The organism is Actinosynnema sp. NPDC091369, assembly GCF_044757065.1.
In the GTDB taxonomy this organism is placed as follows: Bacteria; Actinomycetota; Actinomycetes; order Mycobacteriales; family Pseudonocardiaceae; genus Actinosynnema.
The window spans coordinates 1,352,093-1,463,574 of the sequence record NZ_JBIVUG010000001.1 but is presented as its reverse complement, the minus strand read 5'-3'; the positions used below and the strand labels follow the sequence as shown (position 1 = coordinate 1,463,574).

Below are 111,482 nucleotides of genomic sequence, written 5' to 3'. Positions count from 1 at the left end.
GCGGACCGGCCGACGACGGCGCCGCGCCGGTCAGCCTCGCCAGCGTGCGGAACGTCTTCGACGTCGCGACCACTCGATCGGGGGTACCCACTCGGCGGATCTTCTTCGTCACCGGCGCCAGCTGCTCGGCCAGCCACTCGGTGGTCTCGCGCACCTCGGACCGGGTCGGCGGGTCGTGGCGGAACCGGGTCCGGGTCAGCCTGCCCGCGCCCAGCGGCACGGAGAACGCCTCCTCCGGCTCCTCGTCCACGCCGACCGCGAGCTCCAGCGACCCGCCGCCGATGTCCAGGCACAGCAGCCGGCCCGCCGACCAGCCGTACCAGCGGCGCACCGCGAGGAACGTGTAGCGCGCCTCGTCCTCGCCGGTCAGCACCTTCAGGTCGACGCCGGTCTCGGCGCGCACCCGGTCCAGCACCTCGGCGGAGTTGCCCGCCTCGCGCACCGCCGACGTGGCGAACGCCATCAGGTCCTCGCAGCCCAGCCGCTCCGCCGCCGCCTTGGACGCGGCGACGGTGCGCACCAGCTGGTCGGCGCCCTCGCGCCCGAGCGTCCCGGAGCCGTCCAGCTGCTCCGCGAGGCGCAGCACGGACTTCTCCGAGCTCATCGGCGTCGGGTGGGCACCCCGATGAGCGTCCACCACCAAGAGGTGGACGGTGTTGGACCCGACATCAAGCACCCCGAGGCGCACGCGGTGCACCGTACCTGGTCGGGACGATCACGATTCGAACTTGTATCCCAGTCCGCGCACGGTGACGAGGTGGCGCGGGGTCGACGGGTCGGGCTCGATCTTCGACCGCAGCCGCTTGACGTGCACGTCCAGGGTTTTGGTGTCCCCGACGTAGTCCGCGCCCCACACCCGGTCGATCAGTTGGCCGCGGGTCAACACCCGGCCCACGTTGCGCAGCAGGTACTCCAGGAGGTCGAACTCCTTGAGCGGCAGGCTCACCTCGGCGCCGTCCACGGTCACCACGTGCCGCTCGACGTCCATCCGCACCGGTCCCGCCTCCAGGACCTGCGGCAGCAGCTCCTCGGACTCGCCGCCGCGGCGCAGCACGGCGCGGATGCGGGCGATCAGCTCGCGGGCCGAGTACGGCTTCGTGACGTAGTCGTCCGCGCCCAGCTCCAGCCCGACGACCTTGTCGATCTCGCTGTCCCGCGCGGTGACCATGATCACCGGCACGGCCGAGCGCGCGCGCAGCTGCTTGCAGACGTCCGTGCCGCTCATCCCGGGCAGCATGAGGTCGAGCAGCACGATGTCGGCGCCGTTGCGGTCGAACTCCTCCAGCGCGTCCTGGCCGTTGGCCGCGAGCGCCGCGGTGAAGCCCTCCTTGCGCAGCAGGAAGGCGAGCGGATCGGAGAAGGACTCCTCGTCCTCCACGATGAGCACCCTGGTCACAGCTCTCCTCCGTGGTTGCCGCCCGTGCCGCTCGGCACGGGGCTCGCCAGCTCCTGCTTGGGCAGGTCCTGGGTGGGCTCGTCCTGGTCGGGATGAGCCGGGATGCGCAGCGTGAACGTGGAGCCGGTGCCCGGCAGGCTCCACAGCTTCACCTCGCCGCCGTGGTTGTTGGCGACGTGCTTGACGATGGCGAGGCCGAGCCCGGTGCCGCCGGTGGCGCGCGAGCGGGCCTTGTCGACCCGGTAGAAGCGCTCGAAGACGCGGGTCTGCTGGTCCTCGGCGATGCCGATGCCGCGGTCGGTGACGGCGATCTCGACGAAGCCGTCCACGAGCTTGCGGCTGACCGACACGGGGCTGCCCGGCGGCGAGTACGCGACCGCGTTGTCGAGCAGGTTGCTCAACGCGGTGACCAGCAGCGTCCGGTCGCCCTCCACCTCCAGGCCGCTCGGCTCGTCGGTGGCGATCTCGATGCCCGCGGACTCGGCGGCCAGCCGGGAGCGGCCCATCGCCTCGTCGATGACCACGTCCACGTCCACCCGGCCGAGCTCCGGCAGCTTCTCCGCGCCCTGCAGGCGCGACAGCGCGATCAGCTCGGTGACCAGGGTGCCCAGCCGGGTGGCCTCCTGCATGATCTTGGCGCTGAACCGGCGGACCTCCTCCTGGTCGTCCGCGGCGTCCAGCACCGCCTCGGCCAGCAGCGCGAGCGCGCCGACCGGGGTCTTCAGCTCGTGGCTGACGTTGGCCACGAAGTCGCGCCGGGTCGCCTCCAGCCGCACCGACTCCGACTCGTCGGAGGCGTCGACCACGACGAAGCCCTCGGTGAGCACCTTGACGGTGGCGTGCACGGCCTGCGGCTGGCGGCCCTTGATGACCTCCAGCGACGACAGGTCCACCGCGATCACGCCGCCGTCGCGGCGGGCCATCTCGGCGGCGCGCCGGGCCCGGTCGTCCACCCGGTTGTTGCGCACCACGCCCAGCTCCTCGGCGCGGGCGTTGTGCAGCACGACGTCCCCGAAGCCGTTGAGCACGACGAGGCCGTCGGGGGACGAGTGGACGACCATGGCCATCAGGTCGGCGACGGTGAGGCCCTTGGGGCGCGTTTCGCGGGCACGTGCGGTAGCCCGTCCGGCGAGAAACGCGGTGCCGCCGATCAGCAGAGCGCCGATCGACAGGACGAGGTAACCCGTTGCGGTCACGAGCGCATCGTAAGCAGGTCAGGCGGGGTACGGCCTAGAGCTCAGCCGTGGTTCGTGACTCCCGCGACACCGTCCGGGACCGAAGTTTTCCCGGCGGACGACCGGCGTTCACCCAATCGTGTCCAATTGAGTCAGGTCGTGTTCGGACAGGTGCAGATCGGCCGACGCCAGGTTCTCCTCGAGGTGACGGGTGGAGGACGTCCCGGGGATCAGGAGCACGTTCGGCGCGCGGTGCAGCAGCCACGCCAGGGCGACCTGCCGGTCGGTCGCGCCGCGCCTCGCGGCGACCTCGCCCAGCGTCGCGTGCTGCAGCGGCGTGAAGCCGCCCAGCGGGAAGAACGGCACGTAGGCGATGCCCTCCGCGGTGGTGCGGTCGAGCAGCTTGTCGTCGTGGCGCTCGGTGACGTTGTAGAGGTTCTGCACGCACACCACGGGCGCGATCGCCAGGGCCTGGTCCAGGTGGTGCTCGTGGACGTTGCTCAGGCCGAGGTCGCGGATCAGGCCCTGCTCTCGCAGCTCGGCGAGCACGGTGAACGGCTCCTCGACCGACTCCGGGTCGTCCGCGCCGCCGATGCGGAGGTTGACCACGTCCAGCCGCTCCAGGCCGAGCCGGCGCAGGTTGTCGTGCACGGCGTCGCGCAGCTGCCCCGGCTCCCGCGCGGTCACCCAGTCGCCGTCCGGGGTGCGCCGGTAGCCGACCTTCGTGACGATGGTCAGGTTCTCCGGGTAGGGGTGCAGCGCGGCCTTGATCAGCTCGTTGACCACGTGCGGGCCGTAGAAGTCACTGGTGTCGATGTGGTCCACGCCGAGCTCGACGGCGCGGCGCAGCACGGCCTTGGCGTTCTCCGGGTCGGCGGGCGGCCCGAAGACGTGCTTGCCCGCGAGCTGCATGGCGCCGTACCCGACGCGGTTGAGGTTCAGCATGGTGTCCACGATCGCCATCGGCGATCACGCGCGCCGGGATTGGCAGGTTGCTGCCATGCTCGTGGACGTGGAGACGGTGACCGTGGTGCGCGGCGAGGCGGAGCTGTACGAGCGGACGGCGCACCTGTTCGCGGCGACCAGGAGCGAGCTGCTGTGCGCGGCGAACGCGCTGCGCACGTGGATGGGGACCCACCCGCGCACGGGTATCGCGCAGCACCCGCCCGGCCTGCGGGTGCGCAAGCTGTTCCGGTTGAGCACCCTGCTCGACCCGAGGTGGGCCGGCCACGCGCGGCACATGGCCGACCACGGCGCGAACGTGCGGGTCAGCGCGCACGACGTGAACGAGACGATCGTGCTGGACGGCCGGGTGGTGATCCTGGCGGGCGACGAGTCGCACGGCGCGCGCAGCTACAGCGTGATCACGCAGCCGGAGGTCGTGCACGGGATCACGTCGCTGTTCGAGGCGGCGTGGCGGGCGGGCACCGAGCTGGCCGTGCACGAGGCGGAGATGGCCGAGCTGCGGGCGTTCGCGCCGGGGGTGCTGGACGCGTTGAACGAGGGCTGGACGGACGAGACGGCGGCACGCGCGCTGGGCGTGTCCCTGCGCACGTACCGCCGTCGCGTGGCGGAGCTGATGACCGCTCTGGGCGCGTCCTCCCGCTTCCAGGCCGGAGCGCGGGCCCGCGAGCTGGGCCTGGTGTGACTACCGACCCTGGTTGGCGACGGCCTTGATGGCGTCCGCCGCCGCGTCGGGGTCGAGGTACTCGCCGCCCGGCTTGAGCGGCTTCAGCTCGTCGTCCAGGTCGTAGCGCAGCGGGATGCCGGTGGGGATGTTCAGGCCCGCGATGGCCTCGTCCGAGATGCCGTCGAGGTGCTTGACCAGGGCCCGCAGCGAGTTGCCGTGCGCGGCGACGAGGACCGTCCGGCCCGTGCGCAGGTCCGGCACGATGGCCGACTCCCAGTAGGGGATCATCCGCTTGACCACGTCCAGCAGGCACTCGGTGAGCGGCAGGTCGGGGCCGAGGTCGGCGTAGCGCGGGTCGCTGTCCTGGCTGAACTCGGTGCCGGGCTCGATCGGCGGCGGCGGGGTGTCGTAGGAGCGGCGCCAGAGCATGAACTGCTCCTCGCCGAACTCCTCCAGCGTCTGCTTCTTGTTCTTGCCCTGCAACGCGCCGTAGTGGCGCTCGTTGAGCCGCCAGTCCCGGCGCACCGGGATCCAGTGCCGGTCGGCCGCGTCGAGGGCGAGGTTGGCGGTGCCGATGGCCCGCCGCAGCAGCGACGTGTGCACCACCTCGGGCAGCACACCCGCTTCGCGCAGCAGCACGCCGCCGCGCTTCGCCTCGTTCACGCCCTTCTCCGAGAGGGGGACGTCCACCCAGCCGGTGAACAGGTTCTCCGCGTTCCAGACGCTCTCGCCGTGGCGGAGCAACACCAGGGTTCCGACAGCCATGGGCGTCAGCCTGCCAGATGCGCCGGCGCGCCGAACGCCGGTGGTAGGTGTGATCTTGATCGGTGCAGCCGACGGCGGCCGGGTCGGGCCGCTGACGGGCCCGACCCGAAGCCGGATCAGCCGCCGAGACCGCCGAGCGCGCCGCCACCGAGACCGCCGGTCGCGCCACCGAGCGCGCCCCCGCCGAGCCCACCGGTCACGCCGCCGAGCAGGCCGCCGACCACCTTCTGCACCGCGGCCAGCGGGCTGGTGCGCGGGACGGCGTCCATCGAGGACGCGTTGGCGGCCGGTGCGGCGAGCAGGATGACGGCGGTGGCGCCGGCCGCGACGGCCAGCTTTCCGAGGATGCGCATGCGTGTGTTCTCCGATGTGTGATTCCGATTCGCACCCGACATGGTTGTGGAGCGTGACCGGTCCGGCTCGCCCAGTAGCCGAGATCAACACGATCGTGGGACACCCGACCACGGAAGAACCCCCGGCAGCGTGGTCGCCACCGGGGGTCTCGCCGAAGGTCGATCAGGCGGACGCCTCGCGGGCCCGCAGGTCCTTGCGCAGGATCTTGCCGGAGGCGGACTTCGGGATCGCGTCGATGAACTCCACGACCCGGACCTTCTTGTGCGGGGCGACCTGGGAGGCCACGAACTCCATCACGGCGGACTCGTCCAGGGCCGCGCCCGGTTGGCGGACGATGTACGCCTTCGGCACCTCCTCGCCCTCCTCGTCGCGCACGCCGACCACGGCCGCGTCGGCGATCTCCGGGTGGGTCAGCAGCAGGGCCTCCAGTTCGGCGGGCGGGACCTGGTAGCCCTTGTACTTGATCAGCTCCTTGACCCGGTCGACGATGCTGACCAGGCCGTTCTCGTCGATCACGGCGACGTCGCCGGTGTGCAGCCAGCCCTCGTCGTCGAGGGTGGCGGCGGTGGCCTCGGGGTTGTTCAGGTAGCCCTTCATCACGTTCGGGCCGCGGCACCAGAGCTCGCCGCGCTCACCGACGCCCACGTCCTCGCCGGTGGCCGGGTCCACGAAGCGGCACTCCATGTTCGGCGCGATGACGCCCACCGTGCCGACGGAGATGTCGTCGCGGCCGTCCGGGATGGCGTGGCTGACCGGGCTCATCTCGGTCATCCCGTAGCCCTGCGAGATGCGGCAGCCCAGGCGCTTGGCCACGGCCGCCGCCAGGTCGACGTCCAGCGGCGCGGCGCCGGAGAAGATCGTGTCGATGCCGGACAGGTCGTACTGGTCGACCAGCGGGTGCTTGGCCAGCGCCACGGCGACCGGCGGCGCGATGTAGACGCGGTCGGTGCGGTGGTCCTGGATCACGCGCAGGAACTCGGGCAGGTCGAACTTCGGCAGCGTCACCACCGTCGCGCCGACGTGCAGGCCGTTGTTCATCAGCACCTGCATGCCGTAGATGTGGAAGAACGGCAGCACGGCGAGGACCTTCGTGCTCTCGCCGATCTTGAGCAGCGGCCCGCACTGGACGATGTTCGCGACCAGGTTGCGGTGCGTCAGCATCACGCCCTTGGCCCGGCCGGTCGTGCCCGACGAGTACGGCAGCACGGCCACGTCCTGCGCCGGGTCGATCGGGACCTCGGGCACCGGCTCGGTGTTCGCCAGCAGCGACGACAGGCTGGGGTAGCCCTCGGCGGCGTCCAGCACGACCACGTCGGAGATGCCCGCCCTCTCCGCGCCCGGCGCGGCGTTGGGCAGCAGCACGGACACCGTGAACAGCATCTTCGCGCCGGCGTCGCGGAGCTGGTGCGCGACCTCGTCCGCCGTGTAGAGGGCGTTGATGGTGGTCGCGGTGGCGCCCGCGCGCAGGATGCCGTGGAACACGACGGCGTAGTACGGGGTGTTCGGGCTGAGGATGCCGACGACGTCGCCCTTGCCGATCCCCCTGGCGGCCAGCGCGGCGGCCAGGCGGTCGACCGCCCCGGCCAGTTGGCGGTACGTCAGCGACGCGCCCGAGGTGCCGTCGACCAGGGCGACCCGGTCGGCGCGCTCGCCGAGGTCGGCGAGCAGCAACTCGTGCAGCGTGACGTCCGGGACCGCGACATCGGGGAACGGACTGCGGAAGACCATGCGGCTGCCTCATTCATCCAGGGGGCCGGGATCCCGCCATCGTGAGTCAAGCCACATCGCTGGTCAAGGACGGCGACCGTGCCGCTACAGCGTTACTTAACTCGGCTAAGAACACTCGAATGGACTAGCGCCGCCCCTTGTGGGGATCACCGGCCATCTGCCAAGTTGGCAGGGCCTCGCGGGTCGGCTCCCACGCACTCCGATCGACCGGCGCGGCACCATCGCGGTTCGCCCTCCCCCCGTCGAACCGCGGCCCGCAGGGAAACCCGGGCTCCCCCCGCCCGGACCCACCGCGGGGACTGACGCGGGGCGGCTTGAACTCGCGACTCCCCCTCTCTCCCAAGCCGCCCCGCGCTCCCGCGCGATGCTCTGCGTAGCGTTTTCGTCAGGAAACCGTCTCGATCGGTGTTACGGCGCACTCGTCGAAGTGGCCGCGACCGGGGCCGGGGCGGTGGCCCTCCGACGCCGCCGCCACCAGAGGTAGCCGACCGCCGGCAGCCCCAGCACCACCGCGAACGGCAGCACCGCGCCCAGCACCACCAGCAGCCACGAGAACGCCTCCACCAGCGCCTTCCAGCCGCCCGCGAACGCGTCCAGGAAGTCGTTCCCGTCCTGCACGGCCACCGGCTCGCCCGTCTCGGAGATCGACACGGTCAGCGTCGCCATCGCGGTCTGGCCCTTGAGCGCCTCGTACCGGCGTTGCAGCGACTCCAGCTCGGACTGCCGCGAGGTCAGCTCGGCCTCGATGTCGGTGATCTCGGCCGTGGTCGTGGCGCGGTCCAGCAGCCCGCGCACCCGCTCCACGCTGGCCCGCTGGTTCGCCAGCCTGGCCTCGATGTCCACGACCTGCTCGGTGACGTCCTCGGTCTGCAGCTCACGCCTGGCGACCTCGACGCCCTCCAGCCTGCCGATCGACTCCAGCACCGGGTCCAACCGGTCGCCGGGCACCTTCACCGTCACCGAGGCGCGGCCGGTCTGCGACCGCTCCTGCGAGGAGTACCCGCCTTCCGCGATGACCAGGTCCTTGACCCGCGCCAGCACCGCGTCGGTGTCCGGCGCGCGCAGGTCGACCGTCGCCGTGCGCACGAGCTGCCGGTTCTGCTGCGCCGACGTGCCCGCCTGCTGCGCCTCCCCCGCGGACTCCTGCTTCGGCGGCGTGCCGCCCCGCTGCGCGTTGTCCTGCGCGGGCGCGGGAACCGCCGCCACCTGGTCCGCGGACGACCCCGCCGAGCCGTTCGACCCGCACCCGGCCAGCGCCGCCACCGCGAAAGCGGCGACCACCAGCCCCACCCGTCTGCCCATGTGACCCTCCCTGGTCTGCGGTCACCGGTGGGACGGGTCGCGGGCTCACCCCCGTTGCCCGGGCGCGATCACGATTCGGACACCAGGTGGCGGAACGCCTGGAGGTTGGCCAGCGACTCGCCGCGCGAGACCCGCCAGTCCCACTCCCGCTGGATCGCGCCGGCGAACCCGATCTCCAGCAGGGTGTTGAAGTCGCCGTCCGCGGCCTCCACCACCTGCCCGAGCACGCGGTCCAGCTCGTCCGGCGTCACGGCGTGCGGCGCGATCCGGCCGACCAGGTAGATGTCACCGGTCGTGTCGATCGTGTAGTGCACCCCGTACAGCCTGGCGTTGCGCCGCAGCAGGAACCGGTAGACGGCCTCGTGCGCCTCGTCCGGCTTGCGGCACACGAACGCCTCTACCACCAGCGCGTGCCTGCCGACCACCAGCCAGCAGTTCGTCTGGAGCTTCTTGGCGCCGGGCAGGGTCACGAAGAACCGGCCGGGTTCCTTGTGCTCGTAGCGCAGCTCGCGGTCGTCGAGCGTCGACCGGATGACGTCGTCCAGGCTCAAGCGAAGACCTCCTCGCGGAACACATCCCGGGCTTCGGCGTACCCGGCGAGGAGTGAATCAGTCGTCCGGTCCCAGGAGAACCGGCGGGCGTGCCCGACGGCGTTGCTCGCCAGCTCCTCCCGCCGGGCGGGGTCGAGCGCGATGGTCGACAGCACCCGCGCCCACGTCCCGGCCTCGTGCCCGTCCACCAGCGCGCCGGACACGCCGTCGCGCACCGCCACCGGCAACCCGCCGACCGCCGCCGCGACCACCGGCGTGCCGCACGCCTGCGCCTCCAGCGCCACCAGCCCGAACGACTCGTTGTGGCTGGGCACCGCGACCACGTCGGCGGCCCGGTAGACCCGCGCCAGCGCCTCGCCACCCTGCGGCGGCAGGAACCGCACCACGTCCGAGATCCGCAGCTCGGCCGCCAACCGCACCAGCTCCTCGGGCGTCTTCATGCCCGACCCGGACGGCCCGCCCACCACCAGCACCACCAACCGCGACCGCAACCCCGGGTCGCGCGCCACCATCTCCGCCGCGGCGCGCAACAGCACGTCCGGCGCCTTCAACGGCTGGATGCGCCCCACGAACGCCAGCACGACGGCGTCCTGCGGCAACCCCAGCGCCGCCCGCGCGCCGTCCCGATCACCGGGCGTGAACCGCTCGAGGTCCACCCCCGGCGGCACGACCAGCACCTTCGCCGGGTCCGCGTCGTAGAGCTTGATCAGCTCGGCCGCCTCGACCTCGGTGTTGGCCACGAGCCGGTCCGCCTCGGCGACCACCTGCTCCTCGCCGATGACCCGCATCCGGGGCTCCGGCGTGTCGTCGGCCGCCAGCGCCAGGTTCTTCACCTTGGCCAACGTGTGCGCCGTGTGCACCAACGGCACCGCCCACCGCTCCCGCGCCAGCCAGCCGACCTGCCCGGACAGCCAGTAGTGCGAGTGCACGACGTCGTAGTGACCGGGCTCGTGCCGCGCCTCGGCCCGCAGCACACCGGCCGTGAACGCGCAGAGCTGACCGGGCAGCTCCTCCTTGCCGAGCCCTTCGAACGGCCCCGCCACCACGTGCCGCACCTTCACGCCGGGCGCGAGCTCGGCCACCGGCGGCAACTCCGACGACGTGGCCCGCGTGAAGATCTCGACCGCGATGCCCCGCTGCGCCATCCGCGTGGCCGTCTGCACGATGTAGACGTTCATGCCGCCGGCGTCACCGGTGCCGGGTTGCTCCAGCGGCGAGGTGTGCACGGAGAGGACCGCCACCCGCTTCACCGCGAGACCTCCGCGACGAACCCGGCCAGGTCGGCCGCGAAGCGCTCCGGTCGTTCCAGGAACGGCGCGTGGGCCACTCCGTCGTAGCGGCGCAAGTCGGCTCCGGGGATCAGGGCCGCCGCGTACTCCCCGGCGGCCGGGTCGACCACCTCGTCGGCGGTGCCGTGCACCACCAGTGTCGGCTTGTCCACCGCCCTGAGCACGGCGGCGCTGTCCACGTCCCGCCGGAACATCTCCCGCCGAACCCGCGGCGGCACCCGCAACGCCGTGCCCAGCATCCGCTGCACCGCGTCACCGGCCAACCCCGGAGCCTGGTCCCGGTAGAACTGCGCCAACGCGGGCACCGCCACCTCCGGATCCTCCGAGAACGCCCCCGGCAGCGCCGCCTGCATGACCTTCCCGGTCACCCCACCGGCCCGCCCCCGCCCGATCTCGGTGACCGCCCCGACCAACACCACTCCGCTGAGACCCACAGTCCCGTGTACCCGCAGGTAGTCCGCGATCACCAACCCGCCGTACGACCACCCGACCACCACCGCCGGCCGCCCGACGTGCTCGAGCACCGCCTTCAGGTCATCCGCCCAGGTCCCGGACTCCCGATACCCGCCCTCGACCACCTCCGACCACCCGTGACCGCGCAGGTCGAGGGCGTAGGAGCGCAAGGACGGGTGGAGTGGCCACACCTCCCCGGACTGCGCCCAACCGTGCACCAGCACGACCGCCGGTGCGTCGACCGGCCCGGACTCGCGGACCGACAGCCGGACGCCCCCGGCGCCGAGGAGAGTGTTCTGCACGACCTGTGACAACGCTCGGACGAACGCATCACTTCCCGAAGCAAGCGATTTTCCGCCCTCACCCCCACCGACTCGCACCAGCGGTGAACGACGGGGGGCGAGCGGCGAGCCGAGTCGGCGGCGGGGCCACGGCGAGGTGCTGGGCGCGAGGTGCGGGGTGCGGTGTGGGGCGCGGGGCGCTCGGGGCTCGATGAAGCGCCGGGCGGACAGCGGCGAGCGGCGAGGCGGTGAGTGGGCAGCGGCAATTCGGCGAAGCGAATCGGCGGCGGGGTTCGGGGGCGGGGACCGCGATAGAACCAGCGGCGGTAGGCGGCAGCGCACTCATCGCGGTATCGACGACACGGGGGATACGTATGAGGGATATTGAATACAGGCGACGTGGCCAGCGAGTGAGATGGCGATAAACCGGCGGCGGGCCCCAGTGCGAATTACGCGTAAAATCACGTGTGGAACCACAACGGACCCGCAGCCAGCCCACCTAGGCTCGATTTGACATGGGTTCGGGTGCTTTGGCCTGCCTGGAGTGCCCGTAAGGGCCCCATGTCAATTCGAGCCGGACTGACCCATCAACCCGCCCCGAACCGACAATCCGCAACCACCCCTCACAGCGCCGACATCGTCTGCCACTGCGCCCACGGGATCTGCCAGTCGTACCACTCGAACTGCGCCGGCAACGTCGTGATCGACCCGGTCACCTCCACCGGATCGCCGATCAACGCGCTGTCGTAGTACGCCTTCGCATCGGCCTCCAACAGGTTCGCGCACCCGTGCGACGTGTTGGCCTTCCCGATGTTCCCCGCGTTGTCGTTGTTCTCGTGGATGAACTCACCGTGGTTGGAAATCCGCACGGCCCACTTCTTGACCACGTTCGTGTACCCGTACCGCGGGTTGTCGAAGCTGAACTGCTCGAACTTCTCCATCACCACGAACGTGCCGTTCGGCGTCGTCAGCTCCGCGTCATCCGGCTTGCCGAAGGACGCCGGGTACGTCGCCACCGTCTGCCCGTCCCGCTGCACGACCAGCTGGTGCGTCGGGTTGTCGATCTTCACGACCTGGTTCCGGCCGATGGTGAAGTCGCTCGTCACGTCCGCCCGCCCGTACGCGCCGCCGCCGTAGGGCACCCCGTACAGCTTCGCCTCGACGTGGATCTGGGTGTTCGCGGGCCAGTACGTCTCCGGCCGGTAGTGCACCTCGTGCGAGTTCAGCCAGGCCCAACGACCCTGGACGCCCGCCGAGTTGGTCACCGTCAGCGCCTTCTCCACCGTCGCCCGGTCCGAGACGTCGGCGTCGAACTCGACCTTGATCGGCACGGCCACGCCCACCGTCTGGTTGTCGCCGGGGAACAGCGTGGCGCGCACCTGGGAAGCCGGGTTGACCGTGCTGAACCCGCCCTTGAGCTCGACCGGCCGCCCGTCGGTCCCGGTCGCCCGGCCGCTGTAGGCGTAGGTCTTGCCGAAGCCGAGCGGCTCGGTGCTGGTCCAAGCCTTCTTGTCCTCGGAGAGCCTGCCGGCGACGGCCTTGCCCTCGGGGTTGGTGACCGCGACCTGGTCGATGACACCCTCGGCCACGGTGACCTGCACCGGTTGGCTCACCGGCGCGTCGGCCGCACCGTCCGGGGGCGCGGTGGTGAACTTGGCCACCGGCGGCTTGTCGCCGCCGACCGGTTTGGCCGTGCCCTGTTCCACCTTCGCCGAGCAGCCGGCCACCAGGGCCAAGCCGAGCAGCAGAGCCGCCACTGTCCTGTGCACGTTACGACGCACGTTACGACCTCCTGATCGAAGGACGTCCCACGCGACGCCTGGTGCGGGTGATCCGCGTCACGTGCGCGGCCCGCACATAGGATCATCGGCGTGAACCGTCCTATCGCAGTCGTTACCGGAGCCAGCGCGGGGATCGGTGAGGCGACCGCCCGCCGGCTCGCCGCCGAGGGCTTCCACGTGGTGCTCGGCGCTCGGCGGCTCGACCGCCTCAAGGCTATCGCGGACGAGATCGGGGGTACCGCGGTCGAACTGGACGTCACCTCCGCCCCGTCCGTCGAGTCCTTCGTCGACGCCGTGCCCGAGGCGAACGTGCTGGTCAACAACGCGGGCGGCGCGCGCGGCCTGGCCACCGTCGCCGAGGCCGACGAGGAGCACTGGCGGTGGATGTGGGAGACGAACGTGCTGGGCACCCTGCGCGTCACCAAGGGCCTGCTGCCGAAGCTGATCGCCTCGGGTGACGGGCACGTCGTCAGCGTCACCTCGATCGCCGCCTACGAGGCATACGACAACGGCTCCGGCTACACCTCGGCCAAGCACGCCCAGTCCGCCCTGCACCGCACGCTGCGCGGCGAACTGCTCGGCCAACCGGTCCGCGTGACCGAGGTCCTGCCGGGCATGGTGGAGACCGACTTCTCGGTGAACCGGTTCGACGGCGACGCCGACCGCGCGGCCGCCGTCTACCAGGGCGTCACGCCGCTGACCGCCGACGACGTGGCGGACGTGATCGCGTTCGCGGTGACCAGGCCGTCGCACGTGAACCTGGACCAGATCGTGCTCAAGCCCCGGGCGCAGGCGTCGGCGTCCCGCGTCCACCGGGCGTGATCAGCTCCACGTCCAACTGGTCGAGCACCGGGCCGATGGGGTTCGCGAACCCCCGGTCCGGGCTCCCGCCGCAGTACAGCCCCACCACCCGGTTCGCGTCGTCCAGCAGCACCGCGCCCGAGTCGCCGTGGTCGGCGAACCTCGGCGTCTCGATCCGGATCTGGTCGTGCAGCGTCCGCACGCCCAGCCCCACGCCGAAGTCCAGCGTGATCGCCGCGTCCGTGGACGCCACCACGCCCTCGGTCACCGCCGTCGTCCGGCCGCGCTTGCGCACCCGGTCGCCCACCCGCGCCCGCGCCTGGCCGGTGACCGGCCCGAGCCCCACCACCTCGGGTCGGGCGCGCGGCGTGGTCAGCACGATCGCGGCGGCGTCCACCTGCCCGGACAGCGCGGCCCGCGCCAGCGCGCCGACCCGGTCGTGCACCGGGTGCCCGCCGTCCACGCGGGACGGGTGCACCATCGGGTCGCCGACCGCCCAGGCGTCGTCCACGCAGGCCACGTGGAACGCCGTCAACGCCATCACCACGTGCCTGCACCGCGGCCGGACCAGCGCGCCGAGCGTCCCGGCCACCACGTAGTCGTCGACCTCGGCGACGTCGGGCGGCACCAGCCGGACCGCCCGGCTCGGTCCGATCCCGATGCCGCCCACCAGCGACTCGTGCCGCTCCGCGCCGCTCACGCCCTCCGGCGACGCGATGGTGTGGTGCGGCCAGAACGTGTCCTCGACCACGTCGGTCGGCACGCCGAGCACGTCCGGCGGGATGGCGAACTGGGCGGCGGGTCCCTTGCGGCGGACGAACACGACGATCGCCAGCTCACCGGTCACCCGGCCGCCGACGGTCTTCTCGCCGAGGTCGACACCCACCACGCCGGGTCGGCTCAGGAAATCGTCCTCAACCAGCTTCTTGATCGGCCTGACGGCCGCGCGATCGTCGTCGGGGTAGGCCATGACGACCTCCAACGGGTGCCCCTACCTCCATGAAACGCGTGGAGTGAGGATTCGTCACACCGAGTCACCCGTTCGGCCGTCAGCCCAGGTCGCAGCCCACCAGCACGGGCTCCGGGTGCAGCTCCACGCCGAACGCCGAACGCACCCCGTCGCGCACCTCGCGCGCCAGGTCGAGCAGGTCCTCCGTGGACGCCCCGCCCCGGTTGGTCAGCGCCAGCGTGTGCTTGCTCGACAGCGCGACCCGCCCGCCGGGCCCCCGGTACCCGCGCCCGAACCCGGCCCGCTCGATCAGCCACGCCGCCGACAGCTTCGAGGAGCCGGCGCCCGCCGGGTACGTCGGCACGTCCACGTGCGGCCCCAGCCGCTCCGCGATCCGGATCAGCACCCCGGCCAGCGTCGAGTCGTCCAGCAGCGGGTTGGTGAAGAACGAGCCCGCGCTCCACGTGTCGTGGTCGGTCGCGTCGAGCACCATGCCCTTGCCGCGCCGCAGCTCCAGCACCGCCTTGCGGGCCGCGTCGGCGGGCACCCGGTCGCCGGGCGCGACGCCCAGCACCCGGGCCAGCTCGGCGTACCGGATGGGCGCGGACTGCCCGCCCGCGGTCAGCGCGAACCGGGCCCGCAGCACCACCGCGTGGTCGGTGCCCTTCAGCACGCTCGTGCGGTACGCCAACCCCAGCCCGTCCGCGGGCACCTGGTGCACCCGGCCGGTGCGCCGGTCCAGCAGGTCGACCGAGGTCAGCACCTGCGCGACCTCGACGCCGTACGCGCCGACGTTCTGCACCGGCGTCGCCCCGACCAGGCCGGGGATGCCGGACAGGCACTCCAGCCCGCCCAGCCCCTGCGCCACGGCCTCCGCGACGACCGAGTCCCAGTCCTCGCCCGCTTCCACGGTGAGCTGCACGAGGCCGTCGCCCAGCGGGTCGAGCCGGCGGCCGACGGTGCCGACCGCCACCACGGTGCCGGGGAACCCGGCGTCGGACACGACCAGGTTCGACCCGCCGCCGAGCAGCAGCAGCGGTTCGCCGTCGGCGTCCAGGGAACGCACGGTCTCGACCAGTTCGGCGGCTGTGGTGGCGCGCGTGAACCTCGTCGCAGGGCCACCGAGCCGCAGCGTGGTGCACTCGGCCAGCGGCACACGGGCACTGGAGGGCGGGGTGGTCACGACCGAGAACGGTAGCCTCCGCGACATGGCACGCCGCATCGAGCACCGAACCACGTCCCGCTGGCCCGCGCGGGACGTGTACGCAGCGCTGGTGGACCAGACGTACCTGCGCGACCGGCTCGCCGAGCTGGGCGGCACGAACCCCGAGCTGGTCGCCTTCACCACCACCGACCAGACCACGTCCTACCAGCTCAAGCAGGGTGTGCCCGCGGACAAGCTGCCGTCGGTGGCGCGCGGCCTGCTCGGCGGGGACCTCGTGATCGACCGCGCCGAGTCGTGGACCGAGGCCGGGTACGCGGGCACGGTCGAGGTGACGCTGAACGGCGTCCCGGGTCGGCTGGACGGCACGATCACGCTCGCCGACACCGCGAGTGGGAGCGAACTCACCCTCACGGGTCAGGTCAAGGTGAGCATCCCGATCATGGGCGGCAAGCTGGAGGCGATGATCGCCGAACAGGTCGCGCTGCTGCTCGACAAGGAATCCGAGTTCACCGCCGAATGGCTCGCACGCCGCGCCTAGCCGCGGGCCGGGCCCGCGCGCTCGGCCTGCCGACCAGGGGCACCACCAACCCGAACCGCCTGCGCCGGGTCGACCGGTGGGTCGCGCACACCTACCGCGACCTGCTGGCCGCACCGCAGCCGCTGGTGGTCGACCTCGGCTACGGCTCGTCCCCGATCACCACCGTCGAGATGGCGGCACGGCTGCGCGCGGTCAACCCGGACGTCCGCGTCCTGGGCCTGGAGCTGGACGCCGACCGCGTCGCCGCGGGCAAGGAGGTCGCCGACCCGCCGCTGCTGGACTTCCGGCGCGGCGGGTTCGAGCTGGCCGGCGCGCGTCCGCTGCTGCTGCGCGCGTTCAACGTGCTGCGCCAGTACACCGAGGAGCAGGCCGCCGAAGCGTGGGACACCATGGTCGGCCGGCTCGCGCCCGGCGGCGTGCTGGTCGAGGGCACGTGCGACGAGATCGGCCGCCGCTGCTGCTGGGTCGCGTTGACCGCGGACGGGCCGCGGACGTTCACGCTGTCGTGCCTGCCCGCCGACCTGGAGACACCGGGTGACCTGGCCGAACGGCTGCCCAAGGCGCTCATCCACCACAACGTGCCGGGCGAGAGGGTGCACGCCCTGCTCGGCGAGCTGGACGCGTGCTGGGCGACGTGCGCGCCGTTCGCGCCCTACGGGCCGCGGGCGCGGTGGGTGGAGTCGGTGCGGCTGCTGGCCGAACGCGGCTGGCCCGTGCTGGACGACCGGAAGCGGTGGCGGCTCGGCGAGGTCACCCTGCCCTGGGAGATCGTGAGTCCCTAGGCTGTGCGGAGTGGACCACGCCGACTTCGTGCAGCACCTGAGGACCCAGTACACCGCGTTCCGCGACGCCGCGGTCGCCGCCGGACCGCAGGCGCCGGTGCCCACCTGTCCGGAGTGGACGGTGCTGGACCTGGTGCACCACGTCGCCCGCACGCACACCTGGGCGTTGCGCGCCCTGCACACGCCGGTGGACGGCGAGTGGCCCGGGCACGGCGAGCTTCCGTCCGGGTGGGACGAGCTGCTCGACCTGGCCGACAAGCGGGTCGTGGAGCTGGCCGACGAGCTGGTGGGCACCACGTCGAACACGCCCGCGTGGTCGTTCACCGGGCCCAAGACGTACGCGTTCTGGTCCCGCCGGCAGGCGCACGAGATGGCGATCCACCGGCTGGACGCCGAGCACGCGCGGCACGGCGCGGACGTGCCGTCGCTGCTGTTCGACGTGCAGTTCGCGGCCGACGGCGTGGACGAGTGCCTGAACTGGATCATGCCGATCGGCGCGCGGCGCAAGCCCGTCCGGCGGTCGGGCCGGGTGCTGTTCCACGCCGCCGACGCGGGCCGCGCGTGGGAGGTGCGGCTCACGCCCGGCGAGGTGCCCGAGGTCGGCCCGATCACCGGGTCGGCCACCGACGAGGACGCCACCGTGGCGGGCACCGCGGACGCGCTGTACCGGGCCGCGTGGGGCAGGCCGAGCGGCGCCATCACATCGGGTGACAGGTCTCTGCTGGACGCGCTGCCGCGACCGTAGATACTTCCGGTCGTGCCCCTGCCTGAACGACGCTACGTGATCACCTTCGGCTGCCCCGACCGCACCGGCATCGTGGCGCGGATCTCCTCGTTCCTGGCCGAGCACGGCGGCTGGATCGTCGAGGCGGCCTACCACACCGACCCGACCACCAACTGGTTCTTCACCCGCCAGGAGGTGCGGGCGGACTCGCTGCCGTTCGACCTGGAGGAGCTGCGCGCCCGGTTCGCGGAGGTGGCCCGGGACCTGGGCGCGCACCCCGGGTCGTGGCGGGTGTCGGACTCCGGCGAGCGCAGGCGCGTGGTGATCCTGGTGTCCAAGGAGGGGCACTGCCTGTACGACCTGCTGGGCCGGGTGGCCTCGCACGAGCTGGACGTGGACGTGGCCGCGGTCATCGGCAACCACGCCGACCTGGCCGGGATCACCCGGGCGCACGGCATCCCGTTCCACCACGTGCCCTTCCCGGCGAACGACCCGGAGGGCAAGGAGGCGGCGTTCGCGCAGCTGCGGCAGCTGGTCGACGGGCACCGGCCGCACGCGGTGGTGCTGGCGCGGTTCATGCAGATCCTGCCCCCGGAGCTGTGCGCGGACTGGGCCGGGCGGGCGTTGAACATCCACCACAGCTTCCTGCCGTCGTTCGTGGGCGCGCGGCCGTACCACCAGGCGCGCAGCCGGGGCGTGAAGCTGGTCGGCGCGACGTGCCACTACGTGACCGCGGACCTCGACCAGGGCCCGATCGTGGAGCAGGACGTGATCCGGGTCGACCACACCGACTCGATCACCGACATGGTGCGCAAGGGCCGTGACATCGAGAAGGTCGTGCTGGCCCGGGGCTTGCGGTGGCACCTGGAGGACCGTGTCCTGGTGCACGGCAACCAGACCGTCATCTTCTGACGGAACCCCGGTCCGGGCGGGGTCGCCGCACGTAGGCTGCGCCGGTGCGCACCGAGTACACCGACCTGGAGCAGGTCCGCGCGGCGACCGAGCTGAGGCACGCCGTGCTCGTCGGCCTCGACCTGGGCGAGGAGGAGCTGCGCGTGCCGATGGACGGCGCGCTGTTCCTCGGCTGCACGCTCTCGCCGCTCGCCCAGCGGCGGGCGGCGGCGGCCGGGGCGCTGGTGTTCCCGGCCATCCCCGACCTGCCCTACGACGTGTACCGGTCGCGGCTCTACACGCCGGCCGAGCTGTTCGCCGGGTTCGACCCGGACGACCCGGTCTCCTACGCCGAGACCCCGGACGCCCGGATCTACCGGCACAGCCGGTCGCAGGGCCACAACCCGGACCCGCTGCACGCGCTCGCCGAACGCCTGCACGACCACGCGATCACCGAGGCGCTGACCGCCGCCCTGCCCGAACGGCCGGTCGCCGTGATGGGCGGGCACGCGCTGGGCCGCGACACCGACGGCTACCGGCGGGCCGTGGAGCTGGGCGCGGCGCTCGGCGCGGCCGGGTTCACCGTGCTGACCGGCGGCGGTCCGGGCGTGATGGAGGCCGTGCCGCTGGGCGTGCGCGTCGGCGTGGACGAGCCGACGTTGAAGGACCTGGCCGAGGCGCCGAGGTTCGGCGGCGACGCCGAGTCGATCGGCCGCTGGATCGCCGCGTGCCCGACCGACCTGCCCACCTCGGACCGGCCGCGCACGATCGGCATCCCGACCTGGTTCTACGGCCACGAGCCGCCGAACCCGGCGTGCGAGCTGCACGCCAAGTACTTCGCCAACTCGGTGCGCGAGGAGGGCCTGCTCACCGTCGCCACCGGCGGGATCATCTACACGCCGGGCAGCGCGGGCACCGTGCAGGAGGTGTTCCAGGACTACTGCCAGAACCACTACGGCTCGGTCGGCCCGGCCGCGCCGATGGTGTTCCTGGGCGAGGCGTTCTGGGTGGACGAGGTGCCGGCCGCGCCGCTGGTGCGGACCCTCGCCCGGGGCCGTGAGGCGGAGCGCTGGATCCTGGTCACCGACGACGCCGACGAGGCCGTCGACTTCCTGCGCGGCTACGCCGGCTAGCGGGCCAGGCCCTCGACGACCTCCGCGCCCGGCAGCTTCGCCAGCACGTCACCGGGCACGAGCAGCTTGCTGCCCCGCACGCCGCTGCCGATCACCAGTTCCGGCGCGGCGGCGACCTCGGGCGACACCAGCACGGGCCAGTCCCCGGGCAGGCCGACGGGCGTGATGCCGCCGTACTCCATGCCGCTGAGCGACACCGCGTCGTCCATCGGCGCGAACGACGCCTTGCGCGCGTCCAGCCTCCGCCGCACCACGCCGTTCACGTCCGCGCGCGTGGTCGCCAGCACGACGCACGCCGCGTACCGGACGGTGTCGCCGCGCTTGCCCGCGACGACCACGCAGTTCGCCGACGCCTCCAGCGGCGAGCCGTAGTGCGCGCAGAACTCGGCCGTGTCCGCCAGCGTCGGGTCGATCTCCGCGACCGCGAGCCGGGCGCCGTCCGCCATCGACCTCAGCGCGGCGGCGACCGGGTCGGCCACCAGGTCGAGCCGGTCGAGGACGGGCAGCGGGGTCAGGGTTCCTGCGATGGTCCACACGCCGACCATCCTGCCGGCCGCGCTTGACCTTGACGTTACGTCAACCTCTACCGTTGTCGGCACAGGGAGGGAGCACGGACATGGCCTGGTCGATCGCGCAGGTCGCGCGGATGTCGAAGGTGACTTCGCGGACGTTGCGGCACTACGACGCGATCGGCCTGCTCGAACCGGCGTGGGTCGGTGACAACGGCTACCGCTACTACGAGCGGGAGCAGCTGCTCCGGCTCCAGCGGATCCTGCTGCTGCGCGAGCTGGGCCTGGGCCTCGACACCGTGGCCGAGGTCCTGGACGGGCGGCACCGGGCGGTCGACGTGCTGCGCAACCACGCGCGGTGGCTGGCCGCCGAGCAGGACCGGCTGGCGAAGCTGGCCAAGACCGTCTCCCGCACGATCGAGGAACTGGAAGGGGGTGACGAGGTGAAGATGGACGAGCTGTTCGAGGGGTTCGACGCCGACCGCCAGGCCCGCTACGAGGCGGAGCTGGTGGAGCGGTACGGCGAGGGCGTCCAGCAGCACATCGACGAGAGCAGGGGTCGGATGCGCGGCTGGGACCGGGCCGACCGGGACGGGTTCATGGCCGAGTGGGCCGCCGTCGGCGCGGCCTACGCCGAGCTGTTCGAGGCCGGTGCGGCGGTCGACTCGCCGCGGGCGCTGGACGTGACCGACCGGCACTACCGGTGGATCTGCCGCAGCTGGACGCCGAACCGGGAGTCCTACACCGGCTTGGGTCGGCTGTACGTCGACGCGCCGGAGTTCAAGGCGCAGCTCGACGAGCACGCCGAGGGCCTGGCCGAGTACGTCCGCGACGCGATCGCGGCGTACGCGGCGACCAGGCTCTAGCGAGTCCACGGGGAGGTGCACATCCCCGTGGACCCGGGCCGGAGCCGTCCGGCGTCGTCAGATGTCCTGGAGCCCGAAAGCCTTGAGCGCCTCGCGGTTGAACGCGGGCAGGTCGTCGGGCTTGCGGCTGGTGACCAGGGTCCACCCGGCCATGTCGCAGACCCGCACCTCCTCGTCGGACCAGTCGCCGCCCGCGTTGCGGATGTCGGTGGCCAGGCTCGGGAACGAGGTCAGCATCTTGCCCCGCACCACGTCGGCCTCCACCAGCAGCCACGGCCCGTGGCAGATCGCCGCGACGGGCTTGCCCGCGGCCACGTGCTGCTTGACGAACTTCACCGCGTCGCGGTCGAGGCGCAGGTTGTCCGAGTTGGCCACCCCGCCCGGGATCACCACGCCGTCGTAGTCCATGGGGTCGGCGTGCGCGAACGGCACGTCCACGTCGAACGTGTCGGCCGGCGTCAGGTGGTCGAACGCCCGCACCTGCCCCAGCTTGGGCGCGAGCAGCCTCGGCACGGCACCGGCCTTCTCCACGTGCTGCCAGGGCTCGGTCAGCTCGACCTGCTCGATGCCCTCCGTGTCGACCAGGAATGCGATCCTCTTCTGTTCGGCCATGCCCTTCGGCTACCCGCGCAGGAAGTCGGACAACCACCCGCGGACGTCGCCGCGGTGGGTCAGCCACGACGGCACGAGCTCCAGCCGGCCGTTCGGGAACGAGGCCGCGACCTGCTTGGCCACGTCCTCGGGGTGCAGCGGGTCCCGAGTCGCGCCGATCACCAGCACCGGGGCCGTGACCCGGGCCAGCACCGCGCGGTCGGGCACCGCGACCTGGCCGGGCAGCGCGGCCAGCGCGTCGTCGAGTCGGGCGAACGCCCGCCGCCGTTGCGCCTGGTAGTCGGGCGGCCCGCCGACGGCGGTGATCGCCTCCTCGCGGCCGAGCAGCCGCCGGGGCTCGTCCAGCACGGCGGGCAGCAGCAGCGCGACCCGCTCGAACGCGTCGGGTTCCCCGGCCAGCAGGGTCAGCAGCGCGCCCGCGGTCAGCGACACGCCGAGCGCCCGGGTCGCGCCGGTCTCCCGTGCGACGGCACGCAGGTCGGCGGCGATGCGCGGGTAGGTCCAGTAGCCCTCGGGCGCGTCCGGTGCGTCGCCGTACGAGGGGAGGGTGACCACGACTTTCGTGCCCGGCAGGCCGGACGTGGGCAGCCGTGCTTCACCGGGTGTCGCGCCCAGGCCGTGGCCGACGAGCGTGACGGGCGCGCCGGAGCCGAAGCTCCGGTGCGTCACCACCGCGGGCCGCGCTGGACCTCGATCAGCCGGGGCCGGACGTCGACCACGTACACCGTGACCGCGACCAGCCCGGCGAGCCAGAACATGCCGCCGGCGGAGAACGGGTGGAACAGCAGCAGCGCGAACGCGCCGCCGCCGGTGATGCCGAGCCACGCGGGCTTGGTCATGCGCTCGGCCGCCGTGTAGGCGTCCGCGCGCTGCGAGAGCGCGTGCGCGAACGCGAACACCCCCATGACCAGCGCGGCGTAGTAGGCCGCGAACATGACCCAGATGTCCAGGTAGAGCGGACTGAACGGGGGGAATGGTGGCAACACGCCTCCAGCGTACGTGCGCGGCGCCGTCGCGGTACAGCCGAAACGGGGCGCCCTCGGTCAGGACGCCCCGTCACGGTCGGATCACTGGCCGCTGTCGGTCGGCTTCTTCGCCGTGGTGGAACGGGTGGCCGCGGTCTTGGTCGGGCTCGCGGGCTTGGCGACCGGCTTGGTCGCGGTGACCGGCTTGGTCGCGGCGGGCTTGCGCGGCGCGGCCTTGCGGGTGGTCTCGCGGACCTCGGCGGCGACGTCGCCGCCGACCTCGACCACGGTCTCGGCGAGCTTCTCGGTCGCGTCGTCCAGGTCGTCGGCGACCTTCTCACCGACCGCGCGGGTGCGGCGGGACACCTTGCCGAGCACGTCGTCGGCCAGCACGCGGGCGTCCGCGGCGGCGGCCCCGGTGCGCTTCTGCGCGGTCTCCACGGCCTCCTCGACCTGGTGCAGCGCCTTCTGCAGGCCCGGCTGGGTCTTCAGCTTCTCCAGCGCCTCCTCGCCGTGCTGGGCGAGGAACTGGTAGAGGTTCAGCGCGGACTGCGTGTAGGCGTCCACGACCTTGCGCAGCTCGGCCGGGTCGAGCCGGTCGCGCAGGTCCTTCTTCAGGTCGGCGGCCTCGGCGGCGCTCTTCGCCGACTCGGCGCGCTCGCGGGCCTTGTTCAGCGCCTCGATGACGGCCTTGGCGGCCAGGTCACCGGCGCCCAGGGCGGCGAGCAGCGGGGTGCGGGCGGCGGCGACGGCCTGCTCGCCCGCCTTGCGCAGTTCCTCGGTGGTGGGCAGGTTCGGCATGGAGATCACTCCTCCGGCTCGGTCTGGGTGGCGGTGTTCTCCGCCTTGGCGGTGTTGTGCGTGCCCGCCGCGCCGGCGGTGTTCTCCCGCCGGAACGACTCGTAGACGTCGAGCAACACCTGTTTCTGCCGCTCGGTCAGGTCGGGGGCGGTGACGATGGCGTCCGCGAGGGCGCCGCCCTCGCGCTGCTCCAGGATCCCGGCCTCGACGTACAGCGCCTCGGCGGAGATCCTCAGCCCCTTGGCGATCTGCTGCAGGATCTCCGCGCTCGGCTTGCGCAGACCGCGTTCGATCTGGCTCAGGTACGGGTTGGAGACCCCGGCGAGCTTGGCCAGCTGCCGCAACGAGATCTTGGCCGTGTTGCGCTGCTGGCGGATGTACTCGCCGATGTCGCGGCCGAGATCGGCCACCGCCTCGTCGATGGACTTGTCCAACTTCGCGGCACCTCCTCGATCCACTGACGACCGTACGCGGAGGTGCTAGCTCTTGCAAGCGCTCTGCTAGCGATCCGGACGTGTGCTCGCCCACAGGGCTACCGTGGACCGCGTGGACGTCGCGGCGGACCTGCGCGCCCGGCTGGCCGAGTCGCTCGTGGCCGCCGGCGTGCTGCGCGACCCGCAGTGGGTCGACGCGTTTCGGCAGGTGCCGAGGCACGTGTTCCTGCCGGGGTTCTTCGCGCCGCGCCCCGACGGCGCCTGGGAGCCGGTGACCGACCGGCACCCGGACCACCTCGCGCTGGTCTACCGCGACGAGGTCTGCGTGACCCAGCTCGACAACGACGACCGGGCGTGGCAGCAAGCACTCGCCACCGGCGCCGTGCCGGGGGTACCCACCAGTTCGTCGAGCATGCCGACGATCATGGCGATCATGCTGGAGGCGCTGGCCGTCGCGCCGGGCGACCGGGTGCTCGAGGTCGGCACCGGCACCGGCTACAACGCCGCCCTGCTCTGCCACGCGCTCGGCGACGCCCGGGTCACCACGATCGACGTCGACCCCGGCGTGCTGGCGCGGGCCGAGGCGCGGCTGGCCGCGGCCGGCCACCAGCCGACGTGCGTCGCGGGCGACGGCGAGCAGGGGTACGCGCCGCGCGCCCCTTACGACCGCGTCCTCGGCACGTGCGCGGTGTCCCGCGTCCCGACGGCGTGGCCGGCGCAGACCGCGCCCGGCGGGGTGATCGTGACCACGTTGAACCGGGCCATCGGCGCGGGCCTCGTGCGGCTGACCGTGCGGGACGGGCTGGCCACCGGTCGGGTGCTGCCCGAGGACGGCCGGTTCATGCCGTTGCGCGCGCACCGGCAGGCGTGGGCGGACGAAGCGCTGGTCGCGGCCCTGACCGCGGAGCCGACGACGTCGCGCACGACCCTGTTGTCCTCGCGCGCGGTGCTCGACCCGGCGGGCGGGTTCGAGTTCTTCGCCGGTCTGGCGCTGGCCGAGGTGGCGGTGGCGGGCGACCCGATCCGCCTGGTCCACCCCGACGGCTCGTGGGTCCGGCACCGCGGCGCGGTCGTCGACCAGGGCGGGCCGCGCGCGCTGTGGGACGTCGCCGAGGCCGCCTACCGCCAGTGGCGCGCGCTGGGCGAACCCCGGCGCCACCGGTTCACCTTCACCGTGACGCCGACGTCGCAGCACTTCGCCCTGGACGGCACCTCCCTGACCTGGCCCCTCCCGTGAGTCCTGCGTTCGGAACGCGCGAGTCCTACGTTCAGGACACCCGAGTTGAACGCTGGGAACGCGCGGGCGGGCCGTTCAGTCGAGCAGCTCTTCCAGGAAGCTGCGCCGGCGACGCGGCGGGTAGTGCGGGTCGTAGTACCCGACCGGGTACACCTGCGGAGGCGGCGGCACGGCGGGCGCGGTGCCGGGCGGCGGCTGGTACGGGGGCGGCGGACCGGTGTGCGTGCCCGGCGGCGGCTGGTAGGGCGGAGGGGGACCGGCGGGCGCGACGGCGACCTCGCCGTCCACGGGCGGCGCGGGCTCGACCGGCGCGGCGCCCTCGGCGGGCGGCGTGCCGTCGACCGGCACGGCCACCGTCGGATCGGCGGCGGCCACCGGCACCGGAGCGACGGGCACCGGCGTCACGGGCACCGGCGCGACCGGCACCGGAGCTGCGGGAACGTGCACGGGCACGCCCTCCGGCCGGTACGGCTGCGCGTAGTGCGCCCGCTCGGCGGCGATGATCTGCTCCAACTCGCCGCCGTCCAGGAACACGCCCTTGCAGTTCTCGCACTGCTCGATGTGAACGGAACCACGGCTGATGGTCCGCATCAGGTCCTGGCACTTCGGACAGATCACGTATTCGAGGGTACGCACGACACAGGGGTGACCGTGTCACCACCAATAGTGATCGGTCAGTCATGATGCGGTGGTGTCCAGATTCCGCCAGCGGGCCGTGCTCACCGGGTGCGTGCTGGCCGCCGTGCTCGCCGCGGCCGGCCTGTTCGTCACCGACTACGGCATCGACCCCGACCTGTGGTTGACCGGCCTCGCCCTCGGCTTCCTGGCGCTGCTCGCCGCGCTGGACCCGTGGCTGCACCGCAAGCGCGCCGCGGGCCTGGCCACCGACGACAACCTCGACGCCGCCGCGAGCGCCCTGGCCCGCGCCCTGCACGCGCAGTGGAACGAGGAGTGCCGCGCCCGCGGCCTGGGGGAACACCTCCTCGACCTGCACTGGAGCGCCACGCGGGGCGAACCCGGGCACAGCGACGCGGTCGTCCGCGCGTTCCAGCGCACCCCGCGCATGGTGTTCCTGGGCGAGCCCGGCGCGGGCAAGAGCACGACCGCGATGCTGCTCACGATCGGCCTGCTCGACCGGCTCGTGGACGGCCCGGTGCCGTTCCTGCTGCCGCTGTCCACGTGGAACCCGGAGGCGGAGGACGTCCGCACCTGGATGACCCGGCGGCTCTACGAGGACCACCCGGCGCTGCGCAACACCGAGCTGTACGGCAGCTACGCGGGCGACCTGCTGGTCGAGCAGCGGCGGATCTTCCCGGTGCTCGACGGCCTGGACCAGCTCCCGCCCGAACGGCGCGCCGACGCGCTCGACCGCATCAACCGCGCGTTCCCCGGCTCGCACCCGCTGGTGCTGACGTGCCGCACCGAGGAGTTCGCCGAGCTGACCGCCACCGTGCCGAACGCGCAGGTGGTGGAGTTGCAGCCGTTGGACTTGGAGGAGGTGGCGGGCTACCTGCGGTCGGTCTCGGACCCGGTCACCGCGGCCCGCTGGGAGCCGGTGTTCCTGCACCTGCGCGACGAGCCGGACGGCCGGCTGGCCGAGGCGCTGTCCACGCCGCTGGCGGTGTGGCTGGCGGGCGTCGTCTACGGGTACGGCGAGCCGAGCGAGCTGCTGGACCGCAACCGGTTCCCCGACCGCTTCGCCATCGAGAACCACCTGGCGGACTTGCTGGTCAGCGGCGCGTTCGGTGATCGCGGGGTGGCGCACCAGGCGCGTGCCAGCCAGGTGTGGCCCCGGGAGAAGGCGGCCCGCTGGCTCGCGTTCCTGGCGGGCGAGATGCGCCGGCGGGGCGTGCGCGAGCTGGGCTGGTGGGAGCTGCGCCGCTCGGTCGCCGGCACGTGGCTCGCACTGCTCGGCGCGGTCGCGCTCGGCCTGATCGGCGGGTTCGGCGTGGCCTGGCTGATGGCGTACGCGAGCACGCCGAAGCTGGCCCCGATCACCGGCCTGGCCGCCGGGGTGGCGGTGGCGGTGGCGGCGCTGTACGCGTCCGGGCACCGCGTGCCGAAGCCCCGGCTGGGCGTGTGGCGCAGCCTGGTCGTGGTCAGCGGGGTGCTCGGCACGGCCGCCGGCCTGGTGTTCGGCGCGCTGTACGGGTTGTCCGCGGGCCTGGTGGTCGGCCTGGGCATCGGCGTGGCGGTGGCGCTGCGGTTCGGGTTGGGCAGCACGGCCGAGCTGAGCCACCCGTCCAGTCCGAAGTGGACGATGGCGCGGGACCGGATCGCGGTGTGGACGGGCTCGCTGGTGCTGGCGGTGGTGTTCGGCGCGGCGGCCGGGCTGGTGTTCGGGCCCAAGCAGTCCGGCATGGTCGGGCTCGGCCTGGCCTGCGGGCTGATGCTCGGCTTCACGCTGTCCGTGCTGCACCTGCGCTGGTGGTGGTTCACCGTGGCGCGGGTCTGGCTGGCGCTGCGCGGCAAGCTGCCGTGGGAGCTGATGGTGTTCCTGGAGGACGCGCGCAAGCTCGGCGTGCTGCGGCAGGCCGGGGCCGCCTACCAGTTCCGCCACGCCCTGGTGCAGGACCGGCTGGCGGGCGACCGCCCGGCGCAGGTCAGGTCAGACGCTGAGCTTGCGTAGCCGCGAGATCGCCTCGTCCAGCACCTCGTCGCGCTTGCAGAACGCGAACCGCACCAGGTGCCGCCACTGGTCGGGGTGGTCGGTGAACACCTGCACCGGCACGGCCGCCACGCCGATCCGCTCCGGCAGCTCGCGGCACAGCTGCGCGCCGTCGGTGAAGCCGAGCGGTCGCACGTCCGCGGTGATGAAGTAGGTGCCCTCGCTGGGCCGCACCGCGAACCCGGCGTCGGCCAGGCCGTCGGACAGCCGCGAGCGCTTGTCCTGCAACGACGCGCGCAGGCCCTCGACCCACTCCAGTTCGTGCCGCAGCGCGTGCGCCACGGCCGGCTGGAACGGCGCGCCGCCCACGAAGGTCAGGAACTGCTTGGCCGCGCGGGCCGCGCCGACCAGCTCCGCCGGCCCGCACGCCCAGCCGATCTTCCAGCCCGTGCAGTTGAACGACTTGCCCGCGCCGGAGATCGTCACGGTCCGCTCGGCCATGCCGGGGAACGTGGCCAGCGGCACGTGCGCGAGCCCGTCGAAGACCAGGTGCTCGTACACCTCGTCGGTGATCGCCACGATGTCGTGCTCGACGCACAGCGCGGCCACGGCGGCCAGCTCGTCGCGGTTGAGCACGGTGCCGGTCGGGTTGTGCGGCGAGTTGAGCAGCAGCGCCCTGGTGCGCGGCCCGATGGCGGCGCGCAGCGCGGCCACGTCCAGCCCGAGCCGGCCGGTGCCCGGCTCCTCGACCAGCCCCACCGTGCGGCGGGTCGCCCCGGCCAGCGCCACGGACGCCGCGTAGGAGTCGTAGTAGGGCTCGATGAGCACGACCTCGTCACCGGGTTCCACCAGCCCCAGCAACGTCGACGCGATGGCCTCCGTGGCGCCCACCGTCACCAGGACCTCGGTGTCGGGGTCGTAGTGGGTGCCGTAGCGCGACCGGTGCTCGGCGATGGCCTGGCGCAGCTCGGGCGTGCCGGGGCCGGGCGGGTACTGGTTGAGCCCGGCGTCGATGGACGCCTTGGCGACGTCGAGCATCCCGGCCGGGCCGTCGGTGTCCGGGAAGCCCTGCCCGAGGTTCACCGCCCCGGTGCGCGTGGCCAACGCCGTCATCTCGGCGAAGATCGTCGAGGTGAACGGCCTCATCCTGGTGACTAGCGCTGGTGCCCGCACAAGGCCGAATCTTCACGGACAATGCAGGGGTGGAGCAACTGACCCCCGCTGACCAGCTCAAGCGCCAGGGCCTGCGCCGGATGAAGCTCGTGGCGACCGGCTTCTTCCTGGCCGCGACGGTGATCTTCCTGGTGGCCCTGCTGTTCGAGGACGGCGGCCCGGCGTGGATCGGGTACGTCCGGGCCGCGGCCGAGGCGGGCATGGTCGGCGCGCTGGCCGACTGGTTCGCCGTGACCGCCCTGTTCCGCCGGCCGCTGGGCCTGCCGATCCCGCACACGGCGATCATCCCGACCCGCAAGGACAGCTTCGGCGACGCGCTGGGGTCGTTCGTCGGGACGAACTTCCTGTCCGAGGCGGTGGTGCGGGACAAGCTGCGCCGGGCGGGCATCGGGCGGCGGATCGGCGAGTGGGTCAGCCGGCCGGAGCACGCCGAACGGGTGACGTCGGAGCTGGCCAACGTCGTGAAGGGCGCGGTGACCGTGCTGCGTGACGACGACGTGCAGGCCGTGGTGGAGCAGGCGGTGGTGCGCCGGTTGGTCGACCAGCCGTGGGGTCCGCCGCTGGGCAAGCTGCTGGGCCAGGTGCTCACCGACGGCGCGCACCACAAGCTCGTGGACCTGGTGTGCGACCGGGCGTACGACTGGGTGCGGGACAACTACGAGAAGGTCATGGGCGTGGTGTCGGACCGGGCGCCGTCGTGGTCGCCGAAGTTCGTCGACTCGCTGCTGGGCGACAAGGTCTACACCGAGCTGCTGAACTTCGCGTGGGCGGTGAAGACCGACGTCAACCACCCGATGCGGCTGGCGGTGGACCAGTTCCTGATCGAGTTCGCGGCCGACCTGCGCACCGACCCGGCGACCATGCAGCGGGCCGAGCAGGTCAAGCAGCAGGTGATCGAGCACCCGGACGTGCAGCGGCTGATCGGGTCGGCGTGGGGCACGGCGAAGAAGATGCTGCTCGACGCGGCCGAGGACCCGTCGTCGGAGCTGCGCAAGCGGGTGCGCGAGGGGCTCATCGCGTTCGGCCGCCGACTGGTGGAGGACGAGTCGATGCGCGCGAAGGTCGACGGGTGGCTCGAGGGCGCGGCGGGGTACGTGGTGACCAACTACCGCGGCGAGATCACCACGCTGATCACCGACACCGTGGAGCGCTGGGACGCCGAGGAGACCTCGCGCAAGATCGAGCTCCAGGTCGGGCGCGACCTGCAGTTCATCCGCATCAACGGCACGGTCGTGGGCGCCCTGGCCGGCCTGGTGATCTACACCGTCGGTCAGCTCGTGACGTGACCTGAGCGTTCGACTCGGGGCGCCCGGACGTAGGACACACGCGCTCCGAACGTAGGACTCGCGCGTGAGTCCTACGTTCGGGCTCCGAGTGTCGAACGCTCAGGTACCCCGAGTTCCACGCTCAGGTGACGCTCAGGGCGCGGCGTTCCCGCCAGTTCCGCGCCTTCTCCCGGTTGCCGCACGTCTGCATCGAGCACCAGGTGCGCGAGCGGTTGCGCGAGCGGTCGAAGAACGCCCACCGGCAGTCGTCCGCCTGGCAGATCTTGAACCGCTCCCACGTCCCGAGCACGGCCAGCCGCGCCGCCGCGCCGAGCACCGCGCCGAGCGCGTCGGTGCTGGACATCGTCGGCACGCCGTGGCTGAGGTCGACGCGGATCAGGCCCGCGACGGGGGTGGGATCGGGTCCGTCGTGCCGTTCACCCAGCGAGGCCCGCAGCGAGGCGCGGACGGCGCGGACCTCGTGGGGATCACCAGCCCGGCCCAGGCCGCGTTCGGTGACCCACGCGCGCCAGGCGGCGGCGCTGTCCAGGACGTCCGTGCCGAGTTCGAGGTCCCGGGTGTTCAGGAAAGCGAGCAGCAGCTCCACATCGTGTTCCGCATCGCCGGCTCGACCCTGCGTGAAAGCCGCGTGGTCCCAGCCGGCCGCCAGACCAGTCACCCCTCCACTGTAGGCGTCGGAGAGGGCCGATGTGGCGAAGTAACCGTCAAACCACCGTGATCGGTTACTCCGACTGCCCGTTCGGACCACCGGTCCCACTGGTCCGATCAGGCTATGAACCGGGTGTATACACCGTGTGTATAGTCGCTCCCATGTCGATCGGACACACCCTGCTGGGCCTGCTCGAGAAGGGCCCCCGGCACGGTTACGACCTCAAGAAGGTCTATGACGAGCGCTTCGGCCACGACCGCCCGCTGCACTACGGGCAGGTCTACACCACGCTGTCGCGCCTGCTCCGCAACGGCCTGGTCGAGGAGGCCGGCGTCGAAGCGGGCGACGGGCCGGAGCGCAAGCGGTACGCGATCACCGACGCGGGCGTCACGGACGTCGAGCACTGGCTGGGCACGCCGGAGAAGCCGGAGCCCTACCTCCAGAACACCCTCTACGCCAAGGTCGTGCTGGCCCTGCTGTCCGGCCGCAGCGCGGACGACGTGCTCGACGTCCAGCGCGCCGCCCACCTGGTCACCATGCGCGAACTGACCAAGCGCAAGGCCCGCGGCGACCTCGCCGACCAGCTCATCTGCGACCACGCCCTGTTCCACCTGGAAGCCGACCTGCGCTGGCTGGAGCTCACCGCCGCGCGCCTCGGCCAGCTCAAGACGGCGGTGACCCGATGACCGACGCGGACGTGACGTCACGCGCCCTGCTCGAAGCCGTCGACCTGCACAAGTCGTTCGGACCGACGCCCGCGCTGGACGGGGCCGGCCTGCGCGTGCGCGCGGGCGAGGTGGTCGCCGTGATGGGCCCGTCGGGCTCCGGCAAGTCGACCCTGCTGCACTGCCTGGCCGGCATCCTCACGCCCGACCGGGGCACGGTCCGCTACCGCGACGTGGAGCTCAGCGCGATGGGCGACGGCGCGCGCAGCGAGCTGCGGCGCACCGACTTCGGCTTCGTGTTCCAGTTCGGCCAGCTCGTGCCGGAGCTGAGCTGCCTGGAGAACGTGGCGCTGCCGCTGCGGCTGGGTTCGGTGAAGCGCAAGGAGGCCGAGTCGCGCGCCCGCGAGTGGCTGGAGCGGCTGGAGGTCGCCGACGTCGCGGACAAGCGCCCCGGCGAGACCTCTGGCGGCCAGGGCCAGCGGGTGGCCGTGGCCCGCGCCCTGGTCACCGGACCGCGCGTGGTGTTCGCCGACGAGCCGACCGGCGCGCTCGACTCCCTCAACGGCGAGCGCGTGATGCAGCTGCTGGTCACCGCGGCGAAGGAGACGAACGCGGCGGTGGTGCTGGTGACGCACGAGGCGCGGGTGGCCGCCTACTCCGACCGCGAGGTCGTGGTGCGCGACGGCCGGTCCCGCGAGATGGAGCCGGTCACGTGAGGCGGTGGCTCCCCGACCTCGCGCTCGGCGTCCGGCTCGCGCTCGGCGGCGGCCGCACGTCGTGGGTGCGCCTGGCGCTGACCGGCGCGGGCATCGGCATCGGGGTGGCCGTGCTGCTGGCCGCGTCCTCGGTGACGACGGTGCTGTCCGAACGCGCGGAGCGGCAGGCCGCGGCCTCGCCCGTCGTCGACCGGACGGCGACCGGTGACGTGCTGTACTCCCTGTTCTGGAACACCGACTACCGCGGCGACCCCATCACCGGCCGGTTCGTCAACCCCGGCGGCCCGAACGCGCCGGTGCCGCCGGGCACGCCGAAGGTGCCCGCCGACGGCGAGATGTTCGTGTCGCCCGCGCTGGCGGACCTGCTGGCCTCGCCGGACGGCGAGCTGCTGCGGGAGCGGTTCCCGCAGCAGGTGATCGGCACCATCGGCCGGGAAGCGCTGAACGCGCCGCACGACATGGTGTTCTACGCGGGCGACGCGACCGTGCCGCGGGAGGGCAGCGACCCGGTCGTCCGGTTCGGGGGTGAGCGGCAGGACCGCACCCTCGACCCCATCCTGTCCCTGCTGATCATGGTCGGCGTGGTCGCGCTGCTGTTCCCGGTGCTGGTGTTCGTGGGCATCACCACCCGGCTGGCGGGCGCCGAGCGCGACCGGAGGCTGGCGGCGTTGCGGCTGGTCGGCGCGGGTGCGCAGCGGGTGCGCCGGATCGCGGCGGGCGAGGCGCTGCTGGGCGCGGTCGTCGGCCTGGCCGTCGGCGCGGCGCTGTTCTTCGTCGCGCGGCAGTTCGTCGAGAACGTCCGGCTGCTGGGTGTCAGCGTGTTCATCGGCGACATGACCCCGTCGCTGCCGCTCGCGGTGCTGATCGCGGTCCTGGTGCCGGTCATGGCCGTGGTGACGGCGGTCGTCGCGATGCGCCGCACGGTGATCGAGCCGCTGGGCGTGGTGCGGCGGACCAAGCCGGTGCGGCGGGTGCTGTGGTGGCGGCTGGTGCCGGTCGGCCTCGGCGCGGCGGCGCTGCTGACCCAGGCGGGCGCGTTCGGCGGCGCGGTGAGCAGCGGGTCCGCCGAGATCGTCATCGGCGGGATCATCCTGCTGCTGCTGGGCATCCCGGTGCTGCTGCCGTGGGTGGTCGAGCGCACGGTGGGCCGGCTGCGCGGCGGTGCGCCGTCGTGGCAGCTCGCGATCCGCAGGCTCCAGCTGGAGAGCGGCACGGCGGCGCGCGTGGTCGGCGGCGTGGCCGTCGTCCTGGCGGGCGGGATCGCGCTGCAATCGGTGATGGCCAGCGCGGAGAGCGAGGTCGTGGACCGGCCCCTGCCGGAGGTCGACCGGAGCCGGATCGTGGTCGTGCTCCAGGAGTCGACGCCCGAGACGACCGAGCAGACCGTGGGCCTGCTCCAGCGGTCGGTCGGCGTGGAGCGCGTGCACCCGTTGCGGAGCGTGGCGTTCAAGCTCGGTGAGGACTACTACTCGGCGACCGTCGGCACGTGCGAGGTGCTGCGGGCGACGGTCGCGCTGCCGAGCTGCGCGGAAGGCGACTCGTTCCACGTCGCCGAGCCGTCGGGTCCGGGCTCCGGCCGCCCGGAACCCGAACCGGGGCAACAGGTCGGGGTCTTCGCGAACGACCAGGAGCAGGAACCGAGTCTGAAGTGGACGGTGCCCGCGTTCACCGAGGTCGCCGGGTCCGACGACGATCCGATGGGCGTTTCCGGGCTGCTCGTCACGCCGTCCCTGGTGCGGGACCTGCCGGCCGCCGCGGGCCACACGAGGGTGCTCGTGCAGGTGGACCCGGACCAGCCGGACATCGCCGAGCACGTCCGCAACGCCGTGGCGCCGATGACGTGGCGCGCCTACACCGCCTACTACGGCCAGGTCGACCTGTCCGACCGCATCAAGGAGTTCCAGAGCATCCGGCAAGCGCTGCTGGCGGGTTCGCTGGTCACGTTGCTGCTGGCGGGCGCGAGCCTGCTGGTGTTGGCGCTGGAGCAGGTCCGGGAGCGCAGGCGGCCCCTGGCCGTGCTGGCGGCCAGTGGTGTGCCGCGCGACGCGCTGGGCCGGTCGCTGCTGTGGCAGAACGCCGTGCCGCTGCTCCTGGCGCTGGTCGTGGCCGTCGGCGTGGGCGGCGGGCTCGCGGTCCTGCTGCTGCGGATCATCTCCCAGCCGATCGTGCTCGACTGGCCGGGCATCGGCGTGCTCAGCGCCGCCGCCGCCCTCCTCGTCGTGGTCGTGACCCTGCTGTCGCTGCCGTCCCTGCGACGGGCCACCGGCGCCCTCGGCCTGCGCTCCGAGTAGGTCCGAGGCGGACGTCGCCGCCCCCGACGCCCCCAAGCCCGGGGCGGCGACGTCACCAGCGGTCGGCACACCGAAGCCACGTTCGGGCGCTCCGAGGCGTCTAAGGAGATGTGACCCCATTCCCGCACCACCGCCACCACACCGCCCGCACGGGCGACCGGAGCGCCCAGGGCGTGCTCCGATGAGGTGGCTCGCCGACCTGGTCCTCGGCATCCGGCTGGCGGTCGGGGGCAGCCGGACGTCGTGGGCCAGGTTGGCGCTCACCGCCGCGGGCGTCGGCCTCGGCGTCACCGTGCTGCTGCTGGCCGCCTCGATCGGCCCCGCGCGGGAGGCGAAGTCGCAGCGCGTGCAGGCGGCGTCCCTCGACTCGACCGCGGCCGGTGCGACGCTGAAAGCCCGTCACGTCACCGTGTCCTGGCAGGGCCGGCTGATCACCGGCGTGGAACTGGCCGCCACCGCGCCCGGCGCGCCCGCGCCGCCCGGCGTCGGCCGCGTCCCCGGACCGGGCGAACTGGTCGTCTCGCCCGAGCTGCTGGACCTGATGCGCACCGACGACTCGGTCCGCGCCCGCTTCCCGGAGAGCGTCATCGGCGTGATCGCCGACGCGGGCCTGCCCCGGCCGAAGTCCCTGACCTTCTACGCGGGCCTGGCCGACGACCACCTCGACAGCGCCCACCCGGCCGCCGGGTTCGGCAGCGGCCGGTCACCGGCCACCCTGCCGCCGATCTACCGGCTGCTCATGGTCGCCGCGATCAGCGCCCTGCTCGTGCCGCTGGGCATCTTCGTGCTGGTCGCCACCCGCCTCGGCGCGACCGGCCGCGAGCAGCGCCTGGCCGCGATCCGGCTGGTCGGCGCGTCCCGCACCCAGCTCCGCTGGATCGCCAGCGGCGAGACGCTGACCGGGGCCGTGCTCGGCCTGTTCGTCGGCGTGGCCCTGTTCTTCGCCGCCCGGCCGCTGGCCCGGTTCATCGAGGTGGAGGGCGTCGGCTTCTTCCCCACGGACCTGCTGCCCGACCCGCTGCTCGGCGCGCTGATCGCGGTCGGCGTGCCGGTGGTGGCCGTCGTGTCGGCCCTGCTCGCCCTGCGCACCGAGGACGTCGGCCCGCTCGGCCTGTCCCGCGCGGTCGAGCTGCCGCGACGCCGGGCGTGGTGGCGGTTCGCGCTGATCGGCGCGGGCGCGGCGCTGATCGTCGTCATCTCGGTGATCGGCAGCTACTGGCAGGTGATGGCCGACGCGCGGCTGTCGGTCGGGCTCGGCGTGGGCATCGCGCTCGTCCTCGCCGGCACCGGCGCGGTGCTGCCGTGGCTCGTCGGCGAGGTCGCGCACCGCCTGGAACCGGACGGCATCGCGCCGCTGCTCGCGCTGCGCACCCTGCGCTTCGACGCGGGCACGCCCCGCGTGCTGTCCGGCGTCGTCGTGGTGCTGACCGGCTCGTTGACGTTGCAGGTCCTGCTCGGCGTGGCGGCCCAGTTCACCGCCGCGCCGCCGGTGGACGCACCCGACCGCTGGGTGCTCGACCTGCCCCGGCAAGCCTCCGTGCGACCGCTGGAGGAGGCGATCGCGCTCGTCGGCGGCGTGCGGCAGGTCAGCGAGGTGCGCATGCACGTCGTCGACCGCACCTCCATCACCAGCACCGACTGCGTCGAGATCGCCGAACGCCTCGACGTGCGGGACTGCGTGAACGGCTCGGCGTACCTCGTCGGGTCCGGACCGGAGCCGGGCGCCAAGCTCAAGGTCAACGGGCAGGACTGGGTCGTGCCGCCGCACAAGCCGGCCCGGGGCGGGTTCTGGGGGCTCGTCGTGGCCGGCGGGGCCGATCCGGTGCTGGCGTCCCTGCCGCCGACCGAGCTCGTCGTGCGGGGCGACCCGGACGAGTCGTTCGGCGACCGCCTGCTCGCCGCCACCGGCCGCGCCGACCGGGGCGTCACGCTGCGCCGCCAGTTCGAGGCCGGGCAGGTCGAGCTGTTCACGTCCCTGCGCAGCGGCGTCATCGGCGGGTCCGTGCTGCTCACCCTGCTGGCCGTGATCGGCCTCGCGGCGGCGGCCGTGGACCAGGTCTTCGAACGCCGCCGGCCCACGGCGGTGCTGGCCGCCAACGGCGTGCCGCCCAAGGTGCTCGCGGTGTCCGCGCTCTGGCAGACCGCGATCCCGGCGGCGCTCGGCATCGCGCTGGCCATCCCGATCGGCCTGGGCACGGCGTGGCTCGTCGCGCCGTCCGGGCGGTTCCGCGTCGACTGGACCGAGATCGCCACCACGGTCGCCGCGGCGGCGGTCGTCGTGCTCGTGGTGTCGCTGTGCACGCTGCCCGCGCTGCGCTCGGCGATCCGCCCGGCGAGCCTGCGAACCGAGTAGCGACGCAGCGAGACGATCACCGGTTCCCCCGACCACACCATCGAGCGGCGACGGTATCCCCAGGTCAGACCCGGTGCTCTCAAGGTGCATGCGAGATTGCGACAACACCGAGCTGCTCGTCCTCGCCTGCCGCGGCGACGCCGCCGCGTGGCACGAGATCGTCCGCCGCTACGTGCGCCTGGTCTGGGCGGTGCCGCGCTCGCACCGGCTCAGCCGGGAGGACGCGGCCGACGTCTGCCAGGCCACCTGGCTCGCGCTGGCCGAGAACCTGTCCCGCATCCGCCGGCCCGACCGGCTGGGCGCGTGGCTGGTCACGACCACCCGGCGCGAGACGCTGGCGGTGCTGCGGTCGCGCGGCCGGGAAGTGCCGACGGACCTGGCGAACGCCGCCGCTCGCGCCGACGACGGGCCGACGCCGGAAGAGGCGGCGCTGGCCCGTGACACCGGGCTGTGGCGGGCGTACGCGACGCTGACCGACCGGTGCCGCGAGATCCTGCGGCTGGCCGCGTTCGCGCCCGAGCTGTCGTTCACCCAGGTCGCCGAGGCGGTCGGGGTGCCGGTGAACAGCCTGGGCGCCACCCGCGGCCGGTGCCTGGACCTGCTGCGCCGCCGACTCGGGGTGGCCCGGTGATCGGCGTGGAACGGGCGTGCGGCGACCGGGCGCTGCTCGACGCCTTGGCCGCGGTGGTGGACGGGTTGGACCCGACGCCGGAGCACGTGGCCGTCCGGGCGCGGACCGCGTTGGGTGAGCGCACCGACGCCGTGCCGCTGCGGTTGCTGTCGGACTCGGTCTTCGCGGACCCGCCGGGCGGGCCGCGGCGGATGGCGTTCAACGGGCTCGACCTCCGGCTTTCGCCTGGCGGTGGCGCGGTGCGGGTCAGCGGGTCGGCTCGGGTGGGTTCGGTGGCGGTGGTGCGCTGGCCGGGAGGGTCGGCGGTGTCGGCGCTGGACGCGGCCGGGTGGTTCCACGTCGAGCGGGTGCCGTTCGGGCCGGTCCGGTGCGTGCTGCGGGGTGCGGGCCCGGACCACGCCACGCCCTGGTTCGTCGCGTGACGCCGCGGGACCGGCTCGCGCTGCTGGAACGGGAGCTGCGCGTGCTGTCGCGCTCGGCGGCGGTCGGGCGTGCGGGCGTGCGGCTGGACGACGTGGTGGACGCGTTGGGCGAGCGGGCGTTGCTGGTGCTCATCAGCCACCGCGGGCGGTTGGTCGGCGCGTCCGTCGTCGGCGGGCGGGTGCGGGTGCACGACTTCGGCGTGGCGCGGCACGTTCCGCCGTCCGGGGACGTGGCCGCGCTCGACCGCCTCCTGCGGCCCGCCGGTGACCGCGCGGTGGTCGTGGTGCCGAGCCCGGAGCTGGCCCGGGTGCCGTGGGGCGCGCTGCCGTCGGCCCGGGGGCGCGCGGTGTCGGTGGCGCCGTCGGTCGGGTGCTGGTTCCGGGCTGCCTCTCGGCCGTTGGCGGTGGCCGAGCGCCTGTGGGTGGCCGGGCGCGCGGGGCGGGAGGTTGACGCTCTGCGCGCCGCGCACGGTGGTCGCGTCTGTTCGACGGTCGATGACGCATTGCGCGGAATGATCAATGCGGATGTCGTGCACTTCGCGGCCCGCGGTGTGCGGCAAGACGAATTGTTTTCGTATTTTTCGTTGGCGGACGGGCCGCTGCACGGGCACGACTTGGCGGGTTTGGCGCGGGTGCCCTCGGTGGTGGTGTTGCCCGCCGGCGAATCGGGATTGGCGCGGCAGTTCTTGCGGCGAGGTGCGCGTGTCGTCGTGGAGAGCGTCCAGGGCTCGGTGGACGAACGGGTGGTGGGCCTGATGGCGGAACTCCACGCGAACCTGGACCACCCGGCGCAAGCGCTTGCGGACGCTCAGGCCCGGCACGGTGACCTGGGCTTCGTCTGCCTCGGAGCGGGGTGACCGTGCGTTTCCCTTCACCCATTCGAGGGACGGCTATTCGGGTGTCGCAGGCCGTTGGTGTCAAATGCGCCGGTCAGGCGTCCACACGGGACTTCCCGCCGCCGTCCACACCGGACATTTCACACCCTCACCCCATCAGGGGGACACGACGGACTGTGTTCACGGACCGGTGGGACGACACGGACAGCCGCACCGCACCGCCCTTCCGAGCGGTTTCCGCCGGAGAACGTTCGAAAATGCGGTTCCCAGTGCTAGACATAGCAGAACGTGGACCTCGAACGGTCCGTCCCGTTCGCCTTACCCCGGAGCGGTGGTGATCCACAGTGGCTACTCCCTTCGCGGTGCGCCGCGGCGGATCGCTGCTGCTGCGGACGCTCACCGTCAGCGGGTTGGCCGCGGCGGCGTGGTTCGTGTGCGCTGGGGTGGCGTCCGCGGGCGAAGACCACTCTGACGAGGTAGTGAAGGCGCTCGACGCGGTGAACGCGACGTTCGGCGGACCGCAGGCCGCGGTCGTCGACCAGGCGGTCGCCGAGGCCGTGCCGGCGAAGCTCGCGCCGTTCGCGACCGTCACGCACGAGCCTCAGCCGATCGAGTCGACCCAGTCGTTCGAGTCATTCCCCGCGGTCGCGCTGTTCACCGCCGACCTGACCGGTGCCGACGCGTTCACCGCCGCTCCGCTGTCCGCGATGGCGGGCCCGGGGGAGGCGGAGACCTACCGCTACCCGGACGCCGACCCGTACTCGGACGGCACCGGCGAGCAGAGCTACGAGGGCTACGGGTACTCGGGCGGTTCCAGCGGCTACGGCGGGTACAGCCACTCGGGCGCGGTGTCGAACACGATGCCCGCACCGCTGCACGAGGCGAAGGTGGCCGCGAAGGCCGTCGCCCGCGAGGCGGAGGCCCGAGCCAGGGCGGCCGTGACGCCGACCGCGGCACCCGTGGTCGCACCGGCCCGCGCGGTCGTGCCGCTGTTCGCACCTCTTTCCCCGCCGGCTCCGGCCGTCCCACCGGCCACCCCGGACGCCGAGGTGGTCTGGGAAGCGCCGCAGCCGAGCGCACCCGCCCCCGCGCCGAAGCAGGCACCCGCGCCGAGCGCGCCCACGGCGTCCTCGGGCAGCGCGGACAGCGGCGGCGGCCACCGGGGCGGCGTGCTCGCGTCGCTCACTGGCCAGTCCGACCCCAAGCCGTCGGCCGCGTGGTCGGCCGAGCGCTGGGACGACGGCCGCACCCCGGGCAGCGTTCCAGGGCTGCCGAGCACGTCACCCGACTGAGTCACACGGGACCCGTGTGCCCTGAGCACGCGCGATCGCACACCGTCTGACCGGTTCTTCTCCCCCGCACCACACCTGTTCGCGCACGAACCGCGAAGCTCCCCGTCCTGCCAACCGCGCCCTGGCAGGAACGGGTGAGGTCCCGTCGCCGCGCTGCCCCCGCGACGCCGGGACCGACGGGAACCTGCGGCAGGGGACGCCAATCCCTGGAGCGTCCCCGCCGCAGGTCCACGAACCGCCGTCGGGCTCCGGCTCACCGAGGGGCTGCGCCGGACCCGACGGCCGGGAAACACGATCGGGTGATCACGACCCGAGAATGTACGGAAACACTGTTACCGCCCCTCGGTTAAACCATGAGGACCCCCTGCCGACCACACCCCCGCCCACACCCCACCACCCCCACGAAGCAGCCCACCGGCGAGACCACCAGCCGGACCCTCGGGCGAGCCACCGGCCCGGACTTCGACCAAGTCGCCCGGCATGTCACCGGACAGGACTTCGGCCGAGCCACCTGGCACACCACCAGCCAGAACTCCGGGCCGGCCACCGACCGGCCCCGCGATCAGACCTTCGGCCGAGCCTTCCGACCCGGCTGACCGCCGGAACGCCAGTCGAACCGACCGTCGGCCGAACCGCCGGCCGATCGGACCGCCGAACGGGCGTCAGGCGACCGGGACGGTCAGGTCGGCGTCAGCGGACATCCCCGGACCCGCCACCGACGCGGCCACCAGGCCCAGCCGGCGGACCGCGTCCCGCAAGACCTCCGGCGGCTGCACGAACGGCAGGCGCAACCAGCGCTCGAACCCGCCGTGAGCCCCGAAGCGGGACCCCGGGGCCAAGCGGATGCCGTGGTTCTGGGCCACGACCGCGATGCGGGTGCTCACCGGGCCGTCCAGCTCGCACCACACGCTGAGCCCGCCCTCCGGCCTGCGGAACCGCCACGTCGGGCAGTGCTCGCGCAACCCCTCCATCAGCACGTCGCGCCGGGCCGCGAGCTGCGCCCGCCGTTCGCGCAGGGCCGGTTCGGGGTCGGCCAGCAGCTCGGCCAGCACCAGCTGCTCGACCACCGCGGAACCCAGGTCGAGCGCGGTGCGGGTGGAGATCAGGCGGTGGACCACCTCGGGGGACGCGCGGATCCAGCCGACCCGCAGGCCGCCCCAGTGGGACTTGCTGGCCGACCCCAGGGTGACGACCAGGTCGTCGGCGAACTTCGCCATCGGCGGCGGGCCGTCCAGCGGGTCGCCGTCCAGGTCCAGTTCGACGACGGTCTCGTCCACGACCAGCGGGGTGCGGGCCCGGCGGGCCGTGTCGGCCAGTTCGGCGCGGCCCTCGGCGTCCAGGCGGTGGGCGGTGGGGTTGTGGAAGTCGACCACGACGTAGGCCATGCGCGGTGCGGCTTGGCGGAGGGCGGCGGCGATGCCGGGCAGGTCCCAGCCGGTGTCGGTCATCGCGACCGGCACCGGGATGGCGGAGACGGCCTTGATCGCGTCCAGCGCGTTCGGGTAGCTCGGCTGCTCCACCAGCACCCGATCACCCGGTCCGGTGAACAGCCGCAGCGTCAGGGCGAGCGCGTGCTGCGCGCCGCTGGTCACCACGATCTGGTCGGGTGACGTCGGCAGGCCGCGCGCGGCGTACCGGTCGGCGATGCGCTGCCGCAGCTCGGGCAGGCCGTGCTCGTAGTACCCGTGGTCGGCCAGGTGCTCCGGCAGGTACCGCCGGACCTGGTCGAACGCCGCCAGCACGCCCGGCAGCGCCGGTGGTGCGGCCCGCGCGAAGTCGACCGTGCCGTGCCCCACCAGCGGGGTGTCCGGCACGACGCCGAGCGCCCCGGTCGGCAGGCTGATCCACGACCCCGCCCCGCGCCGGCTCGCGACCAGCCCCTCCGACCGCAGCTGGTCCAGCGCCGCGGTGATCATCGTGCGGCTCACCGGCAGCACCTCGGCCAGTTCGCGCTCCGCCGGCAGCCGCGTCCCCGCGGGCAGCCGGCCGTCGAGCACGAGCATCCGGATCGCCGCGGCCAGGTCGACCGAGCCGTGACGTGCGCCACGGCGACGCCACTCACCGAGCAGTCGGGCCAGGCGGAAGCCGGATATGCGTCCACCTGGCGGGACATCGAGGTTCACAAGGCCAATTATTGCCGATTGGATCTGGAATACAAGGCCAATCGGGACGAAGGATGGCCACATGCTCGCCGCCCTCACCCCGGTCCCGGTCACCGTCTCGCCCGTCCGCCGCATCCCCCAGCTCCTCGCGGGCCTGTGGCTCTACGGCGCGAGCATGGCGCTGCAGATCCGCGCCACCCTCGGCCTCGACCCGTGGGACGTGCTGCACGAGGGCCTGACCAAGATCACCGGCCTGTCGTTCGGCCTGATCACCGCCCTCGTCGGCGCGGTGGTCCTGCTCTGCTGGATCCCGCTGCGGCAGAGACCCGGCGTCGGCACGGTCTGCAACGTGGTCGTCATCGGCGTCGCCGTGGACGTCACGCTCGCGATCCTGCCGAACCCCGCCGACCTGCTGCCGCGCATCCTGTTCCTCACGGTCGGGATCGTGCTGAACGGCCTGGCCGCCGCCGTCTACATCGGAGCCCGCCTCGGCCCCGGTCCGCGCGACGGCCTGACGACCGGTTTCTGCGCGCGGACCGGGACCTCGTTGCGCCTGGTGCGCACGGTGGTCGAGGTGACCGTGCTCGCGGTCGGCTGGTTGTTCGGCGGCACGATCGGCGTGGGCACGGTGCTCTTCGCCGTCACCATCGGCCCGCTGACCCAGGCGTTCCTCCCCCTGGTCACCTGGGTGAGCGAGCGACCCGCTTCCTGACCTCCACGTAGCTCACGCCCCGCGACCCCAGCACCTCGGCCACCAGCCCCCGCTCGGCCAGCAGTGCCAACACCAGGTGCTCCTGGCCGAGCGAGCGGTGGCCGAGGTCGCGGGCTTCGACGAGGCTGCGCTCCAACGTCTTCTTCGCCGCCGCGGTGAACGGCCGGTGGTTGCCGAAGAACCGCCGCCGGCGCCGGCCCGGCGCACCGGCCAGCGCGCCTTCGCCGTGCGTGCGCTCGACCGACGCCACGATCCGGTCGACGTCGATGCCGAGCCCCCGCAACGCCTCGGTGTCGGCGTCGCTGAGCCCGCCCTTGCGCCGGGCGGCGGCGAACGCGTCGGCGACCTCGTCGCGCTCCAGCTCGAATTCGGCCAGCACCGGCGCGTCGAGCAGCGCGAGCGCCAGGTGCTCGGGCGCGATCTCGGGCGCGTCGAGCCGTTCGGCCTGCGCGACCGCTTCGTGGACGGCTTGGCGGGCGGCCCTGGTGAACCGTTCCCCGATCATCGGTCTCCCCCGTGCTTCTTGTGGACGGCCTGCCGGGTGACCCCGAGCTCGGCCGCGATCTCCTGCCATGACCAGCCGCGGGCGCGGGCGTTGCGCACCTGCACGGCTTCGAGCGTTTCCAGTAGTCGGCGCAGCGCGCTCACCGCTCGCAGCCCGACCCTGGGGTCCTGGTCGCCCGCCGCCGAGGCGAGCTCCGTTGCCTCCGTCATGCCGTCAACTTTGGTTGACACGCACCCGGTTGTCAACCCAGGTTGACGCACTAGGCTCGGCCGTGATGCCGGAGATCACCACCGCCGAACGGGCCGGGCTGGGCCGCGACGGCCTGCCGCGCCCCACCGAGGACCGCGTCGTCGTCCTGCCGAACGCCGTGGTGCTGCTGGACGGCGCCACCTCGCCGACCCCGCGGGAACGCGACGGCGGCTGGCACTCGCGCCACCTGGCCGAGGAGTTGACCAGCCTCGACGGCGACCTGGCCGACGACCTGGCGCGCGCCATCGCCCGGCTAGCCGCCCGGCACGGCCTCACCCCGGGCGACTCGCCGTCCAGCACGGTCGCGATCACGCGGTGGACCGACACCGCGGTCGACGTCCTGGTGCTGGCCGACAGCCCGGTCGTGGTGTTCACCCACGACGGCGTCGAGGTCGTCGCCGACAACCGGCTGCGGGACCTGCGCGGCCGCGTGACCCGGATCACGGACTGGCGCAACCGGGAGCACGGTTGGTGGGTCGCGGAGGCGGAGCCGGCGGCCGCTCATCGGGCGGTGCGGGCGAGCTGGCCGCGGCACCGGGTCCGGGCCGTGCTGATGGCGACCGACGGGGTGTCCTGCGGCGTGGACGACTACGGCTTGTTCGCGGACTGGCAAACCGTGTTGGACATCACGTCGAAAAGAGGGCCGGAAGCCGTGCTGGACGAGATCCGCGCGGCCGAAGAGGGTGACGGTGATCGCGCGAAGTGGCCGCGGCCGAAAGTGCACGACGATCAGGCGCTGGCGGTCATCCGATTCACCGCCGGGAAATGAGAAAAGCCCCTCCGGCAATCGGAAGGGCTTTCTCGAACGATCTGGTGGCCAGGGGCGGGGTCGAACCGCCGACCTACCGCTTTTCAGGCGGTCGCTCGTACCAACTGAGCTACCTGGCCAGGTAGCGGCTCGACCAACCTGGCCGAACTGCCTTGCGACCCAGACGGGACTCGAACCCGCGACCTTCGCCGTGACAGGGCGACGCGCTAACCAACTGCGCCACTGGGCCTTGCTCACTTCTGTCTTGCTGTCCCACTGTACTACGTGCCCCCAACGGGATTCGAACCCGCGCTACCGCCTTGAAAGGGCGGGGTCCTAGGCCGCTAGACGATGGGGACCTGGTTTCCGCCGGCAGCCCTTGGGCCACCTTCTTTCCCAGGCCCTCCACGCTGTCCGGTGGAAGCATCGTAAGCATAGGGCACGAGGCACCACACTTCCAAAACGGGGGTCGCACAAGGTGTTGACCTGCGATTCCACCCCCGTGCGACCACCCGTCGAGGGTCAGAGCGCGACCAGTCGGCCGGCGAACTCGGCCCGTTCCGCGTCGGTCAGCACGGCGAGCGCGTCGTCGAACCGCTCGTCGGTCAACCGCTCGGCCCGCCGCCACCGCTCTTCGAGGTCCGGCCGGTCCGCCACGGACGCCAGCAGCTCCTCGGCGTCCTCGGGGCGCCACCCGGTGCGGAGGAGCCGGCCGCGACCGCCACCGGGGTCCAGGGCGACGGCCTGCACCACGCTGAGGCCGACGGCGCGCAGCGCGGCGAAGTGCAGGCCGCCGCGCAGCTCGCGCAGCACCATCAGGGCGTGGCCGAGCGCGGCCGGGGCGTCGGCGGGACGGGCCGCGTCGCGCCAGCCGCGGAACAGCGGCAGCGCGGAGGCGTCCGCGCCGTCGACCACCGCGAGCGCGAGCTTCGCGAACCGGTCGGGTTCGGGCACGTCGCCGAGGTGGTTGCGGGACCAGTCCCAGCACGCGCCGGCGTAGGCACCGGCGGCGCGGTCGGCGGGGAAGGAGCGCACGAGGGCGGCCTCGACCAACCACTCGGGGAAGATCCCGACCACCGACGCCACCACACCCGGCGGCGGGTCGCCGAGGACCGCCGTGCGACCGCGGAAGTACAGCGTGCGCGGCGGCAGGCCGACGGCTTGTTCGCGGGCGGCGAGCTCGGGCGACGTCATGAACAGCCCGCCGGTCCTGACCAGCGGTTCCCGGGTTGACTCAGCGAGGGACGGCATTTTGTAACACTGTCACAAAACTCCGTGCCCCGGCAACAGGACGGCCCCTCCGGATCGAGCTGCCCCGGAGGGGCCGTGACCCGTGACGTCCTACCGCTGCACCGGCGGCACGCCCCCGTCCTCACCCGGCGACAGCCCGAGCATGTCGAGCAGCAACCGGCAGTCCTCGGCGCTGGTGGCACCGCGCGCCACCGACAACCGAGCCCGGTGCACCTGCTCGTCCGAGATCCGCGACGGCTCACCGGTTCGCTGGGCGGGCACCCCACCGCCGCCCGGCCTGGACATCGTGTCGTCCTGGTTCCACAGGAACTGACGCACTTCAAGGGACCCGCTCATGACGCCTCCCCGACTTGAGGTTGGCGTGAGGCTAAGCGAGCCCATCGAACCGCAGCAGCCCCCCGGAGAGTGATTCAGGGGCAACACAGCGTCACTTTCCGTGTAGGCCACTTGGTGTCAAGCGTCGCGTGATGTGCTTGTCGCGAACGAGGAGGGTGCAACCCATGACCGAACCGGTACCGGGGCAGACCCCGGAACCACCCGCGGCGGACGGCAAGGCCGACGCCGCGCAGCCGGACACCACGCCCGCCACCGCGACGCCCGACACCGCCACACCGGACTCCGCGACGGCCGAGACCGCCGAGACCGCCGAGACCGCCGAGACGACGGCAGCGGAGAGCCCGGCGGCCGGTGAGCCCGGTCCCGCCGCGGCGGACCCGCAGGAGCTGTTCGGCAGCCTGTCGTTGGCGGCGATCGAGGCGGACATCGACCGGCTGATGAGCGACAAGATGAGCCAGCTCGACGGGATGCTCGCGGGCTTGGAGGACCTGGTGCAGCGGCTGGAGGGCGAGATCACCAACCTGGAGGCGCCGCCCGAAGAGCCGCACACGCCTCAGGGGTAGCTCCGCCGGCGCGCCGGAACGGGCGCGGTAGGGGTTGCCGCCATCGACTACCTGAAGATTTCGGCTCAACCCACTCCCCAGGCCCACGTGCGCGTGCAAGAATCCGAATTGCTGACACACCCCCGGTCAGCGCCTGTGGAGATCCCCTCCGGCCCCCGCGTTCCTCCCCCTGGCGCGGGGGCCTCTCCATGCACACATCTGTGACCCAGGCCACAGTTCGGCCGGCTCCGCAATCCAACCGTTATCGTGTCGCCGTGCCTCTTGGATCCCTTGGACGGTCGAAGTCCGGCCGGCATCGCCCGCTCTCGCGCGAAGTGGAAGAACCGTTGCCCGACGAGGAGCTGGAGTCCTACCTGGCCGCCCTCGCCCCGGAGACCGCGGACGCGGAGACGACGGCCGGCACCAGCTTCGGCAACGCGCAGGTCTACCAGCTCCGCCTCCAGCTGATGGCGAACGAGCAGCTGAAGGAACTGGCCGCCGAGCGGCAGACCTCCCCCCAGGCGCTGGCCACCGAGTGGGTCATGCAGCGACTGGAGTGGGAAGCCCGCCAGCGCGGCTACTAGCCCACCGCACCACACCGCCCCGGCCCCGAAGCCGGGCCCGAACCCGAACCGCGAGCAGGCCCCCGACCATCCCGGTCGGGGGCCTGCTGCGTACCGCTGAGACGTGACGTTGTGACGACCGGCTGCGATCAGACCTTGCGCACGTTCTGGGCCTGCGGACCCTTGGTGCCCTGGCCGATCTCGAACTCGACCCGCTGGTTCTCCTCCAGGGTGCGGAATCCCTGGCCCTGGATCTCCGAGTAGTGCACGAAGACGTCCGGCCCGCCGTTCTCCTGGGCGATGAAGCCGAAGCCCTTCTCGGAGTTGAACCACTTGACAGTGCCCAGTGCCATGTACCTGCCTCCATCGCAGGAAAGCTTGGGGCTGCACCGTGCAGCCCCGGCCGTCCCGGGGCGTTTCCCCCACCGCTGGGGTGGGGACGGCACGCCCGCGTGTCGTTCCGCGAGCGTGAGACACGAACACAGAAACCACGGCCTGCGTGGCTGAGCGTATCGGTTGGTGACGCCCAGCACTACACCCCCGAAGTCATTGGTCCACCGGACAGCTACTTCTCCGTCACCTTGGGTGGTTCCGGGAGTTCGACGCCGGCCTGGCCGATGTTGCGCTCCAGCGCGGACCGCCACTCGCCGGAGCCGACCATCTTCTCGATGGCCGAGCTGACCGCCGCCCGACCCTCGGCGTCGTCCTTGGGCAGGCCGATGCCGTACCGCTCGGTGGTGAACGGCGTGCCGACCAGCTTGAGCAGCTCCGGGTTCTCCGCCACGTACCCGGCGAGGATCACCTCGTCGGTGGTCACCGCGTCGACGTTGCCCGCGAGCAGCGCGATGACGCAGTCGGAGTACTGGCCGTACTCCACGAGCTGCACGTCCTGGGCGAACTGGTCCTTGACCTTCTGCGCCGACGTGGAGCCGGTCACCGAGCACAGCTTCTTGCCGTTCAACGTCTCCGGGCCGGTGATGTCGTCCTCGGTGAAGCGGACGAGCACGCCCTGGCCGGTCTCGAAGTACGGCCCGGCGAAGGAGACCTGCTCCTTGCGCTTGTCGGTGATCGAGTAGGTGGCGACGACGAAGTCCACCTCGCCGGAGGCGAGCAGCTTCTCGCGGTCGGCGGAGCGGGCCTCGCGCCAGGTGATGCCCTTTTCGTCCACGCCGAGCTGGGCGGCCACGTACTTGGCCACGTCCACGTCGAAGCCGACGTACTTGCCGTCGAGCCGGCGCTGGCCCAGACCCGGTTGGTCGAACCGGATGCCGATGGTCAGCTCGCCGTCGTCGGCCTTGCCGGCGAGGGTGTCGTCGCTCGCGCCGCCGCACGCGGCGGTCAGGGACAGGGCCGCGGCCAGGGCGGTCGCGGGCAGCAGTCGTCGGAACAGCATGAGGTGCGAACCTCTCGGGGTGCTCGGGAACGTCGGCGCGGGTCGACGCGCCGGACGGTGGCCATGCTAAGCAAACCGAGCGTTCCTCCAGATGCGATAAAGGTCGCAGTGGTCCACTCCACTGCGCCGTTCGGAGCAGTAACCGCTGTGAGCCCGCCGACTCCCCGTCAGGACGGCAGGAGTGCCCGCCTCGGCGCAACGCGCAGGCCCAGTCGCCGTATCGCCTTGTTCACGTGACCTTCGGGCACGCCCCAGCGGATCGGGGCGGGCACCAGCAGCGCGGCGGCGCGGACGGCGCGCAGCAGCGCGGTGGCGGCGGGTTCGGGGTAGGGGCGGTGGCCGTGCAGGGCGATGGCCCACTCGGGCAGCACGGAGTACGCGAGGTGGCCGAGCAGCGGCTCGTAGGCGTCCAGGCCGAGCCGCAGCACGCCGTCCACGGGCGGGCGGTGCAGGAACCGGTACACCACTTCGGAGTCCGCGGTGCGCTTGAGCTCCGGGAGGACGGCCGCGAAGTAGTCGGCCACCTCGGCGGCGCTGCCGGGCACCTCGTCGGGGTGCAGCCCCACGAGGGCGGCGGTGCGGCGCTGCTCGGCGTAGTAGCGGTCGGCCTGGGCGTCGGTGAGGCGGTAGCCGGCGCGGCGCAGCACGGTGAGGAAGCAGTGGACCTCGGCGCAGTGCACCCACAGCAGCAGTTCCGGGTCGTCGATGCGGAAGCTCCGGCCCGCCGGGTCCTTGGCGCGCAACGTGCGGTGCACGCCGCGGACGCGGGCGGCGGCCCGTTCGACCTCGTCGGTGGAGCCGTAGCTGACCGTGCCGACGAAGTCCGCGGTGCGCAGCAACCGGCCCAGCGGGTCCTGCTGGAAGTTCGAGTTCTGCACCACGGCGGCGACCGCGCGCGGGTGCAGCGCCTGGAGGTAGAGACTGGCGATGCCGGCGACCCACATGGCGGGGTCGGCGTGCAGCTGCCAGGTGACGCTTCCCGGTCCGAGCAACCCGACGTCCACCACCCGATCGTGTCATGTCGTGCCGCTTCCGTCACCCCCTGCGACCTGCCGGAACGGCTGGGGCGTAACGCCTCTTCCGGCGCGAGCGATTCCACGTGACAGCTTGGAGCCTCGGGGCGGGTGCTGGGATGAGCAGTGGCAGGAGTGTCGCGTTCGCCGGAGTGGCGCTGTTACTGGCGACCGGCACGCTCGTGGCGCTGGCGCTCACGGTGGACGAGCAGCGCCCGGTCGACGTGCGGCAGGTGCAGCTGAGCCCGGCGGAGCCCGGGGTGCTCAGCGCCACCTACACCACCACCCTCGAGGTCGCGCGACCGACGACGGTGCTCGTGGTCGTCCCGCCGCCCGAGCCCCGACCCACGCCACCGGTCACCACCACCACCGAGGTCGCCGTGACGACCACCACGTCCGAGCCGCCGCCGTCGACCAGCGCCCCGGCGACCTCCACCTCCACCAGCCCTTCGTGGGGCGAGGACTGCGACCGCTCGTACCTGACCGAAGGCCCGTGCGTGCCCTGGCGGTTCCCGCGCGGCGTGCGGCGGCTGTGCGACTGGCTGCACGAGCAGGGCACCACGCGCATCGAGGTGGTCGGCTGGGACCGCCACTACCTCGACCGCGACGGCGACGGCATCGCCTGCGAGCGCGCCGACTGACGGTCAGCGGTCGGCCAGCCGGTCCAGCGCCGACCCCACCCGGTCCGTCAGCAGGGACAACGCGCCCACCGTGCGGGACGTCGGGTCGTCGTCCGCGCCGCCGAGGGCCTGTGCCCGGACGTAGGCGGCCTTGACCTCGGCCCACCGCGCGGCCTGCTCCTCGGACAGCGTGCCGCGCAGCTCGGCCAGCTTGAGCAGGTTCGCCTCCGCGCCCGAGGTCAGGGTCTGCGCCTCGCCCGCGTAGTGGTCGTCGATCACGGCGGCCAGCTCCGCGTCGTTCATCACCGGCACCACCTTCTCCGCCAGCTTGTTCATGTTGCGGTAGGAGCCTTGGAGCTGGAACGGCGGCTCGACGCGCGAGGCGTCGGACTGGGCGGCCGAGGCGATGTAGGCCCGGTTGTTCGCCAGCACGACCTCCTGCACCCGCACCAGCTTGCGCAGCACGGACAGCACCTGCTCCAGCTCCACCGGCGGGTACGGGTGCGCGAGCCGGTCGGCCCGCACGTCCTCGCCGCGCGCCATCCGCACGAGCAGCTCCACGTCGCCGCGGTCCCGCGTGGACAGCGGCGCCAGCACCGGGTTCGACGTGAGCGCGTTCTCGATGTAGCTCAACGCGAACAGGTCCTCGCGCCCGGACAGCACGTCGCCCAGGTTCCACACGTCGGCGCGGTTGGCGAGCATGTCGGGAATGCGGAAGCGCTGCCCGGACTCCGTGTACGGGTTGCCGGCCATGCACACCGCGAACCGCTTGCCGCGCAGGTCGTAGGTGCGCGTGCCGCCGTCCCACACGCCCTCCATCCGCCGCTGCGCGTCGCACAGCGAGATGAACTTCTGGAGCAGTTCCGGCGACGTGTGCTGGATGTCGTCCAGGTACAGCAGCACGTTGTTGCCCGCCTCCAGCGCGAACGAGATCTTCTCGACCTCCTGCCGCGCGGTGGCGTTCGGCGCGTCCGCCGGGTCGACCGACGTCACCTCGTGGCCCAGCGACGGGCCGTTGACCTTGACGAACACCAGGCCGAGCCGGTTGGCCACGTACTCCATCACGGTGGTCTTGCCGTAGCCGGGCGGCGAGATGAGCAGCAGCAGGCCCATCTGGTCGGTGCGCTTGCCGTCACCCGCCGCGCCGAGCTGCTTGGCCAGGTTGTCGCCGATCAGCGGCAGGTACACCTCGTCCAGCAGCCGGTTGCGCACGAACGCGCTCATCACCTTCGGCTGGTACTCGTCCAGCCGAAGCCGCGCGCGTTCGGCGGCCACGACCTCGTTGCGGCGTCGCTGGTAGGCGCGGTAGGCGGGGACGCGCTGCTCGCGGAACGCCCGGGTGCGGGTCAGCAGCTCGTCCAGCCGGAACGCCAGCGACCGGTCGACGACGCGCGGGTGCGTGCCCAGCAGGCCGTCCGCGGTGGCGGTGAGCTGGGCGGACGACTCGTGCCGCGGCAGGTCGCGGCACAGCTCCAGCGCCACCGCCTCCGGCAGGTCCGGCAGGTACCGGTCCCGCTCCGGCAGGCCCGCCAGGAACGCCTCGTACCAGCCCTCCGCCAACCGCCGCCGCACGGCCGGGTCCGCGACCGCGCGCAGGTCCTCGTCGAACTCCTTGCGCCCGCCCAGCGCCCGGTGGAAGGCGTCCACCAGGGCACGCGCCCCGGCGCTCGTGGCGAACCCGAACGGCGCGCTGCACAGCTCCTCGAACAGGTATTCGCCCGCCAGCGGGTCACCGGCCGCCTCGGCCAGCTCCGCGCACAGCTCGTCGATGGCCGTCGTGTGCCCGAACGCCGCCCGCGCCCGCCCCAGCGACACCGCGCGCCGTTCGAACACCGCCCGCGCGTCCTCGTCGGCCGAAGCCCAGAACAGCTGCGCCGCCGCCCGCGCCGAAGGCGGGTACCGCAGCACCCCCGCGCCCGCGTGCAGCCGCAGCAGCACGTCGAGGATGCGGGTCGCGTCGTGGTCGTGCACACCGCGCTCGTAGCCCTCGTCCAGCCGCGACTCGGCCACCTGCCGCACCAGCTCGGGCAGCCGGTCCTCGGTGACGGCCGCGTGCAGCGCGTCCACCGGGTGCGTGGCCAGGATCGACGTGGCCAGGTGCTCGGCCCGGTACACCTCGGCCGTCTCCGACACCAGCAGCTGGTCCCAGAACGGCTTGGTGTCGGCGAACGCGGGATCGCGCACGGGCGAGCGGAAGTCGGTGCCGGTGATGGCGAACGACAGCGCGCCGTCCTTCGGCACCAGCGTCAGGTCCACCGGCTGGGTGTTCACCGCGAACCGGTGCCTGCCGAGCCGGATCGTGTCGCCGTCGAACAGGTCCAGCCGGTCGCGCAGCGCGCGCCCCGCCTCCTGCCGCGCGGCCAGCACCCGCCCGTCCAGCTCCTCGGCCCGCACCTGGTCGCCGAGCGACCGCAGCTCGTCGGCCACCGAGCGGACCTTGGCCACCATCGGGTCGGACGCGAAGTAGGTGTTGACCTCGTCCACCGACGCCAGCGACGCCACCCGCCTGGTCACGCTCGCCAGGATGCGGTCGGCCGACGACGAGAGCCGGTCCGCGCGCCGCGCCCGGTCGTCCAGCAACGCCTGCTTGCGCGACGAGAACGCCTCGTACACGTCGGTCCGCTTGCCGCCCAGCCGCGCCAGGAAGTCGTCGAACTCCCCGAAACGCGACTCCAGGTTCTCCACCTGGAGCAGCAGCCGGCCCAGCTGCTCGTCGCACCGCTGCGGGGTGTCCGCGACCGCCAGCGCCCCGGTGATCGCCTGGCCCAGCAGCGCGAACTCGGCGGCGAACTCGGCCCGGCCCTCGGTGGCCGCCAGGGCGCGCCTGCGACCGTCCACAGTGGCCCGCGCCCGGTTCAGCCCGCCCAGCACCTCGCCGATCCGCTCCAGGATCGAGGTGCGCACGGTGGCGTCGGCGATGTCCAGCGAGCCGACGACCTCGGTCAGCACCTCCAGGCCGCGCTGCCGCTCGGCCAGCTCCTCGACCACCGGCGCGGCCTCGGCGACCGTGCCGATCGCGCCCGCCTTGCCGACCAGCGCCTCGACCTGCTCGTGGTAGCCCGCGAACGCGTCGTCCCGGCGCAGGTGCTCGACCGCGCGCTGCGCCGTGCTGCCCAGTTCCCCGTCCAGCGACGCCACCAGCGAGTCGATGCGCGCCACGTCGGCGTACCGCAGCTCCTTCAACGTCACCAGGTGGCCCTGCGCCTGCCGCAGGTCGGCCAACTGCCGCACCCACGCGTCCGCGGTCGTCGGCACCTCGCCGCGCACCCGGCGCACCAGCGACGCGACCCGCTCGTCCGCCTCGGCCACCGCGTCCGCCGCCTGGTCGGTCAGCGCCTGCACGGTCTCGAACTCGTCCAGCACCTGCTCGGCCGTCGCCCGCACCTGCGTCAGCGGCGCGCGCAGGTCCTCCAGCTCCGGGTCGCCCAGCCAGTGGTAGGCGTCGAACACCCTGGTGCACGAGGCGATCAGGTCCTCGAACACCACCACCGACGGCGCCATCTCGCCGACCATCCGGCTCACCGACAGGCAGTCGGAGATGCCGCGCACCAGGTCGGCGTTCCCGACCCGCGCCAACGGGCCCGTGCCCGCGGGCTGCGCGGCGGCGTAGGCGTCGGACAGGTACGGCGTCTGCCACACCTGCATCGGGTGCACGCGGGTCGGCTCGTCGCTCATCGCGCGGAACACGACCAGCGTGCCGTCGTCGAACAGCGAGTACCCGTGGCACGACAGCGGGTTCGCCACTTCCTTGCGGATCACGTTGTAGGGCAGCAGCAGCGACCGGCCGTCGCGGCGGGCGTGGAAGACGTACAGCACGTCCTCGCCGTTGGTCGAGCGGATGACCCGCTCGAACTCCAGCTCGTCCACCGGGGTGTCGAACGTCTTGCTGACACCCGTGGCCAGGTAGTAGCCGCCGGGGAAGATCAGGCCCTGGTCCTCGGGCAGCCGCTGGCACGCCTGGCCGATGCCGTCGAGCCGCACCACCGACCGGGTGCGGGTGTTGAACACCAGGTGCCGCCACGCCGTCTCGTTGTACGGGCGGATGCGCAGCAGGATCAGCGAACCGACCCGCGCGTACTGCACGTCGCCGTCGGCCAGCGATTGCAGCGGCTCGTCCACCGGCTCGGTGTAGATGCCCTCGCCGGTCTCGGTGTTGTCCTCCACCTTGATGGTCAGGTCGCCGCCGATGGTCTCGACGAACACCTCGTCCTCGATCGAGATGTGCGGGTGCCGGCCCAGCACGTGGTGCTCGCGGCCGGTCACCACCCACTCGAAGTCGTGCGACGGCGGGAACACGTGGTCGCGCTCGCCCCGGTTGTCCAGGTACTCGACCGCGCCGTCCACGCCGACCCGCCAGCGCAGCACCCGGATGTCCCCGATGCGCGCGCCGGTCTGGAACACCGCCAGCAACCGGCCCTCGACCCGGCGCAGCTGGATCAGGCGCGTGTCGCGGTAGTACCGGTACAGCTCGGCGAAGTCCCGCTCGAACCGCGGGTCGCGCAGCAGGCCGGGCAGCTCGTCGTCCGCCGCGTCCTCGAACCGGAACGCGTCGCCGTCGCGGGCGAACCGGTGCAGCGAGAACACGTCGTCGACCGTCGTCTCCGGCTTCAGGCCGATGAACACGTTGTAGCCGAACAGCATCAGTCCGGCCACCTGGATCACATCCCGCGGCACGCAGTTGTGCTCGGTGCGGATGCGCTCGGTGCCCAGCAACGTCAGCTCGGCGCTGCCGAACTCCGCCAGCCGACGCGCGTTGAGCGCTTCCGCCCGGCGGGCGAGCCCGGCCGCCTGCTCGGCCAGCCGGGCCCGCAGCACCTCGTAGGTGCCCGCCTCCAACGCCGCGCCCGCGGGCGACGCCTCCACCGGCGCGGTCACGACAGCGAGGCGACCGGCCGCTCGGCCACGCCCAGGCGCTGCGCGGCGGCCAGCAGCTCGCGCAGCTTGCCCTCGTCCGGCCCGCCGGAGTTGATCAGCTTGAGCAGCAGCGCGGACACCGTCAGGTTCTTCACGTCGCCGGTGCTGAGCGAGCCGAGCAGCCTGCCGATGTCGTCGGTGAAGCTCGCCGTCCCGTTCAGCCACGGCCCGGCGAGGGTCTGCGCGACGTCGGAGTGCTCCACGAACCCGTCGACCTGCTTGCCCATCGTGATGGCGCCGACGATCCGGTCGAAGAACATGCTGTCGCCGCCGACGATGTCGATGTCGGCCTTCTCCAATCCCGCCGCCAGCACCAGCGCCTGCGACTCGGCCACCTGCCGCTGCACGTCGATCCCGGCCAGCCGGACTTCCTTCTCCGTCTCCAGCCGCAGCCGGTACTCCTCGTGCTCGCGGGTGGCGTCGTCCAGCGCGGCCATCGCGCCCGCCTTGTCCGCCAGGCCCTCCGCCTCGCCCTTCAGCTTCTCGCGGATCGCCAGCGCCGCGACCAGCGCCTTCTCCTTCTCCACCACGGCCTCGGCGCGGCCGACCTTCTCGATCGCCTCCGCGTCCCGCTCGCGCACCTGCACGTCGGCGAGGCCCGCCGCGGCGGCCTCGGCCTGCTTGCCCTCGGCCAGCCGGATCATCGCGCGGGTGTCGAGCTCCGCGGCCTGCTGCCGCGCCTCGGCCAGCAGCAGCTCCTCGCGGGCCTTGAACTTCGCGGCCTGCTCGGCGGCCTCGGCCGCCTTGATGTCCTTGACCAGGCCCTCCTGCGCCTCGGCCTCGGCCTTGATCACCACGGTCTGGCGCTGCCGCTCGGCCTCCTCGACCGCGCGCAGCCGCTTGATGATCTCCTCCTGCTCGGCCACGGTCTTCTCCACCGCGATGCGCTCGCGCACCACCTCGGCGATGGACCGCTTCTCGGCCTCCAGCTCCTTGTCGGCGGCGATGCGGGTCAGCTCGGTCTCCCGCTCCCGGCCGATGACCTCCAGCATCCGGTCCTTCTCGATGCGCTCGGTCTCGATCGCGATCACGCGCTCGCGGTTCTTCTCCGCCACCGCGATCTCGCGCGCCTTGTTCTCGGTCTGGATGCCCAGCTGCTCGTCGGTGCGGATGTGCGCGGTGTTGGCCTTGAGGCGCTCCTCGGCCTGCACCTTCGCGATCTCCGCCTCCTCGCGGGCGCGCATGGTCTCGACCTCGCGCTTCTGCTTGATCTCCGCGTCCGCCTGGCGGCGCTCCAGCTCCAGGATCGCCTCGCGCGCCTCGACGTTCTGGCGCGTGATCTCCTTCTCCTCGTGCCGGGTGAACTCGTTCGTGCGCACGTGCTCGATCGCGGTCAGCTCGGTGATCTTGCGGATGCCCTGGGCGTCGAGGATGTTCGACGGGTTGAGCTGCGCCATCGGCGTCTGCTCCAGGTAGTCGATCGCCGCGTCCTCCAGGCTGTAGCCGTTGAGGTCGGTGCCGATGACCTGGATGATCCGGTCGCGGAACTCGTCGCGCTTGGTGTAGAGGTCGATGAAGTCGAGCTGCTTGCCGACCGTCTTCAACGCCTCGGAGAACTTCGCGTTGAACAGCTCCTGCAACGTCTGCTCGTCGCTCGCGCGGGCGGTGCCGATCGCCTGGGCGACCTTGATGACGTCCTCGACGGTCTTGTTCACCCGCACGAAGAACGTGATCCGGATGTCGGCCCGGATGTTGTCCTGGCAGATCAGGCCCTCCTGCCCGGCGCGGCGGATCTCGATCGTCTTCACCGAGATGTCCATGATCTCCGCACGGTGCAGCACCGGCAGCACCACGGCGCCGGTGAACGTGACGTCCACCTTGCGCACCTTGGAGATGATCAGCGCCTTGCCCTGGTCGATCTTGCGGAACAGACGGCTGATCAGGATCAGCAAGCCGATCACGACGACCAGGACGACGGCGACGAGAATGCCGAACCCGGTGGTGATGACGTCCATCAGTGGTCCCCCCGTGTGAGAGTCGGGTCGTGTCCGAAGTCGAGGGACGCGACCCAGAAGAACTCGCCGTCCACGTCGTAGTCGAAGATCAGCGCGGTGGCGCCGGCGGTCAGCGGGTCCTCGCCCGGCTGCCGCACCTGCACGACCGCCGACGAGCCGTCCGCGGCGGTGACCTCCGCCTGGCCGAACGTGCGCGTCACGCGACCCGTGCGGATGACGCACGTGCGGCCGACGAAGTCCAGGCGCGAGGCGGGCGGGTCGTCCGGGAACAGCCGCTTCAACGGCGGCATCGCCAGCCGGGTCAGCACCAGGCCGACGGCCAGCGACCCGCCGAGCACGCCCAGGCGCGCGGGCGTCGAGGTCGGGCCGAGCAGCTCGACGCCCGCCAGGCACGCGAACCACGACACCGCGATCAGCAGGGAGAGCCCCAGGGTCGCGGGCACGCCGCCGATGTCCAGCTCGACCCAGTCCGCGTCCGCCGCGCCGAAGGCCACCAGCAGCCAGTAGGCCACCACGACGACCAGCAGCACGCTCAGCACCGCGACCGGGAATCCCAGCGACGCCGCGAAGAACTCCCCCATGTACCCCCCTTTCGCGGGACCCTAACCCGTTTTCGGCGGGGAGCTGAGGGGAATGACGCAACGCGGTCGGGTCACCCCGGTCAGTGCACGAGCAGACCGGACACCTTCGTCAACGGGTTGCCGGCGTAGCTCACCACGGCGCCGTCGGCGAACGGCATGGACCGGATGCTCATGCCCGCGAAGCCCTGGTCGGTCACGAACCAGCCCCACGTCGTCAACCAGGGCCGGTCGTCACCGGGCACGACGTCCGGCGTGGGCCGCACCCGTTCCTGCACCACGTACGGCTGCCCCGCGACGTCGTCCAGCACCCGCGCCCACTCCCGGTCGGTCAGCAGCCAGCCGGGGTGCACGCCCGCGCCCGCGAACCCGCCCGCCGCCTTGACGATCAGGTTCTCCCGGTCCGCGCGGAGCCGGTCCCGCGGCACGTCGCGCACGTACCGGGTCCACGGCACCAGCCGGTCCACCAACGCCTTCTCGTCGTCGGTCAGCACCTCGCGGTGCTCCGACAGCAGCGCGATGGTCGACTTGCTGCCGTAGTAGTAGCTCGACAACGGCGTGTACAGCTCGGTCTTGTGACCCTTGGCGAGCAGCTCGGCGTAGCCGACGGCCTGGGCGGCGGAGAAGTACCGGACCGCCACGTCGAGCCGCGTGCCGTGCAGGTGGAGGTGGCCGTTGCGCTCGGTCAGCTCGTGCAGCTCGCCCAGCAGCACGTCCACGCCGAGCCGTGCGCAGGTCTCCCGGAAGCTCTCGAAGCCCTTGGCGAACCTGGTCAGCATCCCGCCCTCTTCGAGGAACGCGATGGTGCGGTCGCGGCCGACGGCGTCGAGCAGCTTCTCGACCGGGTTGAAGTGGCGCAGGTCGTGCTCCCGCACGAACGGCTCGAAGCCGGGGTCCTCCTGGATGACGCGGGCCAGCTCGCCCAGGTCGGGGCCGCCGAGCTGCGAGCCCGCGTTGACCTCCAGCAGCCGGAACCCGTCACCGACCCGGTAGATGTCGGCGCGGCCGTGCATCGGCGGGCGGTCGGACCCCATGATCGCCGCTTCGGCCGGCGGGATGCCCAGCGCTTCGGCGAACCGCGTGAAGCTGCCGTCGAACATCCTGCGGGGTAAGGAGAAGAGGAGTTCGAAGAAGTCCATGACGTCCGCCGCGACGTCGTGCGCGGTGTGCTCGTCCAGGAAGAACGGCCGGTTCACCAGCCGGTGGCCGTACGCGGCGCGCAGTCCGGGCGGCAGGTCGAGCCCCGCCATCACCCCGTGCAGGCTCTCGTCGTCCAGGTACGCCTGCGTCACGTGGTCCGTCACCGTCGCCGCTCCTCCGGGTCGTGGGTCGGCGCACATGATGGCGGAGCGGCCGGCCCGCGAGCATCCCCCCGAAGCACCGTGCCCGGCTCGCGGGTCAGGACCCGGTGGCCGGCTTGGACTGGGGCAGCTTCGCGGTCTTGCGGGTGCGCGGCGCGGACGGCGGCGGCACCACCGGCCCGATGTCGCCGTCCGGCGCCTCGTCCAGGTCGACGACCACCGGCGCGTGGTCGCTGGGCCCGGTGCCCTTGCGCGCCTGCCGGTCGACCCACGCGGCCTTCACCCGCGCCGCCACCGGCGTCGAGGCCAGCACCAGGTCGATGCGCATGCCGAGGTCCTGGTGGAACATCCCGGCGCGGTAGTCCCAGTAGGTGAAGACCCGCTCGTCGGGCCACCGGTCGCGGACCACGTCGTGCAGCCCGACCGCCTGCAACGCCGCCAACGCCTCCCGCTCGGGCGCCGTCACGTGCGTGTGGCCGACGTAGGCCGCCGGGTCGAACACGTCCGCGTCGGCGGGCGCGATGTTGACGTCCCCGCACACCACCGCGTCCTGCGGCCCGTCCGCCACCACGTCGCGCAACGCCGCCAACCACGCCAGCTTGTAGCGGTAGTGGTCGGAATCCGGCGCACGCCCGTTCGGCACGTACACGGAGTGCACCCGCACCCCACCGCACGTCGCCGCCACCGCCCGCGCCTCGGGGTGCGGAAACCCGGGCCCGTCCGCGAGCCCGTTCACCACGTCGTCCAACCCGACCCGGGACAGGATCGCCACCCCGTTCCAGCGCCCCTCGCCGTGCGCCGCCACCTCGTACCCGCGAGCGGCCAGCTCGTCACCCAGCAGCGCCGCGAAGGCGTCGTCGGCGAGCTTCGTCTCCTGGAGGCAGACCACATCGGGCCGCCGCTGCTCCAGCCACGGCAACAACCGGGGCACCCGCTGCTTGACCGAGTTCACGTTCCACGTAGCGACCCGCACCCCGCCACGGTAGTCCGAACGCCCTCCGGCTACTCGTCATCAACCCCCTGACCTGCCCCGCAACCCCCTAACCTGCCCAGAACGTGACCGCACCCACACCAGGCCCCCGACCACCCCGCTCATCCGGGGCCCCGACCTCGGTAAGCTGTCGAGCACGGGCTGCTAGCTCAATTGGCAGAGCAGGAGACTTTTAATCTTCGGGTTCAGGGTTCGAGTCCCTGGCGGCCCACCAAACTCGCTGGTCACGACGATCTGTCGGAGGTCGAGCAACCTCGAAACCCCCATTTACCCCTCACTTACCGGGATGACCGCCCCGAGCGCGTCCGCCGCCGCACGACCGGGTGACCGGCGGCCCATGTAGACGTCCTGGGTCATCGACGGCCGGGAGTGACCGAGCAGGTCCGCGATCTGCCTCGCCGTCAAGCCTGCCTCATCGAGCAGCGTCGCGACCGTCCTCCGAAAGGTTCGGAAAGTCACCCATTCGTAGCCCGCTCGGGCGATGAACGGCTTCCACGCGCGATTGCGGACGTTGGTTGCTTCACGGATCGTGCCTGTCGAACTGGGGAAGATCGGACCGTCGAGGTCGGCCGCCTTCGAGCGCCTTTCCACGAGCATGGTGACGCACCAGTCAGGGAGCGGAACCGGTCGTTCGGCGTTCTCCGTCTTGCCCCGATTCACGATCCTTCCCCGCCCACGCGCCCGGATGACGTTGCCGGACATCGCCAACTCCCGCGCCTCTTCGTTGAAGTCCGGCCAGTGCGCCCCCAGCGCTTCCCCTGTCCGCTCTCCGGTCGCCAGGAAGAACCTGATCAGGTCCGGCAGGTCGTCCTTCACCGCTCGCTCGTCCTGGTCCAGCTTCTTGAGCAGGTCGAGCACTTCGGTGGCGGTCAGCGCTCGGGACTTCTGCGGCCGGTTCTTCGCCCGCTTGCTCTCCAGACGGGTGATCTCCCGCGCCGGGTTGGCCTCAAGCGCCCCGTGCCGCACCGCGTAGGCACAGACACCGCTCAGCACGGCCCGGACCGTCTTCGCCGAACTGGCGCTGGAGCTATCCCGGACCTTCTTGCACAGGGCGTCGAGGATCGGCGTGGACAGCTCGTTCATCCGCAGGTCGCCCACAGCCGGGAGGACGAGCCCTTCCAGCCGGTTGCGGTACGTATCGACCGTGCCCCAGGAGCGGAACTCCCGCTCAGCGTCACGCACCAGCTCAGCCAGCCACCTCGCGGCGACGTCGCGAAACTTGGTACTTGCCGTGACGCTCGCTCCCGCCACGGGTGTCACCCAGTCGCGGATAGCCGCCTTCAGGTTGTTCTCCGCGTCCGTGCGGCTGGTCCCCATGCGCTCGACGTCGTAGACCTTGCCGTTGAAGTCCCGGTACCGACAACGAGCCCGGTACCGCTTCGGGCCGATGGTCTCGACCCGGATCTTGCCGTAGGTGCCGACCGGCATCGGCCGTCTGCCCATCAGGCCGCCTCGGTCGGAAGCGACTCGAACCACGCCTTGACGTCCGCCGAGTTGAAGCGCAGGTGCTTGCCGACCCGTCGACCGGGAGGCCCGTACTTCCTGGTTCGCCACTGGTAGATCGTGTTAACCGGGATGCGGAGGTAGTCCGCCACCTGTTCGATGTCCCAGATTTCGTTCACGCTGCGTCCTCCTCTGTGTATTGGCGTTGGCGTTGTGCGCGGAGGCGTTCGGCGATGCCAGCGGCCAATTCGCGCTCTGCGTCGTTGGCGTAGCCGGAGCCCGCATAGGCCCAGTCGTTGACGACGATCACTTCATCGGCGGCCAGGCCGAGCCGTTCGAGCGTTTCGGCCGCCCGGAAGGCCCGCCGGTCCTCGCGGATGCGCTTGAAGGTGGTCGAGTAGTGCTTGGACTTGGTCAGGAAATGGCCGCGAAAGCCGAGCATGTGCGCCCACTTCCGCAGGTTCAGTTCGCCGTAGAAGTGCAGGTCACCGAGGTCCCAGGCGGTCTGGATCATGCGCCGGTGGTGGTCGGAGACTCGCAGGTGGTCGATGTCGAGCTGCGACCGGATCGGCCGGTCAGGCGTGTCACGTGCACCGGTGCCCTTGGTCGCGTACTTGGCGACGTAGGCCGCGAGCTTGCCGTCGCTGACCGCCCCGGCGTCGTCCTCGACCTGGTGCGCCGAGGCAGCCCGGATGGGACGCACGTCGACCTGCTCACCCCAGACCAGGTCGAGCACCGTGCCATCCGGCCGGAAGGACTCGACCAGGACAGCGCGAGCAGCAGCCCGAACCGCGTGGTCGACCAGGTCCACGGTCGCCCATGAGGGCGCCGGCTCGTGCGAGCCGTCAGGGCCGTCGATGCGGATGACGGCGTGGAAGTGGACCAGGCCGCGCCGCTGGTACTCGGCGACCTTGGCGTACGACAGCCGCGCGTGGTCCTTGAACTCCCGCACCGTCAACCCGGCCGCACGAGCCAGCGCCCGCCGCAGCGCGATCGTGAACCGGTGCCACAACTTCCCCGCGTGCGCCTGCCACAGGACCGCACCGACGTAGTCGTAGGTGTCCGGGTCGACCGCACCACCGATGCGAGGGTCGTCGGGGTGGTGGAACTCGCCGCACCCGGTGCAGGGCCGCGTCTTGCCGCTGGCGGTCGTGCGCCGGTTGTGGACCGGGCCGAAGGACGGTGCGGTCAGGGTGGCGAACACGCGCGGCTTGTCGGCGACCGACTCGGGGACACCCTTGCTGCCGCCGGATAGGCCTGCGCGCATGAGGTGGAAGGCGTCGGCCGCGTACCGGTCGGAGCACGAGGGGCAGACGGAGGCGCGGCGGTTGCCGCACGGAACCATCACGTCGCCACCGAGGTGGGCTAGGACTTTCGTGCCGTCGAGGTTGTGGAGTTGCCAGGCTCCGAAGAGGCGGATCGGTGCGAGGCATCCGCCGGTGGCGGTGACCCGGTCGCGCCAGTCGCGGTAGTCGGACCGTTGGACCCGGTCGGCGATGCGATCTTCGAGTGTGAGGACCAAAGGCTCCCCCTCTCTGTGGTCAGGCGGCGTTGAGCTGGTCGGCGAGCTGGGCCGCGAACGCGTCGGGGACGTTCACCGCGGACTGCACATCGGCCGGAGTGATCGCGCGGCCCTGTTGGCGGACTTCGGCGGCTTTGTTGCCGAGGACGGCTTGCAGGTGGGCTGGGAGCTTGAGCGCCGTACGAGGCGCACTGAGAGTCGTGGTGGTCGGCATCGGTGCCGCAGTGGCCACCACGCGGTCACGGGCGGCGTTGCAGCGGTGCTGGATGACCGGCATGACTTCGGCGATGAGGAACACGACCAGCGGCACGACGACGTGGAGGAAGACCACGCCGTACTCGACCTGGCCGGACGGCGGGCGCAGCGAGGACCACACGTTGGTGACCAGCGTTGCGCCGAGCAGGAGCCGCTTGAGCCAGACGACCGGCGCGGCGTCGACGGCCAGGCCGTGAGACAGCATTTCGGCCTCCCAGCGCAGCAACGTGACGAGGATGCCCGCCAAGGCCGGCTCGACCAGCCACGCGCCCCACCACAGCACGGCAACTGGCGTCAGGTGCCCAGCTAGGAACTCGTGAACGCCGGTCGTGGTGAAGCCCAGGCCCAAGGCAAGGAAGAACCACATGGAGCGGGTGACCGAGACGCGGAAACGCTCCAGGCGGACGGCGTGCAACAGCGGGTCCGTGGTCAGGCCGTGCAGTTGGTGGGACTCGGCGAGACGGGCGCGCAGCTTCCGCACGGTGCGCGTCTCGCCCTGGTCATCGGTCCTGCGCTTGCGGAACAAGGTTCACCCCCTCAGAGCTCCGCCGCTGGTCAGGCACGATGTCGAACAGGTCGTGGAACTGCATCGGAGCGAGCGCCAACAGCGCTCCGGCGATGAATGCGGGTCCGGGCTGCAACTCGCCGGCCAGCACACGGGCGACCGTCGAGCGGTTGACGTCCATTGCCCTGGCGAGCGCGTAGACCGACCGGTAGCCGGCAAGTCGAGCGGCCTTGGTGAACACGTCGCGCCGGAGCTTGATCGTGTGCGGCATGTCGGTCACGCAGCCGTCGAACTGGCCGCGCGGTGACGAGCTGCCACCGCGCGGCCGAGGTGGACCAGGCGGGCGACCTCTTCGAAGGTCACCTGCTCGACCACGAGCGGGACCAGCCGGAACGGACCGAGGGTCACCGTGGACTGCCCAGCCGACGTGGCACCGAGGTCGGCGACGGCCGCCGAAGCGGTCAGGCCGAACACCAGGCCCGCGCTGTTCCGGGCAGTCGCCGCCACGGTCAACGTGTGGTCAGGCCCGAGCGTCCACGTGAGCGTCACGCCGTCCAGGCGTGAGACCCACAGCAGCAGCGCCGCCAAGCGGTCAGGTGCGGACCCGGAGGTGAACCCGACGTGCACCGAGCGGGACACCGTCGAGATGAGCAACCAATCCGGTCGAGGCAGGCCCGTGGACCGCATGAGCGATCGCAGGGTGCGGATGATCCGGTCGAGCGATCGAGGGCTGTTCGAGGGCATGGCAAAGCTCCGTAGGTCAGTAGGTGATGAGGTCAGGCGACGACGCGGAGGCTCGAACCGGAGTCGGCCGGACCGGCCTTGACGAAGGCGACCAGCTCGTCAATGTCGTGGTCGCTGGTGTAGGCCGCGCGCACGCGGCGAGGAGTGCGGGAACGCGGGTCGACGCGATAGCCGATACCGGCGCTGGACGGGTCGGCCGGGATCTCGTCGGCGATCGCCCCGCGCTCACGGGCACCGTCGCCGAGGACCATGTCGGGGTGCCGCTCGGAGGTCACCCGCAGGCACACCCGGTGCGGCAGCAGGTCGCGGATCGGGAGCACGTCCTTGGACGGTTCCTGCACGTACACGTCGAGCACGTCGTTGGTCGCACGGCCCATCGAGGAGATGACGGCGCAGGCATTGGTGATCTCGTGCGCGTACTCGGAGTTGTAGGACATCAGGAAGCCGACCTCATCGAGGATCAGCCAGTCCACCGGGTGCTCACGCGACACCGGAACCGAACGCTTCCCCTTGCGCTGCAACCGCTTCTGTTTGCGCTGCATGTTGTCCACGAACCGCTCGATCAACTCGGCGCAGTCCTCCGGGTTGTCCGCGTACCGGCCATCGAGGATCGGCTTGAGCGCCACGAACTCGAACAACTTCGGGTCACACACCCACGGCCGCACCAGACCGTCCCGGATCATCGGCGCGACCGCCCGCAGCTTGGCCATGACCACCGAGTTCTTGCCCGCACCGGTCGCACCCGCCGTCAGATGGTGGGTGCCGGTCAGCGGCTCACGCCACTCCCCGCCCAACTCAGTCTCCCCCAGACACAGCGACCGCAGGTCGACCGCACCGGACGACTCCGGCATGACAGGAGCGGGAATGACCTGGTTGAACGGCTCATCACGCTGGATGATCAGCACGACCTCACCGGGCTTGCCCTGCTCCACCGCGACCCGCTCGGCCTTGAGCGTCGCTGCCAGCTCCGGTAGCACCGCCGCGAACGCCCGCAACGCCTGACCGGGCACCAGGCGCACCCGCACCACGTCGATCGACGGCGACCAGGACCGCACCCGCAGCACACGCGGCACCAACACTTCCCCGGTCCGGTAGTGCACCGTGGTCAACCCGCACGAGCCCATCAGGTTCACCCAACGACGACCGGTGTAGGCACCGGCCCAACGACGCCGCCACGCCCGCAGCACCGGCGCGGCCCACGTGTCGAAGGTGTCCGGATGCGCCCGATACCAAGCCGCAGTGCCCACCGCCAGGCCGCCGAGCACGCCGCCGGTCACCTCAGCCCCGAACTCGACTGCCGAGGCTCCGAGCGCGCCAGGACCAACCACCGCGCCGGGATGGCGGACGAACCACCGCGCAGTGCGGAACTCCCACCCAACTGAACGACGGGACGCGCCCGTAGTCGTCTGCGCCATACTTCGTTCCCTTCTGTCAGACACGGCAACGGCCGACCACCGGGAAGCAGCGATCGGCCGTTGCCGTGGCGTGGAGATGCGCTACTTGCGCGGACTGCCCCGTCGACGCCGACGAGCGGATGCCGGTTCGAGCTGCGAACGCGAGTACGACAACGAGGTCCGCAGCACCGCGACCGACCGCACGAACGTGGTGTGCCGGCTCTTGAACCCTTCCCGCCGATACGGGACATCCCGCATGGCCAGCCGCAGTTGCCGCATGGACTTGTCCAGGCACTCCAAAGCCGTGGTCAATTCCTGTGCCATCAGACCTTCCACTCCCGAGTCTTCAACTCGGTCTCATAGCGGGCCGCTTGGTCTTTGAGGTTCGTCAGACTTTGCTGAACCGTGGCGAGCAACTTCTTCAACTCATCAGGCGGTGTGACCCGCCATGAACCCGGCGGAGAAGGGTTCTCCCGCATCTTGGCGATCAGCTTGTCCAACGGACCGAACTGCTCCGTCACGAAGTCGATCGCGTTGACGAGGTTCGCGTACCGCTGCTCAGCTCGCTTGTTTTGTCCTGCCATCCGCACCTCCCTCCGCGTACGCCGTCAACTCGCGCCACGCTTCCGCCACCTCGAACCCCAACTCGGTCGGGAGCAGCAGGTTCACGGGAGCGCACACGGCTCCCGTCCGCAAGATCACCGGCTCAGGCACCGGGAAGATCAACGCGAGGTTGCCCAATCGATGAACAGCCGCCGTTTCCCACGCTGCCGACCGCCGCATGCCACGCGACCCGACGGCGCGGAACACCCGCCGAGAGCGCACGGTCAGCACGTAGCCGTCACCTTGCGAACAGATCCGGTCGAGCGCAGTCATCGCTTCCTTCAACTCCGCTCCTTCCGGAGGGTCCACTTCCACCTTGACCGGGTAATCACTGACTTCGAGCACAACCCACCTCCGATATCGGGGACCACGGCGAACCCGGAACCGACGGAGTCGACTCCGGGATCACCGAAATCCCCGGCGCTCATCGAGCAAGCGCCGAATTCAGGCATGGCTCTACCCACTGTGGAATTGACAAAGATCAGGCAGCCCCGAGCAGGAGCTTGGAAACGTTCAGAGCACGGGTGTGACGATCAGGCCGCGCTGCGCACCGGTCGCGCCACCGGCTTCAGACCGGCCGCCTTGAACCACAGACCGGCTGAGGCGATCTTGCGCGGGTCGACGCGGTCTGGGATCTCGTAGGTGTTCACCACCGCGTTGATCAGCTCCACGTACATGCCCTCTTCGAACCCCTCACCGGGGTCACCGGGCAGGTTGACGCGGATCTCCTCGCCCTTGCCCGCCTTCCGGCCGTCCACCGGCAACGGCTTGGCGAACAACGTCACCACGTACTGCACCTCACCCGAGGTGCGGTCGACCACCGGCGTCACCGTGCCGTCCTCGGCCTCCCGCATCTTCGCGGCGGGAGCCTCCGTGATCATCAGTCGGTAGCCGTTCAACATGACCGGCAAGTCCTGAAGCGCCATCTCGCGCTACCTCCACTTCCCAGGACGACCCTTCATCGCCCTGTCGCTACAACCAACATAGCTAGTAGAGCTATAAGAGACACTAGGCCGATCGAGTGACTTCCAGCAGTGCTAGCTCTATCGCTACAGTCTGTCCATGCGCCCCGACGCAACCGACCGCAGACCTGCGTACCAGCAGATCGCAGACGACCTGCGCCACTACATCGCGTCCGACGAGGTCGAGGTCGGCGACAAGCTCCCGTCCCTGACCGAGCTTCAGACCAAGTACGGCCGCGCCGTGATGACGTTGCAGAAGGCGCTGGACCAGCTCCGCAACGAAGGACTGGTCATCTCCCGCCAGGGCGAGGGCACCATCGTGGTGAAGAAGCCCGAAGCCCATGCGGGGGACGACGTGCCCTCACCGCATGAGCTTCGGCAGATGTTCGACCGCATCAACTCGGTCCTGGACGACCTCAGCCGGCGCGTCGCCGCTGTCGAGGCTGAGGTTTTCGGGCCCACGCCAGACGAGCCTCAACCCGACTCAACCGATCGCTGAGTTCTTCCAGGCGCACCAGCAGCTCGGAGGCTTGGGCGTGGAGATTCCGCCAGTCCTCCGCCGTCCACTCGTCCTCTTCAGACACCACGCCCCCTTGCCGTTCCCGCCGAACCCGAACCTCGACCGCTACACCGAGCAGGCGGCCACCTCCGCCGTCTCCGACTCCAGGCGTTCGCCGACCTCGGGCAGCCAAACCAACCGCGCCGTCAACTGGTTGCGAGGGCTGCTGAACAGGTGCAGCGCGTTCTCCGGCTTGCCCAGACTCAGGCGGGAGTGGTCGTGAACCGAAAAGACCTCCGCTCGGTCCTCAAAGGCGAAGCCCCACCCGGCAACCCAACCGTCCAGGCGCTCACCGAACTCCTGCACCACCGCGAACACCCGCGGCGTGGACGTCAGCACCATCGTCTCCAACAGAGCCGCGAACTCCGCCTCGTCGCACAACGGCTTCAAGCCGTCGACCTCGCTCACCGGTCGCCTTCCTTCTCGTCACTGGCGGGAACCGTCAGCGCACTCACCTCGTCGGGCGTCGCGCTCACCAAGGCGCTCAAGTGCTCGAAGTCCAGCGGAGCGAGCTTGGTCAGCGCTTCGCAGCGGTCGGCGAACTGCGTGGCCGACTCGGCCAGCTCACGCGCGAAGCTGATCGCGAGCTGCGCCCCACCCTCACGTCCGGCGATCTGCACCGTCAGCCGCGCGTCACCGGACGAGATCACCAGTGACGGATGCCCCTGCGCCCGTTCCACCAACGCCGACTCGGCGTCCTCCTCCGGCTGGAGGAGCAAATACATCCCCATCGGTTCGACCTCCGTGTACACCTGGGACTTGCTCGACCAGATTCACGCGGACGCAACGCCGATCCCATACCAATGACTGATCGGATATCGCCGTCACCACTAACCGCAGGTCAGCCGGGTAATCGCCGAGTTACACTCCGAAGTAGCCACAGCTCGACCAGGGGGTGAACGACCACGTGACCACGTCCAAACGACGCTGCCGCACGTGCGACACCCTGCTGGCCAAGGACAACCGGGGCGAACACTGTGGCCGCTGCACCGCAGCCTCTACACTCCACGCCCCGACGCTGCCGCCGGAGTTCTGGGCCAAGCCGACCCTCCGCGAGGCGTTCGATTCCCGCAACATTGGCCAGGTCTTCCGCGCCTACCGCCAGGCTCAGAACCCGCCCGTCCCCCAAGCCACCCTCGCCGCCTGGCTCGACCTCACCCAAGGCCGCGTCAGCGAAGTCGAACGCTCCCGCCGCCCGGTCACCGACCTCGAACGCCTCGAACGCTGGTGCGACGCCCTCCACGTCCCCCGCCACCTCCGCTGGTTCGACGGCACCGCGCGCGAAGTCCACGACGTCCGCACCCTCTACGCCAGCCGCACCGTCGACCCGAGCCCGGCCTACTCGCCCCACCAGTCATGGGCACCGGTCGACCAGCCATCACCCCAGCCGCCTCAAGAGCTGGACATCGTGCAGGTGGGCATCCCACGCCTACGCCGCGCGCTCGACATCCTCGACCTACCCGACGACGGCCCGACCCGAAGCCTCCCCGAGCTGGCTGCCGACGTCGCCCGCATGAACAACCACCGCCTCGAAGCGCGCTACGGCGAACTCGTCCGCCACCTACCTGCCCTGATCGGCGAACTGGCCCGAGCCCGCCAACTCCTCGACCCAGCAGACCGCCGACACGTCGCATCCCTGCTGACCCTGGCCCTACGCGCCGCCGACGACGTGGCCTACAAATACCGCTACTTCGACCTGTCGGCCCGCCTCATCGACCTCATGCGCGCGACAGCGAACGAGGCCGACAATCCCCTCCTACCCGCCGCAGTGGCCTACGTGCGCACCGAGATCTTCTTCGCCAGCGGCGACCTCCACACCGCCGCCCGCGCCCTCGACCACGCCGCGGACCAACTCCCCACCCGCGACCTGAAACACGCGCCCACCGCAGCCGCATTCGGCGCACTCCACATGCGAGCCGCAGTCGTCGCCGCCCGAGCAGGCAAAGCCGACATCGCCGCCGACCACCTACTGACCGCCCGCTACGCCGCCCACGCCGCACCCGAAGGCATCTACCACGGCACCGCCTTCGGCCCAGCGTCTCTGCGCATCCACGAGCTGGCCGTCGCCGCCGAGCTACGCGACGCCGCAGGCATCCAACGGGCGTCCACCTGGCACCCGCCCGCCGAGCTGCCCGCCGAGCGCCGCTCGCACTACTACATCGACCTGGCCCGAGCCCAACTCGACCTCGGCCGCCACGAAGACGCCTACCTGTGCCTGCAAGCCGCCCGCCAAGCCGCACCCGAACATGTGCGCGCCCACCCACAGGTCCGCCAAGCCCTATCGGTCCTGCTGCGCACCCACCCGTCACTCAGCTCCGGCCTACTCGACCTGGCCGCCTGGGCCGGTGCCCGCTGAGCGGCTACGCCTCAGCCGTTCGCCAGCAGCTCCGGCAGGTCGTGCAGTGAGTCGATGACCCAATCGGCATCGCGACGCACCAACGGATCATTCGCCCACAGGTACCCCCAAGGCCCACGCCGGATCAACGCGGTACGCAACCCAGCCGCCTTCGCCGCCACAACATCGTTGTCACGGTGATCACCGACGTAGAGCACATCACCCGCCACTGCGGCAGACGTCATCTCCATCACCCGCTCAAAGAACTCCGCCGCAGGCTTGGCCACACCCCACTCACCAGACGTCGCCAACCCATCTACTGGCAACCTCAACCCACGCAACAACTCAGCCGCCCGAGCAGTCTGGTTCCCCGCAACCCCAACCCAGACCCCCAGCTCCCTCAACCGCGTCAACCCCTCGCGCACATCCGGGTACAGATCGCCCTCCTCGATGCGCTCCCCAAACCCAGCCTCCTCCCGCAACCGCCGCTCACGGGCCACATCAAACCCAGGCCGGAAGTACTGGAACGTCTCCGCGTTGTCCCGCCCCGCCGCCGTCACCGCACCAAGCACCGTCGAGAACGTGTGCCGAGACACCCCGACCCAGTCCGCCCAAGCACCCCACTCCCGCGAGTCATCCAACAACGTCTCACCCACGTCAAACACCACCGCCGCGACCATGCCCTACTCCTACGCCATCACCGCCCACCACGCGACACTGACACCAACCCCAGCGTGTCCCGACACGGCCTGACCACGGTGTTCAGAGTTTCTTTTCTTCATCAAGGCGGCCCCTGCGGGGCCGCTGGCGGGCCGCACTGCACCACTCCCGCCGCGAGATCTCTTCCCGGCCCTCTCCAAGCCGCCCCGGCAGCGGGCGTGCGGCCTGGCGGCCGGTCCCGCGCCGGGGCGGCGGGCCCGGGACCGCGCGACGGGCGAGGAGCAGCCCGCCAGCGACCCCACAGCGCCCGCAAACCAAGAACATGTCCTCGCCGGACGGGCAGGCCAGCAGGATGACCAGGAGCCGTCGACAACTCACGAACCAGCGGGGACCGGGTTTCGTGTCATCCCGCCGACCTCCCCGAGGGCAACCACACGTGTCAAGGGGGCAGACCCAGCCCAACAGTCCAGAATGGACGGAAGGTGCCCCCTTGACACGCGCGGTTGGGACGAGCCAGGTCGGCGGGATGACACGAAGCCCCTCACTTGCAAGATCACAAACCGTGATGGCGTGCCAAAATGTTCGCGTAAGACCCGTATCCATGAGCGCGCATGTAGGCGATCAGGTGCTCGATCGGAGGCCAGTTGCTCCTGTAGGGGTTCTGACAAGGCCCTGTGTAAAGACCACCACCAGGGCCCGTGTAGAGACCCCCACCGGGCCCTGTAGAGAGGCCGCCTCCGGTCCCGGTGTAGAGGCCACCGCCCGTACCGGTGTAGAGGCCACCGCCGGTTCCCGTATAAAGACCCCCGCCCGTTCCGGTGTACATCCCACCGCCCGTACCGGTGTACAAACCGCCCCCGGTGCCGGTGTATGCCCCTCCTCCAGGCCCCGTGTAGAGACCACCACCAGGACCGGTGTAGAGACCGCCGCCAGGACCGGTGTAGCGGTCGCGAGGCCATGTGTTCCGCGTCATCAGAACACAGTACGGTCGAACACCGACAAAGTTATCTGACCGCCTTAGTCAGCTACGACCAGGTAGCGACCACCCGTGCTGTCCACGTGCCGTTAGCCCTGGTAAGCAGCGGTCAACACCGGCCGCTCAGGGCGTCGCCGCACCGCAGGTCAGCGCCTCTACCAGGGTGGCAAGATCGGGTTCCCAAGCTGTAGAGGTGGGTTCGATCCCGTCACCCACTTGAACTCTCCGGACTCGAACCCGGAAGGCCCTGCCTGACCGGGGTTTCGTGAGGCATCGGTCGCGACCGAATAGCGGGATGTGGCTGGTGCCGTTCCGGAGTGGCACGACGTGCAGGTGCATCCACCCGGACGCCGCTTCCGGCTGTGACCCGGCCACTCTGATGGGCGTTGCTCGGCTACATGGCGATCACTTCGGGGGACAACACCAGTGACAGTGACAAACTCGGCGGCGTGAACACCGCCCAGGATGGCCACCGTCGAGTACTGCGACATTGCGGATCGTTCAATCCTCCGGTATGGCTAGCGTTCGATGAGGTTGTACTGTGTCGCATATACGCGCATTTTCTTCATGATGTACGTGGCAATCTTATTGGGACTGCAGTTCCTTCCACTTAGGTGGTGGAACTCCAGATGTAGCCGCCTATCTGCGGATACAATGGCGTCTACAATGGCGTCACCTCCGAGTGGCACTTCATATTGGACCTCTTTTGAGTCGAATTTATCGTCAATCTCGCCGACGAAGTTCAGGATCGCATTATTGATATCGCGATGATGCCTGCTGGACAGTTCCTGCACAGCGTCATATGCTTTCAGGGTTTTTTCTGATGTCCTTCCTTTGTTTCGATTCAGCACTTCAGGCACGGGCTTTCCTGCAAGGAACCGTGCGAGATCGGTACTTAGGTACGCATTCTTCCCTCTATTTCTACTTGCAGGGAAGTCGAGTCCGTCGAAAGCCTTCTTAAGTGCCGATCCCGGTTCTGATTCCAAACTACAGGCATGCGCGACGACGGAAGGTGTAAGCGCTACCAGTTTAACTTGGAGCAGCGAACATACCCAAGCCAGGTTGCTGCGCTGTTTGGCTCCTCGTTCGCGCCAAAATTTGCCAACTTCCTGGAAGCGCGCCGAGCCAATCACTTCATCGGTTCGCACCCGATATGTTTGCGGGTTTCGAAGTCGTGCGACGTCTCCCACAACTTGCGAATGCGAGGAAACGACAAAAACAACCTCCGGCAGACCTGTTACGTTATCTACTCCATCCTCCTGGTCGATGCGAACCTGGTTGATCGCGGTAAAGAATTCACCCAGGGTCGTGTGTGACTTGGTCATCTCGCCTGCGCTAGATTCGTTCACGCCGAACTCATCCCAATTCGATCCTAGTTGGTCGAGGATGAGTCCAACCGCTTCAACCCATTGTGACCGATCTGGGCCATCAATAGCACACACGGCATGGTTCGGGCAGAAACTAAGACTTCCGAAACTGCGCGCCGTCTTGACCAGTCGATCACGCCATGCTTCGTCCGTAGTCGGCCAAACGAAGAGTAGATCAGGGCGACCGCGGACCAGGTTATTTAGCGCCGCCATGACGTCCCGTAGCCCTTGGTCATCATCGGTGCTTTCACGGCCGTCGATAAGTACGAGTGTCGTGCGGTCTTGGGGTTGTTGTGGAAGGTTGACCGATAGCCAGTCGGTAATGTTACGCAGTGGCAACGAGAATTGAGGGGGCACGGCCACCACCGGAAGAAAGGTATCTTTCAGTAGAATTGATGCTGCGTACGCTGCCGTCGTCTTTCCCTGGCCAGGCGGACTGCATATTACTGAAAGCGATCCAGCACCCTGAGCTCGATTGAATCGCTCCATCTTCGCGAACTTCTTCAAGTCGCTGTCCACTCGAATTATGAGCGGCGAGAACTGTAGTGCATTGTCCCGAAGGATCGATTCAAATTTCGTGGGAAGAATCTTCATTAAGGGCCTCCTTGGCTTCGATCGCAAGCGCCGACCTGGCTGTCTGCCCCCTCCCTACCGCTGGGCAGATGCTTGGTGGGGGTCACGTGAGGACTCTACCTTGATACCTCATCCAGATCGCGCCGCCGGGCCATGGGGCATTGGGTTTTTGAGTGCTGTGCCCGCTGGGAACACCGGCACCATCCGTCGCTGTCCCCACCCGTCCGGACTGCGGCGGAGAGCGCGGTCAAAGTTGAACGGGTTCCCAAGCCGTCGAGGTGTTGAGGGTTCAATGCTGGCTGGTACAGGTAGATCACATCCGCTCAAGGGCACTTGCTGTACAGCGGTGAAGTGCAGCACCCGAGTACAGTCACAAGCGACCCTGATCGACTGGTATGGGCCTTCCGACGACGGCAAAGTCCCAGGTTGGCCGCCTTGCCTGTAGTTCGGGACGAAGAGGTCTGTGGGCGTGGCTTTGGTGATGGTCAGTCGTTGCGTTACGGAGTGGAGACGAAACCTGCCGATCGATCGAGGATGAAAGGCTTGCCGGGGAGGCTGGGTGACCAGCCGTGGGCGAGGGCGGTGCGGATGCCGTTGGCGAGGTCGGCAGCCTGACCCCAGCGGGAGGTGCGTTGATCCAGTTGTCCGGGTGCGACTGGTTGGTCTTCACGACCAAGATGGCTCCTGCGGTGTCGCCTGTTCGACTGCGTAGCTCAACGGCGTCCAGGCGAGTTCCCTGGGAGTACGACGGCTTCTTGTGTCGGATGCGCCACCGGTAAACCGTGCCGTCGACGACGATCCGCCGAGCGCCCTTCCGTACCAGAGCCATGCCCGCCCTACGTTAGTTATCCGAGCGCGGAACATACACGGAACGGCCGTGCTATTGACACTGCTATTTGCAACGTAAGCGCAGTTCAGGGGCTTGTCGGGCTTGTGGTCTTAGCTCTGCACGATGGCACTTCGTCCAGGTGGATACGACAGCTTGGTCTCAGTCGACTGGGCAGAACGGCGTAGCCTCAGGCTGTGGCCGAGACGTCCTGCCGAGACGAGGTGTTGGACGCTGCGCGTCGACTTGCAGCGGCGAGCGCGGATGGAACGTTTACGCCGGACGATGTTGTTCGGCTACTTCGCCGCTCCGGCAGCCGGTACGCGGAGGGCACCATCCGGACTCACGTTGTGTCTCGGATGTGTGCAAACGCGCCTGCGCACCATGCAACGCGCTACGCCGACCTCGTGCGAGATGAGCGCGGCCGGTATCGCCTCAACGACCCTCGGCCGTAAGACCTGGGCCCTGGGCTCCGATAGGTCAAGTGCAGCCAACGGCCCCTGTCGACGCGACCGCGAACGACCGACATGAAGGGTCTGGCACCGCCAGCCCGGCCATCCCACTCCGCAGAATCAAGCCCTTACTTACCCCTCAAGAACGACAGCAGACGATCGCATGCGACCGTCCACACTGGTCGTTCACACTCGGGAAGAGTGCAGCTAGGGACAGCCATCGCAAGGCGACAGCAGCCACCAACAGTCGAAGATCCACAAACTTCGGGTTCAGGGTTCGAGTCCCTGGCGGCCCACCAAACTCGATGGCGCGCATCCCCCCATCGCCGGCCGGTCCGAATTCCACCGGAACGGGTGATCGCGGTGGCGGGTGGGGGTGGGCGGGGATAAGCAGGGAGCCATGCACTTCGCTGTGGCACTCGCCCTCACGGCCTCGTTCACCATCGTGTCCGGGGACCTCACCTCCTACGACCCGCGCGTGCCCGCCGGTGCGCGGGCCGACGTGGTGGCCGCGCCCGTGGACGGCGGCACGGTCGTGCTGTTGCGCACCAGTGGCCTGCTGCCCGACCGGGACTACGGCGCGCACGCGCACGTGAACCCCTGCGGGCCGGCGGCGGCCGATTCCGGGCCGCACTACCAGCACGTCCAGGGCGGGGCGACGGATCCCGCGTTCGCCAACCCGGACAACGAGATCTGGCTCGACTTCACCACGGACTCGACCGGTCGGGGTGAGGCGCGGACGCGGGTCGAGTGGCAGTTCGGGGAGCGGCGGCCCCGGTCGATCGTGCTGCACGAGGAGCACACGCACACCGAGCCGGGGCACGCGGGCACGGCGGGTGCGCGGGTCGGCTGCATCACCGTCCCGTTCTGACCGGAACTGTCGTACCCCGCCGGCACCCTGCTGCCATGACCCCGCACGTCGACCTGCGACCGTGGTCCGAGGGCGACCTCGGGTTGCTGCGGCGGCTGAACGCGCCGGAGCTGACCGCCCACCTCGGTGGCCCGGAGCCCGACGACCGGGTGGCCGACCGGCACCGGCGCTACCTCGTGCTCGGCGACGGTCGGATGTTCCGGGTCGAGGTCGACGGGGTCCCCGCGGGCAGCATCGGGTACTGGGGCCGGACGTGGCGCGACGAGGAGGTCTGGGAGGTCGGGTGGAGCGTGCTGCCGGAGTTCCAGGGGCGCGGGGTGGCGTCGGCGGCGGCACGGGCGACGGTGGCGGCGGCACGGGCCGAGGGCGGGCGGCGGTCGGTGCACGCGTTCCCGTCGGTGGACCACCCGGCGTCCAACGCGGTGTGCCGCAAGGCGGGCTTCACGCTGCTCGGCGAAGCCGACTTCGAGTACCCGCCGGGCCACTGGATGCGCTGCCACGACTGGGCGTTGGAGCTGTGACCCGAAGGGGTTGACCTCCAGCGCGCACGAGGTCGCACGATCATCCCCGATGAACGGGGGTGTGCCGGTGCTCGCCAAGTGGATCACCTGTGACGTGCCGCCGCGGGCGCGTGACGCCTTCGGCGCGACCCAAGCGCGTTGGGCGGACATCGCGGACCAGCCGGGGCTGATCGGCCAGGTCGGCGGGTGGGACCCGCGGACCGGGCGCGCCCACGTGCTCGCGCTGTGGGCGGACGCCGACAGCCACCGGCGGTTCCTGCGCGACCGGCACGACTCGGTGGCCGGCACGAGCAGCTCCGGGCGGATCGAGGTCGCGCTCGGCGAGATCACCCTCGTCCTGCCCGGCACGGCCGCGACCGTCGTCGACGCGATCGAGGGCGCGGTGCTGCGCGTCGCGGACTGCCGGCTGGTCGAGGGTGCGCGGGAGCACTTCGAGGACGTGCAGCGCCACGTGTGGGCGCCGGCCATGGCGGACGCGGGCGTGCTCGGCGGTGTCGTCGCCCGCCTCGCCCCGGACCGCGTGCTCGTGGCCACGTTCTGGCCGGACGCGTCGACCCACCGCCGGTACGCCGGCCAGGTGCCCGGACTGCGTGCCCGCGCCGCCGCGGAGGCCGACATCGCCGCGATGACCGGGCACGTCCTGGAGCCGGAGCCGGTGTGGCTGGTGCGGGCCGTTCGGTGATGTGGCGCCCACCACTACCGGGGCTGGGCGACAATGGAGGGCGATGTCCACCGCCCTGCACGCCACCAAGCCCCTGACGATCGGCCGGTACCCGGTCGATCCCGCCGTCGTGCTCGCCCCCATGGCGGGCATCACGAACGTGGCCTTCCGGCAGCTGTGCCGCGAGTTCGGCAGCCCGACCTCGCTCTACGTCTGCGAGATGATCACGGCCCGCGCGATCGTCGAGCGCGACGCCAAGACGATGCAGATGATCACCTTCGGCGAGGGCGAGAGCCCCCGCTCGATGCAGCTCTACGGCGTCGACCCGAAGTCGATGTCCGAAGCCGCGAAGATCATCGTCGACGAGGACCGGGCCGACCACATCGACATGAACTTCGGCTGCCCGGTGCCCAAGGTGACGCGCAAGGGCGGCGGCGCGGCGCTGCCGTACAAGCGGCAGCTGTTCCGGCAGATCGTGCGCGCCGCGGTGCGGGCCGCCGAACCCGCCGGGGTGCCGGTGACGGTCAAGTTCCGCATCGGCATCGACGACGACCACCTCACCTACCTGGACGCGGGCCGCATCGCCGAGGACGAGGGCGCGAAGGCCGTCGCCCTGCACGCGCGCACCGCCGCCCAGCGCTACTCCGGCCAGGCCGACTGGTCCGCCATCGCCCGCCTGAAGGAGGCCGTGACCGGCATCCCCGTGCTCGGCAACGGCGACATCTTCAGCGCCCGCGACGCCCTGGACATGGTCGCCAGGACCGGGTGCGACGGCGTGGTCGTCGGGCGCGGCTGCCTGGGCAGGCCCTGGCTGTTCGGCGAGCTCCAGGCCGCGTTCCGGGGCGAGCCCGTCCCGGAGGGGCCGCGGCTGGGCCAGGTCGGGGAGATCCTGCGCCGCCACGGCGCGCTCCTCGCCGACTTCCTCGGCGAGGACAAGGGTCTGCGCGACCTGCGCAAGCACGTGTCCTGGTACTTGAAGGGCTTCCCGGTGGGCGCCGAGCTGCGGCGCGCGCTGGCGATGGTCTCCACGCTCGCCGAGCTGGACGACCTGGTCGGCCGGCTCGACCCGGACCTGCCGTTCCCCGACAACGCCGACGAGCCGCGCGGCCGGCAGGGCTCGCCCGGCAAGGTCGTGCTGCCCGACGGCTGGCTGGACGACCCGGAGGACGCCACCGTCCCGGTGGGCGCGGACGAGCTGCACTCGGGTGGCTGACGTGCTCGCGCGCGCCGCGACCGCGCTGGCGTGCGCCCTCGTGCTGGCCGGGTGCGGCTCGGCGATCACCGGCGCGGCCCGGCCCCTGCGGGTCACCGACGTGGAGCGCGAGCTGGTGTCGGGCTACTTCGCCGACCTCAACGAGGCGGGCGGGCAGGGCACGTCCGAGCAGCGCGACCTGCTCGAGGAGGCCCAGCACCCCGACTTCCGCGACGACGACTGCGAGCTGCCCGCGGGCACCATCAGGGTGCAGCCGACCCTGTCGACGCTGCGCCTGGACCCGGCGTGGACGCCGCCCGGCGAGGACGAGCACCCGCGCGGCGTGGTGCTGGTCGTCGCGGTGACGCTGACCGTCGTGCAGGAGGGCTCGGAGGTCGGCAGCCAGATCGGGTCGCAGCACGTCGTCCTGCTCAACGGCAAGGCGTACGGCTTCGCCCCGTGCGTCAATTGAGGTGACGCCGAGCCCGGTGACCACGCTCGGCGAGCTTTCCGGCAATTCGATCACCGAATGTCACTAGTTCGGAGCAGTGCACGGTCAACCAGTCGAGGGAAATCCCTCTATGACGCGTCCCGGCCGCTCAAGCGTCGCCTCGTATCAGACGACACCTTGGCAAGTAGGGAGGTGAGCGCGATGACCGCACTGCGACCTGAAGTGGCCGAGTCCGACCGCGACGGCCAGCCCGGAGGAGGCATGCCCGCGTCCGAGCACGAGGGCACCGGCCTGGTGCAACTGCACGAGTCGATCGCCGCGCTGCTCGCCTCCAGAGGCCAGTGGCGCCAGGCTTACCAGCACCTGCGGTCCGCGTTCGACCTGGTCTACGCCGACCAGGACGACCCGCCGCAGGTGCCCGAGCAGCTGCGCCGGGAGGTCGACCGGCTGCGCCGCGAGCACGCCGAGGCGCGCGAGCAGAGCCTGCGCGACAGCCTCACCGACAGCTACAACCGCCGGTACCTGGACGAGCGACTGCTGGACATGGTCGCCGAGCGCGGGTCCACCACGTCGGGGCTGGCCATCGCGTTGATCGACCTGGACTGGTTCAAACAGGTGAATGACACTTTCGGTCACCTGCTGGGTGACCGGGTGTTGCAGCGCGTGGTCGAGCTGTTGCAGGAGGAGTTGCCGGAGGGCGCGTTCTGCGCCCGCTACGGCGGGGAGGAGTTCGTCCTCGTGCTGCCCGGTGTGGAGCCCGCGCCGGCGGTGGAGATCGCCGAAGCGGCCCGGTTGCGTGTCGAGCGTCACGCCTGGGCTTCGCTCGCGCCGGGTTTGCGAGTGACCGTCAGCATCGGCCTGGCGTACGAGCCGCCCGCGCCGGGGTCGGCGACGCGTCCGCCGGTCGCCCCGGAGCAGCAGCTCCTGCGCGCGGACAGCCTGCTCTACACGGCCAAGCAGTCAGGACGCAACGCCGTGGCCTACCGGGAGAACGGTCGCGTGCGCCTCGCGGGTGCCGCTTCCGGGCGACGAGGTATAGCCGAATCGCGGGTCGTCGGTTACTGACACCGACCAGCAACTCACCCTTTCGGTCGTAGCCTGCTGCGCGCAACCGAGTACTGCCGACCCCTGTATCACCGGGAGTGGTCGTCAGGACTGGCGGTCATCCGTAGTATCGCCAAGGCAAGTGACACGCCGTTGGTGCAACCACTGTGTCCTTGCCGTCGTCAACTCGTGATGACGACCGACTAATGACCGACGCTGAAGGGAGACCGGGTGCCCGACGAGCCCCGCCGTGGCGGCCCCGGACCCGGAGGTGACCAGGCTCCGCAGGACGACCAGCCGACCGGCCGTCGCCGCAGGTCGCTGGACGCCGGCGGGCTGAGCGTGTCCGACCTGCTGGAGCAGCACAGCCGCACGAACATCCCCCGCCCGGTCCCACCCGGTCCTTCGGACACCGGCCGCCGCGCCGCGCCCGAGCCCGAACCGCCCCGCAGACCCGCGCCGCCCCAGAACGGCAGGCAGGCCCCCGAGGGCACCGGCCGCCGCGCCGCCCCGGAACCACCGCGCAGGCAGGCCCCGCCGCCGGCCGCACCCCCCTCGAACGACTTCTTCTCGCCCACTGGCGAGGGCACCGGCACCAGGACTCCGCGTCCCCTGCCGGAGGACACCGGGGCCCGCCGCCGTCCCGACGAGCCGGGCCCGGCCCGCCCCGGACGCACCGCGCCGCCGAACGGCTACCCCGGACGCCCGGACGACCTCGCGCCGCGGCCGGGCGAGCCGAGCAGGCGCATCCCGGCCAACGGCCGCCCCCGACCCGACGGCGCGGACGTCCCGCGCGCCCCGCAGGACCCGGCCGCGCCGCGCCGGCTCGCCGAGGGCACCGGCCAGCGCCCGCACCCCGCTCGACGGCATCCCGAAGGTGGCGCGTCCGACCCGTCGCGGCGCGTGCCCGACGGCAGCGGACCACGCCGCCGCCCCGAAGACCTCACGCCGGACGCGCCCGGCCGCGTGGCCGAGAGCCGCGTGGCCGAGAGCACCGGGCAACGCCGTCGTCCCGACGACCTGGCGCCCGACCCGTCGCGGCGCGTCCCGGACGGCAGCGGACCGCGTCCACGACCCGAGACCGCGCCCCGCCGCCCGGCGGAGGGTCCGCAGGCCCTCGCCCCGGACGCGTCCCGGCGCATGCCCGACGGCAGCGGCCCGCGCCGCCGGCCGGACGACCTCGCGCCGCCCGGACGCCGGGTCGCCGAGGGCGCGCCGGCCGACGGCATCGGGCGGCGGCTCGCGGACGGGCCGCGCCCCGGTGATAACACCGGCCGACGTCCCCACCCCGGCCCGCCGGCCACCGGCAGCGGCCCGCACGACCTGACCGGCGCGCCCGGGACCGGCCGCCGGCCGCGGCCCGAGGCACCCGCCGACCCCCGCCGCCCGGCTCCCGGCCTGCCCGGCGAGGACCCGGTCGGCCGCCGTCCCGACGGCAGTGGCCCGCGCCGGCTCGCCGACGGCCCGCCGACACCTCCGATCCCGCCGGTCGACGGCCCCCGTCGCCTCGCGGACGGCCCGCCGGTACCGCCGGTGGACGGCCCTCGCCGCCTGGCGGACGGCCCACCCGCACCTCCCGTCGACGCTCCCCGCCGCCTCGCCGACGGCCCGCCGGTACCCCCGGTGGACGGCCCTCGCCGCCTGGCGGACGGCCCACCCGCACCTCCCGTCGACGGCCCCCGCCGCCTCGCCGACGGCCCGCCGGTACCCCCCGTGGACGGCAGCGGCCCCCGGCCCGTCGGTGACGTGGCCGGGCGCAGGTTCGCCGAGGACGACGCCGCGCCCGACCAGGCGCCCGTCATCGCCGACCGCCTCAACGCCGGCGCGAGCCCGGAGCCGCGCGAGGCCATCGACCCGGCCAGCCTCACCACGGAGATGGAGGTCATCAGCGACGACGTCAAGAAGCGTCGCGAGGTCGACCACACCCTGGCCCGCTTCTCCGCCGTCCACGACGAGCTGGCCGAGCAGGAACGCCTGCGCAAGGAACGCCGCCAGAAGCTCATGCCGTGGAAGGCCGACCACGACGAGGACGCCACCGAGTACGCCTCGCCGGTCGACGCCCCCGACGACGACGGCCCGCGCCGCCGCGGCCGCACCGCCAAGCACAGCAAGATCGTGCGCACGGTCAAGGTCGTGTCGCTGGCCGCCGCCGTGCTGGTGTTCGTGTCCACCGGCCTCGGCTGGGGCGCGATGTTCTACATCGACAGCAAGTTCACCGAGATCGACGCGCTGAACACCAACTCCGCCGCGGTGCACGAGGCGGAGAAGCAGCTCGGCGACGAGAACTTCCTCATCGTCGGCTCGGACACCCGCGCGGGCGCCAAGCCGCAGGACGGCGTCGGCGACGCCAACGTCGAGCAGGGCGCGCGCTCGGACGTGCTGATGCTCGCGCACATCCCCGCCGACCGTAAGCGCATGGTCGTCGTCTCCGTGCCGCGCGACCTGCTCATCAAGCGCCCGCAGTGCGAGCGGTGGGACCCCACCACCGGCCAGTACACCGGCGAGCAGGTCGACGCCGAAGAGGACGTGAAGGCCAACGACCCGTACGCGATCGGCGGGCCGAAGTGCGTCAGCAAGTTCATGACCGAGCTGACCGGCCTGGAGATCAACCACTTCATCAGCGTCGACTTCAACGGCTTCAAGGGCATGGTCGACGCCATCGGCACCGTCCCGGTGTGCGTGCCGAAGCCGATGCAGGACGACGAGCTCGGCGTGATCTTCGACCAGGCGGGCCGGTTCGAGATCAACGGCACCAAGGCGCTGGACTACGTGCGCGCCCGCAAGGTCGCGGGCGAGGACAAGACCGACTACGACCGCGTCAACCGGCAGCAGCAGTTCCTGTCGTCCTTGCTGCGCAAGGCTTTGTCGTCGGAGATCCTGCTGAACCCGGGCAAGCTCAACGCGTTCCTCAACGCGTTCGCCGCCTCGACCGTCGGCCAGAACATCGGCGTGAACGACATGCTGACGCTGGCGCAGTCGTTGCGCAGCCTCGAAGCGGGCCGGGTCACCTTCATCACCATCCCGCACGAGACGTCCGAGGGCGAGACGCTGTCCAACGACGACAACCTGGAGCTGTTGAAGGAAGCGGAGACCAAGGCGCTGTTCCAGGCGATCATCGACGGCACCCCGCTGCCCGAGGAGACGCCGGACACCACCACCCCGGCGGACCCGAACCAGGCGCAGCAGACGCAGACCTCCACGCCGCCGCCCGGCCCCAAGCAGGGCGCGATCATCGACCACAAGGGCATCAAGATCCAGGTGCGCAACGGCGACCCGGACAACGGTGGCGCGGCCCGCCGGGCCACGGACGCGTTGCGGGAGCTCGGCTACGACGTCGTGATCCCCGGTGACGCGCCGGCCGCCGAGAAGACCGTGATCCTGTACGGCATCGGCGCGGAGGACGCGGCGGCGACGTTGCAGTCCTCGGTTCCCGGCGCGACGCTGCAGTTCCAGGCGAACATGGGCGGCGCGGTGCAGCTGCTGATCGGCCCCGGCTGGGACGAGGAGATCCGCGCGCCGCAGGCGCCGGGCAGCGAGCCGGGCAAGGCGACGCCGCCGGAGGACCTGACCGTGGTCAACGCCGGGAAGGACCCCTGCGCCTAGGCGGAGTGGACTTCTCGGGTTCATCCCCGGTTCACCGGGGCGGGTCGCTACCGCGATGACCTGGCCGTAGGCTGACGCCCATGCGTGAGGCATACCACGACCAGCTCGGACAGCTCGCCGACCAGCTCGCCGACATGTGCGGCATGGCCGGTGACGCGATGGAGCGCGCGACCGCTTCCCTGCTCGAGGCAGACCTGGCCCTGGCCGAGCAGGTGATCGGTGACGACGCCAAGATCGACGACGTGCGCGCCGCCATCGAGGAGCAGTCCTACGCGCTGCTGGCGCTGCAGGCCCCGGTCGCGACCGACCTGCGCATCGTGCTCGCGGTGATCCACGCGGCCGAGAGCGTGGAGCGGATGGGCGACCTGGCGCTGCACGTGGCCAAGGCCGCCCGCCGCAGGCACCCCAACCCGGTGCTGCCGGACACGGTCCGGCCGTACTTCGCCGAGATGGGCCGCATCGCGGTCGAGCTGGCGCGCGAGGCGACCGACATCATCCGCACGCAGGACGTGCAGCGGGCCCGGTCGCTGGAGGACGCCGACGACGCGATGGACGACCTGCACCGGCACCTGTTCACCGTGATCATGGACAAGGACTGGGCGCACGGCGTGCCGTCCGCGGTGGACACCACGCTGCTGGGCCGGTTCTACGAGCGGTTCGCCGACCACGCCGTGTCGGTCGCCAAGCGCACCGTGTTCGTCGTCACCGGCCGGATGCCCGGCTACCACGCCGAAACCGCGGACGAGTCCTGAGGACCTAGGCGAGCAGGCCGTTCAGCTCCTGCGCGAGCTGGGCGGCGATGCGCGCGTTGTCGGCGGGGGCGTGGGTGAGCCACTTCTGGCCGTCCTGCCCCTGCCGCGTCTGCGACAGGTAGCGGCCCTGGTCGTTGTCGAACCAGGCGACCTGCGGCGCGCGCTGCTCCCGGCCGTGCCTGCCGCGCACCGTGACGCCGAACTGGCCGGCGCGCAGCCGCGGCCGTTCGAACACCGCTTCCAACGCGCGGACCTGCGTGGCCGCCGACGAGCGCGGCGCCATGGCCCGGGTGAAGGTGGCGTTGCCGAAATCGTCGTCGCGGCGCGGTGGCGGCGGTGGCGCGGACGTCGGCACCGGCACGGTGATCGACTGGCCGGGGCCGGGCCGTGACGGCGGGACGAGGTCCACGATCGCGCGCAGCAGCGCGGGGGCGCGCAGCACGTCGACCTTGATCTGCCGGTCGTCCATCACGGCGAGCGCCGCGTTTCCCCCGGCCGCGCCGCCGCGCGCCAGCAGCTGGCGCTCGACGTGGCGCGCGTCCAGGGACGCGATCGCGGTGAGGCAGTAGTCGAAGCGGACCAGCAGGGTGAGCGCTTCCTCCACCTCGGGCGCGACCCGGCCGCGGTGGGCCAGGCCGCGCGACTCGAGGTCGCGGTAGACGGCGTTGCGGATGCCGCGCCGCTCGTCGAACGTCTGCCCGAGGTAGGGGAACTCGAACGGGTAGGGGCGGCTGCCGAGCTTCAGGTCCTCCCAGAGCATGTCGGCCGCCGCGAAGGACAGGGCGAACGAGAACACGCTCACCCGCCGATGACCGGCGGAGCGACCATGGTGCCGTCACCGAAGACGTCCTCGGTCTCCACCAGGTAGGACGCGGCCTTGTGCTCCTTGTCCTCCTCGCCCTGGCCACGTCCGGCGCCGGCGCCCATGCCACCGGCGCCCATGCCGCCCGCGCCACCGCGGCCCGCCGCGCCCGCGCCACCGAGGCCGCCGCTGCCGCCCGGCCCGAAGCCGCCCGCGCCGGTCCGACCCGCCTCGCCCAGCGTGCCCGCGCTGCCGCCGGGTCCGAAGCCGCCCAGGCCACCGCGACCGGCCGCGGCCATGCCGCCGGGACCGCCACCGGGGCCACCGCCGAAGCCGCGGCCACCGGGACCGCCGCCGGGGCCCCGGCCGGGACCGTTCGGCATGCCCGGGGGACGTCCGCCGGGCGGGGTCGTCGGCCGCTGGTTGGGCCCGGTGCCCGGCGGGTAGATGCCGGGCGGGTAGGGGCCGCCGCCGGGGCCGGGGATGTTCGTGTTGCCGCCGCCACCGGGGAGACCACCGGGGCCGGGCAGGGTCGTGGTGCCGCCGCCGGGACCGTTCAAGCCGGACTGGTTGGTGTTGCCGCCGCCGCTGCCACTGCCCGTGCCGCCGCCACCACCGGGCACGCCGAGGTCGCCGAACCCGCTACCGCTGCCCGTGCCGTTCCCGTTGCCGCTGGGCACGGTCGGCCGGCTGCCGATCTGAGCGGTGCCGTTCTGCCCCGGGTCGCCGCTGCCGCCGGTGCCCTCCATCGGCGGGGGCGGCGAGAAGGCGGGCATGGTGGAGCCCGACTCCTGGAAGCTCGTCGACATGGTCGTCATGACCTCGGCCGCACGTTCGTGGGCCTGCTGCTTCTCCTCGAACTTCTGCTCGATCTGGTCGATCGTCTCGGCCCACTTGAACGGGTTGGGCTCGGAGAAGAACATCTTGTAGGCGTCGGCGGTGCTGAACTCGACCGGCTCCGGCATCGCGTTCTTCGCCTGCTCGGCCGCCGTGCTCTGGGTGTACAGCTTGTTGCCGGTGAGCTGCGCGCCCTGGGCGGCGTTGCCCGACCAGGTGGCGACGTTGGTGAAGTACCCCTGCGCCGACTCGGCCGCCGCGCCCTGCCAGGCGCCCTTGCTGGCCGCCGTGGCGCTGGTCAGGTTGGCCTGGAGCTCGGCCAGCGTGTTGCCGATCTTGGTCCACGCCTCGCCCTGCTCGTTGGCGGTGCTCGGGGCCATGTTCTGGGTGACCATGTCCTTGAGCGCCTTGTGGTCGTAGGCGAGGTAGTGCGAGCCCGGCGGCGACAGCGGCGGGCGGTAGTTCTCGACCACCTGCTCCAGCTGCTGCTCCTGCGTGGACTGGTACTGCGCCGACTGCTGCTTGTAGCGCAGGTAGTCGTCGAGCGTCGTGATGGCGCCGAAGATGCCGGGGTTGGCGGCGCGCTCGCGCTCGTACTCGGCACGCAGCTCGGCCTCGGTCTGCCCCGCGTAGGTGACCTGGGTCGCCTGGTTGCTGCTCTGCGGCGGCAGCGAGTTGGACGGCGGCCCGTACGGCGGCTGCGTGTTCGGCGGCGTCACGACGTTCTCCCCCCTCGGGTTACTTGGGCAGCTTCGGTTCGATCGCGGTGGCGACCTTGGTCGCCGCTTCGCAAGCCTCGTCCAACGAGGCGTTCGCGGAGGCTCCCACGTCCACCCTGGACGTCGGCGTCACTTCAATGGCGACCAGGCACGAGTTCTTCGTGGTCGGGGTTTTGACGAGCTTGCCCTTGCGCGAGCCGACGGGGATGTCCGACTTCTCGCCGCCGACAGCCTCGTCGATCCCGAGTTCCGGGTGTGCCGCCAGCGAGAACGACACGGTCGAGGAGTAGTTGGCAAGACAGGTGTCGCCGCCCTCTTCCTCGATCCCGGTCAGGTTCAGCTGCGCGGCGACCGAGTTGAGGACCGCACACGGATCGAAGTCCGCCAACGCGTCGCCACCGGTGGACGGCTTCGTGCTCGTGGTGGTCTTCGACGTCTGCTCCGTGGACGTGGAACCAGTGGGACCCGGCGTGGGGGTTCCGTCGGTCGTGCACCCGGTGGCCACCGCGCCCAGCACCGCCAGCGCCAGCACGACGCGAGTCGACAATCCCTTGATCAACTGTCTTCCACCCTCAGTAGCGTTTGTAGGTGCTCGCGTTCGAGCCGTCGACCTCGCGATAGTTCTCGATCGCCTTCTGCAGCGCCAGCCGAGCCTCTTCCAACGCGGTCTGCAACTGTTCCACGGCGGGGATGATGCCGGTGGTGCCCGCCCCACCCTGCACGCTTTCCTGGTTGTAGCGTGCCATGGCGGTGCCGTCAGGGCTCGTGCCCAGCTTCGTCTCCTGGGAGAGCTTGATCAGGTACGCGTCCATCTTGCGGAGGTCCTGCTGGGCCGCGTCGATGGCCTTCAGGTACTCCTGGGCGCCGTCCTGGCTGATGGCGAACGAGCCCGACTCGGCGGCCTGCTTCAGGCCCACCATGCCGGCCGTCATCGCCTGCATGGACTGTGCGCTCCACGCACCTTCCGCCGCCACGGTTACCCCCTGCGAGTCTGCCGATCCCAACCGTCACGGTACCTCCGAAAGGAGGACCCTGTCTCGATTTTGACGGTAGGGGCGACACCTCGGTTCCCCCTGTCACCCGAACGCGCGGAGGCCCTCCCACCGCAGGTGGAAGGGCCTCCGGGACAAGCGCCGGATCAGCCGAAACGGCCCGAGATGTAGTCCTCGGTCGCCTTCTGGCTCGGGTTGGAGAAGATCTTCTCCGTGTCGTCCACCTCGATCAGCCGACCGGGCTGGCCGACACCCAGCAGGTTGAAGAACGCGGTCTGGTCGCTGACCCGCGCCGCCTGCTGCATGTTGTGGGTCACGATGACGATCGTGTACTCCTTCTTCAGCTCCGTGATCAGGTCCTCGATCGCGAGCGTGGAGATGGGGTCCAGCGCCGAGCACGGCTCGTCCATCAGCAGCACGTCCGGCTGCACGGCGATCGCCCGCGCGATGCACAGCCGCTGCTGCTGACCGCCGGACAGGCCGCCGCCGGGGCGGTCGAGGCGGTCCTTGACCTCGTTCCACAGGTTCGCCCCGCGCAACGACCGCTCGGCCACCTCGTCGAGCTTCTTCTTGTTCCGCTCGCCCGCGAGCTTCAGGCCCGCCACCACGTTGTCCCGGATGGACATCGTCGGGAACGGGTTGGGGCGCTGGAACACCATGCCGATGGTCCGGCGCACCTGCACCGGGTCGACGGAGGACGCGTAGATGTCCTCGCCGTCGAGCAGCACGGTGCCCTCCACCCGGGCGCCGGGCGCCACCTCGTGCATGCGGTTCAACGACCGCAGCACGGTGGACTTCCCGCAGCCGGACGGGCCGATGAACGCCGTCACGTTCTTCGGCGGCACGGCGAGCGAGACACCGTCCACGGCGTGGAACTTGCCGTAGTACAGGTTCAGGTCTTTCACGTCGATGCGCTTGGCCATGACCGCCCGCTCACTTCGTCTTCGGAGCCAGCCACCGCGAGATCACGGTCGCCAGCAGGTTGAACAGCGTGATGATGATGACCAGGGTGATCGCCGCACCCCAGATCCGCTCGAAACCGGCCTGCGTCGGGTTGTTCCGCTCCGACGTCATGAGCAGCGGCAGCGACGCCATCGGCCCTTCGAACAGGTTGTAGTTGATGTAGGGCGCGTACGCGGCCAGCACGAGCACCGGCGCGGTCTCGCCCATGACGCGGGCCAGGGCCAGCATGATGCCGGTGATGATGCCGGACAGCGCGGTCGGGATGACGACCTTCACGATCGTCTTCCACTTCGGGATGCCGAGCGCGTAGGACGCCTCGCGCAGCTCGTCCGGCACGATCTTCAGCATCTCCTCGGTGGTCCGCACGATCACCGGCACCATCAGCAGCACCAGCGCGAGGGACACCGCGAACCCGCTGCGGCCGAAGCCGAAGTAGGTGATCCACAGCGTGTAGACGAACAGCGCGGCCACGATGGACGGCACACCGGTGAGGATGTCGACCATGAACGTGGTGGCCTTGGACAGCTTGGACCGGCCGCCGTACTCCACCAGGTACACGCCGACGAACAGGCCGATCGGCACGGACAGCACGCCGCACACCAGGCCCTGCACCAGCGTGCCGTAGATCGCGTGGTAGACGCCGCCGCCCTGCTGGCGGCCCAGCAGGCCGGACAGCGACTTCTGCCACCAGTCGCCGTCGAGCACGACCGGGAAACCGCGCTGGACCACGACCCACAGCACCCAGATCAGGGGCACGATCGCGACGAGGAACGCCCCGTACACCAGCACGGTGGCGATGCCGTTCTTGAGCTTGCGCGTGCCGCTGACGCTCTGGAACGTCGGCGGCGTGGCGAGGCGGTTCAGGTCCGCCGTGTCGGTCGTCATTCGTACTCCTTGTGACCGGCGACGATGGACCGGGCGAGGGCGTTGACGCCGAAGGTGAGGACGAACAGCACCAGGCCGGCGGCGATGTAGGCGCCCGCCGTGCGCGGGTCGTTGAACTCGGGCGCGGCCAGCGCGATCTTGGACGCGAACGTCGCACCGCCGTCGAACAGGCTCCACGCGAACGCGGCGCCCGTGCCGCTGAGGATGATCGTCAGGGCGATCGTCTCGCCGAGGGCGCGGCCGAGGCCGAGCATGGAGGCGCTGACGTAGCCCGCCTTGCCGAACGGCAGCACGGTGGTGCGCACGACCTCCCACTTGGTGGCGCCGAGCGCGATGGCGCCTTCCACGTGGGTGACCGGCGTGCGGTCGAACACCTCGCGGCTGACCGCGGTGATGATCGGCAGGATCATCACCGCCAGCACGATGCCGGCGGTGAAGATGGTGCCGCCGAGCTCGATGCTGACGTTGCCCTTGGCGAACAGCGGGATCCAGCCGAGCGACGAGGTCAGCCACTCGCCGATCGGGGTGAGCACCGGGCCGAGCACGAGCAGGCCCCACAGGCCGAAGATGATCGACGGCACGGCGGCCAGCAGGTCGATGACGTAGGCGAACGGCCGGGCGAGCCGGCGCGGCGCGTACTGGGTGAGGAACAGCGCGATGCCCAGGGCGATCGGCATCGCGATGACCAGCGCGAACGCGGACGACACCACGGTGACCAGGAGCAGGTCGAGGATGCCGTAGCGCATGTCGTTGACGTCGCCGGTGGACCACTCGCGGCTGGTCAGGAAGTTGACCTTGTCCAGCGCGAGCGAGGGGATGGCCTGGAGCAGCAGGAAGACGCCGATCGCCGCGATCAGGACCACGATGAAGATGCCCGACCCCGTGGCCAGGCTTGCGAAGATCCGGTCACCCGGCCGGACGTGGGTCTTCTGGTCGGCTTCCGTGGTCGGGGGAATCGGAGCCTCCGAGTCGGGTCGAGCAGCCGGAACGCCCGCGCGGGCACCGGTCGTGCCGGTGCCCGCGGGGCGCGGGGCCACAGTGCGGTCGTTCATCGCGATGGCGTTCCCGGGACGCGTGCCGGCCTGGTCAGGCGATGGCCTTGATGGCGGTCAGCAGCTTCTCCTGGAAGGCCGTCGGCAGCGGAGCGTAGCCCGCGTCCGCCAGGCCGTCCTGGCCAGTCGTGGCCGCGACGGTGAGGAACGCCTTGACCGCCTTCGCGGTGTCGGCGTCGTAGCCCTTGGAGCAGACGATCTCGTAGGTGGCCAGCAGCAGCGGGTAGGCGCCCGCGGTGGTGGAGCCGTAGATCGAGTTCAGGTCGAGGACCAGGTCGTTGCCGGTGCCCTTGATGGTGGCGCCGTCGATGGCCTTGCCGACCGTCTCGTCGTTCAGCTCGACCGGGCCGGAGCCGTTGTCGATCTTGGCCAGGGACAGCTTGTTGTCCTGCGCGAACGACAGCTCGACGTAGGTGATGGCGCCGTCGACCGAACCCGCGGCCTGCGCGACACCGGCGGACTTCTCCTTGGCCTCGCCGACACCGCCCTTGAACTGCTTGCCCTCGCCCTGGGTCCACGCGCCCTTGGAGGCGGCGGTCAGGTACTTCTGGAAGTTGTCCGTCGTGCCGGACTCGTCCGAGCGGTAGACGACCTTGATGTCCTTGTCCGGCAGCGACGCGCCGCTGTTCAGCGCCGCGATGGCCGGGTCGTTCCACTTCTTGATGCCGCCGTTGAAGATCTTGGCGGTCACCTCGCCGTTGAGGACCAGGTCCTTGACGCCCTCGAGCTTGTAGCCCAGCGCGACCGGGCCGAACACCAGCGGCAGGTTCCACGCCGGGTTGCCCTTGCAGCGCTCGGCCGCCGCGGCGACCTCGCCCTTGCTCTCCGACAGCGGCGAGTCGGAGCCGCCGAAGTCGACCTGGGCGGCGTTGAACTGCTTGACGCCCGCGCCGGAGCCGGAGGCGTTGTAGGCGAGGTCGGAGCCCGGGCACTTCGCCTGGTAAGCCTGGATGAACGTGGCGATCGCGTTCTGCTGCGCGGAAGAGCCCTCGGCGCTCAGCTTCGACTTGCCACCGCACTCGACGGGGACCGACGAGTCGCCGGCCGCCGACGTCGAGCCCGCGCCGGGGGCGTTGTTGTCGCTGCCACACGCGGTGAGCAGAAGCGCACCGGCCGTGATCAGGCCCAGTACGGCGCCGTGTCGCTTGGTCTTCACCTGGGAGTCCTCCAGCTACGGAAGCGGGTTTCGCGGCGAAGCCCCGCCGCTCGACACGGACGGTAGGTAGCGATGGTGGACAGGCACCCAGGAGAAGGTGAACGACGGGTGAACATGACACGGGAAGTGACCGAGTACACCGCCTTTTGGGTGTCCCGTGACCAGCACGTTTGCGGGGCGTGATGGGTTTGTCACTACCGGGCGTATTGGACGTCCGAGTCCCAGCGGGTGAAGCCGAGCCGGTCGTACACGGCCAGCGCCGCGGCGTTGTCGGACTCGACGTACAGCATCACCTCGGTGAGCCCGGCGTCGCGCAGGTGCGCGAGACCGGCCAGGGTGATCGCCTTGCCGAGGCCGCCGCCCTGCGCGTCGGGGTCCACACCCACCACGTACACCTCGCCCAGCTCGGCGGTGTGCGCCTTGGTCCAGTGGAAGCCCAGCAGCCGCCCGTCACCGTCGACGGCCAGCAGGAACCCGGCCGGGTCGAACCAGGGCTGCTCCTCCTTCTGCCGCACGTCCTCGATGCTCATCGCGCTCTGCTCGGGGTGCCACGCGAACGCCCGGTGGTTGACGTAGACGACGGCCGCCTCGTCCCGGCCGGGCACGAACGGGCGCAGCTCCACGCCGTCGGGCAGCACGGGCGCGGGCAGGTCGGCGTCCAGGGGGCGGCGCAGCCGCAGCAGCTCGCGGACCTTGCGGTAGCCGAGCTTGGCGGCCAGGGCCCCGGCGCCGGGGTGCCCGCCGTGCGACCAGACGCGCAGGGGCTTGGCGCGGTCGGCGACCGCTTCGACCAGCGCCGCGCCGTGACCGCGGCGGCGGTGGTCGGGGTGCACGGCCAGCTCCGCGACCTCGTTGCCGTCGGAGTCGCCGAAGACGTCCAGGTGCAGGTAGCCGACCAGCGTTTCGCCGTCACGGGCGAGCAGGTGCCGGCTGCCGTGCGCGTCGGGGCGCAGGCGCAGGATCACGGCTTCGCCGACGGGGGCGACACCGTCGGCGGCTTGGGCGGCCCCGAGCAGACCGGAGACCTCGTCGGCCTGCTCGGGGGACAACACGTCGAACCAGGTCAGATCCACACGGAAAACCTAACGGAGGGAGACCCGCGAGGCCGCGTCGGTCGCTCGGGGCTCGTTCTCCGGCGATCACGCTCTTCGATCGCCGGAGGATCAGGCGCGAGCGACCGACTTCCAGGCGACCTCGCCGCCGTCTGCGGAGCAGCGGCGATCAGGCGCGGTAGATCAGTTCGGCGTCGTCGATCGTGGTCTCGGGCGCGTCGATCGCGTGGTCCACGCGGCGGGCGCTGCCCGGGCGCGGGGGGCGCACGAACTTGTAGCCCACGTTGCGCACGGTGCCGATGAGGGACTCGTGCTCGGGGCCCAGCTTGGCGCGCAGCCGCCGGACGTGCACGTCCACCGTGCGGGTGCCGCCGAAGAAGTCGTAGCCCCACACCTCCTGGAGCAGCTGCGCGCGGGTGAACACGCGGCCCGCGTGCTGGGCCAGGTACTTGAGGAGCTCGAACTCCTTGTAGGTCAGGTCGAGCGGGCGGCCGCGCAGGCGGGCGGTGTAGGTGGCCTCGTCGATGACCAGCTCGCCGAGCTGCAACGAGCCGTCGCCGCCGGGCTGCGTGGTGCCGCGCCGCGAGCGCACCAGGCGCAGCCGGGCGTCCACCTCGGCCGGGCCGGAGGTGGGCAGCAGGATCTCGTCGACGCTCCAGTCGGAGTTGACCGCGACCAGGCCGCCCTCGGTGACGACGGCCACCACGGGCACGTCCACGCCGCTGGAGTCGAGCAGGCGGCACAGGCTGCGCGCGCCCACCAGGTCGGTCCTCGCGTCGACCAGGACGATGTCGTGCGGGCCGGCTTCCAGCAGCGCGGAGACCTCCGGGCGCAGCGGGCGCACCTCGTGCGGGAGGAGCGACAGCGCGGGCAGGACCGCCTCGGGGTCGGAGTCGGTGGTCAGCAGCAGCACATCGATACTCATCGCGGCGCCCTCTCGTTCGGCCGGTGCTTGGTCACCGACCAGGCACAGGCGAAGTACGGTGACCGGGCCCCGTTGCCTGCGGATGACGGAGACAATACCGGTGCACACGACGAAAGACCCAGGTCAGCAGGACAGGGTCACAGTTGTTTCCACAAGCGTCACGCGTGTTACATCGACGTCACACGACGCTGTCCGCCTGCACGGCGTGCACGTGAGATCGACACCGGCTGTGACGGACCTCGCATTCGTGGTCGGTCACGGCTTCACCAACCACGTCCGCAAGCCCTTCGTGTCCCGGGTGCTGCACCGCTTCGCCCGGCACGGCGGGGTCGTCGCGCTGGACTTCCGCGGCCACGGCCGCTCCGGCGGGCTGTCCACCGTGGGCGGCGACGAGGTCCACGACCTCGCCGCCGGCGTCGCGCTGGCCCGCGAGCTCGGCTACCGGCGGGTGGCGACCGTCGGCTTCTCCATGGGCGCGTCCGTCGCCCTGCGCCACGCGGGCCTGCACGACGACCGCCCGGACGCGGTGGCGGCGGTCAGCGCGCCGTCGCGCTGGTGGGTCCGCGACACGGTGGCCATGCGCCGCGTGCACTGGCTGCTCGAACAGCCGCACGGCAGGCTCGCCGCCCGCGCGCTGGGCGTGCGCCTCGGCCCGCCGTGGCGGACCGTGCCGGAGAGCCCGCTGGAGGTGGTGCACCGCATCACCCCGACCCCGCTGCTCATCGTGCACGGTGAGCAGGACCACTACTTCGGCCCCGCGCACGCCGTCGCGCTGCACCGCGCGGCGGGCGGCGCGGCGGAGCTGTGGCTGGAACCCGGTGTGCGGCACGCCGAGTCGTCGATGACCCCCGCGCTGGTGGACCGGATCGCGACCTGGCTGGACGACCGCACGCAGCACCCGACCGACCGGACAGAGAGCAGGCGATGACCGCGATGACCGAGACCGACCGCCGCCGTCCCGCGCGCGGCCGCAAGCTGATCATCGCCGCGCTCGTGGTGGGCGGGCTGCTGGTGGCCGCCGACTTCGCGCTGGCCGCGATCGGCGAGTACCAGGTCGCGCAGAAGATGCGGGAGAAGTTCGGGCTGAGCGAGGACCCGTCGGTCCGGATCAACGGCTTCCCGTTCATCACCCAGGCGATCGGCGGCGACTACCGCGACATCGAGATCAGCGCGACCGGCGTGCCCGTGCGCGACCAGCTGCGCGACCTGGAGATCCGGGCGAACCTCAAGCACACCCGCATCGGCCTGTCCGACCTGCTGGCGGGCAACACGCGCGGCGCGAAGATCGACCAGGTGCTGGGCAGCGTCAAGATCAAGGCCAACGACCTGAACCGGGTGGTCAACCAGGTCACGCCGTTCACCGACATGACGATCGAGCCGGACAAGCGCACCCGGGTGACCGACGGGCAGCCCGACCCGACGGTCGCGGCGGTGAAGCTGTCCGGCAAGACCAAGGTCGCGGGCCGCGACCTGCGCATCACCGCCTACGGCACGGTGTCGCTGGTCAACGGTCAGGTGATGATCGCGGTGAACGACGTCGAGCTGGACGACGTGGCGCTGGACGGGCTGGACGCGGTGCTCGGCGTGGTGCGCGAGGCGTTGAGCGTGACCATCGACCCGGGCGCGCTGCCCTTCACCGTGACGCCGACCGCCGTCAAGGTGGAGAGCGGCGCGTTCACGCTGGAAGGCGCGATCAACGACATCCTCCTCGACCAGGGCGGCAGCTGAGATGACCGGGGCGTGGGCGTTGCTGGGCGCGGTCGCGGTGGTCGCCGCGGTCGCCTTGGTGCTGCGGGCGCGGGAAGGCCGGGTGCGCGTGGCCAAGGAGCACACCGGGTTGCCCGCGCCCGTGCGCGAGCTGCTGGACCCGGACACCCCGGTCACGCTGGTGCAGCTCTCCACGACGTTCTGCGCCAACTGCCGGCAGACCCGGACCGTGCTGGAGGAGCTCGCCGACCGCACCGAGGGGCTGCGGCACGTCGAGCTCGACGTGACGGACCTGCCGGAGGTCGCCGCGACGCTCGGGGTGCTGCGGGCGCCGACGACGCTGGCGCTGGCGCCGTCCGGCGCGGAACTGCTGCGCGTCGGCGGGATCCCGAAGCCGGACACGCTCATCGCGGCTTTGCGCCCCCATCTGCCTGGACCGTTCGGGTGAACCTGGGCATTCCCACGAGTTGGACGCCACTCCCGACAGCAGGGACGAGCGGCTACGCTCGATCCCATGACCACGCTGCTGACCAAGCGACTCGCGGTGGACCTGTGCCGCGTGCGCAGCAGCCTGTGTCGCGCGGCGCGCTGACCGGGCGGTCCCCGGCGGCCCGCGCGCCCCTTGACGGCGCGTGCGTCTGCCCCTAACAACCGCCTGAGACGGACTGCCAGTCTTGTCCACCGTCAGGAGGTCGCCGTGCCTTTAGATGCCACCGCCACCAAGGACGCGCCGGTCGACCCTCGTGGGCCGCGGTTCAGCGCCTGGATCACCACCGCCATCCTGGCGGTCGTCCTGCTGACCGGGTCGTGGCGGCTGCTGGCCGCCCAGACCGTGCTGTTCGCGATGTGCGCGTTCATCTCGCTCAAGCTCAACCCGTGGGGGCACGTCTACCGGTTCGCCGTGCAGCCGAGGCTGGAGCCGACGACCGAGCGCGAGGAAGCCGCCCCGCTGCGGTTCGCGCAGGGCGTCGGGTTCGTCTTCGCGCTGACCGGCACGATCGGCTACGCCACCGGCCTCACCGCGCTCGGGGTCGTCGCGACGTCCGCGGCCCTGGTCGCCGCGCTGCTCAACGCCGCGGTCGGCCTGTGCCTGGGCTGCGAGATGTTCCTGCTCCTGCGCCGCTACGCACCCGCCCTCGCCCGAACCCAGTGACACCACCGTCGCAGTAAGAAACAAGAAATTGGAGCAGCTCGATGAGCCGTGAAGACGTCCTGGTCTCGGCCGCGTGGTCCGAGGAGAACCTCAACGCGCCCGGCGTGGTGTTCGTGGAGGTGGACGAGGACACCACCGCCTACGACGGGGGTCACATCCCGGGTGCGGTCCGGATCGACTGGAGGACCGAGCTGCAGGACCCGGTGCGGCGCGACTTCGTCGACCGCGAGGGCTTCGAGAAGCTGCTGTCCGCCAAGGGCATCTCCAACGACGACACGGTCATCCTCTACGGCGGCAACAACAACTGGTTCGCCGCCTACGCGTACTGGTACTTCAAGCTGTACGGCCACGACGCGGTGAAGCTGCTCGACGGCGGCCGCAAGAAGTGGGAGCTCGACGGCCGCCCGCTGGACAAGGAGCAGGTCGAGCGCCCGGAGACCGAGTACAAGGCCCAGGAGCAGAACCTGGCGCTGCGCGCGTTCCGCGACGAGGTCGTGGACGCGATCGGCAAGAAGAACCTGGTCGACGTGCGCTCGCCGGACGAGTTCTCCGGCAAGCTCCTCGCGCCCGCCCACCTGCCGCAGGAGCAGGCGCAGCGCGCCGGCCACATCCCCAGCGCGATCAACGTGCCGTGGAGCAAGGCGGCCAACGAGGACGGCACGTTCAAGTCGAACGAGGAGCTGGCCGAGATCTACGGCGAGGCCGGGTTCGACGGCTCCCGCAAGACGATCGCCTACTGCCGCATCGGCGAGCGCTCGTCGCACACGTGGTTCGCGCTGCACGAGCTGCTCGGCCACGAGGACGTGAAGAACTACGACGGTTCCTGGACCGAGTACGGCTCGCTGGTCGGCGTGCCGGTCGAGCTCGGCAGCGGCAAGGAGGGCTGATCATGAGCTTGGACGGTTGCGGCGCGCCCCAGCAGGGCGTGGACATCCAGGTCGGCGCGAACGAGGTCGTGCTGACGGGCAAGGTCCGGTCCGAGGGCGCCCCGGTCGGCGGCGCGTTCGTGCGCCTGCTGGACGCCTCGGGCGAGTTCACCGCCGAGGTCGTGTCCTCGGCCGACGGCGACTTCCGGTTCTTCGCCGCGCCGGGCACGTGGACCATCCGCGCGCTGCACCGGTCCGGCAACGGGCAGGCGTCGGTCCAGGCGGACGGGCCGGGCGTGCACCCGGTCGAGGTCGCGGTGGCCTGAGGCCGCACATCCCGTTCGGACCCGGGGAGCGCACGGGCTGCCCCCGGCGCTACCCCCTCGCCGACCCCGGTGGCGTTCGCCACCGGGGTCGGCGGCTTTCCGGGTCGGACGCCTAGACTGGACGGGTGGAACACTTCTTCACAGGACTGCTGGTGCTCGTGTCCCTGCTGGTCGTGTGGTTCGCCGGGTACGTGGTGTACCGCCTGTTCTCCGACCAGCGGTGAGCGGCAACGGGCCCGTTCCGGGCAGTGGTGACGAGGCCGTGCGGGCCGCCGCCGCGCGCGCCGAGGTGACGGGCGTGCGCAACCTGCCGCAGTTCGACGACCTGCCGATCCCGGCGGACACGGCGAACCTGCGCTCCGGTCCTTCGCTGCACGACGCGTGCCTGGCGCTGCTGCCGCTGGTCGGCGTGTGGCGCGGCGAGGGCGAGGTCGTGTACCCGACGATCGACGGCCCGTTCCGGTACGCGCAGCAGGTCACGTTCGCGCACGACGGCCGGCCGTTCCTCTACTACGAGGCCCGGGCGTGGCTGCTGGACGAGAACGGCGGCGTGATCCGCCAGGCGGCGCGCGAGACGGGGTTCTGGCGGCCCCAGCCGGACGACACGATCGAGGTGCTGCTCACGCACAACACCGGGATCATGGAGCTGTACTACGGCAAGCCGCTCAACCAGACCTCGTGGGAGTTCGTGACGGACGCGGTGGTGCGCACGGCGACCGCCAAGGAGGTCACCGGCGCGCAGCGGCTGTACGGCATCGTCAACAACGGCGACCTGGCGTACGTCGAGGAGCGGGCCATGGTCGGCCAACCGCTCCAGACGCACATCTCGGCGCAGCTGAAGCGCATCGTCGGCTGAGCAGGCCGTGCGCGGCCCCGCAGCCGCTGCCGCCGGTGGATTGTTCAACAATCCTCATCTAGGCTGTCCCCATGCAGCTGCGGCGTTGCGGCACGGACGGCGTGCTCGTCGAGGTGGACTCGCTGGGCGAGGTGGAGGCCGTGCGCGCCGCGCTCGCGGCGGCGCGGCTGCCGGACGTGGTCGAGCTGGTCCCGGCGGCCCGCACCGTCCTGGTCGTCACCAGGCCGGGCGGCGTGCCCGCCGTGCGCGAGGTGCTGGCCGCCGTCGACCCGGTCGACCACCCCGCGGTCGCCGGCGACGAGGTCGTGATCGAGGTCCACTACGACGGCCCGGACCTCGACCTGGTCGCCGAGACCGCGGGCCTGACCGCGGCCGAGGTGGTCGCCCTGCACACCGGCGCGGACTACCGGGTCGCGTTCTGCGGCTTCGCGCCCGGTTTCGCCTACCTGACCGGGCTGCCCGAGCCGCTGCGCCAACCGCGCCTGGACTCGCCGCGCACCAAGGTCCCGGCGGGTTCGGTGGGCGTGGCGGGCGAGTTCACCGCCGCCTACCCCCGCGCCACGCCCGGCGGCTGGCGGCTCATCGGCCGGACCGACGCGCCGCTGTTCGACCCTCGCCGCCCCACCCCGGCGCTGCTCACGCCGGGCGACCGCGTCCGCTTCGAGGCCGCCCGATGACACCCGAGAGTCCTACGTCCAGCGCCCGAGAGTCCTACGCCCAGGACCCCCGAGTTCAACGCCCGCGCACGTTGACCGTGCTCCGCACCGGCCCGCAGGCCCTGGTCCAGGACCTCGGCCGCCCCGGTCACGCGCACCTGGGCGTCCCGCCGTCGGGCGCGCTGGACACCCGCTCGGCGACGCTGGCCAACCGCCTGGTCGGCAACCCCGAGGACGCCGCCTGCCTCGAAGTCCTCCTCGGCGGCCTGTCCCTGCGCGCCAACGCCTCCTGCACCGTCGCCGTCACCGGCCCGTCGACGTCCGTGCTGGTCAACGGCCTCTCCCGCGACTCACCGCTGCACCTGACCCCCGGCGACACCCTCACCCTCGGCACGCCCCGGACCGGCCTGCGCAACTACGTCGCGGTGTCCGGCGGCATCACCGTCCCGGCCGACCTGGGCAGCCGGTCCACCGACCTGCTCTCCGGCCTCGGCCCGGCCCCGCTGCGCCCCGACGACGAACTGCCCCTGGGCGACCCGACCGGCGTGCCGGTGGGCGTGGACGTGCTGGTCCCGGCGCACGTCCCGGACGACCTCGTGGTGCCCGTCCTCCTCGGCCCCCGGGACGACTGGTTCGACGACCCGGCCCGCGCGCTGCGCGCGGGCCGCTGGACGGTGTCCGACCGGAGCAACCGCGTCGGCGTCCGCCTCACCGGCACCGCGCTGGACCGCGCCGCGCACCGGGCGGGGCAGGAGCTGCCGAGCGAGGGCCTGGTCACGGGCGCGGTGCAGGTCCCGGCCGACGGGCGGCCCGTCGTGTTCCTCGCCGACCACCCGACGACCGGCGGCTACCCGGTGATCGGCGTGGTCGCGGCGCGCGCGCTGCCGCTGCTCGGCCAGGCCCGGCCGGGTACCCGGCTGCGCTTCGACCCGCAGGGCTGAACGGACGCAATTGGTCTAGACCCATTGTCAACGCCCGCCGCACGACCTACGTTCGGAGGAGTTCCGGGAAAGACCGGCACGACCAGGCCGCCGTGGTTCTCGACTGTCCCTGTATCGAGAGGCACACCCTGATGCGCCGACCAGTCATCGCGCTCGTGGCCTTCCTCCTGGCCACCGCAGCGCTGTCCGCACCGGCCGCCGCGGCGACCGGCCTGACCGCCGCGTTCAGCAGGTCCGGCACGACCGGCACGTTCGTGGTCACCAACCCGACGACCTCCGCCATCTCCGGCTGGACGATCAAGTTCGACCTGCCCGCGGGCGTCACCGTCAGCGGCGCGCAGCACGCCACCACCACGCAGAGCGGCACGCGGGTGACCCTGACGCCCGCGTTCTACATCGGCACGATCCAGGCGGGCCGCACCACCGACCCGTACAGCCCCACGGTCACGCTCAGCCAGGCCGTCGACCCGACGACGTGCACGATCAACGGCGCGAACTGCGACGGCAGCGGCCCACCGCCACCACCGCCCGCGCCGACCACGGCCGACTTCAGCACCACGGGTTCGACCGGCAAGTTCGTGGTCAACAACAACACCGACGCGGTGCTCGCCGACTGGTCGATCACCTTCACCCTGCCCGCCGGCGTCACGGCGAGCGGCGCGCAGCACGCCACGCTCAGCCAGACCGGGGCCACCGTCACGCTCAACCCGGTGCACTACAACCGCAGCGTGGGCGCACGCCGTTCCACCGAGCCGTACAGCCCGACGTTCACGCTGAGCCGGGCCGCCGAACCGGTCACGTGCCGGGTGAACAACGCCAACTGCGACGGCACCCCCGACACGCCGCCCACCCCGCCGTCCACCCTGCACTCACCGGTGAAGACCACCAGGACCGTCTCGCTGGCGTGGACCGCCTCCACCCCCGGCTCGCTGCCGATCGCCGGGTACGAGGTCTACAACGGCTCCGCCCTGGCCACCTCGGTCACGTCCACCAGCGCGACCGTCACCGGCCTCACCCCGAACACCGCCTACAGCTTCACCGTCAAGGCCAAGGACACCAAGGGCACGTTGTCCGCGGCGTCCAACGCCCTGGCGGTGACCACCAACAACCCCGCCGACGACGCCCAGCCGCCGACCGCACCGGCGAACCTGCGCGCCACCGCCAAGGACGCCGGCAGCGTCACGCTCAGCTGGGACGCCTCCACCGACAACCGGGGCGTGGCCGACTACGACGTCTACCAGGGCGCGACGGTGAAGGCGACCGTCACCGGCACCACCGCCCGCGTCGACGGCCTGTCACCGTCCACCTCGTACACCTTCTCCGTGCGCGCCCGCGACCTCTACGACAACGTGTCGGCCGCGAGCAACGCGATCACCGCGTCCACCGCCGACCTCGTCGCCGGCTACGCGCGGGTCGGGTACTTCGTGCAGTGGGGCATCTACGGCCGCCAGTACTTCGTGAAGAACCTGGACACCAGCGGCACGGCGGCCAAGCTGACCCACCTGAACTACGCGTTCGGCAACATCGACCCGGTCAACCTGACCTGCCTGCACGGCGTCACCAAGGGCACGTCGCCGAACCCGCAGGACCCCGACCAGGGCGACGGCGCGGGTGACGCGGAAGCCGACTACAGCAGGCCGTTCGGCGCGGCGCAGTCCGTGGACGGCGTCGGCGACACCGGCTGGGAACCGCTGCGCGGCAACTACAACCAGCTGCGCAAGCTCAAGGCCAAGCACCCGCACCTGAAGGTGCTGATCTCGCTGGGCGGCTGGACCTACTCCAAGTACTTCTCCGACGTCGCGGCCACGGACGCGGCGCGGAAGAAGTTCGTCAAGTCCTGCCTGGACGTCTACATCAGGGGCAACCTGCCGGTGTACAACGCGGCGGGCGGGCCGGGCACGGCGGCGGGCATCTTCGACGGCATCGACCTGGACTGGGAGTGGCCGGGCGCGGAGGGTCACGCGGGCAACCACATCGGTCCGAACGACAAGCGGAACAACACGCTGCTGATCGAGGAGTTCCGGCGACAGCTCGACGAGCTGAGCCGCGAGACGGGCAAGCGCTACGACCTGACCGCGTTCACCCCGGCGGACCCGGCGAAGATCGAGGCCGGCTGGGACCTGCCCGAGGTGGCGAAGTCCCTGGACGTCTTCAACGTGCAGGGCTACGACTTCCACGGCGCGGGCAGCGACAACTCGTGGGAGCCCAACCGCACCGGCCACCAGGGCAACCTGCACGCCGACGCGGACGACCCGTACTCGTTCCACTTCAGCGTGGAGAACGCGGTGAACGCGTACACGTCGGTGGGCGTGAACCCGCGCAAGATCACCATCGGGCTGGCGTTCTACGGGCGCGGCTGGCAGGGCGTCCAGGCCGGTGCGAAGAACGGCGAGTGGCAGTCGGCCACCGGCGCCGCGCCGGGTCAGTTCGCCGAGGAGGCGGGCACGCGCGGCTACTCGAACCTGCTGGCGAGCGTGCCGGGCTGCACGGTCCACCACGACGAGGCCGCCGTGGCCACGTCCTGCTTCACCGGCAACGGCGGGCAGTGGTGGACGTTCGACGACGTGTGGGCGATCCAGAAGAAGACCGCGTGGCTCAAGCAGCGCGGCCTGCTCGGCGCGATGATCTGGGAGATGTCCGGCGACACCGCGGGCGGCACCCTGATCAACGCCGTGGACACCGGACTGAGGTAGGGCCGACACCCCGCGAGGTCGCGTCGGTCGTTCGCTCCCTCATTTCCCGGCGATCACGCTTTTCGATCGTCGGGAGCTCAGGGGGCGAACGACCGACTTCCGGGCGACCTCGCCGCCGTCTGCGGAGCAGCGGCCATCAGACTCAGTACTCCGACTCGTACAGGTCGGCCAGCCGCGCGTGCAGCTCCGCGGAGTCCGGCAGCGTCTTGCCGTCCAGCGTGTGCACGCGGGTGATCTTGCGGACGCTCGACACCAGGAACACGCCGTCCGCCGGGTACAGCTCCTCCACCGCGATCGGCCGCACCTCGACGGTCCAGCCCTCGCGCCCGGCGGCCCGGAACAGCGCGGCCTGCGTGGTGCCGGGCAGGATGCCCAGCTCGGCGGGCGGCGTGGTCAGCGTCCGGCCGCGCGCCATGATCAGCGTGGACGTCGGCCCCTCCAGCACCGCGCCGGACGACGTGGTGAACACGACCTCCGCCGCGCCACGCCGCTCGGCCTCGCGGATCGCGGCCATGTTCACCGCGTACGACAGCGACTTGGCGCCCAGCAGCAGCCACGGCGCGCGCTCCATCAGGCCCGGCTCGATCCCCCGGTCCAGGGTGACCGCGGCGATGCCGTCGGCGCGCTGCGCCATGACCTTCGGCGAGATGTCCATGCCCAGCGCGAAGCCGGTCGGCGTGCCGTCGCCGCCCTCGACGCCGCGGGTGTGCACGAGCTTGAGCGCGATCTCCGCGCCGCCCGTCCAGTTGTCCAGCACGAGGTCGACGGCCCGCTCGAACGCGGCCCGGTCCGGCTCGGGCAGGTCGAGCATGGCCGCCGAGCGGGCCAGCCGGTCCAGGTGCGGACCGAGTTCCCGGGGCTTGCCGCCGACGACGAGGACGGTCTCGAAGACGCCGTCGCCGCGCATCAGGCCGAAGTCGTCGACCCGGATCAGCGGGGCGTCGGGGTCGGCCAGCGTTCCGTCCAGTAGAGCGAGCACGCGCATACGGTGAGACTACTCACGGCCTACCATCGGAGCCGTGGACACCGCCGGCGCTCCGAAAGCCCTGCGCAAGACGCTGCACGAACGCGGCATGCGGATGACACCCCAGCGCCAGCTCGTGCTCGACGCCGTGCGCGACCTGGGCCACGCCACGCCCGAGCAGATCTGCCAGCGCGTCCAGGTCACCGCGCCCACGGTCAACATCACCACGGTCTACCGCACGCTGGACCTGCTGGACCGGCTCGGCCTGGTCCGGCACACCCACCTCGGCCACGGCGCGCCGAACTACTCGATCGACGCCCACGAGCACGTGCACCTGGTGTGCCACCGGTGCGGCCGGGTGGACGAGGTGCCGTGCGAGCTGCTGAACCCCCTCGGGGGAACACTGAGGGACGGGTACGGGTTCGAACTTGATGCGAGCCACCTCGCGCTGTCCGGCACGTGCCGCGAGTGCCTGACCCCGAGCGCCCCGAAGGAGTCCGAGTGAACTCACCGCTGTTGACCGCCCCCGGTGCGGTCGCCCCGTTCGCGGGCGCCCCCGACCAGGGCGTGCCGTGGCACTTCGGCGACCCGTTCGCCGAGCAGCGCTCGGCCGCGCGGTCGGTGGCGGTGTTCGACCGGTCGCACCGGGCCGTGCTCGCCGTGCCCGGTGACGACCGGTTGACCTGGCTGCACTCGCTGACCAGCCAGCACTTCACCGCGCTCGGCGAGGGCGAGGGCACCGAGACGCTGATCCTGGACGTCCAGGGGCGGGTCGAGCACCACGCCGTGGTGGCGAACATCGGCGGTGTCGCCTACCTCGACACCGAGGCGGACCGGGCGGCCGAGCTGCTGGCGTACCTGACCAAGATGGTGTTCTGGTCGAAGGTGGAGCCGCGCGACGCCACGGCGGAGCTGGCCGTGCTGACCGTCGTCGGCCCGGAGGCCGCGGGCCTGCTCGCCAAGCTGGACGTGCCGCTGCCCGCCGCCCCGCACGGCGTGGTCGCGCTGGGTGCCGGGTTCGCCCGCCGCATGCCGTGGCCCGGCCACGACGCGGTCGACCTGGTGGTGCCGCGCGGCGAGCTCACCGACTGGTGGGCCAGGCTCACCGACGCGGGCGCGCGGCCGGCCGGCAGCTGGGCGTTCGAGGCGCTGCGGGTGGAGTCGCTGCGGCCGAGGCTCGGCGTGGACACCGACGAGAAGACCATCCCGCACGAGGTGAACTGGATCGGCTCGGCCGTGCACCTCGACAAGGGCTGCTACCGGGGCCAGGAGACGGTGTCGAAGGTGCACAACGTCGGCCGCCCGCCGCGCCGGATGCTGCTGCTGCACCTGGACGGGTCGCGCGAGGTGCAGCCGGAGACCGGTGACCCGGTGCTCGTGGACGACCGCGTGGTCGGCCGGGTCGGCAGCGTCGCCCTGCACCACGAGCTCGGCACGATCGTGCTGGCGCTGGTCAAGCGGTCGGTGTCGCCGGAGACGGAGCTGCTGGTCGGCGCGGAGGACCGGCGCGTGCAGGCGCGGGTCGACCCGGACTCGGTGCCGCCGGACACCCCGGGCCTGGGCCGCGAGGCGGCGCGCAACCTCGGCCGCTGATCATCCGGACCGGAAAACCGGCCACCGCGCCTGCCTGCGGTTCCGGGCCGTCCGGGCACCGCTGAGGCGCTAGCCCGAACGGGTTCTGTGCCAGGATCACGACATGTCCCGACCCGGATCCCACGGCACGCTGCTCACCGTCGCCCCCACCGGGGCCGAGCACGCGAAGGCCGACGTGCCCCAGCTGCCGGTCACCCTGGAGGAGCTGGTCCGCACCGCGCAGGCGTGCGAGCAGGTCGGCGCGGCCATGGTGCACGTGCACATCCGCGGCGCCGACACCAAGCCGACGTTGGACCTCGGTCGGCTCAAGGAGACGGTCGCGGCGCTGCGCGAGCACACGAACCTGGTCGTGCAGCTGTCCACGGGCGGCGCGGTGACCGACCCGGAGGCCGACCGGCTCAGGGTGCTCGACGCCCTGCCCGACTCGGCGTCCTGCACCATGGGCACGGTGAACTTCGGCGACGACGTGTTCCTGAACCGCTGGGAGTTCGTGGTCGCGCTGCACAAGGGCATGCAGGAGCGGGGCATCGTCCCGGAGTACGAGATCTTCGACATCGGCCAGCTGGCGTCGCTGCGGCGGCTGCTGGACCAGCACGGGCTGCCCGCGGGCGGCAAGGTGCACGTCGACCTGGTGATGGGCGTGCCGGGCGGCATGCCGGGCGACGCGGAGACGCTGGTGGCGGCGTTGCGGCTGCTGCCGGAGGGCGCGTCGTTCTCGGCGACGGGCATCGGTCGGACCACGCTGCCGGTGATGCTGACGGCGCTGGCCGCCGGCGGTCACCTGCGGGTGGGCATGGAGGACACCATTTCGTACGCCAAGGGCCAACCGGTCCGCGACAACGCGCAACTGGTCGCGCGCGCGGCGGGGCTGGCGAAGATCGCCCAGCGACCGCCGCTGTCGCCCGCGGACGCGCGTGCCCTGCTGGGCGTGCGCAGTCCGGTACAGGTTTGAGACAACTTTGGAAGCAGGTTTGTGTTGGCGGGTGGACACGAACTACCTCAGGATGAGTACGTGATCGAGGTGCGTCCTGGCGGGCGCCGCCGTATCGACCGGGTGCTCGCCCCCGACTACGCGGAGGGGGTCGAGCGGCTCCCGCTCGCCGAGGTGCGCGCGTTGCGCGACGAGGCGGCGCAGGAGGAGACCGACCTGTCGTACCTGCGGCGGCTGCTGCACGCGCGCATCGACATCGTGCGGGCCGAGCAGGAGCGCCGCACGTCGGGCGGTTCGGCGGTGGTCGACCAGCTCGCGACGATCCTCGCGTCGAACGCCGTGGGGCCGGCGACGGGCCACGGGCGCTACCAGACGCAGGAGCCGTCCCGGGCGGAGGCGCACCGGCGGCACGTCGAGGCCCTGGTCTCCGACGTGGACCTGTCGGACGTGAGCGCGCTCTCGGACGACAAGCTGGACCTGGCGCTGCGGGTGTTCATCGGCGAGGAGGCTTCGGTGTCGGCGCGGCGGCGCGAGGTGCAGGCCGTGGTCGACCTGCTCAACGCCGAGATCGCCGGGCGGTACCAGAGCGGCAGCGCCTCGGTGGACGAGCTGCTGGCCGCCGAGCGCGGCTGGCCGGCCAACCCAGGGCGTTCCAAGGAATAGGATCACACTCCCGCCATGTGAACAGGCCGCCTAACGTGGCCGGTCGATGGCACAACAACGTTCGGCCTCGCCCCGATACCGCTGGGTCGTGCTCGCGGTCGGCGCGGTCGCGCAGGGCACCAACGCCGCGGTGTTCCTCGGCCTGCCCGCGATCACGCCGCAGCTGCGCGCCCACTTCGACCTGTCGCTGCCGCAGGTCGGGATGCTGCTCGGCGCGGTCAACCTGGGCACCATGCTCACCCTCGTGCTGTGGGGCGCGGCGGCCGACCGGCGCGGCGAGCGGCTGGTCATGGCCATCGGCGGCTTCGGCGCGGCCGGGTGCCTGGCGCTGGCGGCGTTCGACGGGCCCGTGGTGGCGGGGTTGGCGCTGGTCGGCGTGGGGTTGTTCGGCGCGAGCGTGAACGCGGCCAGCGGCCGGGCGGTGCTGACCTGGTTCCCCGCTCAGCGGCGCGGGTTCGCCATGGGCATCCGGCAGACCGCCACCCCGCTCGGCGCGGCCCTGGCCGCCGCGGTGCTGCCGGTGGTCGCGCTGCGCGCCGGCGTGCCGGTGGCGTTCCTGGTGCTGGCGGGCTTCACCGGGTTCGTCGCGATCGCCGTGGCGCTGTGGGTCCGGGAGCCGCCGTGGGCGGTGCGGTCCGGCCAGGGCAGGCACGGGGTCGTGCTGAAGGACCCGGCCCTGATCCGGCTCAGCGCGGCGAGCGGCCTGCTGGTCGTGCCGCAGTTCACCGCCGCCGCGCTCATGGTCGAGCTGCTGCACGACCACCGCGGCGTGGCCGTGGGACTGGCCGCCGGGCTGTTCGCCGCCGCCCAGGTCAGCGGCGGTGTCGGCCGCCTGGTCGTGGGCGTGTGGTCGGACCGCTCGGCCACCCGGGTCGGGCCGCTGAAGGTGCTGAGCGTGCTGATCGCGGTCGGGTTCGCGCTGTGCGCGGCGCTGGACCGGGCCCCGGTCGGGCTGCTGGCCGCGGTGCTCGTCCCGACCGCCGCGCTGGCGCTGTGCTGGAACGGCGTCGCGATCACCGCCGCGGGCGAGCTGGCGCCGCCCGGCCGCACCGGGATCGCCCTGGGCATGCAGAACACCGCCAACTACCTCAGCGCCACCGTCACGCCGCCGCTGGCCGGGTGGGTCGCGGTGGGCCTGGGGTGGCCCGCCGCCCTGCTGCTGGCCGCCGCGGCGGCCGTGGCCGCCCGCGTGCTGCTAGCCGTGCCGCTCCCGGCGCGCCAGCTCGCCCCAGAACTCCCGTAGCCGCTCGTACCGGAGGGCGACCTCCTCGGCGTCACCGGTCTCCAGCGCGTCCACGATCGCGTTGACGTCCGTCGCCGAGCTGTCCTCCAGCAGGTCCTGGTCGTCGATGAGCTGCACCAGGCCGCCGTAGTCGAGCTCGACGGCCGAGTCCGGCGCGAAGTGGTCGAGCCAGCGCCCGGTGTCGGCGAGCACCTTGGCCGGGCCCGCGTCACCCAGCGAGCCGGACACCACCCGGTGCGCCCTGGCGACCCGCGCGCGGGCGTCCGCCATGGACACCCGCCACGACACCTGCCGCTCCGGGTCGTCCTTCGGCGCCAGCACCACCCGCCGCGCCTCCGGCTCGACCAGCGCGAACCACGGCAGCGGCACCGTCCAGGTGGTGGAGATGACGTGCACCGCGCCCGCGGTCAGCTCGGCCATCACCGCCGACGCCCGCGACCGGATCGTCTCCGGCTCGACCGCCAGGGCCTCCTCGCGCAGCGGGCCGGTGGCCGTGGCGAGGAAGCCGACCAGCGCGGCGGCCGACCGGGCGCGCAGGTCCAGCGGGCAGACCAGGGGACCCGGGCCGACCTCTCCCGGCACCTCGGCGGGGCTGATGGTCATCACGTCGAACGGCGCGTCGGGCGCGACGCTGCCGTCCGACCGCTCACCGGGCAGGAGGCGGCGCGGCCGGGCCAGTTGTGATCGCAACCACAGCTCCCGTTCGCGCGCGCCGACGTCCGCACGGCTCAACGCCCCGTCTTCCAGGGCTTTCCGCACCTGATCCGCCAACGGTGCGTCAAGAGCCGACAGCGGTTCGTACACCCTGAGGTAGGCGACGAACGGTCGAGGCACCCGCGCATCCTCCCACGGTGAGATTTGGCGGTACGTGTCACGCCTACCGCGTCGCGGGGAACCCCTTCGACACGGTACGGTAGTTACCAGGAACTAGTTGTCGAGACGAGTGGGGCCGCCGTTCCCCCGGCCGCCCCCGTCCCTGTGCGAGGGGGTCGAGCCATGGGGCGCGGCCGAGCTAAGGCCAAGCAGACCAAGGTGGCGCGGGAGCTCAAATACAGCTCTCACAACATCGACGTCGACGCCTTGCAACGCGAGCTGTCCGGCGGCGAGTCCGCAGGTGTTCGCCGAAGCGAAGAACGCTTCGACGACCCGTCGGACGACGAATACGACGACTACCGTCGCTGACAGAAACAACACCCGCTGCTGAGGTTGGGCTGCCGGTTGTCCAGACCGGCAGCCCAACCTTTGCAGCGGGCCCTACTACGCCCTGGCGTACTGCCTCGGCGGGTTGACCTGCACCCCCAACTCCTGAGCCGCGTGCAGCGGCCAGTACGGGTCGCGCAGGAACTCCCGGCCGAGCAGCACCAGGTCGGCCGAGCCATCGGCGAGGACCTGCTCGGCCTGCCGGGCGTCGGTGATCATGCCGACCGCCCCGGTGGGCACGTCGGCCTTCCGCCGCACGGCCTCGGCGAACGGCACCTGGTAGCCGGGGCCGGTCGGGATGTCCGCCGTGGGCGTGTTGCCCCCGGTCGACACGTCGACCACGTCGGTGCCCAGGGCCGCGAGGTCGCGCGCCAGCGCGACGCTGTCCTCAGCGGTCCAGCCGCCCTCGACCCAGTCGGTGGCGGAGATGCGCACGAACACCGGCACCTCGGGGCCCACGGCTTCCCGGACGGCGGCGGTGACCTCGCGCACCACCCTGGTGCGGTTCTCGAAGGAGCCGCCGTAGGCGTCGGTGCGGTGGTTGCTGAGCGGCGACAGGAACTCGTGCAGGAGGTAGCCGTGGGCCGCGTGCACCTCGACCACCCGGAAGCCGGCCGCCAGCGCGCGCTTCGCCGCCGCGGCGAAGTCCTCGACCACCCGCGCGATGCCGTCGGCGTCCAGCTCGGCCGGCGTGCGGTAGCTCTCGTGGAACGGCACGGCGCTGGGCGCGACGGGCGTCCACCCGCCGTCGGCGTCGGCGACCCCGCCGCGGCGCTCCGCGAACGGCGCGTAGGTCGAGCCCTTGCGCCCGGCGTGGGCGAGCTGGACCCCGGCGACGGAGCCCTGCTCGTGGATGAAGTCGACGACCCGCCGCCACGACTCGACGTGCGCGTCGTCCCACAGGCCCGTGTCCTCGGGCGAGATGCGGCCGACCGCCTGCACCGCGGTCGCCTCGGTGAACACCAGGCCCGCGCCGCCGACCGCGCGCGAGCCGAGGTGGACCAGGTGCCACCCGTTCGGGTGGCCGTCCTGGGCGGAGTACTGGCACATGGGGCTGACCGCGATGCGGTTGGGCAGCGTGACGGCGCGGACGGTCAGCGGGCTGAAGAGCAAGCTCACGTGCGGCTCCTGGGTACGTTCCGGTATGGCAACGGCCTCTCGGCGCGTCACCTGGTCCAAGGTCGCCGCGACGGCCCCTTGTTCCCCGGTGTGGCGGCCGTCCCACCTCACGGGAGCTGCGCAATTCCATTCGATTCGGTATTGCGCGTGCATTCGCACGTGATCTTCAATGGGAGGTCGGTCGGCAAAACGCCGAACAAGAGGACACCAGTTACGCCCATTCGGGTGTACTGTCCGCAGCACGTTCGGGGAGACCATCACTTGCCGTCCGACGCAGGTCGGCCCATTGGAAGTTCCCGCCGGTCACGACAGTAACAGGATCCACATGCTGCCCATGCCGACCACGATGACACAGGATCCAGGGTGGCCCAGCAACAGCCTCCTGGGTCGCCTCCGAGACAACACCCGACAAGAGCTGTTGAACATCGGCACGGTCGTGCGGTACACGGCCGACCGCGAAGTCATCGAGCAAGACGCGAAGGACACTCATGTCCTTCTCCTGCTCGACGGCGTCGTCAAGGTGCAGACCACGGACGAGACCGGCGACACGGCGCTGCTCGCGATCCGCGTCGCGGGCGACCTGGTCGGCGAGATGGCCGCGCTGGACCAGAAGCCGCGCTCGGCCACCGTCGTCACGTGCGGCGACGTGGTCGCGAAGCTGATCACCAGCGGTGAGCTGATGAGCTTCCTGCACCGGCGCAACGATGTGTTCGTCGAATTGATCGGGATGATCAACGACCGGCTGCGCTGGGCGAACCAGCGCCGGCGGGATTTCCTGTCCCACCCGGCCGCCGAACGGGTGGCCCGGGTGCTGGCCGAATTGGTGCAGACCTACGGCCGCGAAGAGGCCCACGGGTGGACGTTGGGAATTCCGCTGACGAAGGTGGAACTCGCCTCGATCGCCGGGATGAAGCCGCGCACGGCCGAGAAGGCGTTCTCCGATCTGCGAAAAGCGGGGGTGGTGGTGAGTCACCTGAGGCGTGACGTGCTGGTGCCGGATCTGGCCGGGCTGCGCAAATTCGCGGGCTTCTGACGCGAGACCGCATTTCTGCGGTATTCGCGCCGATGCCGTAGTCCACAGTGACTCTGCGCAGTCGTGCGTCCGCAGTG

General features: G+C 71.5%; 117 protein-coding genes and 4 tRNA genes (1 of these 121 cut by a window edge). 54 read left to right on the top strand and 67 right to left on the bottom strand.

Annotated features, from left to right (window positions below; translation table 11 throughout):
• From ACIQMJ_RS07300 to ACIQMJ_RS07285, 4 genes are all read right to left on the bottom strand, one after another.
• A protein-coding gene (locus ACIQMJ_RS07300; protein ID WP_499760065.1) for a Ppx/GppA family phosphatase crosses the window boundary here: on the bottom strand, nt 1-688 show its 5' portion. 323 nt of this gene lie to the left of the window's left edge; 688 of the gene's 1,011 nt are visible here — the first part of the coding sequence; its start codon is at nt 686-688; its stop codon lies off the left edge, out of view.
• Nucleotides 689-715: 27 nt separating this feature from the next.
• On the bottom strand, nt 716-1,396 hold the full coding sequence (locus tag ACIQMJ_RS07295) for a response regulator (protein ID WP_387485857.1): 681 nt from the start codon (nt 1,394-1,396) through the stop codon (nt 716-718).
• Nucleotides 1,393-2,592, bottom strand: coding sequence for a sensor histidine kinase (locus ACIQMJ_RS07290; protein ID WP_499760064.1), 1,200 nt, complete (start codon nt 2,590-2,592; stop codon nt 1,393-1,395). Before ACIQMJ_RS07290 ends, ACIQMJ_RS07295 begins: the two co-directional genes overlap by 4 nt.
• Nucleotides 2,593-2,700: 108 nt before the next feature.
• Nucleotides 2,701-3,534, bottom strand: a complete 834-nt coding sequence (locus ACIQMJ_RS07285; protein ID WP_499760063.1) for an oxidoreductase — start codon at nt 3,532-3,534, stop codon at nt 2,701-2,703.
• A gap of 37 nt (nt 3,535-3,571) precedes the next feature.
• On the opposite strand from ACIQMJ_RS07285, the gene ACIQMJ_RS07280 reads away from it, so the two are divergent.
• A complete protein-coding gene (locus tag ACIQMJ_RS07280; RefSeq protein ID WP_499760062.1) occupies nt 3,572-4,219 on the top strand; it encodes a DNA-binding response regulator in 648 nt (215 codons plus the stop codon).
• Here the strand turns inward: ACIQMJ_RS07280 and ACIQMJ_RS07275 are convergent, their stop codons facing one another.
• From ACIQMJ_RS07275 to ACIQMJ_RS07240, 8 genes are all read right to left on the bottom strand, one after another.
• Nucleotides 4,220-4,966, bottom strand: a complete 747-nt coding sequence (locus ACIQMJ_RS07275; protein WP_499760061.1) for a phosphoglyceromutase — start codon at nt 4,964-4,966, stop codon at nt 4,220-4,222.
• A gap of 116 nt (nt 4,967-5,082) precedes the next feature.
• Entirely contained in the window at nt 5,083-5,319 is a 237-nt protein-coding gene (locus ACIQMJ_RS07270) for a hypothetical protein (protein ID WP_499760060.1), read from the bottom strand.
• Between the two features lie 163 nt (nt 5,320-5,482).
• Nucleotides 5,483-7,048: a 4-coumarate--CoA ligase family protein gene (locus ACIQMJ_RS07265; RefSeq protein WP_499760059.1), complete on the bottom strand. Its 1,566-nt coding sequence runs from the start codon at nt 7,046-7,048 to the stop codon at nt 5,483-5,485.
• 408 nt (nt 7,049-7,456) lie between these two features.
• A complete protein-coding gene (locus tag ACIQMJ_RS07260) occupies nt 7,457-8,350 on the bottom strand; it encodes a DUF4349 domain-containing protein (RefSeq protein ID WP_499760058.1) in 894 nt (297 codons plus the stop codon).
• Between the two features lie 68 nt (nt 8,351-8,418).
• Nucleotides 8,419-8,901, bottom strand: a complete 483-nt coding sequence (locus ACIQMJ_RS07255; protein ID WP_499760057.1) for a type III secretion system chaperone family protein — start codon at nt 8,899-8,901, stop codon at nt 8,419-8,421.
• Entirely contained in the window at nt 8,898-10,151 is a 1,254-nt protein-coding gene (gene mshA, locus ACIQMJ_RS07250) for a D-inositol-3-phosphate glycosyltransferase (RefSeq protein WP_499760056.1), read from the bottom strand. The genes ACIQMJ_RS07255 and mshA overlap by 4 nt, the downstream gene beginning before the upstream one ends.
• Nucleotides 10,148-10,945: an alpha/beta fold hydrolase gene (locus ACIQMJ_RS07245; protein ID WP_499760055.1), complete on the bottom strand. Its 798-nt coding sequence runs from the start codon at nt 10,943-10,945 to the stop codon at nt 10,148-10,150. Before ACIQMJ_RS07245 ends, mshA begins: the two co-directional genes overlap by 4 nt.
• A gap of 602 nt (nt 10,946-11,547) precedes the next feature.
• Nucleotides 11,548-12,693 carry a L,D-transpeptidase gene (locus tag ACIQMJ_RS07240; RefSeq protein WP_499760054.1) on the bottom strand — a complete coding sequence of 382 codons (1,146 nt, stop codon included), beginning with the start codon at nt 12,691-12,693 and terminating at the stop codon, nt 11,548-11,550.
• A 102-nt stretch (nt 12,694-12,795) separates the two neighbouring features.
• Here ACIQMJ_RS07240 and ACIQMJ_RS07235 point away from each other — a divergent pair, with 102 nt between their 5' ends.
• Nucleotides 12,796-13,527, top strand: a complete 732-nt coding sequence (locus ACIQMJ_RS07235; RefSeq protein WP_499760053.1) for an SDR family NAD(P)-dependent oxidoreductase — start codon at nt 12,796-12,798, stop codon at nt 13,525-13,527.
• On the opposite strand, the gene ACIQMJ_RS07230 is transcribed toward ACIQMJ_RS07235, so the two are convergent.
• Nucleotides 13,481-14,476 (bottom strand): chymotrypsin family serine protease, encoded by a 996-nt coding sequence (locus ACIQMJ_RS07230; RefSeq protein WP_499760052.1) that lies wholly within the window; start codon nt 14,474-14,476, stop codon nt 13,481-13,483. The genes ACIQMJ_RS07235 and ACIQMJ_RS07230 overlap by 47 nt on opposite strands.
• A gap of 79 nt (nt 14,477-14,555) precedes the next feature.
• Nucleotides 14,556-15,665, bottom strand: coding sequence for a UDP-N-acetylmuramate dehydrogenase (locus ACIQMJ_RS07225; protein ID WP_499760051.1), 1,110 nt, complete (start codon nt 15,663-15,665; stop codon nt 14,556-14,558).
• Here ACIQMJ_RS07225 and ACIQMJ_RS07220 point away from each other — a divergent pair.
• Genes ACIQMJ_RS07220 through ACIQMJ_RS07200 form a run of 5 tightly spaced genes read left to right on the top strand, consistent with a single transcriptional unit; the run spans nt 15,664 to nt 19,688 of the window.
• Nucleotides 15,664-16,158 carry a DUF2505 domain-containing protein gene (locus ACIQMJ_RS07220; protein WP_499760050.1) on the top strand — a complete coding sequence of 165 codons (495 nt, stop codon included), beginning with the start codon at nt 15,664-15,666 and terminating at the stop codon, nt 16,156-16,158. The two genes, ACIQMJ_RS07225 and ACIQMJ_RS07220, sit on opposite strands and share 2 nt — an antisense overlap.
• Complete coding sequence (locus ACIQMJ_RS07215; RefSeq protein WP_499760049.1) at nt 16,137-16,940, top strand: class I SAM-dependent methyltransferase; 804 nt, start codon at nt 16,137-16,139, stop codon at nt 16,938-16,940. The genes ACIQMJ_RS07220 and ACIQMJ_RS07215 overlap by 22 nt, the downstream gene beginning before the upstream one ends.
• A gap of 10 nt (nt 16,941-16,950) precedes the next feature.
• Nucleotides 16,951-17,685: a maleylpyruvate isomerase N-terminal domain-containing protein gene (locus ACIQMJ_RS07210; protein ID WP_499760048.1), complete on the top strand. Its 735-nt coding sequence runs from the start codon at nt 16,951-16,953 to the stop codon at nt 17,683-17,685.
• 12 nt (nt 17,686-17,697) lie between these two features.
• The gene (gene purU, locus ACIQMJ_RS07205) at nt 17,698-18,576 is read left to right on the top strand and encodes a formyltetrahydrofolate deformylase (protein ID WP_499760047.1); all 879 of its coding nucleotides are present in this window, start codon (nt 17,698-17,700) and stop codon (nt 18,574-18,576) included.
• A 44-nt stretch (nt 18,577-18,620) separates the two neighbouring features.
• A complete protein-coding gene (locus ACIQMJ_RS07200; protein WP_499760046.1) occupies nt 18,621-19,688 on the top strand; it encodes an LOG family protein in 1,068 nt (355 codons plus the stop codon).
• Here the strand turns inward: ACIQMJ_RS07200 and ACIQMJ_RS07195 are convergent.
• A complete protein-coding gene (locus ACIQMJ_RS07195; protein WP_499760045.1) occupies nt 19,685-20,233 on the bottom strand; it encodes a YbaK/EbsC family protein in 549 nt (182 codons plus the stop codon). The genes ACIQMJ_RS07200 and ACIQMJ_RS07195 overlap by 4 nt on opposite strands.
• A gap of 71 nt (nt 20,234-20,304) precedes the next feature.
• On the opposite strand from ACIQMJ_RS07195, the gene ACIQMJ_RS07190 reads away from it, so the two are divergent.
• On the top strand, nt 20,305-21,063 hold the full coding sequence (locus tag ACIQMJ_RS07190; protein ID WP_499760044.1) for a MerR family transcriptional regulator: 759 nt from the start codon (nt 20,305-20,307) through the stop codon (nt 21,061-21,063).
• Between the two features lie 57 nt (nt 21,064-21,120).
• Here the strand turns inward: ACIQMJ_RS07190 and ACIQMJ_RS07185 are convergent, their stop codons facing one another.
• From ACIQMJ_RS07185 to ACIQMJ_RS07165, 5 genes are all read right to left on the bottom strand, one after another.
• Nucleotides 21,121-21,675 (bottom strand): type 1 glutamine amidotransferase domain-containing protein, encoded by a 555-nt coding sequence (locus ACIQMJ_RS07185; protein ID WP_499760043.1) that lies wholly within the window; start codon nt 21,673-21,675, stop codon nt 21,121-21,123.
• Between the two features lie 9 nt (nt 21,676-21,684).
• Nucleotides 21,685-22,347 carry an alpha/beta fold hydrolase gene (locus ACIQMJ_RS07180; RefSeq protein ID WP_499760042.1) on the bottom strand — a complete coding sequence of 221 codons (663 nt, stop codon included), beginning with the start codon at nt 22,345-22,347 and terminating at the stop codon, nt 21,685-21,687.
• Complete coding sequence (locus ACIQMJ_RS07175; RefSeq protein ID WP_281291785.1) at nt 22,341-22,625, bottom strand: DUF2516 family protein; 285 nt, start codon at nt 22,623-22,625, stop codon at nt 22,341-22,343. The genes ACIQMJ_RS07180 and ACIQMJ_RS07175 overlap by 7 nt, the downstream gene beginning before the upstream one ends.
• Before the next feature lie 117 nt (nt 22,626-22,742).
• Nucleotides 22,743-23,441 carry a hypothetical protein gene (locus tag ACIQMJ_RS07170; protein WP_499760041.1) on the bottom strand — a complete coding sequence of 233 codons (699 nt, stop codon included), beginning with the start codon at nt 23,439-23,441 and terminating at the stop codon, nt 22,743-22,745.
• A 5-nt stretch (nt 23,442-23,446) separates the two neighbouring features.
• On the bottom strand, nt 23,447-23,875 hold the full coding sequence (locus ACIQMJ_RS07165; RefSeq protein ID WP_499760040.1) for a helix-turn-helix domain-containing protein: 429 nt from the start codon (nt 23,873-23,875) through the stop codon (nt 23,447-23,449).
• A 112-nt stretch (nt 23,876-23,987) separates the two neighbouring features.
• Between ACIQMJ_RS07165 and tgmC the strand changes: the two genes are divergently transcribed.
• Complete coding sequence (gene tgmC, locus ACIQMJ_RS07160) at nt 23,988-25,112, top strand: ATP-grasp peptide maturase system methyltransferase (protein ID WP_499760039.1); 1,125 nt, start codon at nt 23,988-23,990, stop codon at nt 25,110-25,112.
• A 75-nt stretch (nt 25,113-25,187) separates the two neighbouring features.
• Here the strand turns inward: tgmC and ACIQMJ_RS07155 are convergent, their stop codons facing one another.
• A complete protein-coding gene (locus ACIQMJ_RS07155; RefSeq protein ID WP_499760038.1) occupies nt 25,188-25,730 on the bottom strand; it encodes a TFIIB-type zinc ribbon-containing protein in 543 nt (180 codons plus the stop codon).
• Nucleotides 25,731-25,803: 73 nt separating this feature from the next.
• Here ACIQMJ_RS07155 and ACIQMJ_RS07150 point away from each other — a divergent pair, with 73 nt between their 5' ends.
• Nucleotides 25,804-27,741: an NACHT domain-containing protein gene (locus ACIQMJ_RS07150; RefSeq protein ID WP_499760037.1), complete on the top strand. Its 1,938-nt coding sequence runs from the start codon at nt 25,804-25,806 to the stop codon at nt 27,739-27,741.
• Here the strand turns inward: ACIQMJ_RS07150 and ACIQMJ_RS07145 are convergent.
• Nucleotides 27,721-28,893: a pyridoxal phosphate-dependent aminotransferase gene (locus ACIQMJ_RS07145; protein ID WP_499760036.1), complete on the bottom strand. Its 1,173-nt coding sequence runs from the start codon at nt 28,891-28,893 to the stop codon at nt 27,721-27,723. The genes ACIQMJ_RS07150 and ACIQMJ_RS07145 overlap by 21 nt on opposite strands.
• 29 nt (nt 28,894-28,922) lie before the next feature.
• Between ACIQMJ_RS07145 and ACIQMJ_RS07140 the strand changes: the two genes are divergently transcribed.
• Nucleotides 28,923-30,179, top strand: a complete 1,257-nt coding sequence (locus ACIQMJ_RS07140; RefSeq protein WP_499760035.1) for a DUF445 domain-containing protein — start codon at nt 28,923-28,925, stop codon at nt 30,177-30,179.
• A gap of 121 nt (nt 30,180-30,300) precedes the next feature.
• Here ACIQMJ_RS07140 and ACIQMJ_RS07135 read toward each other — a convergent pair whose 3' ends face one another.
• Complete coding sequence (locus ACIQMJ_RS07135) at nt 30,301-30,837, bottom strand: CGNR zinc finger domain-containing protein (RefSeq protein WP_387485768.1); 537 nt, start codon at nt 30,835-30,837, stop codon at nt 30,301-30,303.
• Nucleotides 30,838-30,989: 152 nt separating this feature from the next.
• Between ACIQMJ_RS07135 and ACIQMJ_RS07130 the strand changes: the two genes are divergently transcribed.
• The 8 genes from ACIQMJ_RS07130 to ACIQMJ_RS07095 all read left to right on the top strand — a co-directional run bounded on the left by ACIQMJ_RS07130 (nt 30,990) and on the right by ACIQMJ_RS07095 (nt 40,034).
• Complete coding sequence (locus tag ACIQMJ_RS07130; RefSeq protein ID WP_499760034.1) at nt 30,990-31,514, top strand: PadR family transcriptional regulator; 525 nt, start codon at nt 30,990-30,992, stop codon at nt 31,512-31,514.
• Nucleotides 31,511-32,209, top strand: coding sequence for an ABC transporter ATP-binding protein (locus ACIQMJ_RS07125; protein WP_499760033.1), 699 nt, complete (start codon nt 31,511-31,513; stop codon nt 32,207-32,209). The genes ACIQMJ_RS07130 and ACIQMJ_RS07125 overlap by 4 nt, the downstream gene beginning before the upstream one ends.
• Nucleotides 32,206-34,500: an ABC transporter permease gene (locus ACIQMJ_RS07120; RefSeq protein WP_499760032.1), complete on the top strand. Its 2,295-nt coding sequence runs from the start codon at nt 32,206-32,208 to the stop codon at nt 34,498-34,500. Before ACIQMJ_RS07125 ends, ACIQMJ_RS07120 begins: the two co-directional genes overlap by 4 nt.
• A gap of 181 nt (nt 34,501-34,681) precedes the next feature.
• Nucleotides 34,682-36,853 (top strand): FtsX-like permease family protein, encoded by a 2,172-nt coding sequence (locus ACIQMJ_RS07115; RefSeq protein WP_499760031.1) that lies wholly within the window; start codon nt 34,682-34,684, stop codon nt 36,851-36,853.
• A gap of 88 nt (nt 36,854-36,941) precedes the next feature.
• Nucleotides 36,942-37,484 carry an RNA polymerase sigma factor gene (locus ACIQMJ_RS07110; RefSeq protein WP_499760030.1) on the top strand — a complete coding sequence of 181 codons (543 nt, stop codon included), beginning with the start codon at nt 36,942-36,944 and terminating at the stop codon, nt 37,482-37,484.
• Complete coding sequence (locus tag ACIQMJ_RS07105; protein WP_499760029.1) at nt 37,481-37,906, top strand: hypothetical protein; 426 nt, start codon at nt 37,481-37,483, stop codon at nt 37,904-37,906. The genes ACIQMJ_RS07110 and ACIQMJ_RS07105 overlap by 4 nt, the downstream gene beginning before the upstream one ends.
• Nucleotides 37,903-38,763, top strand: coding sequence for a CHAT domain-containing protein (locus tag ACIQMJ_RS07100; RefSeq protein ID WP_499760028.1), 861 nt, complete (start codon nt 37,903-37,905; stop codon nt 38,761-38,763). The genes ACIQMJ_RS07105 and ACIQMJ_RS07100 overlap by 4 nt, the downstream gene beginning before the upstream one ends.
• A gap of 323 nt (nt 38,764-39,086) precedes the next feature.
• Nucleotides 39,087-40,034 carry a hypothetical protein gene (locus tag ACIQMJ_RS07095; protein WP_499760027.1) on the top strand — a complete coding sequence of 316 codons (948 nt, stop codon included), beginning with the start codon at nt 39,087-39,089 and terminating at the stop codon, nt 40,032-40,034.
• A 662-nt stretch (nt 40,035-40,696) separates the two neighbouring features.
• Here ACIQMJ_RS07095 and yczR read toward each other — a convergent pair.
• A complete protein-coding gene (gene yczR / locus ACIQMJ_RS07090) occupies nt 40,697-42,157 on the bottom strand; it encodes a MocR-like transcription factor YczR (RefSeq protein ID WP_499760026.1) in 1,461 nt (486 codons plus the stop codon).
• 61 nt (nt 42,158-42,218) lie between these two features.
• Between yczR and yczE the strand changes: the two genes are divergently transcribed.
• A complete protein-coding gene (yczE, locus tag ACIQMJ_RS07085) occupies nt 42,219-42,848 on the top strand; it encodes a membrane protein YczE (RefSeq protein ID WP_499760025.1) in 630 nt (209 codons plus the stop codon).
• On the opposite strand, the gene ACIQMJ_RS07080 is transcribed toward yczE, so the two are convergent.
• Nucleotides 42,817-43,353, bottom strand: coding sequence for a Clp protease N-terminal domain-containing protein (locus ACIQMJ_RS07080; protein ID WP_499760024.1), 537 nt, complete (start codon nt 43,351-43,353; stop codon nt 42,817-42,819). The genes yczE and ACIQMJ_RS07080 overlap by 32 nt on opposite strands.
• Complete coding sequence (locus tag ACIQMJ_RS07075; RefSeq protein WP_077010893.1) at nt 43,350-43,562, bottom strand: helix-turn-helix domain-containing protein; 213 nt, start codon at nt 43,560-43,562, stop codon at nt 43,350-43,352. The genes ACIQMJ_RS07080 and ACIQMJ_RS07075 overlap by 4 nt, the downstream gene beginning before the upstream one ends.
• Before the next feature lie 65 nt (nt 43,563-43,627).
• On the opposite strand from ACIQMJ_RS07075, the gene ACIQMJ_RS07070 reads away from it, so the two are divergent.
• A complete protein-coding gene (locus ACIQMJ_RS07070) occupies nt 43,628-44,371 on the top strand; it encodes a protein phosphatase 2C domain-containing protein (protein WP_499760023.1) in 744 nt (247 codons plus the stop codon).
• Nucleotides 44,372-44,413: 42 nt separating this feature from the next.
• Here the strand turns inward: ACIQMJ_RS07070 and ACIQMJ_RS07065 are convergent.
• The 5 genes from ACIQMJ_RS07065 to ACIQMJ_RS07045 form a co-directional block, all read right to left on the bottom strand.
• Nucleotides 44,414-44,490, bottom strand: a tRNA-Phe gene (locus tag ACIQMJ_RS07065).
• A 36-nt stretch (nt 44,491-44,526) separates the two neighbouring features.
• Nucleotides 44,527-44,600 (bottom strand) — tRNA-Asp (locus ACIQMJ_RS07060).
• Nucleotides 44,601-44,636: 36 nt separating this feature from the next.
• A tRNA-Glu gene (locus ACIQMJ_RS07055) sits at nt 44,637-44,709 on the bottom strand.
• A 163-nt stretch (nt 44,710-44,872) separates the two neighbouring features.
• A complete protein-coding gene (locus ACIQMJ_RS07050) occupies nt 44,873-45,601 on the bottom strand; it encodes an SCO6745 family protein (protein WP_499760022.1) in 729 nt (242 codons plus the stop codon).
• A gap of 90 nt (nt 45,602-45,691) precedes the next feature.
• Nucleotides 45,692-45,937 (bottom strand): hypothetical protein, encoded by a 246-nt coding sequence (locus tag ACIQMJ_RS07045; RefSeq protein ID WP_073886083.1) that lies wholly within the window; start codon nt 45,935-45,937, stop codon nt 45,692-45,694.
• A gap of 164 nt (nt 45,938-46,101) precedes the next feature.
• On the opposite strand from ACIQMJ_RS07045, the gene ACIQMJ_RS07040 reads away from it, so the two are divergent.
• Nucleotides 46,102-46,500, top strand: a complete 399-nt coding sequence (locus ACIQMJ_RS07040) for a hypothetical protein (protein WP_499760021.1) — start codon at nt 46,102-46,104, stop codon at nt 46,498-46,500.
• A gap of 314 nt (nt 46,501-46,814) precedes the next feature.
• A complete protein-coding gene (locus ACIQMJ_RS07035) occupies nt 46,815-47,063 on the top strand; it encodes a hypothetical protein (RefSeq protein ID WP_499760020.1) in 249 nt (82 codons plus the stop codon).
• Nucleotides 47,064-47,191: 128 nt separating this feature from the next.
• On the opposite strand, the gene ACIQMJ_RS07030 is transcribed toward ACIQMJ_RS07035, so the two are convergent.
• From ACIQMJ_RS07030 to ACIQMJ_RS07020, 3 genes are all read right to left on the bottom strand, one after another.
• The gene (locus tag ACIQMJ_RS07030; RefSeq protein WP_015105489.1) at nt 47,192-47,395 is read right to left on the bottom strand and encodes a cold-shock protein; all 204 of its coding nucleotides are present in this window, start codon (nt 47,393-47,395) and stop codon (nt 47,192-47,194) included.
• A gap of 212 nt (nt 47,396-47,607) precedes the next feature.
• Complete coding sequence (locus ACIQMJ_RS07025; RefSeq protein ID WP_499760019.1) at nt 47,608-48,435, bottom strand: glutamate ABC transporter substrate-binding protein; 828 nt, start codon at nt 48,433-48,435, stop codon at nt 47,608-47,610.
• Between the two features lie 167 nt (nt 48,436-48,602).
• Nucleotides 48,603-49,439, bottom strand: a complete 837-nt coding sequence (locus ACIQMJ_RS07020; protein ID WP_499760018.1) for an oxygenase MpaB family protein — start codon at nt 49,437-49,439, stop codon at nt 48,603-48,605.
• Nucleotides 49,440-49,567: 128 nt separating this feature from the next.
• Here ACIQMJ_RS07020 and ACIQMJ_RS07015 point away from each other — a divergent pair, with 128 nt between their 5' ends.
• A complete protein-coding gene (locus tag ACIQMJ_RS07015) occupies nt 49,568-50,089 on the top strand; it encodes an excalibur calcium-binding domain-containing protein (protein WP_499760017.1) in 522 nt (173 codons plus the stop codon).
• A 3-nt stretch (nt 50,090-50,092) separates the two neighbouring features.
• On the opposite strand, the gene ACIQMJ_RS07010 is transcribed toward ACIQMJ_RS07015, so the two are convergent.
• The 5 genes from ACIQMJ_RS07010 to ACIQMJ_RS06990 all read right to left on the bottom strand — a co-directional run bounded on the left by ACIQMJ_RS07010 (nt 50,093) and on the right by ACIQMJ_RS06990 (nt 59,789).
• Nucleotides 50,093-54,943 (bottom strand): DNA repair ATPase, encoded by a 4,851-nt coding sequence (locus ACIQMJ_RS07010; RefSeq protein ID WP_499760016.1) that lies wholly within the window; start codon nt 54,941-54,943, stop codon nt 50,093-50,095.
• Nucleotides 54,940-56,937, bottom strand: a complete 1,998-nt coding sequence (locus tag ACIQMJ_RS07005; protein WP_499760015.1) for a flotillin family protein — start codon at nt 56,935-56,937, stop codon at nt 54,940-54,942. The genes ACIQMJ_RS07010 and ACIQMJ_RS07005 overlap by 4 nt, the downstream gene beginning before the upstream one ends.
• A complete protein-coding gene (locus tag ACIQMJ_RS07000; protein ID WP_499760014.1) occupies nt 56,937-57,518 on the bottom strand; it encodes a hypothetical protein in 582 nt (193 codons plus the stop codon). Before ACIQMJ_RS07000 ends, ACIQMJ_RS07005 begins: the two co-directional genes overlap by 1 nt.
• Before the next feature lie 80 nt (nt 57,519-57,598).
• The gene (locus tag ACIQMJ_RS06995; protein WP_499760013.1) at nt 57,599-58,819 is read right to left on the bottom strand and encodes a hypothetical protein; all 1,221 of its coding nucleotides are present in this window, start codon (nt 58,817-58,819) and stop codon (nt 57,599-57,601) included.
• A 94-nt stretch (nt 58,820-58,913) separates the two neighbouring features.
• Nucleotides 58,914-59,789 (bottom strand): exodeoxyribonuclease III, encoded by an 876-nt coding sequence (locus ACIQMJ_RS06990; RefSeq protein ID WP_499760012.1) that lies wholly within the window; start codon nt 59,787-59,789, stop codon nt 58,914-58,916.
• Between the two features lie 156 nt (nt 59,790-59,945).
• Here ACIQMJ_RS06990 and ACIQMJ_RS06985 point away from each other — a divergent pair.
• Nucleotides 59,946-60,021: transfer RNA gene (locus tag ACIQMJ_RS06985), tRNA-Lys, on the top strand.
• 53 nt (nt 60,022-60,074) lie between these two features.
• On the opposite strand, the gene ACIQMJ_RS06980 is transcribed toward ACIQMJ_RS06985, so the two are convergent.
• From ACIQMJ_RS06980 to ACIQMJ_RS06930, 11 genes are all read right to left on the bottom strand, one after another.
• Nucleotides 60,075-61,235: a tyrosine-type recombinase/integrase gene (locus tag ACIQMJ_RS06980; RefSeq protein ID WP_499760011.1), complete on the bottom strand. Its 1,161-nt coding sequence runs from the start codon at nt 61,233-61,235 to the stop codon at nt 60,075-60,077.
• A 14-nt stretch (nt 61,236-61,249) separates the two neighbouring features.
• Nucleotides 61,250-61,429, bottom strand: coding sequence for a helix-turn-helix domain-containing protein (locus ACIQMJ_RS06975; protein WP_499760010.1), 180 nt, complete (start codon nt 61,427-61,429; stop codon nt 61,250-61,252).
• Nucleotides 61,426-62,772, bottom strand: a complete 1,347-nt coding sequence (locus ACIQMJ_RS06970; protein ID WP_499760009.1) for a replication initiator — start codon at nt 62,770-62,772, stop codon at nt 61,426-61,428. The genes ACIQMJ_RS06975 and ACIQMJ_RS06970 overlap by 4 nt, the downstream gene beginning before the upstream one ends.
• Nucleotides 62,773-62,791: 19 nt before the next feature.
• Complete coding sequence (locus ACIQMJ_RS06965; RefSeq protein ID WP_499760008.1) at nt 62,792-63,553, bottom strand: hypothetical protein; 762 nt, start codon at nt 63,551-63,553, stop codon at nt 62,792-62,794.
• The gene (locus ACIQMJ_RS06960) at nt 63,528-63,803 is read right to left on the bottom strand and encodes a transcriptional regulator (RefSeq protein WP_499760266.1); all 276 of its coding nucleotides are present in this window, start codon (nt 63,801-63,803) and stop codon (nt 63,528-63,530) included. Before ACIQMJ_RS06960 ends, ACIQMJ_RS06965 begins: the two co-directional genes overlap by 26 nt.
• 5 nt (nt 63,804-63,808) lie before the next feature.
• Complete coding sequence (locus ACIQMJ_RS06955) at nt 63,809-64,276, bottom strand: hypothetical protein (protein ID WP_499760007.1); 468 nt, start codon at nt 64,274-64,276, stop codon at nt 63,809-63,811.
• A gap of 32 nt (nt 64,277-64,308) precedes the next feature.
• Complete coding sequence (locus ACIQMJ_RS06950; RefSeq protein ID WP_499760265.1) at nt 64,309-65,691, bottom strand: FtsK/SpoIIIE domain-containing protein; 1,383 nt, start codon at nt 65,689-65,691, stop codon at nt 64,309-64,311.
• 81 nt (nt 65,692-65,772) lie between these two features.
• A complete protein-coding gene (locus tag ACIQMJ_RS06945) occupies nt 65,773-65,994 on the bottom strand; it encodes a hypothetical protein (protein ID WP_499760006.1) in 222 nt (73 codons plus the stop codon).
• Nucleotides 65,994-66,254, bottom strand: coding sequence for a hypothetical protein (locus tag ACIQMJ_RS06940; protein ID WP_499760005.1), 261 nt, complete (start codon nt 66,252-66,254; stop codon nt 65,994-65,996). Before ACIQMJ_RS06940 ends, ACIQMJ_RS06945 begins: the two co-directional genes overlap by 1 nt.
• Entirely contained in the window at nt 66,229-66,618 is a 390-nt protein-coding gene (locus ACIQMJ_RS06935; protein ID WP_499760004.1) for a hypothetical protein, read from the bottom strand. The genes ACIQMJ_RS06940 and ACIQMJ_RS06935 overlap by 26 nt, the downstream gene beginning before the upstream one ends.
• A gap of 188 nt (nt 66,619-66,806) precedes the next feature.
• Nucleotides 66,807-67,199: a hypothetical protein gene (locus ACIQMJ_RS06930; RefSeq protein WP_499760003.1), complete on the bottom strand. Its 393-nt coding sequence runs from the start codon at nt 67,197-67,199 to the stop codon at nt 66,807-66,809.
• A 136-nt stretch (nt 67,200-67,335) separates the two neighbouring features.
• Between ACIQMJ_RS06930 and ACIQMJ_RS06925 the strand changes: the two genes are divergently transcribed.
• The gene (locus ACIQMJ_RS06925) at nt 67,336-67,734 is read left to right on the top strand and encodes a GntR family transcriptional regulator (protein ID WP_499760002.1); all 399 of its coding nucleotides are present in this window, start codon (nt 67,336-67,338) and stop codon (nt 67,732-67,734) included.
• A gap of 126 nt (nt 67,735-67,860) precedes the next feature.
• On the opposite strand, the gene ACIQMJ_RS06920 is transcribed toward ACIQMJ_RS06925, so the two are convergent.
• Together ACIQMJ_RS06920 and ACIQMJ_RS06915 are read right to left on the bottom strand one after the other, a co-directional pair.
• Entirely contained in the window at nt 67,861-68,202 is a 342-nt protein-coding gene (locus ACIQMJ_RS06920) for a hypothetical protein (RefSeq protein WP_499760001.1), read from the bottom strand.
• The gene (locus ACIQMJ_RS06915) at nt 68,199-68,525 is read right to left on the bottom strand and encodes a hypothetical protein (protein ID WP_499760000.1); all 327 of its coding nucleotides are present in this window, start codon (nt 68,523-68,525) and stop codon (nt 68,199-68,201) included. The genes ACIQMJ_RS06920 and ACIQMJ_RS06915 overlap by 4 nt, the downstream gene beginning before the upstream one ends.
• Before the next feature lie 176 nt (nt 68,526-68,701).
• Between ACIQMJ_RS06915 and ACIQMJ_RS06910 the strand changes: the two genes are divergently transcribed.
• Entirely contained in the window at nt 68,702-70,150 is a 1,449-nt protein-coding gene (locus tag ACIQMJ_RS06910; RefSeq protein ID WP_499759999.1) for a hypothetical protein, read from the top strand.
• Nucleotides 70,151-70,161: 11 nt separating this feature from the next.
• Here the strand turns inward: ACIQMJ_RS06910 and ACIQMJ_RS06905 are convergent, their stop codons facing one another.
• Both ACIQMJ_RS06905 and ACIQMJ_RS06900 read right to left on the bottom strand, forming a co-directional pair.
• Complete coding sequence (locus ACIQMJ_RS06905) at nt 70,162-70,809, bottom strand: HAD family hydrolase (protein WP_499759998.1); 648 nt, start codon at nt 70,807-70,809, stop codon at nt 70,162-70,164.
• 1,474 nt (nt 70,810-72,283) lie between these two features.
• The gene (locus tag ACIQMJ_RS06900; protein ID WP_499759997.1) at nt 72,284-73,726 is read right to left on the bottom strand and encodes a hypothetical protein; all 1,443 of its coding nucleotides are present in this window, start codon (nt 73,724-73,726) and stop codon (nt 72,284-72,286) included.
• A gap of 1,002 nt (nt 73,727-74,728) precedes the next feature.
• On the opposite strand from ACIQMJ_RS06900, the gene ACIQMJ_RS06895 reads away from it, so the two are divergent.
• The 9 genes from ACIQMJ_RS06895 (at nt 74,729) to phoU (ending at nt 84,078) form a co-directional block, all read left to right on the top strand.
• Nucleotides 74,729-74,986, top strand: coding sequence for a DUF7669 domain-containing protein (locus tag ACIQMJ_RS06895; protein WP_499759996.1), 258 nt, complete (start codon nt 74,729-74,731; stop codon nt 74,984-74,986).
• A gap of 397 nt (nt 74,987-75,383) precedes the next feature.
• A complete protein-coding gene (locus ACIQMJ_RS06890; RefSeq protein ID WP_499759995.1) occupies nt 75,384-75,854 on the top strand; it encodes a superoxide dismutase in 471 nt (156 codons plus the stop codon).
• A gap of 35 nt (nt 75,855-75,889) precedes the next feature.
• A complete protein-coding gene (locus ACIQMJ_RS06885) occupies nt 75,890-76,375 on the top strand; it encodes a GNAT family N-acetyltransferase (protein ID WP_499759994.1) in 486 nt (161 codons plus the stop codon).
• Nucleotides 76,376-76,424: 49 nt separating this feature from the next.
• Entirely contained in the window at nt 76,425-77,057 is a 633-nt protein-coding gene (locus ACIQMJ_RS06880) for a DUF4937 domain-containing protein (RefSeq protein WP_499759993.1), read from the top strand.
• Nucleotides 77,058-77,100: 43 nt separating this feature from the next.
• Nucleotides 77,101-78,249: a tRNA dihydrouridine synthase DusB gene (dusB, locus tag ACIQMJ_RS06875; protein WP_499759992.1), complete on the top strand. Its 1,149-nt coding sequence runs from the start codon at nt 77,101-77,103 to the stop codon at nt 78,247-78,249.
• Complete coding sequence (locus tag ACIQMJ_RS06870; protein WP_499759991.1) at nt 78,242-78,700, top strand: hypothetical protein; 459 nt, start codon at nt 78,242-78,244, stop codon at nt 78,698-78,700. Before dusB ends, ACIQMJ_RS06870 begins: the two co-directional genes overlap by 8 nt.
• Nucleotides 78,701-78,880: 180 nt before the next feature.
• Nucleotides 78,881-79,744, top strand: a complete 864-nt coding sequence (locus tag ACIQMJ_RS06865; protein ID WP_499759990.1) for a GGDEF domain-containing protein — start codon at nt 78,881-78,883, stop codon at nt 79,742-79,744.
• A gap of 210 nt (nt 79,745-79,954) precedes the next feature.
• The gene (locus ACIQMJ_RS06860; RefSeq protein ID WP_499759989.1) at nt 79,955-83,326 is read left to right on the top strand and encodes an LCP family protein; all 3,372 of its coding nucleotides are present in this window, start codon (nt 79,955-79,957) and stop codon (nt 83,324-83,326) included.
• Between the two features lie 80 nt (nt 83,327-83,406).
• Nucleotides 83,407-84,078 (top strand): phosphate signaling complex protein PhoU, encoded by a 672-nt coding sequence (gene phoU / locus ACIQMJ_RS06855; protein WP_499759988.1) that lies wholly within the window; start codon nt 83,407-83,409, stop codon nt 84,076-84,078.
• Between the two features lie 4 nt (nt 84,079-84,082).
• Here the strand turns inward: phoU and ACIQMJ_RS06850 are convergent, their stop codons facing one another.
• The 10 genes from ACIQMJ_RS06850 to ACIQMJ_RS06805 form a co-directional block, all read right to left on the bottom strand.
• Nucleotides 84,083-84,880 carry an ESX secretion-associated protein EspG gene (locus ACIQMJ_RS06850; protein WP_499759987.1) on the bottom strand — a complete coding sequence of 266 codons (798 nt, stop codon included), beginning with the start codon at nt 84,878-84,880 and terminating at the stop codon, nt 84,083-84,085.
• A complete protein-coding gene (locus ACIQMJ_RS06845; RefSeq protein ID WP_499759986.1) occupies nt 84,877-86,436 on the bottom strand; it encodes a hypothetical protein in 1,560 nt (519 codons plus the stop codon). The genes ACIQMJ_RS06850 and ACIQMJ_RS06845 overlap by 4 nt, the downstream gene beginning before the upstream one ends.
• Nucleotides 86,437-86,455: 19 nt before the next feature.
• A complete protein-coding gene (locus ACIQMJ_RS06840; protein WP_499759985.1) occupies nt 86,456-86,995 on the bottom strand; it encodes a DUF3558 family protein in 540 nt (179 codons plus the stop codon).
• 13 nt (nt 86,996-87,008) lie between these two features.
• Nucleotides 87,009-87,377 (bottom strand): hypothetical protein, encoded by a 369-nt coding sequence (locus tag ACIQMJ_RS06835; RefSeq protein WP_499759984.1) that lies wholly within the window; start codon nt 87,375-87,377, stop codon nt 87,009-87,011.
• 197 nt (nt 87,378-87,574) lie between these two features.
• Entirely contained in the window at nt 87,575-88,351 is a 777-nt protein-coding gene (gene pstB, locus ACIQMJ_RS06830) for a phosphate ABC transporter ATP-binding protein PstB (RefSeq protein ID WP_141980105.1), read from the bottom strand.
• A gap of 10 nt (nt 88,352-88,361) precedes the next feature.
• Nucleotides 88,362-89,276, bottom strand: a complete 915-nt coding sequence (pstA, locus tag ACIQMJ_RS06825; protein WP_499759983.1) for a phosphate ABC transporter permease PstA — start codon at nt 89,274-89,276, stop codon at nt 88,362-88,364.
• Entirely contained in the window at nt 89,273-90,328 is a 1,056-nt protein-coding gene (gene pstC / locus ACIQMJ_RS06820) for a phosphate ABC transporter permease subunit PstC (protein ID WP_499759982.1), read from the bottom strand. Before pstC ends, pstA begins: the two co-directional genes overlap by 4 nt.
• Nucleotides 90,329-90,362: 34 nt before the next feature.
• Nucleotides 90,363-91,484, bottom strand: a complete 1,122-nt coding sequence (gene pstS / locus ACIQMJ_RS06815; RefSeq protein WP_499759981.1) for a phosphate ABC transporter substrate-binding protein PstS — start codon at nt 91,482-91,484, stop codon at nt 90,363-90,365.
• Between the two features lie 194 nt (nt 91,485-91,678).
• On the bottom strand, nt 91,679-92,557 hold the full coding sequence (gene mshD, locus ACIQMJ_RS06810) for a mycothiol synthase (protein ID WP_499759980.1): 879 nt from the start codon (nt 92,555-92,557) through the stop codon (nt 91,679-91,681).
• A gap of 148 nt (nt 92,558-92,705) precedes the next feature.
• Entirely contained in the window at nt 92,706-93,461 is a 756-nt protein-coding gene (locus tag ACIQMJ_RS06805) for a winged helix-turn-helix domain-containing protein (protein WP_499759979.1), read from the bottom strand.
• Between the two features lie 229 nt (nt 93,462-93,690).
• Between ACIQMJ_RS06805 and ACIQMJ_RS06800 the strand changes: the two genes are divergently transcribed.
• The 11 genes from ACIQMJ_RS06800 to ACIQMJ_RS06750 all read left to right on the top strand — a co-directional run bounded on the left by ACIQMJ_RS06800 (nt 93,691) and on the right by ACIQMJ_RS06750 (nt 102,659).
• Nucleotides 93,691-94,389: an alpha/beta hydrolase family protein gene (locus ACIQMJ_RS06800; RefSeq protein WP_499759978.1), complete on the top strand. Its 699-nt coding sequence runs from the start codon at nt 93,691-93,693 to the stop codon at nt 94,387-94,389.
• A complete protein-coding gene (locus ACIQMJ_RS06795) occupies nt 94,386-95,189 on the top strand; it encodes an LmeA family phospholipid-binding protein (protein ID WP_387485609.1) in 804 nt (267 codons plus the stop codon). The genes ACIQMJ_RS06800 and ACIQMJ_RS06795 overlap by 4 nt, the downstream gene beginning before the upstream one ends.
• Before the next feature lies 1 nt (nt 95,190).
• Entirely contained in the window at nt 95,191-95,616 is a 426-nt protein-coding gene (locus ACIQMJ_RS06790; RefSeq protein ID WP_499759977.1) for a TlpA family protein disulfide reductase, read from the top strand.
• A gap of 66 nt (nt 95,617-95,682) precedes the next feature.
• On the top strand, nt 95,683-95,760 hold the full coding sequence (locus ACIQMJ_RS06785; protein ID WP_360462167.1) for a putative leader peptide: 78 nt from the start codon (nt 95,683-95,685) through the stop codon (nt 95,758-95,760).
• A 105-nt stretch (nt 95,761-95,865) separates the two neighbouring features.
• A complete protein-coding gene (locus tag ACIQMJ_RS06780; protein ID WP_499759976.1) occupies nt 95,866-96,321 on the top strand; it encodes a DUF4395 domain-containing protein in 456 nt (151 codons plus the stop codon).
• Between the two features lie 41 nt (nt 96,322-96,362).
• Nucleotides 96,363-97,208 carry a sulfurtransferase gene (locus tag ACIQMJ_RS06775; protein WP_499759975.1) on the top strand — a complete coding sequence of 282 codons (846 nt, stop codon included), beginning with the start codon at nt 96,363-96,365 and terminating at the stop codon, nt 97,206-97,208.
• 2 nt (nt 97,209-97,210) lie between these two features.
• Nucleotides 97,211-97,513 (top strand): DUF1416 domain-containing protein, encoded by a 303-nt coding sequence (locus ACIQMJ_RS06770; protein ID WP_499759974.1) that lies wholly within the window; start codon nt 97,211-97,213, stop codon nt 97,511-97,513.
• A 220-nt stretch (nt 97,514-97,733) separates the two neighbouring features.
• Nucleotides 97,734-98,369 (top strand): heme-binding beta-barrel domain-containing protein, encoded by a 636-nt coding sequence (locus ACIQMJ_RS06765; RefSeq protein ID WP_499759973.1) that lies wholly within the window; start codon nt 97,734-97,736, stop codon nt 98,367-98,369.
• Nucleotides 98,370-98,440: 71 nt separating this feature from the next.
• Nucleotides 98,441-99,046 carry a 5-oxoprolinase subunit B family protein gene (locus tag ACIQMJ_RS06760; protein WP_499759972.1) on the top strand — a complete coding sequence of 202 codons (606 nt, stop codon included), beginning with the start codon at nt 98,441-98,443 and terminating at the stop codon, nt 99,044-99,046.
• A gap of 77 nt (nt 99,047-99,123) precedes the next feature.
• Nucleotides 99,124-99,966 carry a 5-oxoprolinase subunit C family protein gene (locus ACIQMJ_RS06755; RefSeq protein ID WP_499760264.1) on the top strand — a complete coding sequence of 281 codons (843 nt, stop codon included), beginning with the start codon at nt 99,124-99,126 and terminating at the stop codon, nt 99,964-99,966.
• 131 nt (nt 99,967-100,097) lie between these two features.
• On the top strand, nt 100,098-102,659 hold the full coding sequence (locus tag ACIQMJ_RS06750) for a glycosyl hydrolase family 18 protein (RefSeq protein ID WP_499759971.1): 2,562 nt from the start codon (nt 100,098-100,100) through the stop codon (nt 102,657-102,659).
• 142 nt (nt 102,660-102,801) lie between these two features.
• Here the strand turns inward: ACIQMJ_RS06750 and ACIQMJ_RS06745 are convergent, their stop codons facing one another.
• The gene (locus ACIQMJ_RS06745) at nt 102,802-103,644 is read right to left on the bottom strand and encodes an aminodeoxychorismate lyase (RefSeq protein WP_499759970.1); all 843 of its coding nucleotides are present in this window, start codon (nt 103,642-103,644) and stop codon (nt 102,802-102,804) included.
• A gap of 34 nt (nt 103,645-103,678) precedes the next feature.
• Between ACIQMJ_RS06745 and ACIQMJ_RS06740 the strand changes: the two genes are divergently transcribed.
• The 5 genes from ACIQMJ_RS06740 (at nt 103,679) to ACIQMJ_RS06720 (ending at nt 108,053) form a co-directional block, all read left to right on the top strand.
• Nucleotides 103,679-104,128 carry a Fur family transcriptional regulator gene (locus ACIQMJ_RS06740; RefSeq protein WP_499759969.1) on the top strand — a complete coding sequence of 150 codons (450 nt, stop codon included), beginning with the start codon at nt 103,679-103,681 and terminating at the stop codon, nt 104,126-104,128.
• The gene (gene ygfZ, locus ACIQMJ_RS06735; protein ID WP_499759968.1) at nt 104,125-105,216 is read left to right on the top strand and encodes a CAF17-like 4Fe-4S cluster assembly/insertion protein YgfZ; all 1,092 of its coding nucleotides are present in this window, start codon (nt 104,125-104,127) and stop codon (nt 105,214-105,216) included. Before ACIQMJ_RS06740 ends, ygfZ begins: the two co-directional genes overlap by 4 nt.
• 103 nt (nt 105,217-105,319) lie before the next feature.
• On the top strand, nt 105,320-106,168 hold the full coding sequence (locus ACIQMJ_RS06730) for a beta-keto acid cleavage family enzyme (protein WP_499759967.1): 849 nt from the start codon (nt 105,320-105,322) through the stop codon (nt 106,166-106,168).
• A 60-nt stretch (nt 106,169-106,228) separates the two neighbouring features.
• Nucleotides 106,229-106,810: an RsiG family protein gene (locus ACIQMJ_RS06725; RefSeq protein WP_141980087.1), complete on the top strand. Its 582-nt coding sequence runs from the start codon at nt 106,229-106,231 to the stop codon at nt 106,808-106,810.
• A 46-nt stretch (nt 106,811-106,856) separates the two neighbouring features.
• Complete coding sequence (locus tag ACIQMJ_RS06720) at nt 106,857-108,053, top strand: MFS transporter (protein ID WP_499759966.1); 1,197 nt, start codon at nt 106,857-106,859, stop codon at nt 108,051-108,053.
• On the opposite strand, the gene ACIQMJ_RS06715 is transcribed toward ACIQMJ_RS06720, so the two are convergent.
• Nucleotides 108,006-108,887, bottom strand: coding sequence for a DUF8083 family protein (locus tag ACIQMJ_RS06715; protein WP_499759965.1), 882 nt, complete (start codon nt 108,885-108,887; stop codon nt 108,006-108,008). The two genes, ACIQMJ_RS06720 and ACIQMJ_RS06715, sit on opposite strands and share 48 nt — an antisense overlap.
• A gap of 162 nt (nt 108,888-109,049) precedes the next feature.
• On the opposite strand from ACIQMJ_RS06715, the gene ACIQMJ_RS06710 reads away from it, so the two are divergent.
• On the top strand, nt 109,050-109,235 hold the full coding sequence (locus ACIQMJ_RS06710) for a DUF3073 domain-containing protein (protein WP_123745067.1): 186 nt from the start codon (nt 109,050-109,052) through the stop codon (nt 109,233-109,235).
• Nucleotides 109,236-109,310: 75 nt separating this feature from the next.
• Here the strand turns inward: ACIQMJ_RS06710 and ACIQMJ_RS06705 are convergent, their stop codons facing one another.
• Complete coding sequence (locus tag ACIQMJ_RS06705) at nt 109,311-110,372, bottom strand: NADH:flavin oxidoreductase/NADH oxidase (protein WP_499759964.1); 1,062 nt, start codon at nt 110,370-110,372, stop codon at nt 109,311-109,313.
• Between the two features lie 325 nt (nt 110,373-110,697).
• On the opposite strand from ACIQMJ_RS06705, the gene ACIQMJ_RS06700 reads away from it, so the two are divergent.
• Nucleotides 110,698-111,405 (top strand): Crp/Fnr family transcriptional regulator, encoded by a 708-nt coding sequence (locus ACIQMJ_RS06700; protein WP_053714278.1) that lies wholly within the window; start codon nt 110,698-110,700, stop codon nt 111,403-111,405.
• The last annotated feature ends 77 nt before the right edge of the window (nt 111,406-111,482 follow it).

Bases quoted from the DNA above. Each gene is read 5' to 3' on its own strand.
- ACIQMJ_RS07285 (WP_499760063.1), bottom strand. From the start codon at position 3,534: ATGGCGATCGTGGACACCATGCTGAACCTCAACCGCGTCGGGTACGGC.
- ACIQMJ_RS07280 (WP_499760062.1), top strand. From the start codon at position 3,572: ATGCTCGTGGACGTGGAGACGGTGACCGTGGTGCGCGGCGAGGCGGAG.
- ACIQMJ_RS07275 (WP_499760061.1), bottom strand. From the start codon at position 4,966: ATGGCTGTCGGAACCCTGGTGTTGCTCCGCCACGGCGAGAGCGTCTGG.
- ACIQMJ_RS07270 (WP_499760060.1), bottom strand. From the start codon at position 5,319: ATGCGCATCCTCGGAAAGCTGGCCGTCGCGGCCGGCGCCACCGCCGTC.
- ACIQMJ_RS07265 (WP_499760059.1), bottom strand. From the start codon at position 7,048: ATGGTCTTCCGCAGTCCGTTCCCCGATGTCGCGGTCCCGGACGTCACG.
- ACIQMJ_RS07260 (WP_499760058.1), bottom strand. From the start codon at position 8,350: ATGGGCAGACGGGTGGGGCTGGTGGTCGCCGCTTTCGCGGTGGCGGCG.
- ACIQMJ_RS07230 (WP_499760052.1), bottom strand. From the start codon at position 14,476: ATGGCCTACCCCGACGACGATCGCGCGGCCGTCAGGCCGATCAAGAAG.
- ACIQMJ_RS07220 (WP_499760050.1), top strand. From the start codon at position 15,664: ATGGCACGCCGCATCGAGCACCGAACCACGTCCCGCTGGCCCGCGCGG.
- ACIQMJ_RS07225 (WP_499760051.1), bottom strand. From the start codon at position 15,665: ATGTCGCGGAGGCTACCGTTCTCGGTCGTGACCACCCCGCCCTCCAGT.
- ACIQMJ_RS07215 (WP_499760049.1), top strand. From the start codon at position 16,137: ATGGCTCGCACGCCGCGCCTAGCCGCGGGCCGGGCCCGCGCGCTCGGC.
- ACIQMJ_RS07195 (WP_499760045.1), bottom strand. From the start codon at position 20,233: ATGGTCGGCGTGTGGACCATCGCAGGAACCCTGACCCCGCTGCCCGTC.
- ACIQMJ_RS07190 (WP_499760044.1), top strand. From the start codon at position 20,305: ATGGCCTGGTCGATCGCGCAGGTCGCGCGGATGTCGAAGGTGACTTCG.
- ACIQMJ_RS07185 (WP_499760043.1), bottom strand. From the start codon at position 21,675: ATGGCCGAACAGAAGAGGATCGCATTCCTGGTCGACACGGAGGGCATC.
- ACIQMJ_RS07170 (WP_499760041.1), bottom strand. From the start codon at position 23,441: ATGCCGAACCTGCCCACCACCGAGGAACTGCGCAAGGCGGGCGAGCAG.
- ACIQMJ_RS07130 (WP_499760034.1), top strand. From the start codon at position 30,990: ATGTCGATCGGACACACCCTGCTGGGCCTGCTCGAGAAGGGCCCCCGG.
- ACIQMJ_RS07125 (WP_499760033.1), top strand. From the start codon at position 31,511: ATGACCGACGCGGACGTGACGTCACGCGCCCTGCTCGAAGCCGTCGAC.
- ACIQMJ_RS07115 (WP_499760031.1), top strand. From the start codon at position 34,682: ATGAGGTGGCTCGCCGACCTGGTCCTCGGCATCCGGCTGGCGGTCGGG.
- ACIQMJ_RS07110 (WP_499760030.1), top strand. From the start codon at position 36,942: ATGCGAGATTGCGACAACACCGAGCTGCTCGTCCTCGCCTGCCGCGGC.
- yczE (WP_499760025.1), top strand. From the start codon at position 42,219: ATGCTCGCCGCCCTCACCCCGGTCCCGGTCACCGTCTCGCCCGTCCGC.
- ACIQMJ_RS07080 (WP_499760024.1), bottom strand. From the start codon at position 43,353: ATGATCGGGGAACGGTTCACCAGGGCCGCCCGCCAAGCCGTCCACGAA.
- ACIQMJ_RS07075 (WP_077010893.1), bottom strand. From the start codon at position 43,562: ATGACGGAGGCAACGGAGCTCGCCTCGGCGGCGGGCGACCAGGACCCC.
- ACIQMJ_RS07070 (WP_499760023.1), top strand. From the start codon at position 43,628: ATGCCGGAGATCACCACCGCCGAACGGGCCGGGCTGGGCCGCGACGGC.
- ACIQMJ_RS07050 (WP_499760022.1), bottom strand. From the start codon at position 45,601: ATGCCGTCCCTCGCTGAGTCAACCCGGGAACCGCTGGTCAGGACCGGC.
- ACIQMJ_RS07045 (WP_073886083.1), bottom strand. From the start codon at position 45,937: ATGAGCGGGTCCCTTGAAGTGCGTCAGTTCCTGTGGAACCAGGACGAC.
- ACIQMJ_RS07040 (WP_499760021.1), top strand. From the start codon at position 46,102: ATGACCGAACCGGTACCGGGGCAGACCCCGGAACCACCCGCGGCGGAC.
- ACIQMJ_RS07030 (WP_015105489.1), bottom strand. From the start codon at position 47,395: ATGGCACTGGGCACTGTCAAGTGGTTCAACTCCGAGAAGGGCTTCGGC.
- ACIQMJ_RS07025 (WP_499760019.1), bottom strand. From the start codon at position 48,435: ATGCTGTTCCGACGACTGCTGCCCGCGACCGCCCTGGCCGCGGCCCTG.
- ACIQMJ_RS07015 (WP_499760017.1), top strand. From the start codon at position 49,568: ATGAGCAGTGGCAGGAGTGTCGCGTTCGCCGGAGTGGCGCTGTTACTG.
- ACIQMJ_RS07005 (WP_499760015.1), bottom strand. From the start codon at position 56,937: ATGGACGTCATCACCACCGGGTTCGGCATTCTCGTCGCCGTCGTCCTG.
- ACIQMJ_RS07000 (WP_499760014.1), bottom strand. From the start codon at position 57,518: ATGGGGGAGTTCTTCGCGGCGTCGCTGGGATTCCCGGTCGCGGTGCTG.
- ACIQMJ_RS06980 (WP_499760011.1), bottom strand. From the start codon at position 61,235: ATGCCGGTCGGCACCTACGGCAAGATCCGGGTCGAGACCATCGGCCCG.
- ACIQMJ_RS06960 (WP_499760266.1), bottom strand. From the start codon at position 63,803: ATGCCGCACACGATCAAGCTCCGGCGCGACGTGTTCACCAAGGCCGCT.
- ACIQMJ_RS06955 (WP_499760007.1), bottom strand. From the start codon at position 64,276: ATGCCCTCGAACAGCCCTCGATCGCTCGACCGGATCATCCGCACCCTG.
- ACIQMJ_RS06950 (WP_499760265.1), bottom strand. From the start codon at position 65,691: ATGGCGCAGACGACTACGGGCGCGTCCCGTCGTTCAGTTGGGTGGGAG.
- ACIQMJ_RS06945 (WP_499760006.1), bottom strand. From the start codon at position 65,994: ATGGCACAGGAATTGACCACGGCTTTGGAGTGCCTGGACAAGTCCATG.
- ACIQMJ_RS06940 (WP_499760005.1), bottom strand. From the start codon at position 66,254: ATGGCAGGACAAAACAAGCGAGCTGAGCAGCGGTACGCGAACCTCGTC.
- ACIQMJ_RS06930 (WP_499760003.1), bottom strand. From the start codon at position 67,199: ATGGCGCTTCAGGACTTGCCGGTCATGTTGAACGGCTACCGACTGATG.
- ACIQMJ_RS06925 (WP_499760002.1), top strand. From the start codon at position 67,336: ATGCGCCCCGACGCAACCGACCGCAGACCTGCGTACCAGCAGATCGCA.
- ACIQMJ_RS06915 (WP_499760000.1), bottom strand. From the start codon at position 68,525: ATGGGGATGTATTTGCTCCTCCAGCCGGAGGAGGACGCCGAGTCGGCG.
- ACIQMJ_RS06905 (WP_499759998.1), bottom strand. From the start codon at position 70,809: ATGGTCGCGGCGGTGGTGTTTGACGTGGGTGAGACGTTGTTGGATGAC.
- ACIQMJ_RS06900 (WP_499759997.1), bottom strand. From the start codon at position 73,726: ATGAAGATTCTTCCCACGAAATTTGAATCGATCCTTCGGGACAATGCA.
- ACIQMJ_RS06890 (WP_499759995.1), top strand. From the start codon at position 75,384: ATGCACTTCGCTGTGGCACTCGCCCTCACGGCCTCGTTCACCATCGTG.
- ACIQMJ_RS06885 (WP_499759994.1), top strand. From the start codon at position 75,890: ATGACCCCGCACGTCGACCTGCGACCGTGGTCCGAGGGCGACCTCGGG.
- ACIQMJ_RS06880 (WP_499759993.1), top strand. From the start codon at position 76,425: ATGAACGGGGGTGTGCCGGTGCTCGCCAAGTGGATCACCTGTGACGTG.
- dusB (WP_499759992.1), top strand. From the start codon at position 77,101: ATGTCCACCGCCCTGCACGCCACCAAGCCCCTGACGATCGGCCGGTAC.
- ACIQMJ_RS06865 (WP_499759990.1), top strand. From the start codon at position 78,881: ATGACCGCACTGCGACCTGAAGTGGCCGAGTCCGACCGCGACGGCCAG.
- phoU (WP_499759988.1), top strand. From the start codon at position 83,407: ATGCGTGAGGCATACCACGACCAGCTCGGACAGCTCGCCGACCAGCTC.
- ACIQMJ_RS06835 (WP_499759984.1), bottom strand. From the start codon at position 87,377: ATGCAGGCGATGACGGCCGGCATGGTGGGCCTGAAGCAGGCCGCCGAG.
- pstB (WP_141980105.1), bottom strand. From the start codon at position 88,351: ATGGCCAAGCGCATCGACGTGAAAGACCTGAACCTGTACTACGGCAAG.
- pstA (WP_499759983.1), bottom strand. From the start codon at position 89,276: ATGACGACCGACACGGCGGACCTGAACCGCCTCGCCACGCCGCCGACG.
- pstC (WP_499759982.1), bottom strand. From the start codon at position 90,328: ATGAACGACCGCACTGTGGCCCCGCGCCCCGCGGGCACCGGCACGACC.
- ACIQMJ_RS06805 (WP_499759979.1), bottom strand. From the start codon at position 93,461: ATGAGTATCGATGTGCTGCTGCTGACCACCGACTCCGACCCCGAGGCG.
- ACIQMJ_RS06795 (WP_387485609.1), top strand. From the start codon at position 94,386: ATGACCGCGATGACCGAGACCGACCGCCGCCGTCCCGCGCGCGGCCGC.
- ACIQMJ_RS06790 (WP_499759977.1), top strand. From the start codon at position 95,191: ATGACCGGGGCGTGGGCGTTGCTGGGCGCGGTCGCGGTGGTCGCCGCG.
- ACIQMJ_RS06785 (WP_360462167.1), top strand. From the start codon at position 95,683: ATGACCACGCTGCTGACCAAGCGACTCGCGGTGGACCTGTGCCGCGTG.
- ACIQMJ_RS06775 (WP_499759975.1), top strand. From the start codon at position 96,363: ATGAGCCGTGAAGACGTCCTGGTCTCGGCCGCGTGGTCCGAGGAGAAC.
- ACIQMJ_RS06770 (WP_499759974.1), top strand. From the start codon at position 97,211: ATGAGCTTGGACGGTTGCGGCGCGCCCCAGCAGGGCGTGGACATCCAG.
- ACIQMJ_RS06760 (WP_499759972.1), top strand. From the start codon at position 98,441: ATGCAGCTGCGGCGTTGCGGCACGGACGGCGTGCTCGTCGAGGTGGAC.
- ACIQMJ_RS06750 (WP_499759971.1), top strand. From the start codon at position 100,098: ATGCGCCGACCAGTCATCGCGCTCGTGGCCTTCCTCCTGGCCACCGCA.
- ACIQMJ_RS06745 (WP_499759970.1), bottom strand. From the start codon at position 103,644: ATGCGCGTGCTCGCTCTACTGGACGGAACGCTGGCCGACCCCGACGCC.
- ACIQMJ_RS06730 (WP_499759967.1), top strand. From the start codon at position 105,320: ATGTCCCGACCCGGATCCCACGGCACGCTGCTCACCGTCGCCCCCACC.
- ACIQMJ_RS06720 (WP_499759966.1), top strand. From the start codon at position 106,857: ATGGCACAACAACGTTCGGCCTCGCCCCGATACCGCTGGGTCGTGCTC.
- ACIQMJ_RS06710 (WP_123745067.1), top strand. From the start codon at position 109,050: ATGGGGCGCGGCCGAGCTAAGGCCAAGCAGACCAAGGTGGCGCGGGAG.
- ACIQMJ_RS06700 (WP_053714278.1), top strand. From the start codon at position 110,698: ATGCTGCCCATGCCGACCACGATGACACAGGATCCAGGGTGGCCCAGC.